This window comes from Weissella koreensis KACC 15510, from assembly GCF_000219805.1.
In the GTDB taxonomy this organism is placed as follows: domain Bacteria; phylum Bacillota; class Bacilli; order Lactobacillales; family Lactobacillaceae; genus Weissella; species Weissella koreensis.
Map to the genome: position 1 here is coordinate 1 of NC_015759.1, position 115,343 is coordinate 115,343.

A 115,343-nucleotide genomic window follows, 5' to 3' on the forward strand; every position below is an offset into this window, starting at 1 on the left:
TATAATGTAGCCTTATAACTAGTTCGTAAAATATGCAGATTCCTTCCTTTGAGGTTTCGTAAAAAATTACGCTTAGATTTAATAATTATTGTTATTAGTTTTAATTCGTAATTTTTTACGATTTAATTAAAAATTAAAAATATTAATTAAATGAAAACAATTTTTAAAACGCGCTGTTTTTTAACAGTTTTTGTAATATTTATTAATTCATATTTATTATTAGTTTTTAATATTCGTTATTTAAATCATCATTTTTGCTGTAAATCATTAAAATATCGTTCAATTTTAGTTTAATCAACGCCTTTTGTGTCAATAAATTGTCAAAATACAGTCAAAACAACGTGATAGGGTAGTGATAAATTGATAATCATTTTTATACTTATGTTTATTTGAAAGATCATATAAAGTTATATAATAAAATGCCGTTATCACGCTCAGAATGCTCAAGAACACACTTTTAGGTTCTAGCAGGTAAATATTCCTAATTTGCATTTTTATGATCTTAAATGAGCGTATTTTATTTTCAGATGACTTATTCATATGCACCACATTCCCAGAATCATATTGTAGCTGGACCACATATAACAATTTTTAGTAGTAATTAAATTCAACTCTCTTTTTAAGACATAATAAAAACCCCATTATTTTTCTCCAACTAACGGGGTTCAGATTAGATAACGTATTTAAATATGAATCTTTATCATATAGAGTTTAAACTATTTCATATTAGCTAAAACATTCTTTACTTCACCAACAGTGGTTGATCCATTATCGAATTTAGCATTATTAATATTAATGACCTTACCAGTTTCAAGATCATTAATTGTAGAAGATTGGTCTCCATATAAAAATCCGGAACCATCATATTCAATCGGCATATTGACAGGTAATTCTTCTCCATTAAAACCATCAACAGTAAATTTATTTATTGCGTATTCTTTACCATACTTAAGCGCTTCGTCCAAAACAGCATTAATTGTAATGTTTGACTCATTTTTTACTATTTTTTTTGATTCTGTAGAAGTTAAGCTAACAGCATTAACATTACTAAAAGTAAATACTGCAAAACTAACCGTTGAAATTAAAGCTAAATTCAAAAAAATTAATATACCTTTTAAATTCATAAAATACCTCTTTCTTATATTTATATCAATATACTAAAAAAGGGGTAAGTACACAACATACTTATCCCTTTTGAATATATATTATTATCTGTTAGCTACACCATAATATGATCCATTGGCTGGATTAAAACTGTAGTAACAAGCCTCACCATTTTTATAAATTTGTTGATTATTTCCTACAACACTACCAAATGCATGTGCTGGATCTGAATATAAATAAGTCTGTTGAGCTTCATATGGACTTGCAACCATACCACTATCACCATGAGAACCCCACAATAGATAAGTACCACCTGTCCCAGAAGCAGCTTGGAAATAATACCCACCAAATCGAAGACCAGAACCACTAAATGAATTAGACTGATAGAATGCATTAGCCCCTAATGTCTGTACTTCTGAGGGAGGTGACATACGCATAGGAACAACCTTGCTAGGCTGCTTTTTTAATTCACTAATAGTCACACTATTTGAATCAGTATGACTATTATATCGTTGCAAAACTTTTCCTGTCTTCATATCAGACGTAACCATTTCACCATAAAGTAGTCCGCCGTCAGGTAATTTCAACATTTTTTCTGAATCAGGTAATCCTCCATAAGGCTTATTCACATCAAAATCATATTTTTTAGATGCATAAGCCTTATCTATATTTGTTACTCCAACAAATATAGAAGAAATTATAAGAAATAACCAAAAAAACTTTTTCATAAAAAGACCTACCTTCTATAATTTTTACATTGTGAAAACGTTTACATGTATATATTAGCAAATTTTTATTTTTTAATCAACTTTCTAATAAAATTTTAAAAAAACTATTTAAACATGAAATAAAGATTAACTGAATAACGTCATAAAGTTAATGGATAATTTATTTTATGGACTATTTTTACATAATACCCCCTGTAGTCTACTTACTAGACTACAGGGGGTATTATTGTATTGAAATGTTAGTCTAAATTTACAAGATGGTTGTTGATAGAATTTTAAAACATAGCTGACAGCGCACTTAATTCCGCAGTCTCATGATTATATTTCATTTTAAAATTCTCAGGTTCTCCACCATATTGAGCCCAAGACGTCATTAACCAGCTTCTAAGTTGCTCAGAAGCTGTCTGTAAATTCATGAATGCTGATCTGACATTAGTTATACGTAAATCTTTAGCTTCGCCTGAAATAGTCTTTCTCGCATTCTCAGCGCTTTCTACAAATTTAGTTATCACATTAGCGCCAAGTGAAGAGTGGGAATCATTAAATTCAGCCGAGACACTCAGCAATTCATCAAGTAATTTACGTAATACTTCAATTCGCCCATCTGTCACGGTAGATATAACGAGTGGCATAGTTCCATACTGACTAGCGTAAGAATTAATCTCTTCAATGTAGCTAAGCGTTTCTTTAAAAGTTGACGCCTTGCTATAACTCAATAAGTAATCAATGACATAATCGGGGATAGTATCGTTTTCTCGTTGATTAGCCAAAGGCAAATCTGTGAACGGAATAAATGACGGCAAGCCATTAACTTCCATATCCAATTGAACTTTCGCTATTGGTGGTAAGTCTTCTAACGTTAATGGTTCAATGCTATTTTCAACATCAACTGTCATAGCATCATCGTATTTATTAGATAGAGCGTCCAAGATAAGCCCCAAATAATCAAAGCTTCTTAATGCTGTCGCATCACCATTAACATCTTTCAAATCATCAAGATATTTGTCATGCCAACCACCTAATTCAGAATTGACAGGTATACGTGATTGCGGGTTATTAATATATGATTGAAGTTCGTCCACAAGGGTATCAATATCTACATCAATAACATATTTTCCATCTTGTATATCTAGCTTAAATATTTCCATATCACATAATCTCGCTGTTCATTTTTATAACCATAGCTTTCAATTCTTCCAAATCCGCTTCAGAAGCTTTGTTTTGGTTATCTAACTGCCATGCTAATACTTTACTTTTGTTAGCTTCAACGGCTGATAAATTATCATTGATCGATTTTAAGATTTCTTGACTGTTGGCAATTTTTACTTTCCCAAGTTGATTTTTTAAAGCAGTCAGTTCTCTTTTGCGATTTTTTAACTTCTTCAAATAATCGTTCGCTTGATCGTCAGTTCTTAATATGACCGCCACATCTAAATCCTCCTTATCCATATTTATTTCATTAATCTTCGAATTGAGTTCATTCAGCTCATCTTCACTTAAATCTTTAGCCTTATCACCTGACAAACGTCCTAACGAACGTCCTATATTAAGTCGCCATGCTCTAACTGCATTTGTGGTTAATCTATGATTATCAAGTTCCGTTAAGAACTCCGTTCCTTGTGACATTACATCATTGACCAAGCCCATTTCACGCTCAATGCGATCTGTTGTTGTCCCCATTACAAATACCTCATCGTCACTTCAATATGTGGCACTTCATCTGAATCTAATATCGTATATCTTTTCATTGCTTTTGTAATTTGAATAAACGAATCATTGAGACCTGTCTGTTTAAAAGCAGGGTGCTCAAACAATGAATCGACTGCACCTTTAACCATGTTATCCAAATCGGATTTATTAGTGGGATAGCTGCGTATTTCGCCCTCTGGACGCTTTAATACAAAAGTTAAGCCCAATTCCCATCCTTGGAAATCAGAACGTAATTTACCCCTTAAACGTCCATTATCGTCACGTGGTTGACCGCTCTTAATATCTCGAACAGTCTTATATCCTTCTTGGCTTCCTGATAAGTAAAAAATCATCTCAAACTTAGTCTGGCTCAAGTATTCCGTTAACCACAACTCAATTCTTTTCCGCCATATTGAGTAATCGTCATTGAAATACCCACCATTCTTACTAGAACGCGCACGAGGTGCGGGCATAGGTTCTATGGGGATAACAAAGCTATAGCCTTTATTCACTATTTCTGATGATTTTTCGTCCATTCGTCTCGTTCCTTTACTTCTTGTTTATCTGCAATTTTCACCATGTAACTATAATGATCAGGATCAACATTTGGATCCGTGTTCGCTATACTTTCTTTTAAGCTAATCAATTTATCTGATAATTTAAACGGCTTATTAACATTTTTAGCTTGTGAAGCAGCCTCAAGTTCTCTTTCACTATTGGCTTTTTCTTGTGCAATATCTCTTGCCACTTCTGCTTCAGTCTTTCTTGCCACTTGTTCAGCACTAGGCATAGCGATTTGTGGTTGCGTTGTGACGTTAACAACACTTTTTGCAGCTAATTCTTTAGCTTCTTGTTCACTTTTAGCGCGTTTAGCCTCAAACGCCTTGCGTTGAGCCTCTATTGATTCCCTTGTACGAACAATTTTAGCTGGTGCAGGAACATGCTTCATTCCCTTTTGATCAATTAATTTCAATGCACCCATTACCGCTCCGTGCGTCATTTCATTATCAATAACTTTAACTTGTTCATCTTCAGTCTTTGCCTTGCGTAAATTAATACCAAGCCGTTCTAATTTACTACTAGAAATCCCAGCAGCTTCTAAAAGCTCTTCTTCGCTAATATCTGCCCTACGTTTTTTTACTTGTAAAACATCAATTAAATGCTTACGCTTGCGCGAGTCATCTATCTTGAAAAAATCATTAGCCATAGTAGTAACTCCTTTTTTAATTACTTTATTCATATTTTCATTGTAACACTTTATAATTGCTTTAAACACATTATTCAGCGTACATTATTTCTTTGATTTTTACGCTTTATAACAATTAAAAATAACACTTTCTAAAATTATTTCTGATAATAATTAACTACAACTTCTTAATTTTTTAATATATACTTTGCTTATTAATATTATGATTTCAATTAAAATATTTCACATACTATTACTAATCTCTTTAGTTAAACTAAGAAGCTTCAAAAAAAAATCTGACTTCACCATCAGCAATTTTTTCTTGAAGCTTAAGTCTAATATATTAATGTTAAATTCTATAATTAAATCATTCATGGTATCAATAATTAAAATTTAAAACATTCTAATTATATATTCGTTACTATTTTTCAAATAATACAAATTGATTTATTCCTATTCGATCAAATTTGTTCTGATGAGTTAGTTCTTGTATTTTTCTAGACAGCGTTTCAGGTGTTGTACCTAAATAAGAAGCTGTATCTTTTAAACTCAATGTCAATTGAATAGTATAACTTTCTTGTTCAGCACTTAAATCCATAAAATAAGCCATAATTCGATCCTTAATTTTGTAGATTGTTAGATAATAATTTTGGCGATTAACTTCATTGATCTGCCGAACCATGTGTTTAGTTAATTCATAACTCAACTGTGGCAGATCAATTAGTAAACTTCTAAATTGTTCTGCATCAATTCGGCAAACTTGAGATAATTCTTCTGCAGTTAGAAAAACATTATTATTTTCGGCACCAAATAGCCAATTTTCACCCATAAAATCACCAGACTGCATAATTTCTTGAAAGTGTGCATCCCCATTCTCCATTAAATTTTCCACTTTCAAGCGCCCAGACTCTAGTATAATCAACTGTTGACTATCATTTGGAGCATAAACTACCTCACCTTTTTGAACCACAACATGATTAATTAATTTTTCGATTTCTTTTTGATCAGCTTGCTTTAATTTTTGAAACAAAGGTACGAACTGCACACATAGATGCTCACTCATCATCCCCATCCTCGATTTCAATATAAAGTCCTTCCTTAATGTCATGGCCTAAAAACAACTGACCTTGAGCAATTTGAGCCTTTACCCAAATATAAAGCTGTTCTAATTGTTTACTTTCACCAAAATGTTGTTCTTTTTGTGCTAAGGTAATTCCCTTAGTTACATAAAGCAATTGGCTATCGAAGTCTTTAACTAGGTCGAACAATTGATCTGATCCTGACTGATATTTTATTGATGCATCTTCGACCAAACCTGTGTATTCTTGCATATCCTTCTGAGTGGTAGGAACTAGATCATTCTCATCACGCAAACTTTGACTTAATTCCCAAATGAAATTTTGTTCAGTACAATACCAATCTTTAGCAAATTGATTTAAAAACAACTGCGTATTATCAGGTGCAAATAAAGCCGTTTGTTTAATCTTTAAAGAATGAATTGTTAGATTGGCTACAATATGTCCAATCATAGCCCCTGCCGTTGGATGATGATGCTCATAGTCCGCTCTTTGTATTTCCTTTTCATACTTATTATTTACTTGATTAGTCATGAATTACTCCTTTACTGTGACCCTCTGGACAGGATAACCAAGATGATTCAAAATTATTTTAATTTGATCAACATCATTAAGCGTATCATCCAAATTTAATTTTATCTTACTGGCATTAAAAAGCACTTTTATATCTGATAAACCTGATTGTCCAGATAATGCTTTTTGAATTTTAATCATACATGATGGACAAGATAAATCATCTAATTGCATTGTCACTTTAATATTCGCCATCTTTATTACTTCCTTTTCTAATTTTAAAATAATGATTTTAAATAGTTCAAACTTAGAGCATTTATAACTACTAACAAGACACTTAATTCATGTACTAACATTCCTATAGACATATCAACATAATTGGTGAAAAGGCCTACAAATAAGATCAATACAGTAGCCAAAGCTATGAATATGTTTTGTTTCATATTACGCATTGTTGCATGTGCAATTTTAATAGCTAGAGAAATTTGGACAGGATCAGAGTTAACTAACACTAGATCAGATACATCAATTGCAATATCTGTTCCGCCTCCCATTGCAATTCCTAAATCAGCTTGACTTAAAGCTGGCCCATCATTAATACCATCCCCTACAAAGACAACTGACTCTCCTTGCACTTGTAATTTTTTGACAATGGCGAGTTTATCAGCAGGTAACAGGTTACCGATAGCTGTGTCGAAAGGTAATTTATTTGCGACAACATCCACAGCAGCTTGATTATCTCCAGATAGAAGCATTAATTTTTTAGCTCCTTGCTGTTTGATTTGATCTAAGTTTTCCTTAATCTGAGGACGAAGTTGATCATTGATCATTAATACCATATGCACTTGTCGATCAACGACTAATATTACTTGAGAATCAGACTTATTCATAACCAAAGATGGAATTGAAATATTTTCTGTTTTCATCATTTTTTGATTACCGACTAAGATAGACTTATGATTTATTTGAGCTCGCATCCCCTGACCAGCAATGCTTTTAACATCTTGAGCTAAATAAAGAGCATTGTCATCATTATGAATATTCAATATTGCACGAGCTAAAGGATGATTCGATTCATTTTCCACGCTAGCTAATAGTTTAATATTATGTTCTCGATCCCCTAATAGGTTTTTAATATTAACTACTGTTGGTTCCCCTACTGTCAAAGTACCCGTTTTATCGAAAATAAAATAATTCTTTCGACTCAAAATATTAAAATTAGCAGCTCCTTTAGTAATAATTCCATTCTTAGCCGCCATACCAATACCCATGACCGTTGAAACAGGCACTCCAATCACTAAAGCTCCGGGACATCCAAGAACTAACACTGTTATAGCAGTCTCCATATTTTTAGTCCATAGAGCAACTATAATTCCCAAAACAAGAATGACTGGCGTGTAATATCGTGCAAATTTATCGACAAATCTTTGTTCTTTAGTCTGACTATCTTGGGCATCCTCAATTAACTCGATCAATTTACCAAATACGGTCTCATCCCCAATTTTAATAACTTGAACAACGATTGTGCCATCATTAACGATAGTCCCCGCAAATACTTTTGATAGTACTTTCTTATGAGCAGGTTTTGACTCACCAGTAATGCTAGCCTCATTAACATAACTACTTCCTTGAACCACTACCCCATCAACAGGAATTGTTGATCCAGATTTTACCAAAACATATTGATCAACAACTAGTTCGTCAATATCAACTTCTTGATATTGACGGTCATCAGGTGTGGAAATTTTTAAAGCAGTTGTTGGAAATGTATCCATTAATTCACGGATCGATTGCCGTGTCTTATTCATCATTATCATTTGTAACCAATCGCCTATAGCAAAAAGCCAAACAACAATTCCGGCCTCATCATATTCATGAATTAGCAGGGCCCCGATAACTGCAATTGAAATTAATAATTCAATTGCAATACTCTTATATTTTAATGCACTAAATGCCCGTATTAAAATCGGTAACACCCCTATTAGAGCTGTCAACAACATCATTATTTGAGATAAATTAATTAAATTACCAAACTTGAATCCAAAAGCTAAAATTAGTAATAAAGTCATTCCTATTAAATTTTCTTTTTGGAATTTTTTAAATAAATTTTGAATTGCGTACATGTTCAACCTCCTTCTTTTATTTATTGATTAAACTTATTGTATGCTGCTTTATTGAAAAATAAATTGATAGGTATCAAGTTTACCTCTCCATCTAATAAAAAGAATATATCCATACTTAGAAAAGCTAGTAAAAAAGTACATTTAGTTACTTCCTTCCTACTAGCCTTATTTAATACTTAATAAAAATATTTTTCAAAATATTTAACTTACATATTGTAAGTTAAATCGAACGTATTATAATATAATTATCATATTGATATCAAAGGAGATTAACAATGAGAACACATCATATATCTCTGTTAACAGAGAATGTTGACAGAAACTTTCATTTTTATACTGAAATTTTAGGTTTAAGATTTATTAAGAACTCTGTTAATCAAGCAAAGCCTCTAAGAAGGCATATATATTATGGCGACTTTCTAGGTACTCCTGGAACGGTAGTTACTTTCTTCCCCATTGATCATTTTCATGAACGATTTGATGGTTTAAACTTCTTTAGTGGTATTCACTTTTCTGTTCCCACGGAATCAATCGATTTTTGGAAAATGCGTCTTGCTAATTTTGACATTAAATCAAATTTGGATGACAAAGGAAGATTACATTTTGTCGATTATGATAATATTCCGATAAGACTACAAGAAACCAATAAAGTGAATTTCGACTGGCATATTAATCGTATGAGCGATGTGGATGCTGATTTCCAAATAACTGGTGTTGTCGGTGCTGAAATGCACGTTCCTGATATCGATAAAACCATTAAATTCTTTGATGAATTACTTGAAATTAAGACATATGACAATATCATTAAACTTGATGATGGCGAAGCTCTTGAACTAATTCCGACTGATAAAAACACTGAAAAGTCGAAATTTGGTTGGGGTTCTACTGATCACTATGCTCTAGGCGTCGAAAGTGAATCTGATTTAAAGTATTTTTGGAATAAAGCAAAAAAGTTAGGATATACTCAAGAATTATTTGTTGACCGTGGCTACTTCAAATCAGCTTATTTTATTGAGCCCAATGGAAATCGAGTTGAACTAGCTACAAATAATCCTGGATTCACTCTTGATGAGTCAATTCTAGAACTAGGTACTACTTTTGCCCTGCCTCCAAAATTTGAAAGCCAACGAGAATTATTATTAGAACATTACGCAAAGAAAAATGTTTCTTTTAACCAAGTAAAGCCTTATATAAGTAACGAAAACATGGATGAATTTAAAACAAATTTTAGCAAAATAGATGGTAAATTTAATAGATAAGATTTTTATACAGAGGATTATAAATTATGGTAAAAGATACTTTAGTTTTAAAAGTTATGCAAGACGACAATGACTTGAGTTTGGAAGATATCCGAGGTCCTTGGAAAATTAATATTGATGATTTATTGTCTGTGAAATATATTGTGATTCTTCATAATGATAAAGTTATTAGAGAATACGATTTAGGTTCTAAATTCACTTTTGATATGATCTCTAAAGAAGTCTCAAATCTACAAATAAATGAATTTTCTGGCCAAGTATGCTTGAATTCTCATATGATTGATTATAGTCCTGAAACAATTGTGAGTTTTGAATCTCATGAATTTCTTAGAAGCTTAGTCATTAAAGACTTAAAAAACTGAAAAATAACCCTAAAATAAAATAAAAAAGGAATGGATTATATTTTCCATTCCTTTTTTTATTTTATGCCCATTTTTATGTCTTTATAGTATTGTTGCTATATATACGTAGCATGATTTAATTAGTTTTGTATTCTTCTATATTCCATTAATTGATGGGATAAATCCATGTTCTATATATGCCTTGCATGATTCATATCAACGTGGCCTTCATCTTTTAATACTACTCCTGATGTCTCGATTGATTAAATTAAAAAAGATTCTAGTATCAAATTAATTTGTGAATCATCAGAGTGTGATTCTGAATTTGAACCTGAGGCTGAAGCCGAATCACTCTTCGAGCTATTATCTGATTCTGATTTCTCTGAATTAGAATTACTCTCTGAGTTTGAGCCTGATGCACTCTTTGATGTACTTGCTGAATCTGACTCATTTGAATCTGATGTTGAGGCACTCTTTGATGTACTCTTTGATGCATCATCTGAGTCCGACGCTGAATTTGATTCATTTGAATTTGATTCTGATACACTTACTGAGATACTATCAGATTCACTTGTTGAATTAGATACTGACTTTGATGCATCTGGATCTTCTGGCTTATTCAACGAAGTTGAACTACTGTCCGATGTTGATGCTGAAGCACTATCTGATCCTTCTGAATTTGATGTTGAACCCGAAGTTGATGTTGATTCTGAATCACTATTTGAGGCTGAAGTACTATCTGATCCATTCGAATTAGATGCTGACTTTGAGCTTGATGTTGATTCTGAATTACTATCTGACGCTGAAGTACTATCTGATCCTTCTGATTCACTCTTTGACTTTGAGCTTGACGTTGATATTGAATCACTCTTTGAGGCACTTGCTGAATCTGATTCATTTGAATCTGATGTTGAGGCACTCTTTGATGTACTCTTTGAGGCATCATCTGAGGCTGACACTGAATTTGATTCATTTGAATTTGATTCTGATGCACTTACTGAGATACTATCAGATTCACTTGCTGAATTAGATACTGACTTTGATGCATCTGGATCTTCTGGCTTATTCAACGAAGTTGAACTACTGTCCGATGTTGATGCTGAAGCACTACCTGATCAAAAACCAACATGTAAAATTTCATTAAATTGCTTTAATACATTAAAAATCCCACGCAAATAGTTATTTTAAATGAAAAAGACCGAAACAATAATGTTTCAATCTTTTTTCGTTTTAATTTAAACAAATGATGAAACCCGTAGTATTTACCAAAGCCTCTGATCATAAGGGATTTACAGATACCAAATTTAAAAATTACCCGAAAATTAGTTGAAACTAAAACAGTCACGTCAAACTATTACATATTAATTTCTGCTAATTTTGAAGTAATAGGTATGAAAAATAATCAAAAAAAGTTTATTTATACCCAGAATCTATTTGTTAAATATGTAAACGTACATTTATTTATATAATCGAAATTAAAAAACATACTATACTAAGTAATATAAAAACAACCGATAAATGATTTACATAAGTTTTATAATTATTCAAGTCTATCATGGAAAAGTATGAAAATTCCAGATTATTATCTAAATGTTTGTTAATATAAGACCTTCTTATGTCATTTTTTGTTAATCGATTTTTTTTAACGTTAACATATCAAAAGTTAATAATAAAAAGGCAATTCCTAATAGAAAATTTGATATTGCAAGATTAATACACGACATAAGAAACGTAATGCCAACAAATAAAAATCCCATACCCATATATAAAAACCACTTATTTAATATAATATACCAATGACTAATTTTTGATTTAAAATAATTATTTTGTCGGTCTAATAATTCTTTTGACAGTCCTTTTATATGTATTTTTTCATCTCCAAAAATTCTAGCAAATTGTCTTTCTCTGAGGAAAATAATAAACATCGTTATTATCAATATAAACTGTAGAAACAATAATAAAATAAGCACAGTATTCACCAACTAATCTAAATATTTAACTTAATTATATTATAAGGTGCTAAATTTTAATACAATGTATTAGGCAACAGCAATAATGTACGACAAAATACCACTACTGCACCTCTGTCTTTACTTAAAACCACTAATATCTTTATATAATCTTGTTTAACCTGTAAATACCTGTGCCTTTTATAATTTCCGAACAAAGCGTGGTATTCATATGATAATTCAAGTTCTGCTTTATTAACCAACTATATAAAAAGCTGTCATTGGCGTTAATCCAGTAGCAGCTTTTTATTTTATATAGCTCCTGCCACTAGAACTTACGGCCGAACGGTTATGAGCCGTTTGATCTAACTGGCTGATCTAAAGGTATGTCGCAGTTTATTATGGATTAATAATAGCTTAATTTTAATAATAACAATTTTATAAAAATATCACTATATGGAAAACTAAAATGAAATACTATATTAGTCAAAAAATTGGAGTAAGAATTAGGAATGTACGGTAAGTTATATTTCCAACACCCCAGATTCAACTAAAACTAAACGGCCCGAATTTCAGCCCTTAAACTCTTATTGTATGTATTTTCCATTTTCATAGATCTTAATAAATATGCGATTACTTTACATCTGACTGTTTTAGTTATTTATTAGATTATTTTATCCATAATTTTTTTGGTATAAAATTTCTTCAACATTAATATCATTCTATCAGTGGGTTCAGTGGGTTTGTTTATTTCCTTATATCTAATAAATTTATTTAAACATATTTAATTATTAAATGGTATATAAATTATATCTTCACGTAAATCACCGCTCTCAACTCTCATACACAAATTCATAAGTATTTACTCCATATAAAAATAACAGAAAGCACATTAATGTGCTTTTTTAATTAAATAAATTTATTTCATATTTATTTTAACCACACTAATTTAGTCATTACATCATACCAATAAATATTTTTGTCACAAAATGATATTACTAGCAACAATTACTTATATACGAATATTAATGACTTATTAAATATATATATGGAGATTGGTGCTATGTGGACAAATGTTGAAAATATTTTAATGCAGAATGAATATCAATTAAATGATTTAACTTATGACGAAATATTCACAAAGATTGATAAAAATATAAAGATAAAAGCTAAAAATGCTTCTTATCGTGCTAATAACGTTGGTGTTCATATTTCATACGAAGATTTTTACAGTTACTTTCTTGAAGCCATTTGGAATGGATTAAATGCGTTCATATCAGATCGAAATCTCATTTTGAGCCACGTTATGACACACAGGTTGAAAATCGCAGAATTAACTGTATGGCGTAGAAACCAACATACAGGATCTAATAAAGATAAGAATCGCATAACATATATATCTACACGCAATTTATCTCTTGATTCTATGGAGTTAGATATCAAATATTAAATGGATCTATATAATTTTTCAAATTTAAAAATATTAATAGAAGAATTTTCAGAAAAATATCCGGAAGACGGTCTAATAATTAAAATGCTTTATCACGGATATTCACCAAAATTAATTTCCAAAAATCTCTTCAAATGTTCTCATTACTCAGACAAATATAGAAAAAGAATTAATAGAACTAGACATAACTTTGAGACATTTTATGTATCAAAATGATTTTGTTTCTATTTTTGAAAGGTGTCTATTATGAATACACTTATCCCATTATTTTTAACCGGTCAGTCCAAAGAACTACTTTATCTATTCATGTATTTATTACCAATTAGGTTAATCGTCACACTCATTGAACGTAGCCCACCCTACCGTTCTGTTTTAATTAAATTTTTTAAATCAGAAGTATATAATTTATGTTTAATTCTAACGTGTGGAATACTGGATCAAGCAGTAATTATTTACGACATTAACATAGCATTTAATTTTGCAGCGTTAACAACACTTTTAATTATCGTTGATGAAATATCTTCGATACTTGCTGATTCAAAAACAACAGTAAGCAGTAAATTAATCCAAAAATCAATTGATTTACTGAAACAATCACTAACAAAGTAAGGAGTTAATTATGTTAAAAATAGTTGATATTTCAAGTCATCAATCACCCAACTTCCAAAATGTAGGTGAAGATGGCGCTATTATTAAAGCTACAGAAGGAATAGATTATGTTTCACCTGCCTGTAACCCACAATTCACGGCATATAATGACTTGAATAAGCTCCTTGGTCTCTACCATTATGCTCAAGGCCTTGATCCCATAGAAGAAGCTGATTGGTTTTTGAATAATATCAAAAACTATTTATATAAAGCTGTTTTAGTCTTAGATTGGGAAAGCGGAAGTAATCAAGCTTGGGGTGATTCAAACTGGCCAGAGAAATTTGTTACACATATTCACGATAGAACGGGAATTTGGCCACTAATTTATATTCAAGCTTCCGCAATTGAACAAGTTAAAAATTTATCAGAAAAATGTGGGCTTTGGATAGCTGGTTATCCAGATTTGAGGGACTCCTGGTTAACACCATCGTTCATCTACTCTACTGATCCGTGGCCATATTTTACAGGTTGGCAATACTCTACTTCTAATGGTCTATTAGATCGATCTATTTTCAATTTATCAGATAACAATTGGCATAGTCTAGCTAATCCTAAAAATGATAATTCAATAAATGAAGATAATAACGTTTATATCGTACAAAATGGAGACACATTAATTAACATCGCGGAAAAATTAAGCATTCCTGATTGGCACATATTAATTGAACTAAATAATATCGACAATCCAGACATGATTACAGTTGGGCAAACACTCAAGTATTAACAATAAGAATGGAGGCCAATTATGGCAGACGAAATGGTTTTAGAAACACAAAAATGGTTAAACAAAACTTATGGCAATGTCTCTGGGTTTGGATCAGTTCCTGAGAATGGTAAAACCGGTTGGGATACAATTTATGGACTTATTAGAGCAACTCAGGTTGAGTTAGGTATTACTGGACTGGTTAACAATTGGGGGCCAACAAGTGCCGCATATTGGGACACCCAATTCAAAGATAAGATGAAAGTTGGTTATAAAGGTAACGTCGTCAAAATTTTACAAGGTGCTTTCTGGTGTAAAGGGATCAACCCTCAAGATTTCACTGGTAATTTTTCAACGCGAACTCAAGAAGCAATTTATTCAATGAAAAGTGATGCTGGAATTGCAGACACATCATACGTTGTTGATTCAGCATTTATGGGCGCCCTACTTACAATGAATCAATATGTATTAGTTGCAGGTGGAGATAAAGTCATTCGTAAAATGCAACAAGAATTAAATCATGATTATCAATCGTATACTGGAATTTTACCTACAGATGGAATTTATCAACGAGATACCAATACTGCCTTAATCTATGCATTACAAGCAAGTGAAGGTATGGGAACTGATCAAGCTAATGGATTTTATGGTCCTGGAACAATCGCTAATACACCCTCGATTAGTCAAGGAGCTACTGGTGCATTTGTAAAGATCATCCAATGGGGGCTTTACGTTAACGGTTTCAATAGCTCCGCCTCATTTAGTGGAGTATTTGATAATAACGTTTCCTCTGAAATTATTGCCTTTCGAAAATTCATGGTATTACCTAATACTAATTCATCTACAGCTGATTTAACTGTATTTAAGGGGTTATTAACAAGTAACGGAGACACCGATCGCTCCGCTTTAGCTTTTGATACAGCAACACAACTATCATCAAGTCAAATTGATAGTCTTTGGAATTTGGGATATCGATATGCTGGACGATATCTCACTGGTTCCGTAGGTACCGGTGAGAATGAACGAGATAAAAATTTAACAAATACTGAAATTTCTCATCTACAAAAGAAAGGATTTTCAATTTTCCCTATTTATGAAGATGGCGGATACACTGTAAAATATTTCAATGACGCACAAGGTATTGAGGATGCCGTTCTAGCTGCAAGAGCAGCAAAGCAACTAGGATTACCTCAAGGAACCACTATCTACTTCGCTGCTGATGTTGACTTATTAGATACTGAAATTGTTTCTAATTTAATTCCCTATATCCGAAATGCAAAAAGCTACCTTGCTAGCTTTGGTTACACTGCAGGATTGTATGGCACTAGAAATGCATGTTTACAAGCAGCTCAAGCCACTGGAATGAAGGACTTCTTCTTATGTGACATGTCTTCGGGCTGGAGTGGAAACTTAGGTTTCAAAATGCCTGAAAGTTGGACATTCGATCAATTCTTTGAGGAGACTGAAACAGGAGTAGGTGTTGATAAAGTTGCATATTCAGGTCGAGATGCTGGTTTCAATTCTATTGATAAGAATCAAATTGCAGTAAATGAAGCCATTAAGAAACTTGTACCTTGGTTTTCATTAAGTCTTGAGGGTAAACATACTATTTATGATATTGGTTGGATGAAATTAGTAACTAAAGCCACCAATTCAGCTGGTTTTGGAGGTGATTATGATTCAACGGCAGTTGTAGATATTAAAAATGGTAAGATTAGTAACGCGGATTTAAGTTCTGCTTTTAAAAAATTTGGGTTAAATAATGATACAGGTCTCGATATAGCTGTCACTAGTATTGAAAAAGCTGCTTTAACTAAAACAGTTAAAAGTGGATCTCTAGAAATGAAATATAAAGTTTCCAATGGTGACTACACCATTGAATTAGATTATCAAGTAAATGAAATTGAAGAAGGTTATCTTGATGACACATTAACTATTGGTCTGGAAATTACATTACACTGGTCAAATTTTCTAGATGCTTTAGGAGCACTTAAGGAGGCAGCTGAAGCAATAGCAAGTGTTGTTGTATTAGTATCACTTGCAGTAATTGCAGTGGCTGCATTTCCACTAGATGCTGTAATTACCCCCGCTGCTGGTATACTAGAAGCAATAACTCTTTCGATAAGACTAATTGTTCAAACCGCGTTTAATAAATAAATAAAAAAAGAGACTAATTCTAGTTTAGTCTCTTTTTTATATCATGGGAAACAACATAGGCAATACCATCAACAAAATACCAGATCTAAAAAAAACAATAAGTGATTTGTTATAAATTAATTCGTCTAAAATATATAAATTCAGTATGTTTTCTGGATCAGATTTTAAATAATTACTTATAAAAATATGATCTTCATGCAAACTCCATGCGTTATATAGAGATACAATACCAACACTTTGAAAGAATAAATATATTTTAGGAAATCCCCATTTTATTTCAATGAATACAGCGTATCCTAAAGAAATAAACATGGTAATTACCAATATAACCGCTTGGAATTTTATTTTCCAATTTTTTGATTCATCAACATATTTTCTTACATTTTCCTCAGAGTATCTTAAATAAATTTTTCTCTCATCAGTTTTGTATTTCTTAGTTAAATTCTGATTTAGCATTACCACATCTCGAACAACAAAGACTAACACTACAATTAAGATAATATAAAAACTTATTTTTAACATACTGACCTCTTCCATTTCATTATTAAAAGTCCAATTATACTATACTTTGTAAAATGGTCACAAAATATTGTTTTAAAAAACAAAGAATATGTCTCTTAATTATCAATATCATTTTCCCTAATGTTTATTTTATTTAATGAAAAGCACAATTTTTGTGCTTTTTTTATTAGATCAATACATTTCAAGGTTATTTTTATCTAATTAATTTAATTCTTAAATAGTAATGAATAGATATTCCGTAATTCCGTTAAATACTTTTGTCACAATCTGATATTCCTAGCAACAATTACTTATATACAAATATTAATGACTTATTAAATATATATGGAGATTGGAGATATGTGGACGGATGCTGAAAATATTTTAATACAGAATGACTATCAATTAAATGATTTAACTTATGACTAAATATTCACAAAAATTGATAAAAATATAAAGATAAAATCTAGAAATGCTTCTTATCGTGCAATAACGTTGGTGTTCATATTTCATACGAATATTTTTACAGTTACTTTCTTGAAGCCATTTGGAATGGATTAAATGCGTTCATATCAGATCGAAATCTAATTTTGAGCCACGTTATGACACACAGGTTGAAAATTGCAGAATTAACAGTATGGCGTAGAAATCAACATACAGGATCTAATAAAGATAAGAGTCGCATAACATATATATATCTACACGCAATTTATCTCTGGATTCTATGGAATTAGATATCAAATATGAAATGAATCTATATAATTTTTCAAATTTAAAAATATTAATAGAAGAATTTTCAGAAAAATATCCAGAAGACGGTCTAATCATTAAAATGCTTTATCACGGATATTCACCAAAATTAATTTCAAAAAATTTATTCACTTGTTCTGATTACTCAGACAAATATAGAAAAAGAATTAATAGAACTAGACATAATTTTGAGACATTTTATGTATCAAAATGAATTTTCTTTTATTTTTGAAAGGCTACTAATATGAATACTCTTATCCCCTTATTTTTAACCAGTCAGTCCAAAGAATTACTTTATCTATTCATATATTTATTACCAATTAGGTTAATTATCACACTAATCGAGCGTAGCCCACCCACCCGTTCTGTTCTAATTAATTTTTTAAATTAGAAGTATAATCTATGCTTAATTATAACGTGTGGAATACTGGATCAAGCAGTAATTATTTACGACATTAACATCGCATTTAATTTTGCAGCGTTAACAACACTTTTAATTATCGTTGATGAAATATCTTCGATAATTTCTGATTCAAAAACAACAGTAAGCAGTAATTTAATCCAAAAATCAATTGAATTAATGAAACGATCACTAACAAAGTAAGGAATTAGTTATGTTAAAAATAGTTGATATTTCAAGCCATCAATCACCCAATTTTTCAAATGTAGGTGAAAATGGCTCAACTATCGCAGAAAAATTTAAAAATTCCTGATTGGCAAATGTTAATTGAATTAAATAATATTGAGATATTGACAATTCAAACATATTAAAGTTGGGAAAACACTCAAGTACTAACAATTAGAATGGAGAAATAGATCATGGAAGATACTTTATTAACATTTCTTAAGAGTCAGATGGATACCGCTAAATTTGAATATCAAATTAATTTTGATAATCAATATGACAGTAATTACGAATCACAAATTATATCAGGTGAAATTAAAGATCTACCTGATAATGATGAGAAAATTGTACCCAAATATATTAATGTCAACAAATATTACACACCAGAAAGTACCGAATACATTTCTGGAACTTGGTCTAATTTAAATAATATTAATAACTACAGAGTTGAAATTTATATATTAACAGATAAATATTACTTAGTTGATTCTTGTGAATTAAAACCAGATGGTAGTTGGATTTCAACAAAAGAAATTAAAGAAGGATTTAAAGTTATTAAGTTAGTTGATAACACCCAAACAGGTGATGACAATAGGTTTATTGAATATCCATATTCACAATTTAGTAATTTTAAATTTAGATTATATAGTTTAACGGATACTGAGTATTTAACAGATGAAGTACCTATATTTGATGTAGGGAATGGAAAATATATATTTTATACAAATAAAGCAAGACAAGGTTTAAAAGTTGGAAAAGTATTAAATCGAATTTGGCGTGCAAATGCTTATCAGTATGATATTGTTGGTATCTCAGGAGCTGTAACTAATATTGGAAATGGACGTTTACCTAGTTCTTATTTAATTCCTACTAATGATCCGTCATATGATAAAGATGGATCATCAGCTAAGGGAAAATATGGCTATATGCTGAATTCTCGTTCTTGGATATACGATGTCGGGTTAGTTTTATTAGTGTTCACCACTAGTGGAGATTATGATCTATGTAAAGAGATTATGGACCGTATCAAATATGAACAAAATCCAAACGGGTCTTTTAACTTCAGCTACGATAATTATATTGGTCCTCTTTTCGAAGGTTACGTTCGCACTGGATCAGTTGGCTGGTTAGTATGGGGAATGACATATTATACAATAACTACTGGTGATAAAGCTTATTTAAGAACCATTAAAACTGCAGGGGAATGGTTATTATCTAAAATTATTACAGATGAATCAGATGATCGTTATGGATTGCTAACTGGTGGATATGGTAGTTATGATGATAATTATGAATATCAGCCTACAGAAATTGAATGGTGTTCAACAGAACATCAAGTTTCCAGTTTACAAGCATTAAATGGATTATTTAAGTTAACAGGTGACGTAAGATATAAAAACGCTGCTAATAATGTTCACTATCGCTTACTTAAGAGATTATACGATAAAAAAAGTTATCGATTCTATCAAGGTATGACAAAGAATGGAGTTGATAATGCCTGGGCGTTAGATTGTGTAACGTGGGCTGGATTATCAACATTAACTGATAGTAATTTTAATAAATTTGCTAGAAATATTATTAACGTTACACAAAGTGAATATGGAGTAAATGATACTATATTAACTAGTGATGTTGAAAACAGATTTAATACTACGTATTCAAGCGACGAAAATTTTAGCGGATTTAAACCATACAGTGATCGAGACAATGGTTATTCTGGCTCGCCTAGTATCGTATGGAGCGAAGGAACTTTGGGATTTGCGTTATTGTGTATTAGAAACAATGAATCAGGTCTTGCAAATAAGTATTTAAGTGAGATGAAAAAATTACAAAATGTCGCAAATACAAGTGGTGGTCTTTTATATTCAACGGCAACTTATGCTGAATTACCATGGGAATTTCACGTATGGGAATGTGTAACATCTACTTCATGGCTATATTTACTAAATAATAATCATGATGTACTCTTTACTAAAAATGATTACCCTACTGTTGATATTGATAAAGTTACACCAGAAGAAGCTTTAAAAGATATTTGGCCTAACTGTCAATATGAACTAGAAAGTGAATTTACGATTTTTGATAATTTAGGAATAGAAATTACTGGTAAAATAACTGATTCATATAAAAATTCTGATGATAATAGTATATTTACCATTAAAAATGGTAAATTTGATGAAGCTAGTTTAAAAGAATATTTAAATGGCTTAGGATTAGATAATAGTTCTGTAGTAGATATTGTTTTTGATAAATTGGGTAAGGCCGAATTCACAAGTGAAATTGAATATGGTCAATTTTCTATAAAAGTAACTATTGGTGCAGATAGTATTGAAGCAATTGAAATGGCATGGACAGTGTTTGAAACAAAATCAGGAATTTTAACAGAATCCCTCACAATTTCTTTTGAAGGAAAAATTAACTTTCCAGATGTTCCTGGCGCAGCTGAAATTGAAAAAATTGTAGAAGATATACGTCTAGGATTAATATGTGTTGGTTTAGTTGTAGTTGTAATTTCAGCTGCCGTTGCAAGCGGAGTTTTCGATGCAATTGCTGCTACAATAATGGCATTCATTGCGGAGATTGGTATGGTTCTTGCTTAATAAAGTCTATTAAGTTTTAGCATTTTATAGTAAAATTAAAATAAATTATTTAGATTAGTTGGTGAATACTGTGCTTATTTTATTATTGTTTCTACAATTTATATTATTAATGATATTGATTATTATTTTCTTTAGAGGAATAAAATTCATTAAAATATTTGTAGATGAAAAACGGCTTCCAAAAGAATTATTAGAACGACGAAAGACCTATATTAAACCCAAGATTAATAATAGGCAGCTTATATTAAGTAAGTGGTCTTTATATATGGGAATTTTCTTTGTTGGCATTGCGATTCTTATGTCATATATTAATATTACAATATCAACTTTTATAATAGGAATTGCCTTGTTATTATTGACTTGTTATCTTTTAACGATTAAAAAAATACAATTTAAAATAAATGATATAAAAAGATCTTATATTAATAAACATTCAGATAATGATCTAGAATTTTCATATCTTACCTTGGTAGATTTTAATAATTATAAAACTTATATAAATCATTTATCTTTTATTTTTATATTACTCAGTATAGTATTTTTTTTAATTTCGCTTATATTATATATGGTAGTTTAATTTCCATATAATTAAATGTAAGATGACATTATTTAACAAGCAAATGTTATTTTTAAATAGAAACAAATAAAACCTCATTGGTAAACACCTAATGGGGTTTTACTATATCTTAATTAAAGGATTAAAAACGGCATCATATACATTACTTTGCATTTACATCTGCATCCTTAAAAGCTTAATGTCTGTTTCTCCAATATGTGAAATACTCTGTCGATTGGTAAATTAACTTATTAAATTATTCAATTCAAATCCCGTATTGATATGAGAGTAATTTGAACATACGACAAACATTTCTTTACCAGCAAATTGAACTTTTTTACTTATACCAGAAGATGCTGGAATATGATGATGTCCATGCATTGCGCCGATAATGTTATATTCTTTGAAAATTTCCGGTATTCGTTGAATTTCACACGTGTACCCTTTATTGTAAGCCTTGCTTTTTGGAAAAAGCATACTTAGTTCATTAAACAATGGCGCATGTGACACAATCACAGTGGGAGTTTCGCGATCCCCATCTAACAATGGTTCTAACTTCTGAACAATATATTTTTGAACCTCTTTTTTTCTTCTTGTTAATGCAACAGGTAGCGTAATACCGTTTTATTTTTCACTTTTCCAATAACCGTTATCATTACAGCAAATAAAATAATATACGTTATAAACTCATCATTTATTTCCCCGTAGTTTAACAATAATTTCTTCATTCTTAATCTTCTAATAGAATACTTTCCAACGCCTCCGTTATTACCTTTGAAACATTAATTTTTTCTTTTTTCGCCAATTTATTTAAATAATCTGGAATTGTAATAGTCTTTTTAACTGTTTTGGACATTCCCTTTCTCAAATCATCAATATTAAAAACAACCATTGCAATTACTGTTGTATCTGGTGATTCCCACTCTTCTAAATCAACATCTGCAATACTAGATACATCAGGAAATTTAAGTTTATCTTCAAGTATTAAGCTAACTGATTCTTAAATCATTTTAGTTGCTTCAATAAAACTGTCCCCTTGCGATATAGCACCAACGTCAGGCACTCTAACAGAATAACCACTAACCTCTTCTTTCGCATATACCACAGGATAAATAAGTGATAAGTGTCTTCCCTTCTTGCTTCATATAAGTTTATTGTACGACAAACAGGGATTATTTTAAGATACTCCGCTCTGTACCAGGTTTTAAATTCCAAAGGTGAATAGGTACTGGAATATGTGGCATTTCAAGTTTAATCATTATCAAGTGACTACAAGCCTGCCTTGATTCTTTAAACCCATTCTTTTTTAAGAATTTCACCATCTGTTTTGCCGTTATTGACACCGCACTTCTCCTTTTTTTACTATAACTATATTATACGTATGTTTTGTTATTATATTAAATTATAAGATTGTACAAAAAAAGAGGCTACAATTTGTGCCTCTTTTTTTAACTTTTTAAATCTAAAAATAATCATCTCAATGTTGCTTGTAAAATCATTTGTATCTCATTAAACTTGTCGGTTGGCAACATCTCTACAGTCTTCCAACTTCGGCTAGTATAGTCAAACATTCTTAATTGTTCCGCATACACAGTTCCATCAGTTTCTGTTCTTTCATCTAACTTTATGTGCATTGGATATTGCTTACCATTAAAACTACCGTGCGATATGGGAACTGCCCAGATAAATGGGGACGTCATAGCTAAAATATGATTACTTACTACTACAGCTGGTCGTTTCTTCTGGATTTCTTTTCCCTTGCTAGGATCAAAATCAATGTATATGATTGAACCCGTTTTTGGCTTGTCTACCATATTTCTTGACCCACCTTACTATCTGCATCATTTCCCCACAAATTTTCACCTGGATACTCATTACTTACATCCCAATCAGAAAATAATTCTTCCATACTTATTTGAGATTTTTTTTCTGGGGTTAGACGTATAATACCTTTTTCGTCCATATCTACGTCAAACTTTTGACCAGCCTCGACATTTAATTTCTTAGGTAACGTAATCGTGACTGCATTACCTTGAATTCTAGCTTTTACTGCCATATAATCTCCTCCTATCCTGTTTATAGTATCTATTATAACACATAAAAGTAATTACAAAGTAATTACTTTTATGTCAAATTCTTTTCATTTTATATAATCAATCCAATTTCATATCTAACTTTAACTGTATTTAATATTACTATGTAAACGTTATCCCCTTTAAATTGAATAATACTACAATCAACAACTGTATAAACGTGATTGAACCATAAAATCCAAACATAATAGGGCGGGTAAACATAACTTTGATCCATCCACCAAATGTAGGACTTTTTATAGCCATGCTGTAAGTTATCTTAGAAGGATCTAATTTAATCGTCTGACTATACAAATCACGAAAAGCTCTTTATAACGATAAATAATAACTATCTATTCCCCAAAATAATATTGAAACAAATGTTGATAATAATTACTATCGTTAATAAACATGCCAAAACAGTTACTGACCATCCCCCTAGTGACGAATTAATTTGAAGCCATTCTATTAATTGCTTATTGAATATAATCCAAATGTTTGCGCTTGTCGTCCCTATTATTATTCATAGCTTTTTAACCAATGTTCCAGAAAATTATTCTTTTCGTTTAATATCCCTATCAATATACATGTGACGATATTGAAAAAGACCTTCCAATCAACTAATGTCGCATATCCATTCTTTCTGTTTTCGATAATAATATTAAAATGTGGTCTATACATTCCACCTTAAATATTTTTTCTATTTTCTGGAAGATAAACTAAAAGCAATGCATTGCTTAAACTATTAAGCCCTTTACGACTAAAGTTAGATAATGAATAGCTAATTTTTTCCGGATCTTTTCTGCGACATTATTTATCCTCATGTTAGGTGATCAGACGACTATAGTTACGGTAGTACCATATAATTTATAAAATAAATATCTTTAAATATACTCATCAGAATAGCCTTCTAAAATTTCATCTGGCTTTTCGCTTTGATCCATAACAACTGTATTTTTCAGCTTTTTTTGAAGCTTGCGCAGGTAATCAACATTTTAATGTTTTTTTACTGAGTTAGAATCGTTATTCTTCAACTCTGATGTTGATTTTAAAATGTTTTCACTATCATTAATACTATCTGAATTACTGTTAAATAGCTCCGATTCATCTAATTATAAAAAGCGAGGATATAAAATACCCTCACTTTTAAATTATTTATTTAAATAATTTTCGTAATCTGAAACAAGAAGAACATCACTATCAATATCTTCCTCTACTTGACTCATACGAGGAATATTTTCGTAAAATCTATTATCGGTAGAATCATCATTTGTTGAGGACACTTCAAATAACATAATCTTACCCAGACCCTTTTTAGCTTGCCACATATGATAAATCCTTGGTGTAAGCGTAATACTTTGACCTGGATTTATTTCAATGGTTGTTCCAGCTTTAAATGTTTTTTTTACACCATCCATAACAACTTCTACATCTGAAGTTCGATCAATATCTTCAGAACTTGTCGAATTATACATTGTCATCTTAAGTACACCACCACCTCTATTGATAATATCTTCTGTTTTATACCAATGGAAATGTAATGGTAATATTTGATTATCTTCAACTAATAGCATTTTTTCTGCATAAGGTTTTGGATATTTATCCTGATTATTATAATTACCATTTCGGATAGTTAATGCAGTCAATCCATACTCTTCAAAATTCCCTAAATCAAAATCTGTAACGTCCCATCCGAGCTTATTATCTATAATTTCATCAATAACTCCAGATTCATGTAGTTTCTCCATTGTTAGCTTATCCCAATCTGCAAAAGGTGGAAGCGGTAGCCTCAATTCATCTGCAAATTTCTTTGCATTAGTAATTACTGTTGAAATGTCTGATCTTTTCATTTAATTTTCTCCAATGCATCATTAAAATTCTCTATCAACTTTGCTCTTTGCATTTCATTTATAGGAATTAAATCTTTGGGATTATTAATAAAAGCATCACCAAAATCTATGTCATCTTTATATTTTGGAACAAGATGTACATGCAAGTGAGAAACCATATCGCCATAAATACCGTAATTAACTTTATCAGCTAGAAAAGTATTTTTCAAAATGCTAGCAACAATACTTACATCATCAAAGAAACGTTTTCTTTCCGTTTCTGTCAGTTCGAATATTTCATTAACATGCCCATTTAGAGCGACAATAGCCCGCCCACGATGAGTTTGATCATGATTCAAATATAATGTGGATATATCTAACTTTCTTACTTCTGACATCTTGTCTTTTTGAATTTCATTGTGTTCACAATAGAAACAATTTTCCTCAAAATGAATATTACTCATGACCTAGTCCTCGTATTGAGACATGGTTTCAAGAGCGTGCTTATTAGCCTCATCATATCGTCCATCATCATGACTACTATCAGAATCAATCATGATATGAATAACATCACCTCGAGTTTGATTTCTGAGTGCGAACGCCTTATCAATTTGCGATAACGGGAAAATATTTGTTACAGTTCGCTCAGTGTTAATTAAACCATTAACCACCATATCTCGTCCTTCACGGAACAAACGATGATTATCTACATCACGCTTAGGCTCAGTTGTATAAATATCAACCCGACGACGATGCATTTTAAAGAAATCCATTGGTTTAGTCGTTTTACCAATCCCTCCATACATCACAATACGCCCATTTTGTGCAGTAGCATCTAATGCATCAATTACTGCATCTCCTTCAAGCAATGCTGGAATGACTACATCAAACCCATCTGGGAAATCTTTACCGACAATATCCATTGTAGGTGTATCTTTTGTCGGTATTTTGTATGTATGCGTCGCTCCAAATTCTTTTGCTATCTCTAACTTTTCATCAAATAAGTCTGTTACCACTAAATTTTTAGGGCTATATAATTTGGCAAATTGCGTTAATTGTAATCCACTAACTCCTTGACCTGTAATTAAAACATTTTTAGACTGACTAATTTCGCCACGTTCCATTCCCGTTAAGATAGTCGGCGTAATTTCTACTAATGATCCATGCATTAAATCAAATTCATCAGGTAATTTAACTGCTGAAAATGGATCTACTGTTACATATTCAGCAAAAGCCCCCCAAACATATCGAAGAGCAACTTTGTCTCCAACCTTCAATCCAACAACGTGCTCTCCAACCTCATCAATAATACCCGCTACTTCATGTCCTAAACGAGTCGGGTATGTTAAAAATTCAGGAGAACGAACGCCACGATAAACTTCTAGATCACTTCCACAAATACCAACCCATTTAACATCTACACGAACTTGATAATCATCCGCATGAGGAATTTCAGCATATTTAATATCAATTTTACCAATATTTTCCATCACAGCAACTTGTTGAGTATTTTCTGATTTTTCATCAACCCACTTCATATCTGGGACAACCATTTTACGTACCATTTTATAATCCTCCATTAGTATCTTGTTCTTTTAGAAACATCGTAATTAAACCAGCTAAAATAAGTGAAACTGCTAAAAAGACAACACCAGCCATTTGAGTACCAGTAATATCTTTTAATGATCCAACAACATACGGTCCTACAAAACCGCCCAAATTACCTAATGCATTTATAATTCCCAATCCAACTGCCGCAATTCTAGGATCTAATTGTGTAGAAATAGCCCAATAAGGACCAGACCAAGCATATACCCCAATAGTTCCTAAAATGATAAATAAAAATGCAACAATTGGAATAGATTGGAAAACACTAACAGCAATTAAGGAAACTCCGGCTAGTAGAGTAGCACTAATTAAAAATATTTTACGTTTTTGCAATTTATCCGACAACTTTGCTGTAACAACCAAAGATACAGCACCTAATAGATAGGGAATAGCAGTTAACATACCAACTTGAATGTCTGATGCACTCGTTATTAAAGAAGAAATAATTTTAGGTAAGAAAAAGGTTATTCCATATAATCCAACTACGTAAAAAACATTCATCAATGTAACAATCCAAACCTTACGATTTTTGAATGCTGATTTGAATGAGGATTCTACAACCCCATGATTAGAACTAGTTTTTAACTTATCCGCATCTAAAGCATTCACTAAATTTATTCGTTCCTCAGAAGTTAACCACTTAGCCTTAGTAGGATTATCATCTAGATATTTAAAAGTAATTAATCCTAAAATTACTGCTGGTAATCCCACAATAATAAACAACCAACGCCATCCAGATAAACCGATAAAATTATGAACATAATCAATAATAGTCATTGCTACAGGTGCACCAATAGCATTAGCCAATGGTGGTGCCACCATAAACATAGCCACAGCAGCAGCCCGGTGGGCACTAACAAACCAATAAGTAGTAATCAAAGTCATACCGGGAAAAAGAGCTGCTTCAAACACTCCTAATAAAAATCTTAAAATAACTAAGGCAATTGCAGAATGTACGAAGCCAGTTGCTACAGTTACAGTCCCCCATAATAGTAGAATAATTCCAATCCACTTACGGGCACCAATTTTTTCTAACAGCATATTTCCTGGAACTCCAAATAGAAAATATCCTATAAAGAAAATACCAGCTATAAATCCATAAAAAGTACTAGTTAAACCTAATTCTGCGTCCATACCTCCTAACGAAGCATACGTAATACTGCTTCTATCCAAAAATGCAACAAAATATATAATGAACAAAAAAGGTAATAATCTAAATTTAACCTTTCGTTCAACGCCTGGATCTAATGTATCCATATAAACCTCCAAAGTCTTGAAATATACCTGTCTACAAGTTATTATTATAGATAAATGATAGCGTTTACATTTATCGTATTTAGACTATTTTTTAGCGTTTCTGGAGGATTTACATGAATATATATTGGGCTACAATAAAAAAATATAAAAATAAAATGACTATTCCTGAGCATAGTCATAAATTTCATCAAATTTTGTTTATTAAAAATGGGGTATATGAATTTTTAATTAACGAAGAAACCTTTATAATAAATAAAACTACTTTAATAGGGATACCTAGTAATTTTAGACATTCTTATAGGTGCATAGAACAAGGTAGTATCTTAGACTTTAAAATAAACATAAATAATCAGGACGACATAGATTTCAATAAATTTTTTATTGAAGCACTAGAAAATAGTTTCGATTTAATGATTTTAGATCAACTATACGTAAATATGTTGAATAATCTATATAACAAAAATCAAGAGGTAATATTAATTAAAGCATTAGATTTAGTATTAACATTATTAAGAGAAAAAAATAATGATGTTCCTATTTTATCGGTTAACGTATTAACCGATAACGATATGCTAACGAATGTTATCCATTATTTTGAACTTAATTTTTTAAACAATCCTAAAATCATTGATATTGCAAATTATTTTAACTTATCTATTCATGAGATGGATAAATTATTTATGACTGAAGTTGGGGTTTCTCCAAAAAAATTACTTTTAAATATTCGTTTAGAATACGCTAGAGAAAAGTTAACCACAGATAAATCTATAACTTATATAGCCAATGAAATTGACATGTCTCTACAGCATTTTTCAAGAATTTTTAAATACACATATGGACTATCGCCTAAGCAATATCAAAAAAATTATAAAAACAATAATAGCCAAATAGTTTTTAATAGTGAATTTGATATTTCCGTTGAACCAAAAATTATGATTAAATAATTGCATTTTTTAAACACAATAAAACCCCCTAAGTTATCTTTATAATAACTCACGGGGTTTCACAGTTTATATTTTTTATTAATCATGATTACCAGATAATAAATTAGAACCCACCTTCATTAATTTCATCATTTAAAGTTTCAACTCCAAATTTTTTCAAATAAGTTGAAAATGGAATTAATTCATCAGCATCATATCTCTTCTTGAATGAAGAAATTTGTTCGTCGCTAAACTTAGCTGGATCTAATTTCATATTTTCGACAGGGATTGGACGATCACCTGAGATAAGAACATCGATTAAGACTGGTTCATTCTTTGCAATTTCCTGAGCCTTTTTAAAAACAAGATCCAAATCACTAATCTTATCTACACGGAAGCCAGCCATACCCATACTATCTGCTACCTTAGAAAAATCAATATCATTAAAAGTAGTTCCTAAGTAGCCATTATTGGTATCCTCTTGCTCATCTTTAATAAATCCAAATTGATTATTAGAAAAGACAACATTAATGATTGGCAAATTGTACTGAACTTGTGTCACTAAATCTTGCATAACCATGGCAGCTCCGCCATCACCCGAAAGTGAAAAGACTTGTCGATCTGGGTAATTTAATTTAGCCGCAATTGATCCAGGAATTCCAACTCCCATTGATGCAAATAAATTAGATGTAAAGTGAATGTTGCTTTCTTTTAATAACAAATGTCTATTAGCTAATTGATTAACATCTCCCACGTCTAAAGAAAAAATTGTTTTCTCATTAGTAATTGAATTAATTGCATTATAAACTTGATAAGCTTGAAGATCACCATCTGTTTTATGTTCAATCTTATCCAAGTATGAATTCCAGTTTTTAATATTCTCTAAGTTAGCCTGCCACCAAGGAGTTTCCTCTTTTTCAGAAGACAATTCTGTTATCTTCTTTAATGCTAATTTAGCATCAGCTAACATCGCTACATCAGTATGGTGCCTTTTTCCTAATTTGCTAGGATCGAGGTCAATTTGTAAGAATTTTTCAACATTTTTAAATGCATTTGAAACCTCAGCGAAAGGATAATTACTACCTACAAAGAGGATTACATCCGCTTGAGCTAAAGCATCATTTGCTGGCTTATGTGCAACCCTGTTTGCAGAACCTAAATAATGAGGATGACGGTCAGGCAGGATACCTTTTGCGGGATATGTGCTCATCAAAGGTATTTTTAATTTATTAGATAATTCTTCTAATTCCTGACCGGCTCCTCTTGTACCAATTCCGTAATAAATTAATGGGCGTTTTGCCGCTGACAAAATGTCAGCTATTGATTGAGCTTGTTGTACATCCACATGTTCGTAAACAAAGTCTTGGTGACTGTTAGCTGATGAATACCAACTTTCTGAAGGAATATCCTTCCAAGGTAAATCAACAGGAATTTGTACTACTGCTACCCCTTTGTTAGCATAATCCCGTCTAATAGCTTCGTCAATAATATGAGGCAGAGATTCTGCCGTTACTACCGTGACATTGTAGACAGCTACATCAGCATAAATAGGATTCTCATTCATTTCTTGGAATGTATCCATATTCATACCACTGGTTCCAAATTGACCTACAAGTGCCAAAACTGGGACGTGGTCCTCACGTGCATCGTACAATCCATTCAATAAATGGGTTCCGCCAGGCCCAGCTGAACCAAAGGCTACACCAATTTTCCCAGTTAATTTGGCATCAGCAGCAGCGGCCATAGCTCCTACTTCTTCATGTCGAACTTGAATATATTTAATATTATCTTTTTCTTTCAACAATGCATCCATTGTTGAATTAATTGATCCGCCAGGAATTCCATACAAATGATCAACTCCCCAAGACTCAAGAACCTTAATCATAGCAGTACCAGCATTAATAGTATTCGTTTCTTTTGACATAGTAGCATCCTCCATTTATTTATAAAACATTGTACAATTATATTATAACACTTACTAAGTGTAAGTAAACCTATTTTATGAAATCGCTTTCCTTAATTTACTCATGGTCCATAAATTAAGTAATATCAATACTATGACGTCCAGACACAAATTTAAAATTACACATTAAAAAACCAGTAGTGGGAAAAAGTATCTCGCACTACTGGCTTTTTTATATTATAAATGTTTTGCATGAGTCTCAATAACTTTAGTAGACCACTTGATATAATTTGTTTCTCGCTCGATCGCTCGTGTAAGAATCAAATAGTGACCATATCGTTGATTGACTTGTAATTCTGATCCAAACAAAACTGTTAATCGTTCTTTCAAGTGAATTAACTTCTGTTGATGAATAGTAATATCTTGTTCTAAAATTTCAATAAGTAAAGCCTGTTGACTATCTTTAATAAAATATAGTTTTAAAGATGTTAAATGCTGATTTTTTTCATTAATAGGCTCCCTTAACCAAGCATCTAAAGTAGCTTGTCCAAGTTTTGTCGCCGTATATTTAATAATTTTAGCATCTTCTCCATCATCATTTGGCAAGATTTTAATTGTACCTTCTTGAACCATTTTTTGTAATTCTGGATATAACTGACTATGAGAAGACTTCCAAAACTCACCAATCTCATAATCAAATTCTTGTAACATATCTTTACCGGTCATTAGTTGTTGATTGCTCAACATACCTAAAACAATATTAGGTAAAATTCTTGGCCTAGGCATATTACTTGTTTAAACGGTGATAATTTTCATCAAAATATTTTCCGTTGCGGATATCATCTGGCATATCAGCATAAGGTGCTTCACTAATAACATCTTCGTTATTTTGACCGGCATCACCCATATAAGTAATATTAGCAAATTCAGGAACAACCAACTTTGGGTAAGTTTCGTACTTTTCACGAGACTCTTCCATCAAATCAATATGCTCGTTTTGGTACGTAACTGTAATTTCTGGGTGTTCTTCTACCCACTTTGGGAAGAAAATCGTTCCATTTAATTTTTTCTCATTAGGAACAAAATCAAGTGCAACGTCAGTTCCAGTAGGCTCAGTCCAAGAAATCTTGTAAATCCCTTCAGTAAGCATCACAATGATTGCTTCTTGATCAGTTACCCAACGACCAGCAACCATTCCACCGTGAATACGGTAATCAACAGTATGGTCATTCTTAGCGTACCATTCGTATTCCCAACCATTATCGTAAGTATAGATAAAGTGTGTTCCTAAAAAGTCATCAAGTGTTTTAAATTTTTTTGTCATGATATTTCTTCCCTTCAAATTAAGTATGTCTTTATCTTATGTCGTTATCGACATAAAGTCAAGTTTTTGTTGAACATTAATTCTATCACCTTACTATTTAATTTTTCCCCTTATGAAATAAAATAAAAATCCTACTAACATTTAAGTTAATAGGATTTTTATTTTATTTAACGTTCACTATACTATTATCAAAAAAAATATTTTAAATGCTTAAACATAACTTATTCATTATAATGTATATGAAATTCATTTTAATTTCAGCATATTTAATTTATCTAAATCCTTAATTATATAGTAATGGTGAAATGAATCTAAAATATTCATTTTTTTAAGTTTAGCGATAATTCTACTGACTGAGCTTCTATTATTAATTCCACAAAATTTACCAATATCATCATGCAAAAGCTCTAAGTTTATTAATATTACTTTAGTACCATCGCGCAAAATCATTTCTAGACCTGATTGCTCAGAACATTGGCTAAAGAAAGCACAGACGGATCCTAATTTGCTATATGTCATACCATATTCCAACATGTTAATAAATGTTCTTAGCTCATTCTCATGATGTATATCTATATATTTTTTAAGTCTATAATTGTCATTAACTATTTTACTGAAATTTTTTATATTTATTTTATAAAACCAGGCTTGATAAGATTTAACAGTAACTAGATGTGAACTATTTGCTAGTTCATTTCTATCATTGATAAATAAATTTACAATTCCAGGATTATTTTGGAAATTTATATTTATTTCATTACCGTCCTCATTTAAGATTGAATGTTTAACAATGCCTGATTTTAGTATGTAAATATTTTCTGAAATTCCATCAGAATCATCCAATTGATATCCATTATGTTTTAAAATTAAATTAGCATATCTATTTTGTGATAATTTATCCATTAAATATTCAATATATGAATTTTCATCTAAATATTTCAACATATTATTTGCACCTTAATAATAATATTCCCACTAAACATACTACCTTTCCATATATAATTTATAATTAAATGTATTTTATTATAAAATTTATTACCGTTTTCTTATTTTTATAAAAGTAATATATATTATAAAAAAAGTAATATATATTAGTAGCTTAAATATATATTACCTTCTTTATTTATTTATAAAAACTGTTTCGTTTGATAGGTGTCTTTTTTATTATTTTTTATTACGGCGTTTTTTACTTAACAATGCTCCTAATGCCAGTACACCAGCTAATAATTCTTCTTCAATAAATTTATTTTCCTGATATGCAGCATCCGTAGATGGCAATGAAGGATCTGCATTATTGTCTGAATGTGAGTCACTCGTTGAATTACTATCTGATACTGAATCCGATGTTGAATCACTTGTCGAGTCACTCATTGATTCTGATGTTGAATCACTTTGTGAGTCGGAATGTGAGTCGCTCGTTGAATCTGATGTTGATTCTGAGTCTGACAACGAATTGCTATCTGATACTGAATCACTTAATGAATTACTATCTGATACTGAATCCGATGTTGAATCACTTGTCGAGTCACTCATTGATTCTGATGTTGAATCACTTTGTGAGTCGGAATGCGAGTCGCTCGTTGAATCTGATGTTGATTCTGAGTCTGACAACGAATTGCTATCTGATACTGAATCCGATGTTGATTCACTTGTCGAGTCACTCATTGATTCTGATGTTGAATCACTTTGTGAATCTGAATGTGAGTCACTCGTTGAATCTGATGTTGATTCTGAGTCTGACAACGAATCACTATTTGATAATGAATCACTTAATGAATTGCTATCTGATACTGAATCCGACGTTGAATCACTTTCTGAAGCATTGTCTGATACTGAATCTGACGTTGATCCACTTTCTGAAGCATTGTCTGATAATGAATCTGACGTTGAATCACTTAATGAATTACTATCTGATACTGAATCCGATGTTGAATCACTTTCTGAAGCATTATCTGATACTGAATCTGATGTTGATTCACTATCTGAAGCATTGTCTGATACTGAATCTGACGTTGAATCACTTAATGAATTACTATCTGATACTGAATCCGACGTTGAATCACTTTCTGAAGCATTGTCTGATACTGAATCCGATGTTGATTCACTATCTGAAGCATTGTCTGATACTGAATCTGATGTTGATTCACTATCTGAAGCATTGTCTGATACTGAATCTGACGTTGAATCACTTAATGAATTACTATCTGATACTGAATCCGATGTTGATTCACTATCTGAAACATTGTCTGATACTGAATCTGACGTTGAATCACTTAATGAATTACTATCTGATACTGAATCCGACGTTGAATCACTTTCTGAAGCATTGTCTGATACTGAATCTGATGTTGATTCACTATCTGAAGCATTGTCTGATAATGAATCTGATGTTGATTCACTATCTGAAGCATTGTCTGATACTGAATCTGATGTTGATTCACTATCTGAAGCATTGTCTGATACTGAATCTGACGTTGAATCACTTAATGAATTACTATCTGATACTGAATCCGACGTTGAATCACTTTCTGAAGCATTGTCTGATACTGAATCTGATGTTGATTCACTATCTGAAGCATTGCCTGATACTGAATCTGATGTTGATCCACTTTCTGAAGCATTGTCTGATAATGAATCCGACGTTGAATCACTTTCTGAAGCATTGTCTGATAATGAATCTGATGTTGATTCACTATCTGAAGCATTGTCTGATACTGAATCTGATGTTGATCCACTTTCTGAAGCATTGTCTGATAATGAATCCGACGTTGAATCACTTTCTGAAGCATTGTCTGATACTGAATCTGATGTTGATTCACTATCTGAAGCATTGTCTGATAATGAATCCGACGTTGATTCACTCTCTGAACCATTGTCTGAATCACTTAATGAATTACTATCTGATACTGAATCCGACGTTGAATCACTTGTTGATTCGCTATCTGAAATATTATCTGAATCACTTAATGAATTACTGTCGGACAATGAATCTGACGTTGAATCACTTGTTGATTCGCTATCTGAAATATTATCTGAATCACTTAATGAATTACTGTCAGATAATGAATCCGACGTTGAATCGCTTGTTGATTCGCTATCTGAAATATTATCTGAATCACTTAATGAATTACTGTCAGATAATGAATCCGACGTTGAATCGCTTGTTGATTCGCTATCTGAAATATTATCTGAATCACTTAATGAATTACTGTCAGATAATGAATCCGACGTTGAATCACTTTGAGAATTTGAGTGTGAGTTACTTTCGGAAATATTATCTGAATCACTTAATGAATTACTATCAGACAACGAATCAGATGTTGAATCACTTTCTGAAACATTATCAGACAACGAATCAGATGTTGAATCACTTTCTGAAACATTATCAGATAATGAATCCGACGTTGAATCACTCTCGGAACCATTGTCAGATAATGAATCAGATTCACTTCCTGAGGTACTTTCGGAATCGGTACCTGGATTTTCACTGTTCGAATCTGACGTTGAATCACTTAATGAATTTGAATTTGAACCAGATTCAGAATCAGATGATAATGGCGTCCATAAGTTAATATCTGTCTTTGCACCATAGTTAGTATTTATTTGCATCATAGCATGAGAACCAAAAACATTAGATCCTACAAGTAGATTTGCATTTAATTTCCATTCGGCAACATCACCTTTATTTAAGGCAGATAGATCCATTTTCTGACCAGCATAGTACCCAGAAACCGCAGAAGTGTCTTCAGAACCAATATGTGGTTGAATCCATCCATCCGTTCTATCTCCAATTTTTGAAGCTATAACTACAACAGTTGATGAAGAAGTATATCTGTTTTCATTAAGATTATTAACTAAAACTTTACCATCTAAAGATCCAGTGTGCGAAGACCAACCAGCAGTATATGGTCCAGGAGCAACATTCATCATATCCCTATAGCCATGGTTCAAATAATATGCCGTTCTTTCATCACGATTACTTGAGTGAATTATGGTATAGTCTTTATCTGATGTCACTACTTTATTGTTTTTACTATCTGACTTAATATCATCAGAAGCTGGTATTGTTGTTGATTTTTGATTCGCTAATAATTTACTAGTGCTACTGCTACTCGCTTCTGTAGTCTTACCTTCATTTGTTTGCGCATGAACAGCTAATGGTAATGCTGCCCCCCCACTTAAAATTCCTGCCACACTGGTAATAGTGGCATAAGCCCATGACTTATTAGCTTTATATGCTTTATATCTTTGCTTTTTATCAGATTTTTTTAGTAATTTTAAATTATTTTTCTTAGACATCTCTAAACTTCCTTAATAATTATTATTATCTATTAAAATGTCTTCAAATCCTAGTTCCATGTATCTAAGCATTGCTATAAGGGTTCTTTTTATAAAAAAGCCTTCAGAAACAGCTTTTTGCCATGGCTCAATTTTCTTTAACATCAATTGATAATCTACGTCTGTCACACTTGATAATACGTTATCGATTTCATTTAGATTATCCACAACTAAACCGATTCCACGTTCCTCAATCCATTTAGCATGAGCTGTTTTACTCGAAATAATTACTGGTAAACCAGCTGCTAAATATAATGATAATTTAGTTGGATTATTATATTGCGTATAATCAACAAAATTCATATTAGATTTCTCTTTAATATTATCCGAAACAACTAGTCCAAAGCCACCATCAACACTAGCGACAATATCATCACTCGGTAATCGCCCTAACCAATCTACGCTTGGATTCCATAAAACTTTTTCTTCAACATGACGGTTATAAATCATTAATGGCGTCGATGCGTGATAATCTATTCCATTAACATCTCGACCACCTACATAGAATAACTGTTTTTTGAATTTCTTATCCTTAAGAGGACCATCATAATAGTAGTCCCAAATATGCATTGCAATCATGGGTACCATTACGCCATCCTCACGTAGACGCTTAGCTCCCTTCTCATTGGCCACTAATAATAAGTCGAATTTACGTAATTGTTTGAGCCAGAAATCATTTTCACGATCGTACTGAGCTGTTCCGTCATCAAACATCCATGTTGGAATGTCATGAACAAGAGCTACTACACGAACCCGATCTATGGACTTAGCTTGATCAATAAATTCCGATTGGAAATTAAGATAAGTCCATAGCGGAAATTGAATTACTATCAAATCACCTGGTTGCACAGGTCCTAAAACAGTATCGATAATATTTTTACGTCTATTACGATCATCCAATTGATAGTAATTACCAAAATTTATTTCCTGAAAGCCAAGTTCTTGAGCTGAGTGTGAAACATTTTTGCTGACAATTTGAATAGCATCATGTTTTTGACTGTGATTTGACACATTAAAACGGGTAATCCAATTAGTCATTTCTTCACCTCCACATCAACTTGACGATCAGTAAAACCAAGTTCTAAGTAACGAATAGCTTCAATAGCCGCTTCTTTTGCAAAGAAACCACTAGTCACTGCACGTTGCCACGGTTTTATATTTTCAACCATTTTTTGATAATCATCATCACTTAGGTTATGAATAAGATCATCAATGTCTGAAATAGAATCAACCACAAATCCAAGACCTTGATCTTTAACCCACTGAGCATGAGCAGTATTTGGCATTGTAATAACAGGAAGCCCTGATGCCAAATATAATGACAGTTTCATAGGATTATTATATTCACCATAATGATTCATCCCCTTTAATCCACCAGTTTTAGGATAATAGAGTAATCCAAATCCACCTTCCAGTTGACTAGGAATATCATTACTATTCATTGCACCAAGTAATTGAATATAATTTGGTAATTTTTCTTTATTCCAGTTTGGTCCAATAAATTTAATTGGAATTTCAGATTGATATTCTTCAATCATGGCTGAATCAATTCCAGTTGCAACATAGTAAATTTGATCAATTCGCTTTTTTTCTTGCAATGGTCCTTGGTAAACAAAGTCAGACAGATACATGGCGATCATTGGTGTTTTAACTCCGCCCTCTGTTGCTAATCGTTTAGCCATTTTTTCATTAGCAGAAATTACTAAGTCATAACGATTCAACATCCATAGTGAGGCGTCTACAGTATAATCACGTTTCCTATTATCATGAATCCAAGAAACAATATCCCAAACAAGAGCAACAATTTTGGCTTTTCGAGTATTCTTTAGATAGTCAATATACTCAAGTTCAAATTGAGTATAATTAGTCCACATCGGATATTGAACAATTACAACATCCCCAGGTAGTACCAAACTTAAAAGCGCCTCTAAACGGTCTTTTCGAGCTGCCTCTCCCATCTCCTGTAATTCACTTGCATACATTCTTGGATAATGTAATCGTCTAAATCCAATCTGACTAATAGAATCAGCTGCCATTTGATTAGCGATAATTCCAGAAGCCCGGTTAGATACGTATTCATTATCGTCAACTTGTGTTATCCAATAGGTCATTCTTTATTGTTTTCCCTTCTAGTTATTTTTACTCAAAAAATATTTAATCTGTTTTATTTCAGAATCTGTTAAATGATAAAAACAATTTTTTTGATGTTCTAACACTGATAAATTTTTAAATTCAAATTTGTTTTTAATTTCATTTAACAACTCTTTTAAATTATTGCCGTCAGTATATACATGAATGATGCCTCCCAGAACTGATTTATCAATCAATTCTGGGACTTCTGTTATTGTTGATGGCCCACGTGAAAAAGTTATCCCTAACCTTTTCCCAACCGCTCCATTTATGGCAGGTGTCGTAAAAATAAAACTACCATGTTTCCCTAAGTGGGCTGTGACAATACGTTGATCCTTAACATTGTTAATTTCTAGATAATCAAATTTAAGCCATTTATTATTTAAATTTAGTAAGCTTATTTCATATGAAACTGCATCATCAGGATAAGTGAATTTATCGCTTAGCCCTTTTAATATAATTCCATCAATTTTTTCTTGATTGATATCATAAAAAATAATTTGTAATTGTACCGACAGTCCATTATCAGACTCCAGCTGTGCCGTTAATTTATATTTTTGACCTGATTCCAGTAAAGGTAGCGTTGGTTTAATTCCCTGTTCGATATAATTTGTTTTTGAACGCCATGTACACAATACTTTTCCTGGAGAAAACGTTTCGTTAGAAAAATAAACTTTACCATCTTCTAGATATCGTATATCAGTACCTGTTACAGCAACATCACTTAAGTTATCTGGCCAACGAGTAAAATAAATATTATTCATCACTAACCTCTTTTATTTCTGTTTCCAATTCGTTTTTATGAAAGTTACGCTTGAAATCAGCAGCCAACAAATCTTGATATTGTTTAAAAAACCAAGTATTTATTCCATTTGTATCATCATTATGTCGTCCCTCTAATCCTTTATGTAGCACTTTTGCAGTCGGGTAATTTTCTTTTAAATGCTTGAAAATTTTATTAAAAGGACGATCTGTATCTTGTAACATATAGGCAATAGCAAAAGTTGTTTTAGAAAAATCTGCAGATAAAAATAAATTCCAGAAGTCTTTATCCATTTCCAATGCACTATCTTTATTTAATTCTCCTTGAGTATGAATGATTGTATCCATTGCTAAATCCCATTCATAAGGAGAATACAATCTAGAATTTAATGCTAAATTACCAATTCCTGCTAAGGGTTTTCCTACCAAAATACCATGAGGTTCTAGCATTGCCCCATAATAGAATGATGCATATGTTCCCATCGATAGTCCTGATAAATTTAATTGATTATTAGTAAAACCTAAATAATCTAATTTTTCTTTAATGATTTCAACTAACTGTTTTTCTAAATTTTCACCTCGATAAAAAGCTCCACCAACAATTCTTGGGTCGTATACTAACATGAAAGGTGATCCAAGACTTCCCATCATCCAACGTCCTTCGTATCCTTCTGATGGTCTAAAACCAGAAAAATATATATTCAATGGTGGCTTTAAATCTCCAACATTAAAGTAATAACCTAATTCTTCATTTCCCCGATCGGGATCAACTAAACGTTTTCCTCCTATAGCCAAAAAATTATCAGAAGATAGGTAATAACGTAAGTGAATATCACCTATCTCTAATTTGCCCCGACCTTTAGCAAATAAGGCAATATTTAGAGGGAAATTAGGAAAACCAATATTTCGATAAACTTCCCCCAGATTCAAATTTTCACCATCAAAATCCCATAAAATGATCTCGCCATCTTTTTCATAATATGCGCGGTAAAAGTATTTTATGTTTTCACCGTGCACCTTAATTTCAGCATGAAGCTGTGTTCTACCAGTTGGCCCCCATTTGTTTTTCCATAGAATAATTTCTGAGAAATCATCCCCAAAGTCACCATCAAAGATAAATTTTCCGGAACCTTTTTTTTGAATCTCACCGGAGAAGTTTTTTGATAATTCAACCATGCTGTTATCAATACTGGTTCCCCAAGGTTTAACTGCGTAGTTAACATTTAGATATTCAACGAAATTGTAACCTTGATCTAATAAATTAACCTGCATGGCACCTTTTAAGGCTAAAACTTTACGATTTTTAACTGAAGTATTGCCTATGTCTTCATAAAAAATCTGATAACTTGGTAGGTAACGTAATATTTCCAAAGATAATTTTTCGATCTCATTTGATCCAAATAAAAATACATTTCCAGAATTATTTGGACTTTTCAACGGTATTGCTGATAATTTTTCAAAGCATTCTTCTAATTTGTGCAAGGAAACGTCAACATAATGAAATTCAAATTGTTGATCTAAATTGGAAACTCCTTTAATCTTTTCTCCACCAATTTGTATTAATAGTTTCGCTTTAGCCATCTATCACATCCCCCCAATCGCTCATAATTTGGTCAGACGAATTTTTATTGATCATCTCCACACTTTCAACCAAAGCTTTATTCCATATCTCATTACTGTCTAGATATGTTGAAAGAACATCAAATAACTCATTGTTAGATTTAATGATGTTTCCATTTTTACCATCTTTGAAGTATATTGATGATTGAAAACTAATGAATGGAATCCCATTGCTTAATACAATTGATTCTTTAAAGGCATCATTAGTTTTTCGAAAATTAACATAAATTCGACTAATAGATAGATCTTGTTGATTAATTTTTGTTAACGATTTAAATCTATATTCAACATGATGAATAAATGAATATGCAGTAATCATATTTTCAAAACCGTAAATGTTTTTTTTAGCTGTTTCAAAAGCTTCTTTTAAATCGATAGACATCTGTCCTTCTAATTCAGCAGCAAAATAAGTTTCTATCATTTTGAATTCATCAGATGTAGTATTAATTTCCAACTCATTATTAACAAATTCCACTACTTCTTTTTTTAAAATTTCAATATCATTTTGATTTATAACATTTAAAATCAAACGTAAATCATCAAACTTCAATCGATACCTCAACATTTTATGAAATATTTTTTTGAAATCTTTATCTACATTATCAATTTGCCAATAAATTACTCGTTCTCTAAACGTATTACTTTGCCCTAAAGATAATTGTGTTGAAAATGTAGAAATTAAATGTGTATTAATATTTAGACCATTAATATGTTCTTGATCCAAAGTTCTTTTGAGTAGGGTAGAATCAGTAATCAAGGCTTTTGCTTGTGTTAATTCACTAATTTGCTTAATTTTATTCAATATCCTTGTTGTGAAATTACCGTAAAAAACAAAAATAATTTTTTCTGGAAATGGAAAATTTTTACTCAATGTAATTAAATAATCATTTGAAATATCTATTACAAGATAGTCAGTTTTTAAATTGAAATCTTTTAAGGCCTTTCGCAAGAACTCATTTATAATTTCTTCAATATTGCTATATGTGCGTTTATTAAAATTTTCAGATATCGTATCCACTATATTGACTTGTTCATCTTTAATTTCAAAAATGCTATTTTCTTGTTCATCATAGAAAATTCGACGTTCTAAATTCCCTGATTCATCATATAGTTTTGATGAAATGATAAATCCATAATCAGAATAAATATCGATCCGTGATCCGTTTTTCCAAAAATATTTTACCTGGTCAATAAATCCAAAACGATTAAATTTAACATTTCCGAATTTTTCATTGTTTTTATAAAGTAAAACATCATTTCGGGTATATATTTTCTCCACATCATTTGGAAGATCTAAATCATTCATTGTTAATGGCGTACCAGAATTAAGTTGTATATTTTGAATATGATGAAATATCAATTCAGACTGTTCTATATCAAATAACTTATATTCTGAATTCAAATATCTTAAAAACGGAACTAAAGTTGGTAATAAAACTTTATATTCCAAACCATTATTTCTGATATTTTTAATCATATTAAGTAAAGGTATTTTCTCAAAGCTTTTCACATCTTCAGGTAAATCAGCAATAAAATACATCATAACTACCGCCCTCCCTTTAATTTAATATTGAATAAACTATAATTGTCTTTATAGTATAGAAAATCAATATCTTGACGCACTGTATCCAAAATGGAAATTAGCACAAAGAGCATCGCAAAATAATTAGAAAAGTTTGTATATATTTCATTACCTGTCCAATAACCAATTAATAACGGAGTAATTACAACTGTTGCTAAATAAAGGCTTCCCAAAATTGCAAATACAAAAACTCTTCTAGTTATATATCTTTGAGAATCATGACCAGGATTTACACCAACAATATAATCGCTTGATTCTTTTAGATCCTGAGCAATTTGTTCTGGCATAATATTTACAAATGAAAATATTATTCCCAAAATATAAATAATAATTCCATAAACTATAATTCCTCGTAAACTAGTTAATTGAAAGAAAGATAAAATAAAGTCATTTTTCCAATCTAATAGTTGCATAATATAGGAAGGCAAATACATAAATGAAGTTGCAAACATCAAAGGCATTGTCCCAGCGATTAAAATTCTAAATGCATAATAAGCATCTTTAGACCTTCGATCAATTCCTATTCGCTGAATATCAACGTGATACTCTGTTGTATATAGACCCGTAGTTATAAATACAAAAATTATAGTCACAATAATCAAAATAACTAATCTACTAGCTATCATAATGACTGACGTATAATTTGCTGAAATACTTCGAGTTACCCCTGTAATAATTCCAGGTAAAATCATAATAAAAGGTCCACCCAAACCATATTTAGAATTAATACTAGCAATCCAAGAAATTAATAATCCACCCGCGACTAAACATATAATAGTCATACTAAATACTAGAAAGTAGTTCATTTTAATCGCCTGAGATGTGACAGTTGTTTGCAAATTATATGCTAATGGTATAGATTGCAGAAAAGATAAAACAAATATTCCACGAACTTGAATCATTCCACGTTGTTCATGTGAAAATTGAGAGGCCCGATCACGATTGGCAAATAATATAATTGAAATCAAAATTGAAACAGTCATATAAGGTCCCATACCCAATGAAAACAAAGTCGCACTGCTAAATACTCCACCAGTTGTTAGAGACAGAAGATTTTGCATTGAAAATTCACTTCCAATTTGAAAGCTTATCCCATGTAACGGTATTGGAATACTTTGTCCTACAAGATATATACTCAGCATTAATATTGTAAAAAGGCTTTTTTTTATTAAATCGCCATATTTTTTTATTTTGTTTATCAAGATAGTCACATCCTTTTTATGGAAAACTCAATTCAATAGAACCGTCTATATTTTTTTCAATCTCTGTTAATAATAGGTTACGGAACATGTTCAACCACATTTCTTTTTCCATGTTAAAGAAACTACGACGTGCCTCTAAGGCAAATTCATTGATTGGCTTATGTTGAGCAGAACTTCGACCATCAACAATACTTTTAAGTTGTTGTAAATAATCAAGTTGATCTATCCAACCATTATCAATTGCTTTTAAAACAGTTATTTTTTTAAAGTATGCTAATTGAAGACCATTCTTAAATCGATCTAATGATTTGTCTAAAGCTTCGCTAGCAACATTGAATAGAAATAAATGAATATTTTTCTTTTTCATATTCCCAGCCAATTGGTCTTCAATATCTGCCAATTCATATGCACTTTCTACATTGTTAAAAATAAAATCAGCAACATCATGCAGCTCAATACTACGGTAATTATCTACAAAATTTGTAATCACCTCATTTAAACAGCTATTTATCAATTCATCGATAAAATCAGGATCATCAGTTAAAACTTCATTTCTTGTTCGATATATTTTTTCTCGTTGATTACTTAAAATAGTGTCAAACGCCATAGTCCGCTCTCGACCTTGTGCCTCAAGGTTTCCTACTTTTCTTTGGGCTGAGTCAATTGCATGTTTAACGATTCTTTTATCTATTGGCTGATAAAGGTCAAATTCACCTATCTCACCTTTTTCAACATTTATATCATGATATTTACGAACTCGATTACTTGTGTTTTCAACGACAATCTTATCTTCTAATGAAACTAAAAATTGACTTTCGCCTGGTTCCCCTTGACGACCTGCTCGCCCACGTAATTGATTATCAATTCGCTTGCTAGTCATTCGTTCAGTCCCAATGACTAAAAGCCCTCCATTTTCTTTTGCTTCTGGAGTCAGCTTAATGTCAGTCCCACGGCCTGCCATCGATGTTGCTAAAGTTATTGAATTAACTCCGCCTACTTCACTGATAATTTGTTTTTCTTGTGGAGCCGTTGACGCGTTCAACAAATTATGTGGAATTCTATTTTGTAATAAAATTAAAGAATATAGTTGAGACATGCTAACCGATCCGGTCTCAATTAAAATTGGTCTTTTTTCATTAATTCCTTTTTTAACTAACTCAAGAGATTTTTCAATTTTTGCTTGATTAGTTAAATAAATTTGATCTTTTTTATCTATTCTTATCAATGGAAGATTTGTTGGTATCTCTATTACTTCTAGGTGATAAGTATCAATAAATTCTTTTTCATCTGTTTTGGCTGTCCCTGTCATTCCAGATAGACTTTTAAATTTCTTAAACAAGCTTTGATAACTCACCATCCCCAATGTCTTAGATTCTGGCGTTATTTTTAAAGACTCTTTAGCTTCAATAGCCTGATGAATACCTCCATTCAGCTTTACACCATTCATTTTTCGCCCATTTACTTCATCTAATAAAACAACTTTTCCATCATCTACTACATAATCTTGATCACGCTTCTTTAACATATTTGCTTGTAATGCTAAGACAATATGGCGATATATATCAAAATTACGGGCTGAAAATACGGTTTCAGGGGTATTAAAATATTCTTGGAATTTTTTAATTCCTAGTGGAGAAAACCAAACTTTTTTTCTGTCTTCACTTAACTCATAATCTTCCTCATCAAGGCTATTAACAAACCAGTTACTAATCTCGAATAAACTCGATTGCACTTTTGGCGCCCCAGAAATAATAAGAGACGTCTGAGCACCATCCAGTAAAACAGCGTCAATTTCATCAATAATGGCAAAATTAAATCTTTTAACCGCTTGTTGATCTAAGTCACTCCCCAAATTATCAAACAAATAATCAAAGCCTAAGCTAGAGTGAGTCGTATAAATAATATCTGAATCATAAAGTTCTATTTTTTTATCATCATCTACGTTTACTCCTATTCCTACCGTCAAGCCTAACCATTTGAAAACTTTTCCCATTGATTCTCCGTCACGTTCAGCCAAATATTCGTTTGATGTGATCAAGAAATTACCCTTGTTACCTTGCAACGCACGAGCGTAAAGTGGCAAAGTTGCAACTAAAGTTTTACCTTCACCTGTTTTCATTTCTGCGATATTCCCAAAGAATAAAGCCAGTCCACCTAAAACCTGAACTTTAAATGGTTCCAGTCCAAGTACTCGGCGATCAGCTTCCATAATAACGGCAAAAATATCGGGCAAAATTTTTTCTAGGTTTTGACCGTTTGCTAATAATGATCTAAAAACGTTAGTCTGTGACTGAAGTTCAATGTCAACCATTCTTTTATATTTAGGCAAAACTTGATAAACCTTTTGCACAATTTTTTCATATTTTTTTAACTTAAACATTTAAAATTCACCTTATTTACTAACTAATAAAAACCGAACCACCTCATAAATTTTTGAAACTAATGCAATTAGTGTTACAGACATTATGACAGTGAAAAAAAGTGGTCGAATATATTGGAGTTTTGGAATTTTTTGTTTTTTACCATACTGATGACGCTTTTGTTCATCATTGAATTTTGTATCAATAACATTACTCAATTCATCTTTTTTCATCTAAATCCTCCATTCTATTTATAAATAATTAATTTTTAATGCTTAAAAACTGTTTATAATCAGATACCTTAGACGAAGGTCCGTTTTGTTGAATCATTTTATTGAGACTACTTCTCCATGTATTTTCACTAGACATTATGCTTGCTAAATCGTTGCATAGAGATCTAACATCATAGAAATTCAAGCTTTTATAATTTGATGATTTAACTTGGTCCATAGAAAGAATTATCATATTTTGTCGATACGCCTTTTTTAAGACATTATCAACTTTCATACCATCGTTAATATCCAAATAAATATCAGCTTTATTCATTTCTGCAGCTAATTTTTTAGGTGCTAACGATGGAATTAAATGTAGATTATTGTATTTATCACCCAAATGCTCTAGTTTAGTACTCATATTTGTATAAGCTGCAACGGTAATGTCAAGTTCATTAAATGTATTTAGAATATCTTCTAGTCCATAAAGTCGGTCACTATTTGTTAATATGAATGCCTTCTTTATGAAGGTGTTTTTCCTTGTAAATTCACCAATATCTGACAAATAATTTAAATTAACTTTTGTTGATACATATTGTGATTCAGCTTGTTTCAAATGGTCTTCATTATTAAATATAATTTGTTTTAACGCCTTCGGACTGTTTAACTCTGATTCCATATTTCCAGGTATTTTTTCTCCTAATGCTTCTTGCCAAAATAATGTTGTATTAGGTTTAACAGCAACTATTTTTGCAATAAATAGCGGATAATTTAACGAGTTAATAAAAATATCATCTGGATTAATTTCTGCTTTTTCTAAAAAGAAGATAAAGAACTCTGTTAGATTGTTAAATATAATTTTTCTTTCTTTAATAATTAGTTGTATTTTATGTGTAACTAAATTTTCGATGACAACAGCCTCGCCATCCTTATAGTATTCAGTCAAATAGGGTTTACCTTCTGAAAAAAAGCTAGTGGCATAATGCTTTCCTGAAATATTATAAAAATCTTTTTTAATTATTTTTTTAGGATCTCCATTTAAATACCAATCAACCGTATCAACTAATCGGTAACCTTTTTTACTATAATTAACGCTACCGACAACATGTCCCATATTCTCAATGTTGGCATTACTACCATTAACATGTCGTATATCATAAAATTCCGGAACCTCTACTTGATCAAAGAAAAGTCCTTCTCGTTTTTGATGATCTATTTCCATAAAAAACGAAAATGGACTTATAGCATTTTCTGGTAAGTCTCCAGCGTAATGTACAAATAAATTATTTCTAGATATACCTGCAGTCCTTAAAGAATTTAATAGTCGTTGTGTCTTTCCATCATAGTAATCAAAAATATTAATTTTCATCGCCAACCTCACGTTTTAATCCTAGTAATGCACCCCACTGCTCAGATACATTGTTTTTTAAATATTGTTTTGCCTTTTTGCGAGCAACACTTCTACCAGATATTTCCAGCTTATTACTATAGAAATCTAAAATGGCTTGCTCCAAATTAATATCTAATTCTTCAATTTCAGTCCTAGGATAGAGCACTCCATTTTGATCATTCATAATAAATTCTCGATTACCATAATCAACATCAACACCAATAATTGGCAAAGATTCTGAAATCGCTTCTAGCAGTGACAAACCAAATCCCTCCGATGTTGATGCTGAAATATATGCACCATATTGACCATAAATACCATTCATTTTTTTATGTCCTAACAAATGAACATAGTTATTAGCATCTAAATCATCAATGATATTCTGGATTAAGTTTCGTTCACCACCTTCTCCATAAATATCTAAACTTAAATCTGGTAATATTGATTTTGCTTTCACAACTGCTTTCACAATTACATCAATATGCTTTTCTCTAGCTAAACGACTTGCTGTGACCATTCGATACGGATCATATTTTCGATTATTTATAATATTGTCAACATACCCAACAGGAATAGTTACGACATTTGTTTTGTGTTTTAATTGGCCTCGTAAAACTTGGTTTTGCCTCTCCGTTGATACAATAATACTGTCAAAATATTCTGCATGATCGAAAACATATTGATAATTATTGTTCCATAGAATATGGTGGCTATCTGATAAAGGCTCATTATAATGTTCAGCATGTACTACTGACATTAATCGTGCTTTATTAGCTAGTTTAGGCAATAGGCCTTCAACAACATCTAATCCGCGATCAATTAAAATAACATCATCTGTTTTTAATTGAAGCTTATCGAAGAGCTCTTGGTAGAATTCATACTTTCCATAAAGAATTTTCCCATCAATAAATGTCATTGATATTTGGCCCTTTTCATAATATTGTTCAAATGCTTGCTTACCATCATTTTTGAAAAAAACTCTTCGAACTAAAACACCTTTTTGATATTCTTCAAAATTATTTAAAGAATCATCATAGTGATAGACTCGAATTAAAACGCTGTTCTCCACATAATCAATTCGATCAATCATGCCTGATTTCAATAACCAAATTTTATATTCTGTATTTTTATTTTTTAATTTAATTCGAATTGATTCATTATTTTTATGAATAATTTCATATTCATCAAGAATGGTGGTCAAAAAGTCTTCAACTCGGTATGTTGATTCATTATTTCTACGTTCACTTAAATAGTTGTAGATAGATAATATTTTATTTTTAGGAAATTCCATCAAATCTGTATATATAACAATATTTTTAGATATATAATTCAAATATATGTAATAGTCATCTGCCTTAAGTTCTTCTAAAAGTTCACGCCGATATTTTTGGGCATACTCTACGCCGCTTGATGCAAAACCAATTCCTTTATTCACACTAAAAATTCTCATTACTTATTCTCCAAACAATCATAAATAATTCTTTTTTATGATTATGTTTTTTCGTTAATTAATATATATTCATGGTTATAAATCTTATATTCCTAGAATTATTTTCTACGACACTTCTGTATTAAATACTCTTATTTGTATATAAATTAACGTTGTGTATTAGCTTTCTAACTCCATGTTAATCTTTTATTTAATACTAATTACCCGTACCATAAACACCTCCTCCATTTATTTAAAAAATTCAGATTAACTCTACACATTCACTTCCTTAACGTCTTTTAAATATTAACAAATAGTCAAATTCATAACGTAACTAATGTTACTTACTTCACAGCAAGATAAAAAATGTGGTAATTTAAAAACAAATAAAGCGCACAAAAAAATATTTTTGTGCGCTTTATTTGTTTTTAAATTATTGTAATTGTAATGTTTTAAAATAAAAAACTATGAATACAAACCTTATAATACCGCATTAATTATTCATCATTTCGGTTATAAATACAGTTAAAAAATCAGTATTATTTAGTTATTTTTATGTAAAAACCATCTATTAACTATTTAAAATACTGTTATATATTAATTTGAAGATACATCATCTAATTTTTTAATTATTAGCATAAATTAAAAAACATAAATATTTGTTCAAGTAATACGTTTTAAATATCTATATTTATAAAAATAAGCATATGTTTTTTATCATTAAAAAGCAATAAAATATATTATAATTAAGATCGCTGAAAATATTGAATACATTTATTTAAAATAATGTGAAATAAATAATTTGACAATTCACTTATAACTTATTATACTAAGTAAAATTTAATTAACTTATACCTTTAATCTAGTCCGAGAGGCTTGAAAGGAATCCATAAAAGCGACTTATCACTAGCCAATTTCATGAGGCCTTCTTTTCCTTGAGGATTAGAGGGCCTTTTTTAGGAGATGTTACGTATGCATAACACAAATATTGTTCTTGGAATCCATGATCGCCCAACTCCCTTGCGTTGGTTAGGCTTATCTTTTCAACATCTCTTTGCGATGTTTGGATCAACAGTCTTAGTCCCCATTTTAGTTGGTTTAAATCCTGGAATTGCATTATTCAGTTCCGGTGTTGGAACTTTAATGCATATTCTAGTAACTAAAGGTAAAATTCCCTCATATATGAGTTCGAGTTTTGCATTCATTACCCCTATGGTAGCTTTGATGCAATCTACAGGTTATCCCGCAGTTGCGCAAGGAACAATTGCCGTTGGTATTGTTTACTTAATCACTGCATTATTAGTTAGTCAAATTGGGACTAATTGGATTGATAAAGCCTTACCTCCAGTAGTTGTAGGCCCAATTATTATGGTTATTGGCTTATCCTTAGCCGGAACAGCCGGACAAAATGCGACCATGAATCACGGTCATTATGATCTTCGTTTCTTTATCATCGCTTTTGTCACCCTCTTTGTAACAATTGCATGTAATATGTTGCTGCGGGGCTTTGCAAGTCAAATTTCAATTTTAATTGGGGTTGTTACCGGTTATCTGCTATCGATTACCTTAGGTTTGGTTGATTTTTCTAGTATAATTCGAACCCCGTGGCTCCAAGCCCCCGCTTTTGAAATTCCATTTATTGCATATCAACCGCATATTTATTGGGATGCCATTTTAGGAATGGCTCCTATCGCTTTTGTAACCATGACTGAACATATGGGCCATATCGTCGTACTAAATGAATTAACGGGTGAACAATTTTTAAAAGATCCTGGTCTTCATCGTACTTTGGCCGGAGATGGGGTAGCCTCCATGGTTGCCGGATTAATTGGTGGCCCAGCGATTACTTCATATGGTGAAAACATCGGTGTAATGGCTTTAAATAAAATTTATAGTATCTACGTCGTAATTGGTGCTGCAATTTTGGCAATGCTGTTTGGCTTTGTTGGTAAGTTAAGTGCTGTGATTCAAAGTATTCCCTTACCAGTTATTGGTGGGATTAGTTTCTTATTGTTTGGAGTAATTGCTTCAAGTGGCTTACGCATCTTAATTGATAATCAAATTGATCTTAATCGAAATAGAAATTTAATGATTACGTCCTCAATTTTAGTTATTGGAATCGGGAATGCCTTCTTGCAAATTGGTGATTTTCAGTTTTCCGGAGTTGCGGTTGCTACAATCGTTGGAATTGGTTTAAATTTGGTACTGCCACAAAAAGCTGCAAGTGAACTTTAAATTAAAAAAATTTACCTAAATATATTAAGTTTGAAATAATTAAATATAAAATAAAACCAGTTAATAGGAAAAATATGCTGAATTACAACATATTGTCTATTAACTGGTTTTTACTTTTTCAGTAAATTAATCTTATACATTTTTGGATTAAATAATCTAAATTTACTTTATTTTAACCCGATTCAATAGCAATGAATTAAAGACAACCGAAATGGAACTAAAGGCCATAGCCAATCCAGCTAATTCAGGACTTAAGGTTAAACCATAAATACTAAACAAACCAGCAGCAATGGGAATTCCAATAATATTATAGATAAAAGCCCAAAATAAGTTAGCTTTAATCTTATGAAAAGTCTTTTTACTAATATCTATTGCCCGAGTTACATCCCTTAGATCATTTTTAACTAAGACAATATCTCCTGAATCAATTGCAATATCAGAACCAGATCCCATCGCAATTCCTAAATCAGCTGTTGTTAAAGCAGGTGCATCATTGATCCCATCACCAACAAAAGCCACAGTTCCATTTTGTTTCAATCGTTTAATTTGTTCCGCTTTCTCAGTCGGCAAAACATTTGCAATGACTTGCTCTATTCCCACAGATTTTCCTATAGAATCAGCTACACCCTGGTTGTCACCTGTTAACATAACAGGCTGAATACCTTGACTTTTTAACATTTCAATAGCATTTTGGGAAGTAGTTTTGGGGATATCTTGAATTGCTATTAATCCAATAACCATTTTATTTACTATCAAATAAACCACCGTTTTAGCAGCATCTTCTAGTTTCATGGCTTGTGTTTTTTGATTTTCAGTAATTTTGGTATCATCAGTTATAATTTTATAATTTCCCAATAAAACAAACTGACCTTGAACCTCTCCAATAGCACCTTTTCCTTCAAGTGCTTTGAAATTAGTTACATCTAGTGGTAACACATCTTCTTCTTGGCTAGCATCTAAAACAGCTTTAGCAAGCGGGTGTTCAGATAAATTTTCCAAGCTAGCAGCCAATCGTAAAATATTCTTTCGATCTGATCCGATTACATCTGTCACTAAAGGATGACCTTGAGTAATAGTTCCAGTTTTATCAAAGACAACCGTCTTAAGCTGTTCGGCGATTTCAAGAACGTCACCATTTTTAATTAAGATTCCCATTTTAGCACTTCGCCCCGTTCCAACCATTAATGCAGTTGGTGTAGCTAGGCCTAAAGCACAAGGACAGGCAATCACGATTACCGCAACGGCATAACTTAAAGCTTGACCTACTGGTAGTTGTAGAAAAATATACCAAATTAAAAAGGTGATAATAGCAATAATTAAAACAATAGGTACAAAAATATCAGATATTTTATCAGTTAATTTTTGTATTGGAGCACGACTAACTTGAGCCTTTTTAACCACATCAACTATTTGCTGAAGCATAGTTTCATTTTCAGTTTTTGTTACTTTAATGACTAAATTTCCATTAGTATTGATCGTAGCACCAATAACCTGGTCACTAATATTTTTTTCCACTGGTAAACTTTCTCCAGTAATAGCAGCTTCATCAACGCTTGAATGCCCATCAATAACGACTCCATCAATTGGAATCTTTTCACCAGGACGAATTAATACTTGATCATTTAGCTTAATTTCAGCTAAAGGTAACCGAACATATTGTTCATTACGCCAAACTTCTGCGTCATTGGCTTGAAGATTTAATAATTTTTCCGTTGCATTGGCAGCTTGATGTCGCATGCGTTCTTCAAAGACTTGTCCTAACAAAACAAAAGTTGTCACAACAGCTGCACTTTCAAAATAAACCGGCTGGTTAACGACCATCGCATAGATACTATAAAAATAAGCAGTTGCTGTCCCAACGGCAACTAAAGTGTCCATATTGGCATGATGCTTCTTAAATGATGCCCAAGCACTCTTCCAAAAAGGTTGCGCGGACAAAAACATAACAAGAGTAGTTAACAGAAAGGCCATCAAGGTATGACCAGGTAATACCCAACCAAGAGGCATTAAGATCATTTCTATTAATAACGGTATAGTCAAAACCAAAGAGATGATAAACCGTTTAGTGATACTTAGACGCATGATAAAACCTTTCTATTAATTACTTAACAATTAATTTTCCATGAAACATATTCATACCGCAAGCCCATGCATATTCACCGGCTTGATCCGTATTAACAGTGACTGAAGTGGTTTCATCTTGTGGTAAAGCCTGATTAATACCAAAATCAGGGAAAACGACATGATCCAAACAACTTGATCCATCAATTTTTGTAAAACGTAGCTCAGTCGGCATACCTTTCTTAACGATCACTTGTTCGGGTGAATAACCACCATCAACTTTAATATTAACAATTTGCTTTTCTTGTTCCATCGTAGCCTCCTCTGTTTCGACTTGATGTTTACCAAAGAACCACCAAGTAATTAATGCAATTAAAACAATACCAATGCTTAAAATAATCATTTGGGTCATAAAACGCTCCTTTTATCTAATTTTAGAAATTAATTATGTTCGCATTGTTGCGGTAAACAATGGCACTCCACTTCCTCAGGAGCATCTGGTAACCGTTTCATTAAAACATTCATCATATTTTTAATATCATTTTGACTTAATGGTACAGTTTCGACTAATTTGGTAATAGCAGCTCCTTTATGATGATCACAAAATTGGTCAAACATATCTTGAGTATATTGGTCCGTAATTTCATGCTCAGTAACTGTGGGTGTATAGATTAATTGCTTCCCATTACGAATAGTATTTAAAATATTTTTTTTAACAAGACGCCCTAATAATGTCTTAATGGTTGATTCCGACCAAGTTTGAGATTGCTGTAATATATCAATTAATTCTCGACTACGAATTTCACCTTGCGCCCAGATTACATGCATAACAGATAATTCAGCAGATGACATAGGTATAGTTGCTTGCTCCATATAAAACCTCCTTTTCGTTTTGGGTTTACATTTGTAAACAAAGTATAAATCAATCGTTTACAAATGTCAATTATCATGTTGATTTCATCTCTATACCTAGTTTTTTAATCTTTGTTAAATAAAAAACCAACCAATGATTTAGTTGGTTTTTTATTTAATTAACTTTTTTTAAAATACGAATTCTTATTAAGAAGTGACATATCTTTGACCATTATTAATATTTTATATTATGATGCAGTTTTTTTAAAGATCCATTACTACCATGAATCTTTTAAATTATATTTTGTCTTCAGCACTTAATAAAAAACGCATTTAATATTATTAAACTTAATATGATTTGTTATAAACATTTAATAATGTTTTAATTTGTTTGAAAGCGTATTCTTAAAAATATGAATTTTTTTATTATATTACTTTACTGGAGGTTTACAATGGATATAAATAGTATTGAATATTTATTGAATTTCCTTAAACATAAAGGGGTTCCAATAATTACAAAAAAACGTCATACATATTTGACTTATCACGGATTTGAAGAAAACATCACCTATATTTTAAAGAAGGGAGTCATTAAAAATTCAATCATTTTACAAGACGGTCGAGAATTTAACATTTCATACATGACAAAGCCCAATGTGGTAAACCTATTACGGGATGATGAAATATCCAAAGATAATGATCAACCATTCAACATCCGAATTGAATCTGATGTTGCAGAGTTTTATAAGATGGATCGCATAGATTTTTGGAATATGGTTAATAATGATGAAAAATTAAGAACTTATGTCAGTGAATATTATAAGAATAAGCTTTCTCAAAATATTACTCATCTCCAAATGATTGCTATGAATGGAAAATCAGGAGCAGTATGCGCTTTCATATATGAATTAACCAATCTTTTTGGAAAACATTTATCCGATCAAAAAGATGTTTATATTGACTTTATAGTAACCAACGAGGATATTGCAAGTTTTTGTGGCATAAATTCACAATCCTCTGTTAACCGTATTTTAACGACATTAAGGCAACAAAAAATTATCGATATCAAAAATCATCATATTATCATTAAAGATATGGAACATTTGTTAGATATTGTGGCAATGTAATTTTAATAGGTTCGTTTGAATCCACTCTGTTAATTACACTTCTTTTTTTGATGAAAAAATCTTTAATATTAGATTCAAAATTATAACTATATTTTTATAATACCATACTACTTTTGTTTTTGACTATTATATTTTTTGCTTAAAATCAACATTTTAATTTTTTAGCTTAACTATATTAACTTAAATATAACCTATTCATCACTTTTTAATGATTTATTAAAGCTATTCTGGCTTATAAAACATACTTAAAATGAAAATTATTTTTGTTAAACTAACTACTGAATTTATTATAAAAAATTAAAAACCTCACAATTTAGCTTTAAGCCAATTAATGAGGTTTAAATAAACATTATCTGCTTATAGATAGTGTTTTTTATTTTAAAAAAATCTAATCTACTAACAAGTTTTTAAATGCTTCAGCATATATCTCCATAGCTATCCGCATATCTCTTACGGGCCAATTTTCATTGGCTTGGTGCATAAAGTCAGGCGTTGTTGTTAGCATTGCACCAAATGCGACACTATTCTTCATGGTACGTGCAAATGTAGCACCACCTGATATACCAGGCTCTGCCATTTGTTCACCTGTAACTTTAATATATGATTGCATCAAAGTTTTCACAAGTGTTCCATCTTTTGGTACATATAGTGGTTCTAGATAATCAAAATTTTCATATTTGAAATTAAATGGAGCTACTTTTTCTTCAATTAATTTAATCAAAGCATCATGTTCTGTTTGGACCGGAATTCGCATATCAATTTGCATTCTGGATTCTTTAGCATTAATTTGCAAACTAGATATATTGAAAGTTAATTGACCAGAGACCTCATCTTTAATAACTCCTAATAAATTAGCACCAGTTGCATCTTCACCAAAATTTTTAATAAACTCCAAGGCAGCGACGCCAGGAAAGACATCGGCTAGAGCAATTCCTAAACGTAAGAGCGCATTTTCCCCCTCAGGTGCATTCATGGCGTGGACTGAGTTGCCTTGAATAATGAGTCCAGCATCTGTCTTCTGATAATTGAAGCCATGTTTTTCTAAGGCTGTTTCCACTTCAGACTGCCTAGCACCATTGTAAGTCGCTAATCCTGGTACAGCATTAAAAGCATTAACTAGATTAAGCTCTAATTCCGTTGAGCCAGGTCCAACCAAATATGATTGTTGAAGTCCCTTTTCGGCATACACAAGTGGAAATTCAGCATCGGGTGCAATTCCCATATCAATTCCAGCTTCTTTTTCATTATATTTAGCCATCCCCCGCCAAAGGATTTCCTCATCCGTTCCGAAAATGAAGCGTACTTTTTTATTAAAGGTCATTCCTTGATCTAGCAAGGCTTTAATGGTAAAGAGTGTCGCAATGGTTGGCCCTTTATCATCTTGGGTTCCACGTCCATAGAGCGAACCATCTTTTTGAGTTAGTTCAAAAGGATTCGTCTTCCAAGCTGCTTTATCTCCAGCTGGGACAACGTCAACATGACAAATTAGGCCAAAAATTTCGTCCCCTTCTCCAATTTCTGCATAACCATAATAACCTTCGGGATCAACATAAGTTTGATATCCTAATTCATCCGCAATTTTTAACACTTCATCTAAAGCTAAACGAATACCAATTCCAAAAGGTGCATTAGGGGCTGCTTCAGTATTATATGAAGGTTGAGAAATCATTCGTCCTAGAGCTTTAATCGCATTATTTTGAATTTCATCTGTAATATAATTTGTCATGAATTTTTCTCCTTAAAATAAGGTGCAGATTACCAAGAAGGCAATCGTAACAACTAGTAGGATTCCCATTAGCTTAGCAGTAAACTTTAGCCAAGTAGTAATATTAACATGTGCAATTGCCAAGGCCCCCATCACAATTCCAGACGTTGGCGTGATAATATTTACCCATCCAACAGCGGCTTGATATGCTGTGATAATTAGGTCAGGTGTAACACCTGAAAACTTCCCTAGTGGTCCCATAATTCCCATCGTAGCAGCTGCTAAACCAGATGTTGATGGAATTAAGAATGACATCGGAATATAGAAAATAAAGGTTAAGACGATGAAAATTCCACCAGGAAGATGTTGAAGTCCTTGTTCACCAGCATGTAAGACAGTAGCTGTTATATTTCCATCATTCATCACAACTTGAATTCCACGAGCCACGGCAATCACGATTGCAACGCTTAGAAATTCATTCATTCCATTTAAGAATGAATCGATAAAATCACTTTCCTTCATCTTGAAAACAAACATTACCACTACAGACATGAAGAGGAATAACATTGTCATTTCACTAAAGTACCAAGTTCCAAATGGAGCCATATCATGTCCTAAGAAATTTCCAAGGAATGGAATTCCTGTTAACCATTTGGTTGCAGAGTCAAAGAAAGTCCATTTTTCATTAATACTATTCCATGGTACCAAACCGATTACCATAACTAAAAAGGTTAGACCAAAAAGCCACAAAACTGCTTTTTGACGTTTAGTCATTTCATTATCAGTATCATTAGTTGAAATTGAAAACTCATTAAGATCCGATTCACGTTGATTAAATACTAATGATTTAGTTGGATCTTGTTTCACCTTATTAGCATAACGCATAATATAAATAATACTAATGGCAGTTGTAATCACTAATAAAATTAAACGTGGAAATAAGCCATCCCCAGGAGAAATATTTAAACTTTGTGAAGCGACTCCTGTTGCAAATGGGTTAACCGTTGAAGCCAGCACCCCTACCTGCGAACCAATTAAGGCAATCGCAATTGCAACTAATGAATCAAATCCCACGCTGATCATCACTGCAATTAAAATAGGATAAAATGCAATGGTCTCTTCACCCATTCCATAAGTTGATCCACCTATTGCAAATAATATCATTAAAATAGGAATCAAAATTTTTTCTTTTCCAGCATATTTTGATAACATTGTCGAAATTCCATCATCTAAGGCTTTGGTTTTATTAACGACTCCCAAAAATCCACCGATAACCAGAATAAATAATGATATGGCGACAGTACCGTCACCATCCTCAGTTCCTACCATCCCTTTAATCGGAGCCATGAAAACATCCCAGATTCCCTGCGGATTAGCTGCGCGACTATGATAAGTTCCCGCAATAATTTCGCCTGCTTTATTTGTTGCATATTGTCCAGCTGGAATAATCCAGGTTAAAACAGCTACGGCAATAATCAAAAAGAACAAAATTGTAAATGACGACGGCATCTGAAATTTTTTCTTTTTTTCTTTCATAATATCATCTCCTTTGATTAGTTAAGCATTTAACTTAACTACATAATATCTCATTTGTAAGCGGTTTTAAAGTTATAAATCATAAGTTTTTAACCTAAATTAAAGCTTGCTATAGATATGCAAACATTTATGCATATATAGATGCATATTATCATTATTTTTTATAAATGATCCCTAAGTTATTATCTATAACTACATAAAAGATAAATTCGAAACATTCATTTTTTTATTTAGGTGGTTATAAATTAAAAGGGATAATCGTTATTACTAACGATTATCCCTTTCTATTTATATTATGATATCCGTTTAATTATTAGGCCACTGTTTTTTTAGACTAGGAATTGAAATACTAAATAAAATCAAAGTTAAAATAAACAGACCGAATAATACCCAAACTCCTGTACGACTACCAAGCATTGCTCCATGCTGAAGATCTTGTTGTTGACCTGAAGCAAATAGACGAGCTGCTAATGCTGTAGCAGCGGCCCCAGTAAATTGTTGCAAGGTATTAAGAACACTATTACCATCCGCTGATAAATTTTGATCTAATTGACTCAAGGTTGCTGTCATCAAATTATTAACCGCTAATCCAGAACCGAACTGAGTCATAATGTGGAATCCCAATAAGAACCAAATAATTTCATATTTGAAAGTTAATGCCATCCCAATCATTGCTAGGGTTGAAATTATTAACCCAATTGAAATCGGCTTAACTGGTCCAATTTGATCTAAAATACGACCAGAGATTGGTCCTAAGACAGCTCCAATTAAGGCACCCGGGAACATAAATAATCCAGCAACAGTTGAAGACTGGTGTAACCCAATTTGAATGAAACTTGGCAAAATGAATGAAAGAGCCAAGAACATAGCTTGGTAAACTAAAACACCAACTAATAATCGATTAAAGACATGATGTTTAAATACTCGTAAATTAAGTAATGTCGTCTTACTATTAAAGTAATAAAAGATTCCTAATGCAATTAAGCTTAACAAGAACCATTTAACTGATAATTGCTCAATAGCTAATAGAAGACTAGCTAATCCAATCGATAACATAATAAAAGCCATAAAATTGAACTTTTCATTACGCATTACCTTTTCAGTTGGAATTGATCGTAGGCCTAAAATAAACGAGATAATAATTAATGGTAACAAAAACCAAAAAATAGCTCGCCAACCCAAAGCAGCCATCACTACTCCACCATAAGTAGGCCCAATAGCAGGTGCTAAAGCGGTTGTCATCGTTCCAATCCCCATCATAGAACCACGCTTTTCTAAAGGCGATTTAGTCAAAATGATATGAAACATCAACGGTAAAGCAATTCCAGTTCCAATTCCTTGAAAAACACGTCCTAATAATAATATAGGCAAGGTTGGTGCAAATCCATCCGTTAAAACCCCTACTAAAAACATTAAATTAGAAATGATAAATAAGCGATAAGCTGAATAATTGCGAATAAAGTATGCTGATAGTGGAACTACCACCGCAATGGCTAATAGATATCCCGTAGTTACCCATTGGACTCCATTTGCATTCACATTAAATTCTTGCATTAAAGTTGGAAAGGTTACGTTCATTGAAGTCTCAATTAAAACCCCACTAAAACACATAATTCCGGCGGCGACAATTGCGGCAAAAACGTGCCATTCTTTTGTTTTCATATGTTTCTCCTCTTCATTTTATAATTTCTAAGACATAAAAAAGACGGCATAATCAATTGAGATTACGCTCGCCTCTATTATCGGTATATTTGAAGTTAAATATACTATCTGTACGAAATAATAATATAATTTTAGCATATCTAATCGGGCTTGCCTAGCTATGACTAGAATTTTTCACAAAATATAATGCACTAACACCTTAGGAATGTTATTCTAGAAGGAATGATTAAAAAAGGATAGGTTTTATTAATAATGGCAAACAGGCAACAATTTATTCGTAATTTTGCAATTATTGCACACATCGATCATGGTAAGTCTACTTTGGCCGATCGAATTATGGAAATGACAAGTACAGTTAGTAATCGTGAATCATCTGCCCAACAATTAGATGATTTAGCAGTCGAAAAAGCTCATGGAGTAACCGTTAAGTCTAAGGCGGTCCAAAACTATTATGTTGATGCAAATGGTGATGAATATCAATATAATTTGATTGATACCCCTGGTCACGTTGATTTTAATTATGAAGTTTCTCGTTCATTATCAGCCACTGATGGTGTGCTACTAGTTGTAGATGCAACTAAGGGTGTTCAGGCTCAAACGGTCGCCAATTTCCGCTTAGCTAAGGAAGCCAATTTAACTATTATTCCTATTGTAAATAAAATTGACAATAATATGGCAGATGTTGAAGGAACTATCGATCAAATTTTAGATCTTGACGTCGATTTTGCTGATCAAGAAATTTTGAAAATTTCAGCTAAAAGTGGTTTAGGCGTTGATAAGGTTTTAGAAGCCATCCGTGATCGTATCCCAGCTCCAGTTGGAGACGATAATGCGCCATTAAAGGCATTAGTTTTTGATTCTAAATTTGACCCTTACAAAGGGGTTGTAGCTCAGGTTAGAATTTTTGAAGGTCAGTTAACCAGCCAAACAAGTCAACTTTTCTTTGCTAGTCAACTAAGCGCGACTAACAAAGAAATTGGGATTTTTGCTCCTGAAATGTTAACTATGAATAAATTATCCGCTGGAGATGTCGGTTATGTTGTAACCGGGGTGAAAGACTCCAATGCAATTAAAATTGGAGATACGATTACGAACACAGATAATCCAGCAACCAAAGCTCTACCTGGTTATCAGGCAGTCGAGCCGATGGTTTATGCTGGTTTGTATCCTAAAAATACCGATTATAAAGAATTAAAAATTGCAATTGAAAAATTGGCATTGAATGATGCTGCCTTTCATTATGAACCCGAACAATCTGAAGCCTTGGGAATGGGATTCCGTGGTGGTTTCTTAGGTATTTTCCATCTTCAAATTATTCGAGAACGTTTACTAGCTGAATTTGGTTTAGAAGTTTTAACAACAATGCCAAATTCAACATTTAAATTAACATTGAAAAATCAAGACGAGCCATTATATGTTGAAAACCCAATTCAATTCCCTGACTGGTCAAAAATTTCCAAGGTTGAGGAACCATATGTTCATGCTAAAATGACTTTGCCAAATGAAATGTTGAATGACATTATGCGCTTAGCCGAAGGACGCCGTGGAATACTAGAAGATCTGGATACATTAGGATCAATGGTTGTTGCCACCTATTTAATGCCAATTTCTGAAATTGCATATGACTTTTTCAATGAATTGAAATCTGTTTCACACGGTTTTGCTACTCTATCAACTGAAGTTGCGGACTATGACTATTCAGATTTAGTTAAATTAGAAATTGCGATTGATTATGTTAATATCGATGCGTTAACTATGATTACACATCGGTTGAAAGCTGAGAGAATGGCCCAAAACATGGTTAATAAATTACGTGATTTAGTACCGCGCAAGTTACAAGTTATGCCAGTACAGGCAATCGTCGAAGGAAAAGTAATCGCACGTGAAAATATCCCACCGCTACGGAAAGTTGCTGCAAAAGGATCTTCGGTTTCTAAGAAACAACAACAACTTCGTCGAACTGGTCAATCTAAATCAAATATCGAGTTACCACAGGCCGTCTTTGACGCTCTATTGGACCTAGGATAATTAAAAATCCGTCAGCTAGCATTACGCTAACCGACGGATTTTTTTAATTAAATATATTAATTTATTCAACATCTTTTTTAAATAACAAATGAACCCCACCATCAGATAATGGTTTAGCACTAACAAAGCTAAATTTATCATTAACTTGGGTTCCTAAGGTATCAAAAGCTGCCTTTTGAATAGCGTTACCATCCACATGAGGTGCCACCACTAATGAAATTTCGTCTACGACATGCGCTTTCAAAAAGGCACCATCAATGACAGCACCACCACAAACAGCCAAGGTATCAATGGTAAAGTGTTGTTTTAATTTAACCAATACTTCTTCGAAATTAAAGTCTTCCTCCCCGCTAATAATATAAGGAATATTCATTGAGCGTAGAAAGGCTAAATAGTTTTTACTGGCTTGTTTGGTCACAATTTCAACAGCATGCATTTTATGCCCATTATATTCAAAATAATTTTGTTCCCAACCACATTGCCCCTTTCGATCAAAAGAAATAGACCAAGTTTCTGATTTAATCTCCGGTAGCCAATCCTCATATTCAATCCCTTCAGGATCATACTGACCTAGATCAGGATGACCTGAAGCAGCATACATTTGAATTGTTTCTCTTCCGTTTGCATCAGCATTACTCATTCGGAAGAGTTCATCCGAATAATAAGCACTTGATACTGCGCTACCATGAGGCCCGTCAATTTTACCATCAATTGAAACATACATGTGAATGATTACTTTACTACGATCCATATTGTTCCTCCACTTATAACTTAATTGTTTTTGATTTTTATTATTCCTACTTAAAAAATCTATAAAGCTAGTATATTCCTTGGAGTGTACTTTAAGGCAAGGCTCAATTTTAAATTTAAATAAAGAAAGATGAGATACGTTATCTCATCTTTCTCCAAAGTAGCATTAAACCATTGCCACAATACTTTTAGTGATCTTATCCGCAACTATCTGAATATCATAATTTTTTACATTACCAAATTTAGTAATTCGCATAAACTCAAAGAATATTTGTCCAACTAAAAGGCGAAACAAATCAACGATTGAAATTTCCGAATTAGGAATTAAGCTTTCCAAAGCAGAACTTAACTGCTTAATTATAGGAGTAAATTTTTGTCTCAACCGATTGAGTAAATCATCATTAACTAAGGCTTCACTCATCAAAATTTGTAAAATAAGACGATTATCATAAATGAAAGTTAAACGATCATTAACAATAAATTGAATAGTTTGTTCAAAATCTTGATTTTGAGGAACTCGTTTTTGAATGAATTCTTGTCCATAACTAGGGATTAAATCGTCCATTAATGGATTGATAATAGCTTCTAATAAACCACGTTTTGTTTTAAAATACTTAAAAATGGTAGCTTCACTCATCCCTGATAATTCTGAAATTTGGGCGGTTGAAGTCCCATTAAAGCCTTGATCAGAGAAAAGTTTGACGGCTGAAATAATCACTTTGCGTTTCCCCGTTGGCATTTCAATTGTGGCAATGAGATCATTAAAATCATCAATTATTCTATCAGTCATATTATTCCCCACTATATATTTATATTTTATACCTTACGATAACGTTTTAAGCCTAAAATATTTCCAATCGTGAGTAATACCAAGAAGACTAACAGGATCAATAGATCAAACCAAATTTGTGAAAAGCCAGCACCGCTCATTACGACGTTAGTTAAGGCCTCTCCAGCATACTTCATTGGCATGATATCGGCAATAACTTTTAACCACCCCGCCATTGAATCTAATGAAACTAATCCCGAGAAAAATATTTGTGGTACAACGACTAAGGGGATAAACTGCATCATCTGGAATTCAGATTTGGCAAAAGTTGACATCAAGATACCAAACGTCAAAGCTACCATCGCTAATAAGATGTTAACTACAACAACCCACCAAATTGAACCAATTACTTCAACATTTAGAACCCAAATAGTATAACTGACAATAATCAAAGTTTGTAAAATTGCCAAAAGTCCATAACTTAAAATATACCCAAAGACAATATCAGAACGCTTGACTGGGGTTGCTAGTAAACGATCTAACGTTCCAGAAGAACGTTCGCGTAAGAGCGCCATTCCAGAAATCAAGAAAACAAAGAAGAAAACAAAAAATCCCATTAGAATTGGTAAAATTTTATCAAAGTAAGATGTATCTTTATTACCATAATTGTAGACATTATGAATCTGAGGTTGCTCATTTTGTGTTGGATTAACCCCTGCGGCTTGTTGTAATTTAGCAAGAGCCGTTGCCATTCCAGAAATTTGATTTTTGACTTGTGCAGAAGCTAATGCTGATTTAGTTAAAGTCGTTTTAGTTGCATCTAAATTAGCATAGGTCACCGTAAAATCAGTTCCATCATATTTAATAATTCCGTCAATTTTTTGATCTTTCAAATCTTCCTTGGCATTTGAAACTTTACTATAGGTTTTCAAATTAATATGATCAGTATCAGCAAGGGTTTCTTTTAATGGCTGCTCCATATTAATAGTAGCAAGATTAACTGTTATATCTGAATTGTTATTAAAGACAACCTTCATTAGACTCAAAACTAACAAAGGGGCCACAAACATTAACATTAGTGTTCTCTTATCCCGAAATAATTCTTTCAGGACACGACGAGCAATTGATAAAATCCGCATTATTTTTCCTCCTCTGCCATCAAAAATACTTCTTCAATCGTATCAACATGATATGCATCTTCCAATTTTGATGGACTGTCATTAGCAATCAGCTTACCACCAAGTAATAAGGCAACCCGATCGACTAATTCTGCTTCATCCATCACGTGAGTTGTCACGAGTATGGTATGCCCATTATTACGCATCGTTTGTAATTCATGCCAAATTTGTCGTCGTAATGATGGATCAATTCCAACAGTTGGCTCATCTAGTATTAATAGTTTAGGATTACCTAAAAAGGCAATTGCTAATGACAGCCGACGCTTCATACCTCCTGAATAACCTGAAGCATACTTATCCAAATGAGGTGTCAAATCAACAATTTCAGCAACTCGCTCAATTTCAGAATCAATATTTTTAACACCACGCATTTCAGCAAAAAACTCCAAATTCTCACGACCGCTTAACTGTTCATATAGAGCATCAGATTGAGCCATATATCCAAGCTCACCTAAAATTTGACGTTCCGGCATTTTCTTATTAAAAACCGTTGCATTACCAGCATCAACTACTTCCATACCTAAGGCAATTTTGATGATAGTTGATTTACCAGCTCCAGAAGGACCAATTAGCCCTACGATTTCTCCTGGATTCACCGCAAAAGAAACATCATCCAAAACAACTTGAGTCCCATATTTTTTACTGACATCGGTTAGTTCAATAATTGCTGTAGTCATATAAATCTCCTTTTATATTTAAGTGAGTGATTACTTACTTACATTTACATATTCTACTCAGCTTTATCCGTTTGTCAAATAAATTTAAGTTTTTGCTTCGCATTAAGTTAAAGATGAACAAATAAAAAAGCCAGGACAGTTATTGTGTCCCAGCTTTATTGCTCTATATTTATTTGATTATTACGAATAATTAGTTTTTAAAAATATTAACTAAAATATCATATTTTTGAATTTATACTTTATTCGGATAACTTAAGCCTTATTTGCATTACCAAAAACATCAATCCGCTCATTTAATGCTTGTTCAATAGCTGAAAACCCAGGCTTCAAGAACTTACGAGGATCATAGTTTTTGCCTTCCAAATCTTTATTTGAAAGAACATAATCACGAATACCTTGATGGAAAGCCAATTGTGCTTCAGTATTAACGTTGACTTTAGCCACCCCTAATTGAATAGCTTGTTTGATTTGATCATCCGGAATCCCAGAACCACCATGTAATACAATTGGCATGGGATGATGAACCGCGTTTGAAACAGCTGTTGAGAGCTCAGATAAATGATCCAAGTGTAAACCATTCCAATTTTCAGGATACTGGCCATGAATGTTACCAATTCCAGCAGCTAAGAAATCAATCCCAGTCTGGGCCATCTGAATAGCATCATCAATCGGAGCAATTTCACCATCACCAACGACCCCATCTTCTTCACCACCGATTGAACCAACTTCGGCTTCAACTGACACATTTGATTTCTTAGCTAATTCAACAATTTCAGCAGTTTTAGTCAAATTTTCAGCAAGTGGTAAGTTTGATCCGTCAAACATAACTGAAGTGAATCCGGCATCAATCGCTTCTTTAGCACCCTCAAATGTTCCATGATCCAGATGAATAGCAATGGGAACATCAATCTCCATTGCTTCATCTAGATTCCGAACCAAGTTGGCAACTACTTTAAAACCACCCATATACTTAACTGCACCCATTGAAATGGCCATTAAAGTTGGAGCTTGACGTTCTTTAGCGACGCGAAGGATTGCTTGTGTCCATTCTAAATTATTAGTATTAAATGCACTAATAGCATATTGCTGTTCACGAGCATTTTGAATCATTTGTTTTGCATTCATAATCGTCATAATATTTTCCTCTTTTACTTTATTCCCAATTTGCTTTTTCAAAATGTTCTAGTGAACCATGAAATGACAAATCCATTGCGTGACTCGCTTGTATTAAGGCCTCGCGCTCAGAAACGTTTTGTGCTTTAAAAATTTGAGCTGTTTGAATCAAGAGATGCATTAACCCATTTTCTGCCATCCAATTCATTTTTTCATTATAATCGAATTGAACCCATGCAGTTCCACTCACCTCGTCATCCCACTTCGCAGCACCATGATATGGACGATCGTCAATTAAGATTCCACCTTCAGCCCTAGCAAGGCCTTTATCATGGGTCATGATCACTCGTTTATAGAACGGGCTTTCTTCATCAGTACCAAAATATTCATTCAACCATTCAATTTTATTTGACCATGAACTTGCATTAAACCAAGGAGCTGTTGATAAAATATATAAATCATAATACTTAGATAAAATTTTGACACTATCCAAAGCACCAGGTAATGGTTTTAAATGGCGAAATATATCTGGAATTTGATCAGGTTTCTCTAAGCCCATTTTAGCTGCTTGTTCAGTTGAAGCTGTTAAAATGGGTAAAGTATCCACCAACGTATTGTCCATATCTAAAAACAATTTAGGCTTTTTAAGCATTATATAATCCTCTTTTTAAAAATTGGTATAGGTAGATAATAACTTGTATTATACCGCAAGTTTGTGAAAAACAAAAATATATTCTGGAATATAAATCGATATTTAAACTATGTTTTTATTTTTCATTTATCATATTTATTTGTGAATATTTTTAACAAAAACGTTTCTAGCACTATAAATTGGTATGGACAAATATTTAATAATAAATAAAAATAACCGTAACTCAATGAGTTACGGTTATTTCATTTGCCTTTGATAAGTAAAACTTACCAAGAAGCTTTTTGTACACCAGGAATCAATCCCTTGTGTGCAAGTTGACGGAAGTTCAAACGTGACATTCCGAACTCACGCATATATGCATGAGGACGTCCATCAAGTTGATCACGATTGTGCATCCGAACAGGGGATGCATTACGTGGCAACTTTGAAAGCCCAACGTAGTCTCCAGCAGCTTTCAATTCAGCGCGCTTTGCAGCGTACTTTGCAACTGTTGCTTCAATTTTCTTAGCCTTAGCGATCTTAGACTTCTTAGCCATGGTTACTTAACCTCCTTGAATGTGGTAACTTTGCGCAACTTTGGAGAATACTTCTTTAACTCCAAACGGTCGGGCGTGTTACGACGATTCTTAGAAGTTAGATAGATACGCTCACCTGTTTCGGCGGCTTCTAACAAAATGTTAATGCGCATTAACATACTCCTTGAATTAATGTATTTGGGGGTTGCCACCACCCACTAGTGTAAACGACAGGTCTAGCTGCATTGGGCTAAACCCCAAGCTTGCGTCGTGCACAATAGCTAGTAAATTACAAAAACTAATATTACACGCATTTTTTACAAATTGCAAGGGTTTTGCCAGAATTGTGTAAAGTATTTTTACTTTACATCTTATTTAATGAATTTTAGCCCATTTAATCCCTAGTTTTTAAGTAATAATATATAAAAAATAATAAAATTATTTCCTTATATATTTGCTTAGTTAATTCTTGCAAATAATTAATTTGTCGCCTTCACAAAATGCCAACTATTAAACATTAATGGATAAACAAGCAAAAAATTCACTAATTGATCAAACAATCCAGCTAAAGGCCAACCAATAAATTGTGTCAATACTATCACAATTTCGAATACAACCATTAAAGCTCCTGATAATTGCCACATATTAGCAAATGAAGTTTGACCAACCACTTGTAAGGCTTGTCCGATCTTCCAATATAGATACCCCATCCCCAACATAATAATCAACATAACAAATAGATATCCAAAGTATAATCCAGTAGTCTGACTAACATCTACTAATTTCAGAACAGGTAACTCCCACCGTATAAACTGAATTAATACAAATGCAAACATAAATTGTTTTAACTTTTGTTGGATGATTTTTTCATGTTGATTCATATAATATTGAACCAAAGCCCAACTGAAAATTAATAAGGAAATTGTTACAACAATATTTATGCTATTAAAAATCAGATGTTTAGGCTGATCTTTAGCTACCAGGACGGCTAGGACATGGGCCGTTGGTTGATAGAACGGCCAGGATAAAACACCGATGATCGGTTGAATTATGTTCAATAATCCACCGAAAAGGCCTAGTGCCCAAATATGTTTACTTTGCCACCACTTCTGATTCATTTAAACTCCTACTTCTCTGTCTTTAAAATATTCAATTCAGATATTTTTAATAATGTATCAACAGCTTTTTGCATAACCTGTAGCGATACATATTCATAGCGACCATGCATATTTTCACCTCCAGCGAACAAATTAGGAGTTGGTAGTCCAAGAAAAGTTATCTTTGAGCCATCCGTTCCACCTCTAATTGGTTCAATCTTAGGCTCAATATCTAAAGCTTTTAAAGCATCAGCGGCTAAATCAACAGGATACATATTATTTTTTAGAATTTCTCCCATGTTGTAATATTCATCTTTGAGCTCGATTTGAATTCGTTCTACTCCAAAAGCTTGATTCATTTCGTTAGCAATGGCCTTTAGCCTTTGTTTACGCAACTCAAAGCTTTCTCGCTCGTGATCACGCACCAAGTACTGCATTTGAGCAGATTCAGGGGTTCCTGTTAATTTGATCAAGTGCCAGAATCCTTCACGACCGGCAGTATGCTCCGGCCGATCATGAGATGGTAATTGAGCATGATAGTCCATAGCTACTTGTAAAGCATTGATCATAGTATTTTTAGCTGAACCAGGATGAACGTTTAGCCCTTGAATCGTAATAGTTGCTGCAGCTGCCGAAAAAGTTTCCCACTCAATTTCACCCAACGGTCCTCCATCAACAGTATAAGCAAAATCAGCTTTAAATTGCTTCACATCAAAATGATCAGCGCCTGTTCCAATTTCTTCATCTGGTCCAAAGGCAAGCATAATTTTACCGTGTGGAACTTCTGGATGTTGAATTAGATATTGTGCAGTAGTCATAATTTCAGCCACACCAGCCTTATCATCAGCGCCTAACAGTGTTGTTCCATCTGTCGTAATGAGGGTATGCCCTTGATAGTTATTTAAATTAGGAAATTGTTCCGGATCTAATTGATAATCTTGATTCAAAGTAATCACAGAATGGCCATCATAATTTTCAACAATTTTAGGCTGAATCTTTTTAGATTCAAAATCAGCTGTGTCAACATGTGAGATTAAACCAATGACTGGTGCATCATAGTTTAAATTACTAGGAAGTTCAGCAAACACATATCCATCATCCATAGTTTGAACATTAGATGCTCCTAAATCAATTAATTCTTGAGCTAATTTTTTTAAGAAATAAATTTCTTTTGGATCAGACGGAATTGTTTTTGAATACTCATTTGAACGGGTATCAATCTTAACATAACGTAAAAATCTTTCTAATAATTCTGGATATTGCTTATCAGTCATTTTAATTCTCCCAACAATCTTTGTTTTTAAATATAAGTATATGGATCCGTATTAACCTGTGAACTAAAAACATCAACTAGATCCCATTTCTTAGTTTGCTGCCAGCGTTTAATCTGTTTGACCATTTGATCCTTGACGATTGACTCCATATGATGATCAGGATCAATAACAATAAAGTCATGAGACAAGACATCATGTCCCGTATGGTAGTAAAGATCAGCGGTAATTAATGCATCAGCCCCACTTTGTTGAGCAACTAAGTATTCTGAACCACCATCACCACCAATAACAGCAATTTTTTGAATAGATCGCTTCAAATCATTTGCGATGACTCGGACTGCCTTGACATTAAATAATTCACGAATAGATTGAGCATATTTTTGAACACTGATTGGATGATCTAACTCTCCAATTCGTCCTAAACCACTATTTGGATCTCCCTTGTCTGGTAATAAAGGCTTAGTATTTTTTATGCCTAAAGCTTCAGCAAGCCAATCATTCATTCCATCTTTAGCTGCATCTAAATTAGTGTGTGCGCTATAAACAGTAATATTATTTTTCAATAAATCAGCATACATTTGGTTTTGAGGATCTTCTAAATCTAAATTTTTAGCTGCATGAAACATAAGGGGATGATGTGAAAAGATAAAATCAACATGTTTCTCAATTGCTTCAGCAACTACCTCGGGGCGAACATCTAAGGTTGTCATGACACGATGGATATCTTGTTGGGAACTTCCCACTTGAATTCCAACGACATCTCTCTCCCATGCTAAATTTAATGGAGCTAGTTCTTCAATAGCTGTGATTAGCTTTTGAGCTTTCATTTTATATCACCTCCTGAATGGTTTGTGCTTGCTTTTGATAATTTTGATAAGCAATTGAATCGCTTTGATCTGCTTTAGTTAAAGTATCGAGTAATTGCTGAAGCCGATCCAATTCTGCTTGCCATTTTGCGATCCAAACGGCATCCTTATTTTGTAAATTAAATGGACCAAATGTAAGTTGTTGTTGCGTGAAATTAGTTTCTCCAGGTTTAGCTACTAATATTTCATAGTAATGACCATCATCAAAAAGCATCGTTTCGTTTATCAAAGCATAATGATGTACTTGTAACCAAGTTCGGACGGTTGAAACGTCAGTATTAGGTTGTAAAATTAGATTATCATATTGAATATGATCATGATGCCCTTGTTCTAATATTTTTTGAATTAACTGGCCACCCATTCCGGCAATAACAGCAGTGTCAATTTGATCAACAGGTTCTACCACCGCAAATCCATCCCCCAAACGCGGTTCTAAACGCCCTGTTAATTCTGCTTTTTCAATTTCATTTTGTGCATTTTGCAATGGCCCTTGGGCAACTTCACCAGCAATCGCAAAAGTTATTTTTTGATTTAATAAAAGATGCGCTGGTAAGTAGGCATGGTCGGACCCAATATCGACTAAGCGCGCACCCATTGGAACAAAGTCAGCAACACGTGCCAACCGATTTGATAAATTAATGGCATCCATTTTAAATTCTCCTGAAAAAAATATAATACTATTATTTTAGCATAAACAGAAAAGAGGCTGGAACAAAACTGTTCCAGCCCCACTAATTTAAATATTTTATCCCTGACTTATTTACTTTTAAAATTCACCTCTAAATATTGATACAAAATCCAAACATCATTATTTAAAGCAGATAAATTGTAACTTTTTACTAGATCAAAAGATTCTTTATGTTTATTATATTAAATAGATCATTATTTTACTAAAAAGCCAACTACACTTAGCAAATAAATACTTTTCTAGTTGATTTTTTCATATCATTAATTATTTAATTCGGGGAACCATAGCTTTATTTCGTGTTGAGCACTTTCTGGAGAATCAGAACCGTGAACAACGTTACGCACTTCATCACCTGGCCAGTCACGTCCAAAATCACCGCGGATCGTTCCAGGAGCAGCTTCAGTGGGATTAGTAAGGCCCATCAAAGTACGCCATCCTTTAATAACGTTATCCCCTTCCACTACAATGGCAACCACAGGGTGCTCCATCATATAATGCATTAATCCAGGGAAAAAGGGCCGATCGGCTAATTCAGCATAATGAGCCCTTAACAAAGCTTCATCAGCTTGTACCATTTTGATATCGATAATATCATAGCCTTTACGCTCAATTCGCCGAATAATTTCACCCACTTTTTTTTGGATGACACCATCTGGTTTAACAATTGCTAATGTACGTTCTGTCATGTTATCGTTCCTCCAACTTTTGAATAAATCTATTATAACGAAAAAAAAATATTTATGAAACCGCTTCCGATAATATAATTCAATTTATTTTCGTTTAATAAATAAATTGAAGGTAATCACATCTATTTATTTCGAATCAATGGGCGCCGGAAATATACTTTCGCTTGCTTTTGATCTAAGCCATGAAGAATAATTGGATCAGCTGCAATGAAACGAGCCTTGATCTCATGAATTTCCTTTTTATCATTTGCCTTTTTATTGTGCTTTTGATTATGTCCATTCTCGGTTTGTGATTGCTGAGTCTTATTTGATTTGGCTTGTACTTTTGACTCATTATGTCTTATTTTATTTTTATTAACTGATTGCTTTGGTTTTGTTAAACGCTTTGAATCATGCTTTGATTCATCGACAATTTTAACATCAACCTTTTTCGATTCTTTCTTTGGAACCTCTTCTTGCACCTTTGGAGAAACGATTTTAGTCGACTTGGCTAAATTATTTTCGCTTAATTTAGGCTTTGCTGGCTTAGGTGCTGTTATGGATCCCACCTCAACAAAGACATAGCTAGAAACTTCACGCCACTGCCAACGCCCTTTATATTTTTGAAGTGCTTTGCGCCAACGTACAACGTATGTTAAAGCAGTTTTAGCAGTATGATTTGGTGGTAAAAGGTCACTTTTTTCAATTTCATAGCGCTTTAAAATTTGTAAATCGGTATTATGCGCAATCCATTGTTCGACAAAGTTAATTGAATTAGTTTCAATATCTGCCACATTGCCAAGTTTGATCCAATTTTGCTGATGCTTTTTTTGCATGTTAACACTCCTTTCTTATCGATTTGATTAAGCCTGATAAAGTATTATAAATTGGTGAATTTTAAAGGTCATTGATTTCTGATTCCATTTGAGCCATTTCAAAATCTTCAGGGTTTAATTGAACATATTTATTCAATAAGTCGCTTAACATCTCATGATTACCAGCTTCACGGAAGTAATAGATCGCTTCTTTTAAGAAAATAGAATTCTCATTGAAGAAAGGTACAGCTGCTTGCCAATATTGATCCGCCATTTCATAACGTTCCAGTTCCGTATACGATTGGGCTAAATTCCAATATTCTTTAGGATCTAACTCAAACTCATCATCAGCACTAACATATTGATTCAAGAAGTTAATTTGTTCCATATATTGTTCTGTATCAACCAACATTTGTGAATAATTACTAATTAGGTTTTGAGAATCCGGTAAATTCTTTAAGCCCTTTTGATACAATTGTTCAGCCTGGTCATTTTCATTAAGTTGAATAGCCACCCGTGTCGCATTAAGATACCCAGCTTCATTAAATTGATCGACAGCCAGTCCGGCTTCATAAATACCCAAAGCGTCCTTTGGCATTTGTTTTTGTTCATATAATTGTCCCAAAGGAACATAAACTCCAGCATATGAAGGATCTATTTCAATCAATTTTTCAAAAGCCTCAATCCCTTGATCTCTGGTTTCTTCATCATTTGCATATAACATTCCTAATTGGAAACGCACCTCTGGAGTTAAATTAGCATCCTTTATTTGCTCTAGATAACCCAACGCTCTATTTTGATCACCAAGCATAGCATATGCGACTCCAATCCGCGAAACTAAATCAATTCCTGAAATTTGCGTCTCCCCTTGAACAATAAGGTTACGATAAAATGGAATTGCTTCAGAATATCGACCAAGTTCAAATAAAAATTCGGCCAAAGCAAATTGAATTACCAATTCATCAGGAGCTAATTGATAGGCTTCAGTTAACTTATTTTCTGCAGCTTCCAACAAACCTTCTGATTGATATAAATCAGCATAAACTAATAGAGCTTCTAAATAAGCTTCTGAATCAGATTGAATTGGTATTAGATATGCTAAAGCTTCATCACTTTGATCTTCTGAAATTGATATTTCGGCTAATTCAGTTCGTAATACATCTTCATCTGGATACTTGTCGAGCAATTTTTGATAAGCTCGTTTAGCATTAGTTGAGAATCCAAGAGCGTAAAGTTCCTCAGCTAATGAATGAATCGTTTCATCATCATCATGACGAAGAGATAAAGCAAAAGATTTTTTAGCTGCTTCTAGTTGCCCACCATCTAATTCATCCAACATTTTTTCAGCATAACTTTGCATTTTAAAATACCTCGTATAATTTTATAGTGCTGAATTATTAATTCTGTTTTTTATTTTGTCGAGCTTTAACCGCATCAATTAAAGCCTGTTTGGCTTGTTGCTTTTCAGCTAAAGTAACTTGCCCTTTTTTAGAGGCACCTCGTGAAAAATCATTGTTTTTAATTGAACCTTTTGTTGACATTTTAAATTCCCTCTTTTTTTATAAATTATTCGAATTTTTTAACATTAACCATGATTACTGCTGAAATGGTAATAACAATAACAATAGCTATCATAATAATGTTTTGTATCATTCCCGTAGGATTTGCTTTGAAGGCAATTCCATATAGACTTGGTCCTAAAGCAGCGATCAAGTATCCACCCGTTTGTGTCATTCCTGACAATTGTGCAGTATCATTTGGACGACTAGTTTTGAGCGCCAAAAGAGTCATTACAGATATGAAAAATCCGCCTATCATTAAACCATAAACCATTGATTCAAATGCCCAGAACCAGAAATTAGCAGTATTTTGGTTGATAATTAACCCCACAGCACTAGTCACACCAAGTAGACCATTTAAAATGATTAACCAAGTAATTCCACGATTGCTCAAAGATACTAAAATTTTAGGGACAATAATTGAAAAAATAATGGTTACAAAAGCATTAAACGACATAATCAATCCAATTTGACCACTTTTAACTTGATGGTAATCCATCAAAGAAGGCATCCAAGCCACAAAGGTATAATTTAATAGTGACTGTCCTCCAAAAGTTAATAAGAAAGCCCAGGCTTGCCAAGTTTTCCATGGGTGCAGCATTTGGACTGGTTGCACATCCAATTCCTCGATAATTTGTTCCTTATTTAGCTTCTTTGAAGTACCTAAGGGTTCTAATTCACGAGTAACATAAATCCAAACTAATAATGCAAGTAAAGTCGCACCAACTAATATTAACATCACACTATTAATTCCACCTAAGTTTAGTAATGGGGCGGTTGTTAAATTACATAGAGCAACGCCAAGCATCATTGATAATGAATAGGTTGTAGTATATAGCGCAATTTTATTTGGAACAAAGGACATAATAACAGCGGGCATCAAAACATTCAGGTGCGCAATTCCAATTCCAATCAAAATAGTGCCCAAAACAATTAGACTGAAATTAGGGCACAAACGGGCTAGACTACCAAGTGTCATCAATCCTGCCGATAACGTGACTGTTCTTTTTAGCCCTAATTTGTTAGCAGTTTTAGATGCAAAATTTGAAAATAGCATAAAAACAACCAACGGAATGGTTGTTAAAACACTAAGCTGTGCCGGATCAACATTCAATCGTTGAGCTAACGGTTTTAAAATCATAGGAATTGCCGAAATGGGGCTACGCATCATTAACCCTAATAAAATTAAGGCAATTAATAATCCCCATTTACCAGCAGAGTTCTTACGATTGTGATTATTTTTTGAGTTCATGCAAGTTTCCTTTAAGTAATATTTTATTTAAAAATATTTGATTGGTTCCGGAAATTACGTTCCAGGATTGGTAATAAGATTAGTGCAATGCCAGCTCCAATTGCAACTTGTAGACAATTTCCGAAAATTTCAGCGAAGGTAATAGTTAAAGCAGCATTTAAAGTTACATGATTCCAAAGCTGTAAAATAATACCACTAATAAAATACCCCCCTACCATAATTAAGCCGCCACCGATGATACTAATTAATTTATTAATTAATCGTGCATTTTTTCGAGTTAAAAGCCCTATCAACCAACCTTCACTACCATGAATGATCATTGAAAAAAGCATCCATTGCGGATAACCGGATATTAAATCAATTAAAAAGCCAGTCAATGCACCAGTAATTCCACCCGCCCGACGACCAAAAAGCCAGGACATCAAGAAAATGCCAACCTCTACCAAACTAATGAAGCCTGTCGGTGTTGGAATTTTCAAGAAAAAATTGGCTACAATATTTAAAGCAATAATAACGGCAACAATAGTCCGTTGATAAATTGGTTTTAAACTATACATCCCGATTTGCTCCTTGCCAAACATTTCCTAAATTTTGATTAATAGCAATACCATTTTCGATTCCATGCTGAACAAATGTTTTAGCTTGTTGTGTGGCAGACAGAACAGTAGCGTTTTGTACTAGCCCACTTAAAATAGCTGCTGAAAAAGTACATCCAGCTCCATTGTTAAAATTATTTTGAATAATCGGATTACTTAGGATTTCAAGCTCGTTGTTTTCCATAATTAAGACATCAACAGCCTCTTGTTTTCCTAATCTCCGACCACCCTTAACAATCACATTTTTAGCACCGGTTTGTTTTAGAATTTGGGCACTTTGTATTAAATCATCCAGTGTTTTAATCGGCTGATTAGTTAACAACTCAGATTCAACTAAATTAGGTGTAATTATAGTTGCCAAAGGAAAAACATTTTCTAAATAAACCTTTTTAATAGCATCTAATTCAGGAGCATGATCTTCTTTAAATACTAGCACCGGATCTACAACCAATGGAATATTTCGATCTAGTTGGTTCAAAAATTGCAGAATAACAATCATTTGTTCCAAATTAGGAATCAAACCTAACTTTATACCTGCTAAGGTAAAATGAGCTTGAACTGAAGCCAGTTGATCCGCTAATAACTTTGCTGATTCTGCATGAATTTCAAAAATTTCAGGTAGGACTGTCACAATACTAGTAATTGCAGTCAGACCGAAAAGATTATATTCATTAAAAGTTGCTAAATCAGCTTGAAGTCCTCCCCCAGATAAACTATCTGATCCTGCGATGGTTAAAACCACAGGCGGTTGTTCTTTAATTTTATTTTGCATCATACCAAGTCTTACCCTCATGCGTTTCAACCTTCAAAGGCACAGTCAACTTTACAGCTGAGTCCATAACTTCAGGTACTAATTTATGCATTAACGTTAATTCGTCTTCAGGTACCTCAAAAATCAATTCATCATGTACTTGAAGTAGCATTTTGGACTTAAGTTGCTTTTGTTCCATTACAGATTGCATTTTAATCATAGCAATTTTGATAATATCAGCCGCTGACCCTTGAACCGGAGTATTCATTGCTGTTCGTTCAGCAAAACTACGTGCATTAAAGCTTTTTGCCTTGATATCTGGTAAATAGCGTCGCCGATGTGCAATCGTCTCAACGTAGCCCTTTTCACGAGCATCTAAAATAATCTCCTCGGTCCACTTTTTAACTCCACTATATTCATTTAAGTAAGTATCAATTATACTTTTAGCAGTTTTACGATCCGTACCAATATTTTTAGCCAAGCCAAACTCAGAAATACCATAAACAATTCCAAAATTAACGGCCTTTGCTTGGCGTCTTAAATTACTATCCACGACTGCATCTTCAGCAAGACCAAAAATACGACGCGCAGTTGCTGCGTGAATGTCTTCATCATTAATGAAGGCTTGCCGCATTTTTTCATCATTTGTAATATGTGCTAATACTCGTAATTCAATTTGTGAATAATCAGCGCTTAATAACGACCACCCAGCTTGTTGTGGTTCAAAAGCTTTTCTAATTTGTCGGCCTTCCTCGACACGTACAGGAATATTTTGCAAATTAGGATCAATAGATGATAAACGACCCGTTTGTGTCAAAGTCTGTAAGTATCGGGTATGTACTTTTGAATCGCTACCATGAATAACTCGTAGTAATCCATCAACATATGTCGATAAGATCTTAGCTAATTGCCGATATTGTAAAATTGATGCAACTAATGGAACGTCTGTCATTTGTTCCAAAACTTCTACTGATGTTGAATAACCAGTTTTAGTTTTCTTCAAAGGTTTTAGACCCATTTCTTCAAATAAAATCACCCCCAGTTGTTTAGGGGATTGAATATTAAATTCGTGGCCCGCTTGTTGATGAATCGTTTGTTCTAATTCTGATAGACGCTCGGTTAATTTTGACTGCATGCCCAATAAACGTTCAGCATTAACCGTAATCCCATTAATTTCCATATGTGCCAAAACAAACGTTAAAGGCAATTCAATTTCAGTATATAAATCAGTCTGTTCATGCTCATCTAATTTTTGCATGAGTGGCTGTTTTAAGGCGCCAATTGCTTGTGCTTTACGACCCAAATGTTCAAAAAAATCAGTATCATTATCTATGATCGCAAATTTGGCTCCTTTTCCATAAACTTCATCATCTGTTTGAACATCGAAATAATTATGCTCATGTGCAATGGTACCTAAATCATTACTATTGTCATTGACATTCAATAAATATGAAACCAGTAGCAAATCAAAATCAACTCCAGTTAAATCAACGTTATAGCGGTGCAAGGCCACAAATGTTTCTTTTGAATTAAAAACATTTTTCTTGATTTTATTATTTTCCAAGATTCTTTTCACAGGTGTATCTTGTGATAATAACTCTAAGTCACGACTAGCTAAATACCCTTGTTGTTGATTCCCGATAACAAAACCAACAATAGCTGCGCGATGATAATTTTCTCCATCTAACTCTACATAAAAGTCAACATCATCTTGTAAAGCTTCTACGTGAGCTAAATTATTAGCTGTTAAAGGAGCAACATTAAGTTTTACAGTAGGGTTACTTTCATTTTGAGTTCCAGTAATTGTGTATCCTTGATTAGCTAATTTTACTAGTTGTTGTTTAAAATCCAAATGCTGATAAAACGGAATTAAATCCTGATATTGAATTCCTCGATATGCTAGATCATCTAAATCCAAAGTCACTGGTGCATCAAGACGAATACGAGCTAAATCCCGTGATAAGAAAGCATCATCCTTATATTGAATCAAATTTTCTTTGCGTTTAGACTTCTTCATCATATCAATTTGTTCATATAATTCAGGAATATCATGATATTCCTGAATTAACTTAATGGCCGTTTTTTCACCAATCCCTGGAACACCAGGATAATTATCAGATGGATCACCTTGTAACCCCTTTACTTCAATCACTTGTTTTGGGGTCAAACCGCCATAAACATCAGCTACTTCAGCGGGAGTATATTTATCAATTTCAGAGATACCCTTTTTAGTGATCCAAACTGTGATATCGTCATCCACTAATTGACGCATGTCTCGATCACCAGTCACAATCGTAACTGCATATCCAGATTCTACGCCTGCGTGAGCCATTGTTCCAATAATATCGTCTGCTTCATAATCAGCTAATTCATAATTTGTAATTCCATGTAAACGAACCATTTCACGCAGCGGTTCAAATTGCTCCACTAATTCTTGGGGCGTTTTATCCCGATTTCCTTTGTAATTATCGTAGGCATTCGTACGGAAAGTTGTTTTCCCAGCGTCCCAAGCGACTAAGGCTTTATCCGGTTCAAATGGATCTACAATCCCATCAAGAAGGTTGTTAAAACCAACTAACGCATTAGTATGTAAGCCATCATGATTAACAAATCTGTCCACCTGATTAATGAGTGCATAAAATGCACGAAATGCTAATGAGTTCCCATCAATTAATAATAGTTTTGGTTTCCCCATGAGTACCCCTTTCAATTTCAAAAGTTAATCAATAATAATCAACTTATTTTGAGTGTGTTGTAATCTTAATTGTAACAAAATTTATAAGCCTAAAACAATTTATTGTTAAAGCTAATTTAATCAACCGAATTTAACCTAAATATATTAAAAATAAGGAGATCAAATTTATATATAAATTATTTAGATAAAAAAAGCAGGAAACATAATCACCCTGCTCTCACTTATTATTCTAATATTAAATATTTTCACGTCTAAAGAGACCAATAAGACTCATTATTCCAGCTTTAGTCAAATTACCTTCGTTGTACTGCAAAACATTTTTCTTATATACTTTTAGCCCAAAGCGACTAAGGAAAATAATCATTAAAATTTGTAAGATAATTGCAATCCACAATTCATATGGTTGCGTCAACTGCAATCCTAGTCTAGCGGGCATTAGAGTTTGCGAAGTGAATGGTACAAACGACAAAATTTTAACAATAACGTTATCTGGTGAGTTTGAGACCATAAAAGTCAAGACATATCCAAGCATTGCAAGATATGTAATAGGTGAAACCGCCTGCTGAACTTGGCTTTGATCATTAACTAATGCTGCGATAATTGCCGTCAGAATCAAGTACATGACAATCCCAAAAAAGACCATAATAATGGTAATTATTGCAAAACTAAAATCAACTCCATTCAAGACACTCATAATCATTTTAAAGGTGGCGTTATCATGAGATATAAATTGATAACTGATCAAACCAACAATAATATAAATTAATAAGTGCACTAAGGCCAGCCCAATGATACCAGCTAGTTTACCAAAAAATTGAACTGCTGGACTAGTAGCTGCCAACAGAATTTCCATAATACGTGAAGATTTTTCATTCGCAATCTCATTGGCAATCATTCCAACATAGGCTGTCAAGAATACAAAAATAAAGATTCCCAGTCCAACCGTTAAAATATAATTAGCTGTTTTGGTTGTTTCACCGCCAACACTAGTTCCCTTAGAACTTACCTGCTGCGTTTTCATCTTAGGCGCTGTAGTTAACTTCTGCAATTGATCATTAGTTAAATTCATCGTCTTAGCTTGCCGTTGCATCGAATACTGATTTAAAACTTGTTTAATTTCATTTTCATCAATTGGATTCCCTTGAGTTGTATTTTTCAATTCATATCCAGTATTATTTTGTTTTAAATAGCTGTCAATCTTTTTATGTTTTAATAGTTGATCGGCCTTCTTATCATCTGACACTATCTTATATTCAGCCTTAATGCTTTTATCTGCTTTTAAGGTTTGAACCAAGCTTTGATCCACATTTAATCCGACAACAGAATCGTTATGATTTGACATTGCTGTAAACACAAAGGCAAATACAGCTACCACTAATGCAATTAAAAGTGGTGATAGAACCAATGACCAATACCCAAGGGTTTTAATTCTAATTTTAAAAGTTTGTTTAGTAACCAACCATAGTTGTCTTTGAAACATCATCATTGTTTCCCTTCTGTTGCTTCACGTCGGAAAATATCATCCAAAGTTGGAGCCTGTTGTGCAAAGGCTGATACATATCCATCAGCACTGACTAATTTGAAAATAGCGTGTCCCGCAAGTGGATCAGATAAATGAATTTGTCGCCCTATCCCTCGCCGTTCAATTGACTTAACCCCATCAATTGATTTTAATTGATCATCTAGTACATCTGATTCAATATATATTTCAGTCCGGCCAAAGGATTCGCGAATATTAGCCACACTCCCTTGTAACACAGTCCTACCAGCGCGTAACATCGTTAATTCATCCGATAATTGTTCAACACCGCTCATATTATGGGAACTAAATATAATCGTTGCTCCACGTTGTTTAAGTTGCTTAATTTCCTGCATAACAATTTCAGTATTAACTGGATCCATTCCGGTGAATGGTTCATCTAAAATCACAAATTCTGGATTAAAAATTAGAGTAGAAATCAACTGAATCTTTTGTGCGTTTCCCTTTGAAAGTTTTTGAACTTTATCATGTATTGTTCCCACTACTTCAAGACGTTTCATCCAATCTTGAAGTTCTAAACGTGCCTCACTACGTTTCATACCATGTAGTTCTGCAAAATATAAAACTTGTTCTTCGATGGTCAATTTTTGATAGAGTCCTCGTTCTTCAGGAAGGAAACCTATTCTAGTCCGCATTAGGTCATCAATAGGATTTCCATCCCAATTGATGGAACCAGTCGTCGGCTCAATAAAATTTAATAGCATGCGAAAAGTGGTCGTTTTACCCGCTCCATTCTGTCCAATGAGTCCCATAATATGACCTGGTTTAACAATTAAATTAATATTATTAACAGCTATTTTATCTCCAAATTTCTTTGAAACATTTTTTAATTCAATCATAAATTTCCTCGATCTCGTTAAGACTAATTATTTATTGTAGCGGCGCCGAATGACTTTAGTATACGCTCGAATAATTAACCAAGCTTTAGTAATTAATGGACTACGTAATAAAACAATTCCAATTAAATAAACTACAAATCCTAAAATCAATTGGAAAACCGTCGTGCTAGGATATGCTGGCCAATTATAAGTCGAAACAATAATCACGAGATACATCAAAAGTCCAGTCACTAAATATTTTGATGTAATTGCTACGATGCGGCCAAAAGCAATGACTTCTCTTGCATAAAATAATTGAATCAAAAAAATTAAAAATTCAGAAATTAGCAAAGCATAGATGGCGCCAAATAATCCATATTTAGGAATAAATAGTAACCCTAACAAAACGTTTAATAACCACCCAAGAACTAGAGTCGCGTGAACGATGTTATTTTTACCAGCTAATCGTAAAAATTGTCCACCTAAAATTGTATTCCAACCCAATAAGAGAATTAATGGCGATAAAACGGTCATCAAAAGTCCAACATCTTTAAACGTTCCACCTAAAAACCAAGTAGTAAAGGTTACCGCTGTGGCAGCAGTACCAAACATAACCGGTACTGCAAAAGCAGTGACATACTCTACCGCATTATCAATATGTTCAATCAATTTATTGTAATTATTTTCGCGATATATTTGATAAAAACGTGGCATTGTACTTAATCCGACAGTAACTACAACTACAATAGAAACTTGATTTAATTGTAATGCAGCTTGATAATATCCGATCCAATCCAGCGTGTATGGTTTTAACAAGGTTACTAACAATTGCCCAGTTAACGAAAATAATTCAACCCCTAAAATAGTAGTAACTGAGGTTAATCCGGTTTTTAAAAATCTCCATGACCCTAATGAAATTTCATTAAATAATTCACGTGGCAAACTAAACCACATTAATCCATTTCCAACAATACGGATCACTCCCATTAAGAACAAATAACGATAAGCATCATTAGATGTCTTAACAGTAATTAAAATCAACATCAAGAATACAATTTTCATTGATGCTGCCTGTAATAGTGGTCGTGTTTTTTGACGAGTTCCAAGGTAGTACCAAGATAAATCTAAAAAGCTTCCTATCATTAATAAATAACTCAGCTTAAGTGTTGATTGATTCTGAAGATAACTAATATTCCAACCTGATGCCCAATTAATTAGAAATGATAGTGCAAGTCCACCCAGAATCAACATCATCAATCGCATAAACAATACATTCCAAAATATTTTAGGAACTTTTTGATCTTCATAGAGAGCATTATTCAAACTAAGTTGAGCTAATAAATTCATTGATCCTAAAAAAATTAAAACAAAAATATCAGTTAGACCTATGGTAAAAGCAACTACCCCATAACTTTGGACACCTAAAACGTGTAACAAGTAGGATAAAGGAATGAGGGGAATAATAACATTGATAAGTTCATAACTCACCTGATTTAAATATATTCTAAGTCCACGCATTTTAAATAATTATTACTCCTTAATTTTTAAAGCATTTATACATAAGTTTATATCTAATTAATGAGGCCTCTTGATAATTAATCAGAGGTAACAATTAGACTAATACTTAACATTATACAGCAAATTTAATATATCTTGATTGTAATATTCTGCCAATATACAATGTTTACAATTTAAAAATTTGTCACCTAATAAATGATTAAATTATGCCTTAGTATTAAGTATTTATTATCCATTAAAAGATCCTGAGACCACAACTTTACCACGAGTATGTCCTTGCTCGACTAATTGGGTTGCTTGCTTAATATTATGAGCATTGATTCCCGTTGAAATTTCATGCGTAAGTGTCGATACTAATAATTCAGTTTCAGCCAAATGTGCAATTTTTTCTAAAATTTTACCTTGTGAAGATAAATTGAAATTATAATCACTTTTAGTAAACATATACTCCCAATCAAAGCTAGCTGACATATCTTTAAAAGCGGTCAATGGTAAATCTTGATTAACCCCTACAATAGTTCCCAAATGACCAAAAGGTTCAATTAGGTTCTTCAATTGATCAAGATATGGAATTACATTATATAAAGCAGCGATAAATCCAACCCGATTGATCTTATACGAATCTAATGCAGGTTGCAATTCTTGATGATAATCTAAGGGATAAGTGACCCCATGCTCTTTTAACCAATCGAAATTTTCAGGACTACTGGTTGCTAATACTTCTAATCCACTCCAATTAGCTAATTGACTCATAATAGAACCTACCCCACCAGCACCATTAATAATTAATAAGCGTTGCGATTGATTAGCATTTGCTTGTGGAATTAAACCGAACTTTTCAAATAATAATTCATAGGCTGTTAATGCTGTTAGCGGCAACGCTGCTGCCTGAGCATCTGATAAATTACGCGGCGCCCGAGCAATCAATCGAGAATCGACAGCCTGAAATTCTGCATAACTTCCATTACGTTTAGTTGATCCTGCATAATAAACGCGATCATTGACCACGAAATTAGTAACTTGTGAACCGACGGCCGTAACAATTCCAACGGCATCATAACCCAAAATTTTTGGTGTTGTTTGTTCTGGTGTTGTCTGACGCAACTTAACATCAATTGGATTGATCGAAACCGCCTTGATTTGCACCAAAACATCATTTGGTAATACCTGGGGCATACCCAATTCAACATCCAAAAAGCTATCACTTGCTTCTAATGACTTACCCTTATAAAAACCTATTGCTTTCATAATGTTTAAATCTCCTGTATTTTCGAGTTCTTTGCCAAATTAACTTAGCTAAAAATATTACTTCAAAATCATAAGTTTATGTTTCTATCTATATTAATATCATTATATGTTATTTGACTAATTTTTTTCATTATTATTCGCTTAAGCCATTAATTATTATTTATCAAAAACAAATTTCAGTTTACCATCAACCAATTCTAAAATTGCACTAAAAGATTTACCTGCCTTACTTTTAAACCCGCTAATCTCTTTAGTATGACCTTTCTTGATTAAATCTTTGATTGCCGTTTTTGGTAGAATTTTACCTGCCCATTTGCTTGGTAAGGAAAAATTACATGCTTCTTTTGAGTTGTAATTACTACATCCATAAAATTTGCCTCGATCAATCATATGGCCTGCCTTACAAACTGGACAAATCCCCATATGCTCTTTATATTGATCAGCATTAGTATCTTTTTGACTATTTATCTGATCAGTTAATTTTTGATTAGTTTCAATTTGATCTGGAACTTCATTGATTAATTTCAAAATAAATTTTTCGATTTGTTTTAAAAACGATGCTTGAGTTCGATTATTTTGACCAATTTCATGTAAGGCCATCTCCCATTGTGCTGTTAATTCAGGCGAATTTAATAGCGGTTGTAACTCAACTGCTTGACATAAAATAATACCCGACATTGTTACAGCTAAACTATTATCTTTAAGTTCAATATAGCTCTTTGCTTTCAATCGTTCGATGATACCCGCCCGAGTCGCTTCAGTTCCAATTCCTTCAGTTTCTTTAAGAATCTCTTTTTGAGCATCTGCTAAGTCTCTTCCAGCATTTTTCATTGCAGTAATTAAGGTTCCCTCAGTATAAGCCGATGGTGCAACTGTCACCTTATGTTCATCTAATAAATCAAAATCGACCTTCTGACCGATATCAACTCGAGGCAAGCTAACCTCCCCATTAGCACTAGATTTTTTACTGTTTGTCTTAAATAATAATTTCCAACCAGGGGTAGTTATTACTCGTCCCATTGCCTTAAACTGTGCCTGACCTGACTTAACAATAATAACCTGTTCATCATAATTCAAATCATCCAAAAACATTGCAATCGTTGTTCTCAATACTAATTCATAAATTGATTTTTCTAAACTAGTTAATTTCATAAATTGATTTTTTGTAGGAATCGTTCGTGTTGGAATAATAGCATGATGTTCTTGAACTTTCTTACTATTTACGTAACGTTTTCTAGGTTCTTTATGAGCAATATTAGCTGTGACATTCGCAAATTCACAATACTGATTAATATTATCCAATAAATATGAAAATTCTTCGTCAGAAATAAATTGCGTATCCGTTCTAGGATAAGTTAAAAATTTCTTTTCATATAACGATTGAACTGCATCCAAAGTATTTTGTGCTGATGCTTTAAAGGCCTTATTAGCCCTAGACTGTAAAGTTGACAATGAAAATAATTTTGGACTAGGTTGCTTCTTTTTATCCTTAATAATGTTATTAATAATTCCAAAGTTATTATTATTTTCTTTTGATTGGCTCTTGTTAACTAAAACTAATTCGTTATCTGATAGGAAAACTTTAACCTTATCTTGATTATCAAACCTGATGAATGGGTCTAATTTAGCCTCAAATTCGCTTTTCCCCGTTTTTACATGTGCCAGCAATTCAATGTATGGTTTTGGTTTAAAATTATCAATCTCCACTTGCCGTTTATAAATCATATAAAGAGTTGGAGTTTGGACACGTCCGATTGAAAACACACCCCTAATTCCTTGTTTTCGTAACGATAAAGAATATAAAGGGCTTGCGTTCATTCCAACTAGCCAATCACTAAATTCTCTTGTTTGTGCTTCAATATATGCCGAATAATGCTGTTTAGCCTCATGCAAATTGGTTAGGCCATCACGAATAGCAGATGATTCTAGTGAATTAATCCATAATCGTTTCATAATTTTTTCCTGAGGATTAATACCAGATTGATTAATAATCGACCAAGCAATATTTTCGCCTTCACGATCAGCATCGGTTGCAATAATAATTTGATCAGCCTCAGAAAGTAAATTTTTGACTATTTTAAATTGCTCTGCCTTCCCTTTACCCGTTTTAAATTTAAATTGATCAGGAATAATTGGTAAATTATTAATACTCCAATTTTTATACTTTTCATCATATTGTTCTGGCAAATAAAGTTCTACCAAATGTCCAAAACCATAAGTTATATAAGTTTCACCATCAAAATATTCATTTGAAACTTCAATATAACCTTCTCGCTTCTTGCTACTTTTAAATGCCTTAGAATATGCAACGGCCTGCGTTGGCTTCTCGGCTAATATAATGGTTCTCATTACACCTTTTTCCCTTCATCACTTAAATATATAGGCTCATACGTTGTAAATATAAATTTCATGTTCAAGCTTATATTTTAATAATTTTTATAAATAAAAAAGCAGCAGATAGTTAAGACAACTTTCGCCTCTTCCATCTGCCTGTTAGCTCAGTAAATTTATATAATAAACGGCCAACCCATAGTTAAATTAGTGATATCGCATATAATTTAACCAACCATTTCAACTTGTCATTCCATTACTGTTGGCTAGTTTGACATAGGTTATTTTATTTATCTGTTTTATTTTGTTAAGTTTAAAATGAGCATCATTAACTTTCCATTATCAAAATTGACGTGTAAAAATTATAAATTAATTTAATAACCTAATTCAGCAAAATTTATACCATTTCAAAAACATATTAATTTCGCCATTAATTCTAACCTAATACATAAAAATTATAAACCACTCTGATTGTAATATGCAAGCTTAAAAAAGGCTGAGACAACTTATGCCTCAGCCTTTCTAATAATAAATTTAATCACCATTTAAGATCGAGTTTCTAACGATCACATAATCAACCAAACGTAAATCTAATAATTTTTTACCGCCAGCATAAGAAATGGATGATTGTAGATCCTCTTTCATTTCATTCAGCGTATTGTAAATACTTCCTCGATAAGGAACAAATAATTTTTTACCTTCGACATTTTGATATGTCCCCTTTTGAAATTGGGATGCTGATCCAAAGTATGCTTTCACAGGTGCTCCATCTAGATCAATTACTTCTCCCGGACCTTCTTGATGGCCCGCTAACATTGAACCAATCATGACCATAGATGCACCAAAGCGAATCGATTTTGCGATATCACCATGATATCGAATACCGCCATCAGCAATAATCGGCTTAGTTGCAACTTGAGCACATTGATTAATCGCAGCTAATTGCCATCCACCAGTTCCAAATCCAGTTTTTAATTTAGTAATGCAAGCTTTACCCGGACCAATACCCACTTTTGTTGCATCAGCTCCGGCATCTTCTAGTGCAATCACCGCATCAGGAGTAGCAACATTTCCTGCAATAACAAATGTTTTAGGTAAAGCTTTTTTAATATATTTAATCATGGCTATCGTTGAATCACTGTAACCATGCGCAATATCAATTGTAATATATTCGGGAATTAATTGTTCATCTTTTAAAAGATCAATAAATTGATATTCAGCCGGTTTTACCCCAACTGAAATTGAAGCAAAAATATGATTAGAGTGAGCACGCTTAATAAAATTTAATCGACGTTCTGGTTCAAATCGATGCATGATATAAAAATAATGTTTTTCTCCCAAATTGAGAGCTAAATCCTCATCAATAACGGTCTGCATATTTGCAGGAACAACTGGCAGATTAAACTTTTCAGGGCCAAATTGAATCGTTGTATCAGCATCTTTACGGCTATTTAATAAACCTTTTTTGGGAATTAATTGAATATCCTCATAATCAAAAATCATATCTTGAGTCATTATAAATATCTCCCTTTTAATAGTTCGTTTTTTGGTGTCATGAATCACAACATTTGACTCCTTTTTCATTATATAACGAACTATATATGATAATCAACTTATAATTAACGTATAAAGCAAACGAATGTTTTAAAATTACCAAAAATATTAAGCTACATTCATTAAAAAAGCCCAATCTCTTCTTACATGAGATTGGGCTTCTTTTATTAAAATAATTATTTTTGTTTATTTCTTTGGTTTTTTTCACGATTAGAAAGTCGTTGTGAGTTTTTTTCTTTATTATTAGGTGTTACATCTTTACGCTCAGTTTGACCTTGTTGTGCTGCTTGCTGTTGTGCTGCAGCCATTTTATCCATGAAACTTGAATTTTTTCCAGTCTCCGGTGTTTTAATACGACCAGCTAAAGCATCTTCAACGACATCTTTAACTTCAAAATTTGCACCAACATGACGACGCAAACGTGGACGCCAAAGATTAATCATAAGTGTTTGAAGCACCATAATTACTGCTCCACCCATAAAGTATAATCCAATTCCGGCATTCGTAAAGAAAGTCATCATGAACATCATGATTGGCATCATAAACATCATTGTCCGCATTTGCTTTTTTTGTTCAGGCGCAATTCCAAGTGTTGATAAGTACGATTGTATTAGATAAATTAATCCAGTTGCAATAGCCAAACCGATACTTGGTTGTGCTAAATGAATTCCAAAGAAAGTGGCACTCTTAATTTCAGCTGCTTGATTAAGCGCCCAGTCCATTCCTTTCCAACCATGAATAATACTAGGGTTAATTGCTGCATACAAACCCGAGAAAATTGGCCATTGGATTACCAAAGTAGAAAAGTTCATACCACCCAGCATTGAAACATTATTTTCTCGATAAATATGCATCATTGCTTGAGTTGCACGAGCTTGTTCATCAGGTGTTTTAGCATTTTTTTGAGCTTCTTGAACCCGCGTTAATTGTGGTTGTAGTAACCGCATCTTTTCTTGTTGAATAGTCATATTTCGTGATTGGTGTAGCTGCATGGGTAGCAAAACTAACCGTACGATGAAGGTCAAAACTAAGATTGACCAGCCAATGGCATTAGAATCATTGAACATACCTTCAACAATCTGCATAAAGTTCGCTAAGTATGGTGCTAAGAAATAGATATGTCCAGTAAAGAACAAAATAATCAATATTACGATTAAAATTGGGGTTAAACCTTTTATTTTCATTTTTTGTTAACTTCCTATATTTTATTAAGAATTATCTTTTTTATTCTAGCTTGCTAATAAAAAATTATAACATAAAAACAGATCAGTTTTCAAAATTCTTTCACTTATCACATTCCTGTAAGGATTAAATTAAAATAAAGAACAGGTTACCCATAAGTTTAGGCAATCTGCTCTTTATTTTACTATATTACTTTAAATATTAATTCAAGTTTTGCTTAAATGAATTAATAAAATTCAGAAAATTCACTCCCTAATGATGGATAAGCATATAAATTAGCCTGGGTTTCTGCAAAAGTTCGCTTCATATTAATAGCTGTAACAAAATAGTTAATTAATTCTTCAGCTTCAAAAGCGAAAATACTAGCCCCCACAATAAGGCCATTAGTATCAATAGCTACCCTAATCCGAGCTTGATCATGATATCGGAAGAAGGTAATTACATTACCCATCTCTAAATCTTTAATCGTAAATCCCTGATTTTTTGCCTCTACCATGGAAACCCCAGTTTGCGCAATTCTTGGTGTTCCGAAGACAACTTGAGGTATCGTTGGATATTCTAAAGGTGCTTGGTCTTGACCAGCTAATTGTCGAGCGACATAACGTCCTTCATAATTTCCAACTGGTACTAATTTTGGTACATCATTATCAGCTACATCGCCAATCGCATAAACATGTGAATTAGAACTCTTAAGATATTGATCTACCGTCACATGACCATCACGCGTTTTAATACCGGCTTTTTCGGCTTGAATTTTATCAGCATTTCCAGTCCGACCCACCGCACTGATGACTAGGTCCGTTAAATAAGTCGTCCCATTTGATAATTTAACTAAATATTTATTATCTTGTTTTTGAATAACATCAATCGTATTATCAAATAAAATTTCAATACCATTATTAAGCATTTCTTTTTCAAATTCACGAACCAAAACTTGATCAAAATCTGACAGCAAATGTGAGCCTTGGGTAATTAAATGAACTCGAGCTCCAGAAAAGTGGCTAATATTAGCAAATTCAACCCCAATATATCCACCACCTAAGAAGGTAATATCTTGCGGCATATCTGACAAATTCAAGAAATCCTCACTATTGCTCATTAATTCAGCTCCAGGGAAATCAAGTTGACGTGAGCGTTGTCCTGTAGCAATGATCCAATTAGTAGCTGTTATCTGGTATTCATCAGTAGCTACAGTGTCTTGATTAATAAATTGAGCATGTCCATAGATATGTTCAATCTCTGCTTGTTCCAAACCTTTAAGTTTACGAGGTTTAACAGCGTCAACATACTCTTGTTTAGTTTCCATTAAAGCTGGCCAATTGATCGTTGCTGATCCGACTAATCCTTTATTTTGTAATGCTTGCTCCCGATGAAGTGTTTCAACTGCACTAAGTAAAATTTTTTTCGGATCGCAGCCATAATTGGGGCAGGTTCCACCCCACATGTATTCTTCAATCATAACAACTTTTTGCCCTAATTGTTTTGCCTCAAAAGCTGCAGCTAATCCAGCTGGGCCTGATCCAATAATACCTAAATCATAATTAATTTGCTTCATATTAATTCTTCTCCTTCGTTATGTTTAAACGAACCGCTCTTATTTTATTATGATGCTAAATAACGTGAAGTTCTTTGTTCTAACCATCGTTGGACAAAAGTTAAAATTGTCGTAATAACTGCATAAACAATCGCCACTAAAATATACATAGATAAGGTTTGATAATTCTCAGAAGCAATTTGCTGGCTGAGATAAAATGTCTCTACAATTGTAATTACACTAGCTAAAGATGTATCTTTTACTAGCGATATTAATGAGTTACTTAATGGTGGAATTGCAATACGCACCGCCTGTGGCAAGACTACATACCAATAGGCTTGAATTCTAGATAATCCGACCGATTGAGCGGCCTCTAACTGCCCTCTATCAACTGATAATATTGATGCACGAATTGTTTCTGCGGCATACGCACCCGTGTTGAGTGAGAATACCGTTATGGCACTAATCCAGGCGTTGGCAAAGAAATCGATATTTGCACTGGGTAGACCGTAGAAAGCAATAAAAAGTTGGACCAACATTGGTGTCGAACGGAAAAGCCAAATATAAAAAGATGCTATTCCTTTTACCAGAATCATAATAATTTTCAATAATCGATTCCTAGGTGCCGTCATGACTCGGATTAACGCCGTCCCAGTTGCAATGATGAGCCCCAACGCAAACGAAATTGCTGCGAGTGGTAAAGTATATAAAATTGCGGCTTGAAATAATTGTGGTAAACATTTCACAGCCAGTTGAATAAATTCCATGCTAGGTTCTACCTTTAATTAAATTATTTTTTAGTTAAGTCTGTTTTGAAGTATTGTTTTGAAAGTTTACTTAATGTTCCATCTTTTGCTAATTTCTTAATTGCCTTATTAATTTGCTTTTGTAACTTTGGATTATTTTTATTTAACATTGGGGCCGCTGGAACTGCTGGAATTTCACTATCCATTTTAATAGCCTTAACTTTTACATCCGGATTTTTATGATGCCATAATTCAAAAGCCCCAGCATCATTTAGTTCAGCATCAGCACGACCTGAATCAATCAAATTCATTGCTTCAACCATCCCCGGAACAGCAACAATCTTAGCACCATTCTTTTTAGCCATTTGACCAAAATTAGAACTTGTTGACTGTGCTAATTTCTTTCCCTTAATGTCTTCTAAGGTTTTTAATTTACCATTTCGTTTTTGAATCAATACCGTTTTAGAATATAAATATGGTTTGGCAAATAAATATCGATTTTTACGTTCTTTAGTTATTCCTACGTTATTAAAAATAACATCATATCTATTAGAATCCAATCCAGTTAGCAGTGAATCCCATTTAGTTTGTACGAATTTTGGTTTCATATTGATTTCCTTAGCAACTGCCTTGGCAACCTCAACCTCATATCCAGTTAACTTACCCTTTTCACGATATGAAAATGGTGCATAAGTTCCTTCTAAGCCAACCGTTAACGTTCCTTTCTTGATGGTATCCGCATGCAGTTGTGTAAAATTGCTGCCAGCTAAGAGCCCAACAATTGAACTGACAACAATAAGTGTACTAAAAATATGCTTTTTCATTACTAATTACCCCTCTTTTCGATAAAAAAAGCACGACCTCATTATAAAATGAGCGCGTGCTTGTTCACTATCAAGAAATTAAGACAAATTACTCGCCAAAAACTCTCAATTGCCATCAAGCAACCAAGTTCCACAAATATAAAACTGTGTTTTTGTTTTCAACATAGTAGTTCCCCTTTGATATTCTTAATTGTACAACGATTTATTTTAATGTCAAATTAAGCATTAAACTTATTTTTTATATCATCAATACCTTTAATCATCAATGTGATTTTACCATCAGGATTATTAATCAATTCAACCTGATTTTTGTCTTGATAGGCTTCAATTGGAATGGAAATTTGAATTCCTGAATCCAAAACAAATTTTTGTGTCGAATACTTTTTTTGATATTTTAGTGGATTGTCAATTTTAATATCATGGTTAATCGATCGGCTTTCCAACGCTTCTTGATAAACCTCTTTGGCACTAAAATTTTGATTAAAGAGTGCATCCCCAATTTTTTCTGGCGAAACTACGCCTTGATCAGAAACGTTTTCATAAATAATCTCTTGAGTATTCGCTAAAGTCTCATGTAAAGGCATATCAAATTTATCAGCTACATGTTTTACTGCTTGTTTTAAGCCTTGCAACTCATTTTTGACACTTGGATTAAGATTTAACTGAGCAAATTTTTCGGCAAAATAGGCCGTGCGTTGCCCATTATGTTGAAAATGCTTTTCAATTAGACGAACTGATCCATCCATTAAGTCAATAATTAGCCCTTCGTCAGGTACAGTCCCAGCATTAGGTAAAATAGATTGATTAACAATTAACTTATTGCTTAAAATATCATCTTCATAATCCACCATATGTGCAAAACGTGGAGTAAAGTTTAATTTAAATAATGCAAAATAATCATGAGCTTCATCACTATATTCTGAAATTAACAAATCACTTCCTGGCACTTCTGGAATATCGCTAATAATTGAAAATAACTTTTGAGCTAATTGACTAGTTTTTTCTACAAAAGTCTCTGAACTATTATCATCTAAAACCTGAGCTAAATAATCATCTCCATTTAACTGGCTAGTTTGATAATCGCTTGAGTTAAACTTTGAAATTTGTTTTTCAAGATAATCATGTAAATTAACTTGATCTAAATTCATTTCATTTTGTGACAAGATTAATTGATGAGCATCTTGATCGAGAATATGCAAAATCGCATGTTTTAAAATCATTATTTATTTTCCTCTTTTACTGGATGTGCTTCTAAATAATCGAGTGCTTGTTGAAAATTAGATACAGGAACCACTTTTAATTGTGGTTCGTATTTTTGAGCAGTTTTTTTAGCTAATTGATAATTGGTTTGATGCTTTTCTTCATACTTCAAATACTTATCTGGCACCTTTAAATATGGAGCGAAGAAAATCTTAGAACCGCTCTCGCCTGCAGAAATAACCTTCTTATCAATCCCACCAATTTCACAAACATTACCTTCACGGTCAATCGTTCCGGTTCCCGAAATTAAGCGTCCTTGTGCCAAATTATTATTACTTAAAGCTTCATACAATTCCAATGAAAACATTAGTCCACCAGAAGGTCCCCCAATTTTACCCATATCAGCGGTAATCTTAGGTTTAGTGGAAATTGTTGTATGATCAATCAAAAGGATCCCAATTCCCGGTATTTTAGCATTAGCTCCGCCTAAGGAAACCGTTGGATGCGTACTATTATATTGCTTATTATTACGGGAATAAGTAATAGTAATGGGATCACCTAATTTATGATTGCGAATGGTGCTTTGAAAATCAGTAACACTTGCCTGCTTTTCTCCATTAATCTTAGTAATCATATCGCCAATTTTAAGATCTTTTTTAAACTTAGAATTGGGTTGAAGCGATCGAACATAAACCCCTTTAAAATTTTATTTGTAATCAATTCCTGCTTTTTTTAGGGCTACTGCTTTGGCATTATTAAATGCTGTATCCATATCAATTTTATCTATTTTCTGTTCTTCACTGCTTGTAGCACCAGCCATAACTTGATCTTTAGTCATAAAGTCAGCGTGCGGATTAGTTAAGGTGATCAATGCGCCTAGCCCCGTTAATTGGCTAAGTGAAATAGCAGTCAAACTATAATCACCCTTAAAATTAGGCTTTTTATTATCAACTTTTATAAAGTTTTTCAGCCCAACTGAAATTCCTGGAGATTCGCTATAAAGCGGTAAAGGCATCATGAGAAAACCAGCTAATAAAATTGCAATAATCGACCAAATCAGCCATTTATATTTTGTTTTTAAAGGACGCATTGTCTTTTTTACTCACTTCTTTGGTATTTTTGGTTAATAGCTTGTGCAACATCACTAGGCACCAGGGTTTTGATATCAGCGCCAAAATGGGCTAATTCCCTGACCATAGAACTAGAAATCGCTTGATTTTCTGGCCGAGCCATCAAAAAAACAGTTTCCGCATCAGCTAATTTTTGATTTAATTCAGCAATGTTTTTCTCATACTGATAATCAGTCGCATTGCGAACACCACGTGCAATAGACTTAGCTCCTAATTGATGAACTAATTCCATTGTGAGACCATCATATGAAATCACTGAAGCATTTGTCAATTGAGCTTCTTTTAACGCTTTTTCAATTAAAATTTTACGCTCTTCTACCGAAAACAATCCTGACTTAGCTTGATTTTTTCCAATCGCAACAATTACTTCATCAAATAGTTCACTCAACCGGTGCACTAGATCTAAATGACCCAGGGTAAACGGATCAAAACTTCCTGGAAAAATAACTTTACGCATCATAAATCACCCCTTAAAACGATAAATTGTAATTACTGTAATTCCATATTCTCTTTGCTTCCATAATTCGAAGCCCCCAATTTGATCTGGTAATTGTGCTTCCTGATCAGTTTCAGCCATTAAAATAGCATTATCAGCAATTAAATTAGCTGCTGATAACTTTTCAACATCTGCTTGAATTGTTTGTTTAGCATAAGGCGGGTCGAAATAGAACAAATCAAAAGCCTGTTGTCCATTTAAGCGTTGAATCGCTTGATCTGCACTACTTTTGATAACGGTAAATTTTTCGCTCTCCTTAGTAACCGCCACATTAGATTGAATTGTTTTAATTGCTGCAAATTGTCGGTCAACTAAGACCGCTTCTTCAATTCCTCGTGAAACCCCTTCAATACTTAATCCACCAGAACCAGCATATAAATCTAATGAGCGACCCCCATCAAAATAAGGGCCGATTAAATTAAAGACAGCTTCTTTGATCTTATCTGTGGTAGGGCGCGTTGCCGAACCTGGGACCGCCTTTAACGCACGGCCTCTATAATCTCCACTTATAATTCGCATTTTAACCTTCCCCTATAATTCATCATCAGCCCCAACCATGTCAGCTAATTCAAATTCATCAACGGCAAAGGCTACACTATCTTGATTGCTACCAACAGTTGAATCAACTTCAGGCCAATTGGAAATTTCAACTGATTTTACAAACCCTAAACGACTAATTAAAATTTGCTTTTTCTCAATATCAGCTTCATCCATATAAATAACCGCATATTTCAACTTATTTGAGATATATTCAATCACTCCAAAGCGTCGTAATTGTTTTGCTTGCTTAACATTATTTAGATAAACAATCACACTCCGACGAGGTTTAATTTCTAATTCCATTCTTAAGCCTGTCCCTTCTTTTTATCAGCTAAATACAATTCTTTTTCAATCTTAATTTGCTTAATCACATTTAAATCAATGGCAAACATTAGTCCTAATGATAATATCGACGAACCTCCCACTGAAATTAAAGGAAAAGTAACTCCGGTAATTGGTAACGCTCCAACGACTCCGCCTAAATTAACAATGATTTGCAGTAACAAGTAACTAGCTGATCCAACCAATAGTAAACGATAACGCATTGAAGGCGTACGGAATGCAAAATAAATCAACCGCCAACTAATAATAACAAGTGCTATGACAACCAAAGCAACTCCAATAGCCCCCATTTCTTCACTAACTACTGCCATAATAAAGTCGGTATTTGGTTCTGGCAAATTACTGTTTTTTTGTAAACTACGTCCTAATCCACGCCCAAATAAACCACCATTACTAATGGCGTAATAAGAATTAATAACTTGATTTCCGGTTGTCTGCGCATACTTCCATGGATTTAGATATGCAGTAAAACGCTGCAAGCTATAATGTGTAGACAGTGACAAAATTGGTTCTAAAGCCCGTAATCCAACTTGCCATATTAATATAACTCCAGTTATTACGATTACCGAAAACCTTTTTTTTACACCTGAGGCCAAAATAATCACGGCCATGATACCAGTGGTAATAATGAATCCTCCAGTATCTGGGAAAAGAAATAATATTACACAGACAAAGGCAAATCTGATCCATCCAAGATGTATAAAATTATATTTATTATCGTGATTACGGGTCATGGCAAATGATCCCCATAAAATTAAACAGACCTTATAAAGTTCCACGGGTTGAATAGAGATTGGTCCCAACACAATCCAACCTCTAGCTCCATTAATTGGTGGAAAGAAAAAAGTCGTTAATAGCAAGAATAATGAGATGAAATACATCATATAGGCAATAGCCCCTAATGAATCAATCCATTTTTTGGATGCATGATAACCAACTAGCATCATAATAAAAGCCATCAAATAAAATGATAGTTGCTTAAATAATGTACCTGACGGCGTACCCGTTAACATACCAGCACTGGCAGAAAAAGACATTACACTTCCAAAAGACATTAGCGCTAAGACTAATATCGCAATCCACCAGTCAAAATAACGCATCCGATATTGTATTTTTTTAAATAATTTTACCAAACCGGTCCCCTCATATTTCTCCAAAGAGTTAATAATAATATTATATACTAATTTTTCTGCAAAAATACTGATTCTAATTGAAGTTTAACCATTTTAGTTTAAATAAAAAGAGAGCCTGGACAAAAACTATCCCGGTCTCTCGATTTATGTTAAAAATATAATTTTTCTAAAACTTAAATTTACGCAATGAACGTAACACCTAAAATTTAAAATATTATCCTTTTTAACTTTTATTAAATATTATTGTTGAGACATCTTACGACGCTTAGCATACTTCTCACGTTCAGAAGTATTCAAGATATCCTTACGAATTCGAACGTTTTCTGGAGTTACTTCAACATATTCATCTTCGTTCAAGAATTCCAAAGAAGCTTCCAATCCCATCTCACGAGGAGTCTTGATTGATGAAGTTTGATCCTTGTTTGAAGAACGAACGTTTGATTGTGGCTTTAACTTAGTAACGTTCACAGAGATATCGTTATCTCGTGAATTCATTCCAACAATCATTCCTTCATAAACTTCAACTCCAGCTCCAACGAACATTTGTCCACGATCTTCAACACCCATGATGGCGTAATTAGTCGTTGTTCCTTGTGTAATTGAAACTAAGGCACCATTACGACGACCTGGTTCCCAGTTACGAACGATTGGACGGTAGTCTTCGTAAGTGTGATTGTAAATTCCATATCCGCGGGTTGCTGATAAGAATTCAGTTGAATATCCGATCAAACCACGTGAAGGAGCTACGTAAGACAAACGAGTTTGTCCGTTTCCCATAGCTTCCATGTTTAACATTTCACCCTTACGTTGGTTCAATGAATCGATAACAGATGAAGCATATTCATCTGGTGTATCAATTTGAACAGATTCGTACGGTTCTGATTGAACGCCATCAATCTCACGATAGATAACTTGTGGACGAGAAGCTTGTAATTCAAAGCCTTCACGACGCATTGTTTCAATCAAGATAGAAAGGTGCAATTCACCACGACCAGAGACTAACCAAGCACCAGCTTCATCAGTATCTTCAACACGCAAAGAAACGTCAGTATGCAATTCTCGACGAAGACGATCTTCAATTTGACGGGCCGTTACAAACTTACCTTCGCGACCAGCGAACGGTGAGTCATTTTGACGGAAAGTCATTTGCAAAGTTGGTTCATCGATACGCAAAACAGGCAATGCTTCAGGATGCTCAGGATCAGCAACTGTTTCACCAACTGAAATTTCTTCCATTCCAGCAAGTGCAATCAAGTCACCAGCTTCGGCTTGTTCGATTTCAACTCGGTCAAGTCCAATAAATCCAAACAACTTAGTAACTCGGAAAGTTTGAGTTGTTCCATCTAATTTCATAACTTCAACAGAATCACCAAGCTTGATAGTTCCACGGAAGACACGTCCAATACCAATACGACCAAGGAAGTCATTATAGTCAAGCAAAGCAACTTGGAATTGCAATGGCTCATCTGAATTATCTTCAGGGGCTGGAATTGTTTCGAATACCTTGTCAAAGACAGGCTTCATTGTGTGTTCTTGCTTATCAACTTCTGGATCTAATGAAGATGTTCCGTTCATAGCTGAAGCAAAGATAACTGGGAATTCCAATTGTTCTTCATCAGCTCCAAGCTCAATGAACAAATCCAAAACTTCATCGACTACTTCAGAAGGACGAGCCCCTGGACGGTCAACTTTGTTAACTACCACAATTGGAGTTAAGTTTTGTTCAAAAGCCTTTTTCAAAACGAAACGAGTTTGTGGCATTGTTCCTTCAAAGGCATCAACAACCAACAAAACTCCATCAACCATCTTCATGATACGTTCAACTTCACCACCGAAGTCAGCGTGGCCGGGAGTATCAACGATGTTAATTTGCTTATCTCCAACCTTAACGGCTGTGTTTTTAGCTAAGATTGTGATTCCACGTTCTTTTTCAAGATCGTTTGTATCCATTGCTCGATCAGTAATGTTATTACGAGCATCCAATGTATCTGATTGCTTCAATAATTCATTCACCAACGTGGTCTTACCATGATCGACGTGGGCGATGATTGCAATGTTACGAATATTATCGCGTTTTGCCAAATTCCTGTTCTCCTTGACGTTTTCGTCACTTTAATTTCTTTTTACTATTCTACACCAAATGTCACAAAATAAAACGCCAAATTGACCTTTTAAAGGTTACTTGACGTATTTGTCAACATTTTAATGTCTGCCATAACCTGTTTTTGAGATGCTAAGATGACATTTGATGATAACATGTCTAACGGTTGACCGTCAAGTGTTTCTACTTGTAACCCTAGACTCCGGCATAGGACTAATCCTGCCGCAAAATCCCAAGGTTTTAAGACACTGGTAAATCCTCCACATTGACCTTTTAATAGCCGAATAAATGAAATACCCGCGGAACCATAAACCCGATAACCTAGAGCCATTCGGGCAATGTTTTGATATTGATAATGATCATATAACAAATGAGTCCCTGAAAAAGAAATTATACTTTGATCTAATTTATTCTCAGTCGGTTCTTCCATTGTGGCTTTATTTAATCGGACACCTTGTGTAGGCCCCCCATGAACGACTTCATTTTTAACAACATCCATAATCCAAGCTCCTTGAGCCTCGCCATCATAAAAATAAGCTAGCATGGAAGCATATTCATCATGTTGTTTGACAAAATTCATCGTACCATCAATAGGATCAATAATCCAAACTGGGCCGTCTAGATTATTAACTTCATCCCCAAATCCCTCTTCACTTAAAATTCGAGCTGCTGGATTTAATTGTTTAATCTTTGCAATATACATTTGTTCAACAGTACGATCTAAATTAGTGACTAAATCACGGGCATTACTTTTAGTTTTAATAGTTAATGGATTTTTTATTTCTTTCAAAATAAATTGACGAATTTCATCCATCCATTCCAAAACTAAGGTATCCAATTGCGCATTATTAATCGGCAATTTGTCCATCTAGGCCTCCATCATCAAAACCTTTTTATTAGTTTGGCGTGCTGCTTGAATTGTCCGATAAATACTATATTCTGAAGTCGTTTCAAATTGCCGACCAAGTTGTTTTTCTTCACTTTTGCTAGTTACAACCGATTTAAAGCCTTGATACGCATTTAGCAACTTGTCTACTTCAACTCCACCTTCATAAGCTTTTGCCACTGATGAATAAAGTGCGCTGACTTTAATAATGTCATCTTTTGACCACCCATTCAAAAGGGGATAGTCGAAATTTAAATCACTTTTCATATTTTATTACCCCAAATATTTGGCATTATCAATTTGATGCCATGGTTCATCACTTTTAATATGATCATAATAAAGAGTTCCCTTTAAATGATCAATTTCATGTTGGAACACAATTGCTGGATAACCTTCCAACTTCAAGTCGTGACTTTCACCTAGTTCATCTTGATAGCGAACTGTAATTCGATATGAACGATGAACATAACCAGGTCGATCTTCATCAACTGAAAGACAACCTTCCCCAATAGTTAAAGCACATTGCTTAACAGATTGTCGAATAATAACTGGATTAAAGATCACTCCTTTGAAGAAATACTTAGGTTCCTCTTCTTCCACACTATCTTCAAAATCTTCAGCTTCATCATCCCAAGCTTGTTCATCTTCTTCAGGAATTAAAATAGCTGAGAACTGCTTTGATATGCCAACTTGAGGGGCTGCTAGCCCAACTCCTGGTCGCAAATCATATTTTTCGTTTAATTCTTCGTCCTGGCTAATCACTAGATATTCCATCATATTGTGCATAGCAGCCTGATCATCAGCACTTAAAGGAAATTCGACTTTCCCAGCCTGCTGTCGCAAGACTTCTGATGGGTCTCGGACGATATCTTTCATTAGATACATTTATGTACGCCTCCATATACGTTTTTATCATTAACTTTAATTATAACCTAATTTGTGAATTTAAGTTATGTTTGAAATGGTTGGTTTAATTTCTTTAGATCATGTAAATAAGCAACGGTTTGCTGGTTGCTTACATTTGCAACATCAATATGCAAAATGGGATGAATTTGGTCATACCATAAATCAGTGATAACAATTGGTGCAATCTCAGTATCAAGTTTAGGTAGATTTTTATCAGCACAATATTGCTTTAAATCATTATTAAAATGCTGTTGTAGTTCTTTTGGATCCAACCGTTGCTCATAATAAATTTTAATTTCAAACGCCATAACATTATGACCCCAAATATTAGCAGTTAATGTTGAATTGATATTCTTTGGTAACTTTAATCCATGCTCAAACGTCGTATTTTTAAATAAATAATTAATAGCCTCATTCACCAACTGCTGAGAATGAATAATTTCAATTTCTGTCTTACGACGGCCAACAAGATGCTTAATTCTAATCGTTAATAAAATACCAATGATAATAATGGCCCCGATAATTAAGACTATTGTCATTTATTTTTTCCTCCGCTATACCTTAATATTTTTGCATAGGTTAACATACCTATGTTTATTGTTCATATCATTACTAATTTATTGTGTTTTAAAGTATAATATTGCATACTAGCTACGAATTTTGAAGGAGAGTAAGATGTTAAAAAAAAGATTATTAACTTTTTCGTTAATCATTTGTTTACTGATCGGTTTAATATGGGCTTGGAATCACCACATTAATCAACCCACTATGCAAAATAAGACTATTCTTAAAACAAAAGAAAAAAGCAGTCTTGCGACAAAACCGACCTACCATACGGATCATAATTTACTAGTAGTAAATAAAAAGCATCCTCTAACTCAAGATTATAATCCATTTAAAGGCGCTTTAGATACTAATAACCCTGATGGAGGTGGTCTTTCCGAAAATGCTAATCAAGCAAAGAATGAAATCATTGCAGCCCTTCAAGCAGCCGGCTTTCCAATTTCAAACCAAGTTTCTGGTTATCGATCATACCAATATCAAACAACATTATACAATAATTATGTCGCAAATCATGGTCAAAAGGAAGCCGATACTTTCTCTGCTCGTCCAGGTTACTCAGAACATCAAAGTGGTTTAGCCTTTGATTTAACTGGTCAAAATGGTCAGCTACCAACGGATGATAAGATGTACAAATGGTTGCAAAATAACGCTTATAAGTATGGACTTATTATCCGATTCCCTAGACATTCCAGCACACAAACCGGTTATATTGGTGAAGAATGGCATCTCCGCTATGTTGGCATTAACAATGCTACTACAATGAATAAAAAAAAGATTTCAACACTTGAAGAATATACTGGTGTAAAGGGTGGTGATTACCATCCAGATGCTAGTCAAGATCAACTAGCGGTTAATGAATAAAATATATATAATCCCATAAATTAGACTAAAATAGTTTGATTTATGGAATTTTTTAGTAGGTCTCATTTCACTTTTACGCCTAACCCAAGGGTTCTATTATTACTTAAACCTTAATTCATGTTACAATATTAGTCAGGAAACATTTCTGTTAGCACATTTCGAGTCTTTTAAAACGATGAAAAGGGCTCAGAAAAAAATTATTTTATTAAAAGGAGCTAAATCAATATGATTTACAAAGTTTATTTCCAACCAACTAAGACTCAAAACCCCAAGCGGGAAAGCACTAAGTCACTTTACATTGAGGCACCTGATTTACCAACTGCTCGTTTGGCGGTTGAAACTAACACCGAATACAATGTTGAGCAAATCGAAGAGCTTTCTGAGGCTGCGTTGACTTATGAGCAACAAAGCCTTGGTGAACGGTTTAAATTAACGGAGTTCTAATATGGCAATGGATATTGATGTACAACCTAATGAAGCAGCAGTTTATGCTTTAGGTGGTCTAGGAGAAATCGGGAAAAATACTTATGCCGTACAATATGGTGATGACATCGTCGTCATTGACGCCGGAGTTAAGTTTCCAGAAGATGAACTATTAGGAATCGATTATGTTATTCCTGATTATTCATATCTTGTAGAAAATATTGATAAAGTGCGCGGTTTGGTAATTACCCACGGGCACGAAGATCATATTGGAGCCATTCATTTTTTCTTGGAAGCTGTAAACGTACCAGTTTATGCTGGTCCCCTAGCAGCTGCTCTGATCACAAATAAATTAGAAGAACATGGTCTAACTAACCGTACTGAACTAAATATCATTGGCGAAGATGATGTTTTAACATTCGGTGAATTATCAGTTGAGTTTTTCCGAACTACCCACTCGATTCCCGATACATTTGGAGTCGCAGTTCATACACCAGTTGGCGTAATTGTCGAGACAGGTGATTTTAAATTTGATCTGACTCCAACTACCCACCAGCCACCTAACTTGCAAAAAATGGCACGTTTGGGTGCTGAGGGTGTTCTCTTATTAATGTCGGATTCAACTAACGCCGAACGTGCTGAGTTTTCAAAGTCTGAACGCTGGGTAGGTAAAACAATTGATCAATTATTTGATGATATTACTGGTCGAATTATATTTGCTACCTTTGCTTCAAATATGTCTCGAGTTCAAATGGCTACCGAATCTGCTTTAGCGCATGGTCGTAAAATTGCTGTCTTCGGGCGTTCAATGGATACAGCAGTCAGAAACGGATTAGCTTTAGGTTATTTAGATATTCCTGAAGATATGTTAATTGACGCCCATGAGGCCAATAAATTACCACCTGAAAAAGTGTTAATCCTATCGACTGGTTCTCAAGGAGAACCAATGGCTGCCCTCGCTCGTATTGCTAACGGAACTCATAAGCAAATTAAAATTCATCCAAATGATACTGTAATCTTCTCTTCTTCGCCGATCCCTGGAAATACTCAATCAGTTAATCACGTGATCAATCTGCTAGAAGAAGCCGGTGCCAATGTAATTTATGGTAAGATCAATAACATTCATACTTCTGGCCATGGTGGTCAAGAAGAACAAAAATTGATGTTATCTCTTATGAAACCTAAATACTTTATGCCAGTCCATGGTGAATATCGGATGCTGAAAGTCCACGCGGGATTAGGTGAGGCAGTTGGTGTACCTTCTGAAAACATCTTTATCATGGATAACGGAGACGTATTAGCACTAACCGCTGATTCAGCCCGAATAGCTGATCATTTCCCTGCTGCCGACACTTATGTCGACGGTAATGGAATTGGTGATGTTGGTACTGCAGTGCTAAAAGATCGACAAATGTTATCCCAAGATGGACTTGTTGTTGTCGTTGCTACCATTGATTTAAAAAATCAAGAAATAACAGCTGGGCCTGACATTCTTTCACGTGGATTTATCTACATGCGCGAATCAGAAGAATTAATCAATGAAGGACGTCGCGAAATTTTTAAGGCTATTTTAACCGCAATGCGCGAACCAAATGCCAACGAAAATACAATCAGAAATGCTGTTATATCAAAACTACAACGTTTCTTATTCAGTCAAACTAAGCGTCGCCCCCTTATTTTACCCATGTTTATCATGATTTAAAGTCAAGCTTTGAAGGAATCGAATTTAAATTCGATTCCTTTTTTGATACTCCATAAAACAAAAGAGACTCAAACAATTATGTTCGAGTCTCTTTTGTTTTAATTTAATATTGATTTAAATAGAACACATTATTATAACCAAAAATCTAATGTTTTTGAAGTAAACCGATAGTTATAAATATGTGCACCTAATTCTTCTCCATCCGCTTGAGCTAATTCTAAACGATGGGTTTGAAATTCTAATTTTTTATTTGTATAGCGATGAACTTCTGGTTGATCGTATAATTTATTTTTCAATAATGCTTTAACAATTTTGAGTAATCTAATTTTATTCTTAGGCTTTTCAATAATAATTAAATCTAATTTACCATCATGTGGATCAGCATCTGGCATAATCTTTACTCCACCCCCAAAATATGGGTGATTTGAAACCGTCATTAAATAAGCATTCTCATAAAAATCGGCTAATCGGCCTTCGCCTTTCACTGTAACCGCGAAAGAATCTTGTTCAGTTAAAACTTTTAAAATTAGTAACGGATAGGCCAAACTTCCCCAACCCATCTTATTTAACCAAACTTTCGCTAGTGAATGATTTGTCATACTAACGACCATAGCATCAAATCCAACACCTAAATTATTTACAAAATATTTACGTTTATGATCTTTAATATTTTCATAGATCCCTAAATCGATCGTTAAAGGTTTTTCTATATTTTGTTTTGTTTTCTTTAAAATTCGTTGCAACGAAGCCATCGGATCAACCGATATTCCGTGAGCCCTGGCAAAGTCATTCCCAGATCCATCTGGAATATATGCAATTGGCTGATGATATTCGCTATTTCGCTCTAAAATGGCATTAATCGTTAAATTTAAGGTTCCATCCCCGCCCATTATCACTAATTGGATGGACTGTTCTTCTTGACGCTTTAAAAATCGTTTAATCCAACGTTCTAGGTCATGCTGATCTTTACTAATATAGAAATCAAAATCAATTGATTCAGAGATTAACTCATCTTTTAAAAGTTCCCAGTTTTCTACCGATTTTCCGGATTTAGCAACGGGATTTATGATAAATTAATATTTATTCTCCATGAATCTAACCGTTCCTAACTTCAAATATTCGGCTTGTGTATTCTCATACACAAAACTATTTTATTATACCTTATTCTTTTGGTTTTTTATAGCAAATAAACCATATATTTCACATTCTTAATATATAAACTAACAAAAAACCAAAGCTTATTTTATGTTATAAGCTTTGGTTTTATTAAAATTAAAATGCAGCAGTCAAAGGTGGAACAACTTGCTTCTTACGCGAAACAACTCCGGGTAAGTCAATAACATTATTCTTAATATCAGTATCAAAAGCTTTGGCGACTTCATTAGAAGCATCTCCCAAATAAAGTGCCTTTGAATTTGAATTTAAAATATCCGTAATAACAAACAAGAAGTTATCATATCCTTCAGCTTGCATAGCAGATTCTAGTTCAGATTGCCGTTCCAAGGTTTCGTCAATATCAACAGTATTAACTTGCCCAATACGGAAAGTATGTCCATTGAAGTCAAATGACTTAGCATCTCCATCAATCAATTCTTGGGCTGTTCGACTTGAAAGATCAGTTCCAGCCTTTAACAACTCCAATCCATATGCTTCATAATCTTTAATTCCAGCAATTTCAGCCAAGGCTTCTAAAGCAGGTTGATCCATTGAAGTTGTGGTAGGACTCTTCAAAAGTAATGTATCAGATATAATAGCTGAAGCCATCATTCCAGCAACATCACTTGGAATCTCAATATTACTTTTCTTAAATTCATAATACAAAATTGTAGCCACTGACCCTAGAGGCATATTAATAAACCAAAGAGGGGCATCAGAACTAAAATTAATCTTATGATGGTCATATACCCCAACCACTTCAACTTCATCAATATTTTTAGCTGATTGTGCTGCTTCATTGTGATCAACCAAATAAACTTGTTCAGTTTCAGCTTTTTCAATAACGCGTAGTGGCTTTACCTTAAAATAATCCAAGGCAAATTGAGTTTCCGCATTTGGCTCACCTAATGCGACTGGCTCAGTTTCTTCTCCCATAGTTTGATTTAATAAATATGATGCCGCAATTGCAGATGCAATTGTATCTGTATCAGGGTTTTGATGTCCAAAGACTAATTTTTTTGTCATTTTTAACTCCAACTTTCTAGGTTTTATTATATTTATATTTTACTATAATCAGACAAATTCTACATCTTTAATTCAAAATTAATTCTGAACTATTAATGTTCATATTAGTTGGTATTCCTACTTTTGATATTTCAATTACGAAACTTCCATTACTTTGACGTTGTCCAAATGAGTGTTCACTTGGATTAATCAACACAATTTGATTTTGATCAGTTGTAATGCTTAATTGAGGCATTTCTTTTATTGGCGTTAAAATCATAGTAACAATTTGATGTGAATCCTTCTTCAATTCACGCATCACCGCTACGCCCTTCTTAGCACGCGATGTCACTGGAATTTCATCAGTCTTCATCAACTTATAAGCTCCTCGATTTGAAATCAAATGAATCGCCATATTAGTTTGCACAAATCCGCCACCTATTAATTGATCATCAGAATTTAAATTAATTGCTTTTACGCCAGCTGTTCGATTACCTTGAACTGGTACTTCATCCAAGCTATAACGTAATCCTTGCGCTTTTTGAGTAATCAATATGACATCAGCTGGATCAAGTTGAGCTTTAGGCTCAATAAATTGCAATAAGGCAACTTTTCCAGTCGCTGTTTTGAATTTAATTAGTGGAATTAATCGCTTCTTGTAATTACTACGAGGGGTCAAAGTAGCGAAATCAACTCGCTTAATATAGCCTTCATTTGAAGCAACCAACCATTGACCATTTAATTTATCAATATCATCTAACACTACAACTTGACTGATAGTTTCATCATTTCTCAAATCACTAACTGTTTGAGAAAGATGCTCCCCAGCATCCTTCCACTTAAATTCTGGAATTTCGTTAATTGGCCGATAGATCACATTTCCATAATTTGTAAAAATGAAAACATGCTGCAGGGTGTTAACCTTTTCAAGGTATACTGGCTCATCATCATCACGTAATCCATTATCATTACCTGAAGCACTAAATGAACGAAGTGAAGAACGCTTTACATAACCAGATTTAGAAATCAACATCACAACATCTTCATCAGCAATTGTAACAGTTTTATCAATTTTGATTTCTTGCACTTCAGCTTGAATTTCAGTTAATCTAGGTGTTGAATATTCCTTTTTAATAGCCGATAATTCACGCTTTAAGACTTTATTTAATTCTTTTGGTTCACTCAAGATCAATTGATACTTTTCAACCAAATCACTCAAATTTTTAGCTTCTGCTTGTAACTGCGTAACATCAGTATTACTCAACCGGTATAGTTGTAGCGTTACAATTGCTTCCGCTTGTTCTTCCGTAAATTGATATTGATCAATTAAGCCTTGCTTGGCACCTTTCCGGTCATTTGCAGCACGAATTGTTTTAATAACTTGGTCTAAAATTGAGAGCGCTCTAATTAGCCCATCAACAATATGCATACGTTCTTGTGCCTTTCTTAAATCAAAGACAGTCCGTTTCATAATGATTTCACGTTGATGTTCAATAAAGGCTGTTAATGCCGTTTTAAGACTAAATAAGACTGGTCGTTCCTTATGGATGGCAACCATATTGAAATTATAAGTAATTTGTAAGTCAGTTTTCTTAAATAGATATTGTAAGATTCCTTCTGCATTACCATCTTTCGCAATTTCAATTGCAATCGTCAATCCATCTCGATCAGATTCATCACGAACTTCAGTTAATCCAGCTACTTCTTTATTCAAACGGAGTTCATCCATTTTATGTACTAGGGCTGCTTTATTAACTTCGTATGGAATTTCCGAAACTCGGATTAATTGCTTACCACCTTTAATTGATTCAATCTGTGTTTTAGCACGGACAACAATTTTACCTTTCCCAGTCTCATAAGCTCGCTTTAATTCACTGGCTCCTTGAATAATGGCACCAGTTGGAAAATCAGGACCTTTGACAAATTCCATTAATTGATCAATATCTGCATCAGGATGACTCAAAAGATAGACAGTGGCATCAATCACTTCACCTAGATTGTGTGGTGGTATTTCTGTAGCATATCCAGCTGAAATTCCTGTAGCTCCATTAACTAGTAAATTAGGGAAATGACCAGGTAAAACAGTTGGCTCATACTCTGTATCATCAAAGTTAAGCACCATCTCAACGGTTTCTTTTTCTAAATCACGAAGCATTTCACCAGAAAGTTTTGATAAACGTGCTTCAGTATAACGCATAGCAGCGGCCGGATCATTATCAATTGAACCATTATTACCATGCATTTCAATCAAAGGAGCACGTAATTTCCAATCTTGTGATAGTCGAACCATCGCTTCATAGATTGAAGAATCACCATGCGGGTGAAAATTACCCATAATATTTCCAACCGACTTGGCTGATTTACGAAATTGCTTATCATAAGTATTTCCATCTTTACTCATTGCATACAAAATTCTTCTCTGAACGGGTTTTAACCCATCACGAATATCTGGTAAAGCTCGTTCTTGAATAATATATTTTGAATAACGACCGAAACGATCACCCATGACTGCTTCTAATGACAATTCTTGAATCGTTCCTTCTTGCTTGTTTTCTAACATAATGAATACCTCCTTTCCTCTTTAATCTTTATCCCAAGTTTCAATCTCTGGCTCAAAAAAACCAGGTAAAATATCATCATTTTGATTAGCATCAGCATCCTTATCAATTGGATCAATTTCTGCCGAAACTTTTGTTAACTGTGCTTCATCAACAACGTCCTTTGATGTTTCATCAGCCTCATTAAATTCCTTTTGTTTATCTAAAAGTGAAGCTTCATCAGCCAAAGAGAATGCGACATTACTTTCAATCCACTTACGTCGTGGCTCAACTTTATCACCCATTAAGGTCGTTACACGCTTGTCAGCTAACATGATGTCATCAATCGTAATTCTAACTAATGTCCGGCTATCTGGATTCATTGTGGTATCCCATAACTGTTCAGCATTCATTTCACCTAGCCCCTTAAATCGTTGTAAGGTATAGCCGCGGCCAATTTCTTTTTGTTTTTCTAACAGCTGCTCGTTAGTCCAAGCGTAAGTAATCGTCTGCTTCTTAGTTCCTTTTCTGAGCATATACAATGGTGGCAAAGCAATATATACTTTTCCAGCTTCAACCAACGGCCGCATATACTTATAGAAAAATGTTAATAGCAAGATTTGAATATGTGCCCCATCATCATCGGCATCGGTCATAATAATAACTTTATCATAATTAGATGCACTGACATCAAATTCAGAACCGACACCAGCTCCAATCGTATAGATCATAGTCGCAATTTCTTCATTTTTCATGATATCAGCTAATTTAGCTTTTTCAGTATTCAAAACTTTTCCTCGCAATGGCAAAATTGCTTGGAATTTACGATCACGTCCTTGCTTAGCCGAACCACCGGCAGAATCACCCTCGACCAAAAACAGTTCATTATGTTTGGCATTTTTTGATTGAGCAGGGGTTAATTTACCTGATAAAACACGGTCTTTACTACCCCTTTTTTTACCAGTTCTGGCATCTTCACGCGCTTTACGAGCAGCTTCACGAGCCTCACGGGCTCTTAAAGATTTACGAATTAATTCTTGAGAGAAATTTCCATTCTCCATCAAATAAAAGCCTAATTGTTCAGCAACAACACTATCTACAATTGAGCGTGCTTCTGGTGTTCCTAATTTTTCCTTCGTTTGGCCCTCAAATTGAAGTAATTCTTCTGGAATTCGAAGCGAGATAACAGCTGATAATCCTTCTCGAACATCCGATCCTTCCAAGTTTTTATCCTTTTCTTTTAAAAGATTAACTTTTCTGGCATATTCATTAAATGCTTTAGTCCAAGCTGAACGTAATCCAACCTCGTGCGTTCCGCCACCAGATGTTCGCACATTATTAACGAATGACATTGTAGTTTCTGAATAACCATCGTTATATTGAGCTGCTACTTCAACTTCAATTCCTTTTTCAGTCCCATTAAAGTAAAGAACATCGCCCATCGTCGTCTTATCTTCATTCAAATATTTCACGAATGAACGAATTCCATCATCATATTTATATTCTTCACTTTTTTCTTGTCCAACGCGTTCATCAGTAAGAGTAATTTTAACCCCACTTAATAAGAACGCTGATTCACGTAAACGTTCAGCTAAAATATCAAAATTATAATTAGTGGTTGAAAAAATCTTAGGATCTGGTTGAAATTCGACAGTTGTTCCATTGCCTTCCTTAGTTTTACCTAGGTTATTCAAAGTTCCATCTGGGTGACCACCATTAATAAAATGTTCTTGATATTTAAAACCATCTCGGACAATTGTAACCATTAAGCTAGATGATAACGCATTAACAACAGATGACCCAACTCCGTGTAAACCACCAGAAGTTTTATATCCACCCTGACCAAATTTACCACCAGCATGTAGAACAGTCAGAATAACTTCTGGTGTAGGTTTACCTGAAGCGTGCATTCCAACAGGCATTCCTCGTCCATGATCGATAACTTTAATCGAATTATTTACGCCAATTGAAACGTTAATTTCCTTACCAAAACCGGCCAAAGCCTCGTCAACAGCATTGTCAAAAATTTCATACACTAAATGATGTAATCCTTTTCCATCCGTTGAACCGATATACATACCTGGACGCTTACGAACGGCATCTAAGCCCTCTAAAACCGTAATATCATTTTCATCGTAGGTATTTGTCTTTACCATCTGTTTGCCTACCTTCATTATTTTATAAAAAGGTTAATATGAAAGATTAACCACCGTAACTATAAAAAGCACTCACAGTCAAAAATACCACGACTTTAAGTGCTGTTGCAACGTTTTTTATTGTTTTTAATTAAATTTAAACCTAATAACGCGTTTGAGTTTGACCACTAATACCCCGTTGAAATGGAACTTCATGCCAAATTTGATCCCGCTTAAATAATTCTGCCTGACCTTTGGTTAAATCACGTAGTTGTTCCATCACACTATCCAAGGCATCTAAATTAACTGGTACCACCATAGTGACTTTTTCAGTAAAAACAGTTTCACTAAGATCCAAAGCATGCTCTGCTAACCAATATTTAATTATTTCAAATTGAGGGTAGTCAATTTGAATGACGAGTTCTTGTTGCAAAATTTTTTGCACTAAGCCACCCGCCATAATGGCATCAGCTAACGTCCCTGCATAAGCCCGAATTAAGCCACCAGCTCCCAACTTAATTCCCCCAAAATAACGGGTTTGGACTACTACAACATCCCGAAGCTGATTATTATTTAATACTTCCAACATTGGTGTTACTGCTGTCCCACTAGGTTCACCATCATCGGAAGCTCTTTGAATTTCAGAATGAGGACCCAAAACATATGTCCAAACATTGTGATTAGCTTTATTATGATTTTTTTGAATTTGTTTGATAAAATCTTGGGCTTCAGTTTCATTTTGCACACGTTGCATCTGAACAATAAAACGTGATTTTTTTATAATTTGTTCATACACAAAACTAGACTTCTCGATAGTGATATACGTTGTATCCACGTTTGATAGCCCCCAATCATTTTAATCTTCGAATTCAAATTGGAAGTCCATGATTTGAACAGTATCCCCATTCTCTGCTCCGGCTCGCCGAAGTGCATCATCTACTCCCATTGTACGTAATTGACGCGCAAAACGCATTAATGATTCTGTGAAATTAGTATTAGTTCGTTGGAATAGATTTTCCAGCTCATCCCCAGTCAAAATCCAATAATGATCATCTTCACGGACAATTTCAAATGGTTGCTCATTTTCTTTATACTCATACATTGTCGATTCTTCAGGTGCTGATTGCATCTCTTGAGCAATAAAGGCATCTGTTTCATCCAAAACATTGGCCGTTTTTTGCAAAAGTGGTTCCAATCCATCACGTGTTAATGAAGAAATTGGCATAATGACAGTATCTTGATCGAAATCAGGATCTTGTGCCAATTTAGCTTTAAATGTTGCTAAAGTTTCTTCTGCATCAGGCATGTCCATCTTCGTTGGAACAATAATCTGAGGCCGCTTTAACAAAGCTGGATCATATTCGGCTAATTCATGATTGATTTGCTTATAATTGTCATATGGATCAGAATCAGGATCAACACCACTCATATCAAGTAAATGGAGAATGACACGAGTTCGTTCTACGTGACGCAAGAATTGAATTCCTAATCCAACTCCATTTGAAGCTCCCTCAATCAATCCAGGCAAGTCAGCCATTACAAAGTCACGTCCATCATTTAATCGGACCATTCCTAAATTAGGAACTAAGGTCGTAAAGTGATATTCAGCAATTTTAGGCTTAGCAGCCGTTACTACTGACAAAAGCGTTGATTTTCCAACTGATGGGAAACCAACCAAACCTACATCAGCTAAGACTTTCAATTCCATTCGAATATCAAGTTCGCGACCAGGCTCACCATTTTCAGCAATTTCAGGTGCTGGATTCTTTGGTGAAGCAAAACGAATATTTCCACGTCCACCACGTCCACCAGCAGCTACGACCAATCGATCATCTTTATCTACTAGGTCCCCGATTAATTCACCAGTTTCAGCATTAGTAACTGTCGTCCCTTGTGGAACTCGGATAATCATGTC

At 33.3% G+C, this 115,343-nt stretch carries 104 protein-coding genes and 2 pseudogenes (1 of these 106 running past the window's edge); 14 read left to right on the forward strand and 92 right to left on the reverse strand.

The genetic code is table 11. The annotated features are described in order from the left end of the window. Positions 1-716 precede the first annotated feature (716 nt). The 10 genes from WKK_RS00005 to WKK_RS00050 all read right to left on the reverse strand — a co-directional run bounded on the left by WKK_RS00005 (position 717) and on the right by WKK_RS00050 (position 8,419). Positions 717-1,124 (reverse strand): hypothetical protein, encoded by a 408-nt coding sequence (locus WKK_RS00005; RefSeq protein ID WP_013989045.1) that lies wholly within the window; start codon positions 1,122-1,124, stop codon positions 717-719. Positions 1,125-1,208: 84 nt separating this feature from the next. Then, on the reverse strand, positions 1,209-1,832 hold the full coding sequence (locus WKK_RS06985; protein WP_013989046.1) for a hypothetical protein: 624 nt from the start codon (positions 1,830-1,832) through the stop codon (positions 1,209-1,211). A gap of 275 nt (positions 1,833-2,107) precedes the next feature. Further along, entirely contained in the window at positions 2,108-2,980 is an 873-nt protein-coding gene (locus tag WKK_RS00015) for a hypothetical protein (protein ID WP_013989047.1), read from the reverse strand. A gap of 1 nt (position 2,981) precedes the next feature. Further along, positions 2,982-3,512: a hypothetical protein gene (locus WKK_RS00020; protein WP_006844799.1), complete on the reverse strand. Its 531-nt coding sequence runs from the start codon at positions 3,510-3,512 to the stop codon at positions 2,982-2,984. Continuing rightward, on the reverse strand, positions 3,512-4,057 hold the full coding sequence (locus WKK_RS00025; protein ID WP_013989048.1) for a RusA family crossover junction endodeoxyribonuclease: 546 nt from the start codon (positions 4,055-4,057) through the stop codon (positions 3,512-3,514). The genes WKK_RS00020 and WKK_RS00025 overlap by 1 nt, the downstream gene beginning before the upstream one ends. After that, positions 4,033-4,761 carry a hypothetical protein gene (locus WKK_RS00030; protein ID WP_242821440.1) on the reverse strand — a complete coding sequence of 243 codons (729 nt, stop codon included), beginning with the start codon at positions 4,759-4,761 and terminating at the stop codon, positions 4,033-4,035. The genes WKK_RS00025 and WKK_RS00030 overlap by 25 nt, the downstream gene beginning before the upstream one ends. Positions 4,762-5,128: 367 nt before the next feature. Continuing rightward, positions 5,129-5,773 carry a Crp/Fnr family transcriptional regulator gene (locus WKK_RS00035; RefSeq protein ID WP_041942379.1) on the reverse strand — a complete coding sequence of 215 codons (645 nt, stop codon included), beginning with the start codon at positions 5,771-5,773 and terminating at the stop codon, positions 5,129-5,131. Continuing rightward, entirely contained in the window at positions 5,763-6,317 is a 555-nt protein-coding gene (locus WKK_RS00040; RefSeq protein ID WP_006844804.1) for a hypothetical protein, read from the reverse strand. Before WKK_RS00040 ends, WKK_RS00035 begins: the two co-directional genes overlap by 11 nt. Positions 6,318-6,320: 3 nt before the next feature. Further along, positions 6,321-6,551 carry a heavy-metal-associated domain-containing protein gene (locus WKK_RS00045; protein ID WP_013989051.1) on the reverse strand — a complete coding sequence of 77 codons (231 nt, stop codon included), beginning with the start codon at positions 6,549-6,551 and terminating at the stop codon, positions 6,321-6,323. Positions 6,552-6,574: 23 nt separating this feature from the next. Further along, entirely contained in the window at positions 6,575-8,419 is a 1,845-nt protein-coding gene (locus WKK_RS00050; protein WP_013989052.1) for a heavy metal translocating P-type ATPase, read from the reverse strand. A 275-nt stretch (positions 8,420-8,694) separates the two neighbouring features. Here WKK_RS00050 and WKK_RS00055 point away from each other — a divergent pair, with 275 nt between their 5' ends. After that, on the forward strand, positions 8,695-9,678 hold the full coding sequence (locus WKK_RS00055; protein WP_013989053.1) for a VOC family protein: 984 nt from the start codon (positions 8,695-8,697) through the stop codon (positions 9,676-9,678). A 26-nt stretch (positions 9,679-9,704) separates the two neighbouring features. Next, on the forward strand, positions 9,705-10,040 hold the full coding sequence (locus tag WKK_RS00060) for a hypothetical protein (RefSeq protein WP_013989054.1): 336 nt from the start codon (positions 9,705-9,707) through the stop codon (positions 10,038-10,040). Between the two features lie 242 nt (positions 10,041-10,282). Here WKK_RS00060 and WKK_RS00065 read toward each other — a convergent pair whose 3' ends face one another. Continuing rightward, positions 10,283-11,089, reverse strand: coding sequence for a hypothetical protein (locus WKK_RS00065; protein WP_013989055.1), 807 nt, complete (start codon positions 11,087-11,089; stop codon positions 10,283-10,285). A 558-nt stretch (positions 11,090-11,647) separates the two neighbouring features. Beyond that, positions 11,648-11,944 (reverse strand): hypothetical protein, encoded by a 297-nt coding sequence (locus WKK_RS07165; protein WP_013989056.1) that lies wholly within the window; start codon positions 11,942-11,944, stop codon positions 11,648-11,650. Between the two features lie 1,072 nt (positions 11,945-13,016). Here WKK_RS07165 and WKK_RS00075 point away from each other — a divergent pair. The 4 genes from WKK_RS00075 to WKK_RS00090 all read left to right on the forward strand — a co-directional run bounded on the left by WKK_RS00075 (position 13,017) and on the right by WKK_RS00090 (position 16,926). Next, complete coding sequence (locus WKK_RS00075; protein ID WP_158306217.1) at positions 13,017-13,418, forward strand: hypothetical protein; 402 nt, start codon at positions 13,017-13,019, stop codon at positions 13,416-13,418. 246 nt (positions 13,419-13,664) lie between these two features. Continuing rightward, positions 13,665-14,027 (forward strand): hypothetical protein, encoded by a 363-nt coding sequence (locus WKK_RS00080; RefSeq protein WP_013989058.1) that lies wholly within the window; start codon positions 13,665-13,667, stop codon positions 14,025-14,027. A 10-nt stretch (positions 14,028-14,037) separates the two neighbouring features. Continuing rightward, the gene (locus WKK_RS00085; RefSeq protein WP_013989059.1) at positions 14,038-14,790 is read left to right on the forward strand and encodes a GH25 family lysozyme; all 753 of its coding nucleotides are present in this window, start codon (positions 14,038-14,040) and stop codon (positions 14,788-14,790) included. A 21-nt stretch (positions 14,791-14,811) separates the two neighbouring features. Further along, the gene (locus tag WKK_RS00090) at positions 14,812-16,926 is read left to right on the forward strand and encodes a glycoside hydrolase domain-containing protein (protein WP_013989060.1); all 2,115 of its coding nucleotides are present in this window, start codon (positions 14,812-14,814) and stop codon (positions 16,924-16,926) included. A 36-nt stretch (positions 16,927-16,962) separates the two neighbouring features. Here the strand turns inward: WKK_RS00090 and WKK_RS00095 are convergent, their stop codons facing one another. After that, positions 16,963-17,448 carry a hypothetical protein gene (locus tag WKK_RS00095; RefSeq protein ID WP_013989061.1) on the reverse strand — a complete coding sequence of 162 codons (486 nt, stop codon included), beginning with the start codon at positions 17,446-17,448 and terminating at the stop codon, positions 16,963-16,965. 1,548 nt (positions 17,449-18,996) lie between these two features. Here WKK_RS00095 and WKK_RS00100 point away from each other — a divergent pair. Continuing rightward, positions 18,997-21,402, forward strand: a complete 2,406-nt coding sequence (locus WKK_RS00100) for a hypothetical protein (protein WP_041942381.1) — start codon at positions 18,997-18,999, stop codon at positions 21,400-21,402. Between the two features lie 799 nt (positions 21,403-22,201). Here WKK_RS00100 and WKK_RS00110 read toward each other — a convergent pair. The 10 genes and pseudogenes from WKK_RS00110 to WKK_RS00140 form a co-directional block, all read right to left on the reverse strand. Beyond that, positions 22,202-22,579, reverse strand: a pseudogene (locus tag WKK_RS00110) (metallophosphoesterase); the annotation flags it as partial. A 109-nt stretch (positions 22,580-22,688) separates the two neighbouring features. After that, positions 22,689-22,850: a hypothetical protein gene (locus tag WKK_RS07170; protein WP_013989066.1), complete on the reverse strand. Its 162-nt coding sequence runs from the start codon at positions 22,848-22,850 to the stop codon at positions 22,689-22,691. 108 nt (positions 22,851-22,958) lie between these two features. Then, a complete protein-coding gene (locus WKK_RS07225; protein WP_242821441.1) occupies positions 22,959-23,063 on the reverse strand; it encodes a type II toxin-antitoxin system HicB family antitoxin in 105 nt (34 codons plus the stop codon). A gap of 67 nt (positions 23,064-23,130) precedes the next feature. Further along, the gene (locus WKK_RS07290) at positions 23,131-23,280 is read right to left on the reverse strand and encodes a type II toxin-antitoxin system HicA family toxin (protein ID WP_423219060.1); all 150 of its coding nucleotides are present in this window, start codon (positions 23,278-23,280) and stop codon (positions 23,131-23,133) included. A gap of 150 nt (positions 23,281-23,430) precedes the next feature. Beyond that, a complete protein-coding gene (locus WKK_RS00115) occupies positions 23,431-23,772 on the reverse strand; it encodes a type II toxin-antitoxin system PemK/MazF family toxin (RefSeq protein WP_006845407.1) in 342 nt (113 codons plus the stop codon). After that, complete coding sequence (gene mazE, locus WKK_RS00120) at positions 23,766-24,014, reverse strand: type II toxin-antitoxin system PemI/MazE family antitoxin (RefSeq protein WP_006845408.1); 249 nt, start codon at positions 24,012-24,014, stop codon at positions 23,766-23,768. Before mazE ends, WKK_RS00115 begins: the two co-directional genes overlap by 7 nt. A gap of 1,167 nt (positions 24,015-25,181) precedes the next feature. Then, the gene (locus WKK_RS00125) at positions 25,182-25,880 is read right to left on the reverse strand and encodes a D-lyxose/D-mannose family sugar isomerase (protein ID WP_006845409.1); all 699 of its coding nucleotides are present in this window, start codon (positions 25,878-25,880) and stop codon (positions 25,182-25,184) included. Further along, positions 25,877-26,323, reverse strand: coding sequence for an HIT family protein (locus WKK_RS00130; RefSeq protein WP_013989068.1), 447 nt, complete (start codon positions 26,321-26,323; stop codon positions 25,877-25,879). The genes WKK_RS00125 and WKK_RS00130 overlap by 4 nt, the downstream gene beginning before the upstream one ends. Positions 26,324-26,326: 3 nt before the next feature. Next, complete coding sequence (locus WKK_RS00135) at positions 26,327-27,424, reverse strand: zinc-dependent alcohol dehydrogenase (protein WP_006845411.1); 1,098 nt, start codon at positions 27,422-27,424, stop codon at positions 26,327-26,329. Position 27,425: 1 nt separating this feature from the next. Then, on the reverse strand, positions 27,426-28,724 hold the full coding sequence (locus tag WKK_RS00140; RefSeq protein ID WP_013989069.1) for an MFS transporter: 1,299 nt from the start codon (positions 28,722-28,724) through the stop codon (positions 27,426-27,428). A 113-nt stretch (positions 28,725-28,837) separates the two neighbouring features. Between WKK_RS00140 and WKK_RS00145 the strand changes: the two genes are divergently transcribed. Continuing rightward, entirely contained in the window at positions 28,838-29,668 is an 831-nt protein-coding gene (locus tag WKK_RS00145; RefSeq protein WP_013989070.1) for an AraC family transcriptional regulator, read from the forward strand. A gap of 103 nt (positions 29,669-29,771) precedes the next feature. Here the strand turns inward: WKK_RS00145 and spxB are convergent, their stop codons facing one another. From spxB to WKK_RS00220, 15 genes are all read right to left on the reverse strand, one after another. Then, positions 29,772-31,571: a pyruvate oxidase gene (gene spxB / locus WKK_RS00150; RefSeq protein WP_013989071.1), complete on the reverse strand. Its 1,800-nt coding sequence runs from the start codon at positions 31,569-31,571 to the stop codon at positions 29,772-29,774. 216 nt (positions 31,572-31,787) lie between these two features. Beyond that, the gene (locus WKK_RS00155; protein WP_006845415.1) at positions 31,788-32,336 is read right to left on the reverse strand and encodes a PadR family transcriptional regulator; all 549 of its coding nucleotides are present in this window, start codon (positions 32,334-32,336) and stop codon (positions 31,788-31,790) included. A 1-nt stretch (position 32,337) separates the two neighbouring features. Continuing rightward, the gene (locus WKK_RS00160) at positions 32,338-32,874 is read right to left on the reverse strand and encodes a phenolic acid decarboxylase (RefSeq protein ID WP_006845416.1); all 537 of its coding nucleotides are present in this window, start codon (positions 32,872-32,874) and stop codon (positions 32,338-32,340) included. Between the two features lie 246 nt (positions 32,875-33,120). Then, a complete protein-coding gene (locus WKK_RS00165; RefSeq protein WP_013989073.1) occupies positions 33,121-33,819 on the reverse strand; it encodes a Crp/Fnr family transcriptional regulator in 699 nt (232 codons plus the stop codon). A gap of 219 nt (positions 33,820-34,038) precedes the next feature. Next, on the reverse strand, positions 34,039-37,173 hold the full coding sequence (locus WKK_RS00170; protein WP_013989074.1) for a KxYKxGKxW signal peptide domain-containing protein: 3,135 nt from the start codon (positions 37,171-37,173) through the stop codon (positions 34,039-34,041). A gap of 12 nt (positions 37,174-37,185) precedes the next feature. After that, positions 37,186-38,250, reverse strand: coding sequence for a glycosyltransferase (locus tag WKK_RS00175; RefSeq protein ID WP_006845420.1), 1,065 nt, complete (start codon positions 38,248-38,250; stop codon positions 37,186-37,188). Continuing rightward, positions 38,247-39,323 (reverse strand): glycosyltransferase, encoded by a 1,077-nt coding sequence (locus WKK_RS00180; protein ID WP_006845421.1) that lies wholly within the window; start codon positions 39,321-39,323, stop codon positions 38,247-38,249. Before WKK_RS00180 ends, WKK_RS00175 begins: the two co-directional genes overlap by 4 nt. An 18-nt stretch (positions 39,324-39,341) precedes the next feature. Next, positions 39,342-40,106 carry an accessory Sec system protein Asp3 gene (asp3, locus tag WKK_RS00185; RefSeq protein WP_013989075.1) on the reverse strand — a complete coding sequence of 255 codons (765 nt, stop codon included), beginning with the start codon at positions 40,104-40,106 and terminating at the stop codon, positions 39,342-39,344. Further along, positions 40,099-41,685: an accessory Sec system protein Asp2 gene (asp2, locus tag WKK_RS00190; protein WP_013989076.1), complete on the reverse strand. Its 1,587-nt coding sequence runs from the start codon at positions 41,683-41,685 to the stop codon at positions 40,099-40,101. The genes asp3 and asp2 overlap by 8 nt, the downstream gene beginning before the upstream one ends. Then, positions 41,678-43,267: an accessory Sec system protein Asp1 gene (asp1, locus tag WKK_RS00195; protein ID WP_013989077.1), complete on the reverse strand. Its 1,590-nt coding sequence runs from the start codon at positions 43,265-43,267 to the stop codon at positions 41,678-41,680. The genes asp2 and asp1 overlap by 8 nt, the downstream gene beginning before the upstream one ends. Before the next feature lie 2 nt (positions 43,268-43,269). Further along, the gene (locus WKK_RS00200; RefSeq protein WP_242821442.1) at positions 43,270-44,448 is read right to left on the reverse strand and encodes a preprotein translocase subunit SecY; all 1,179 of its coding nucleotides are present in this window, start codon (positions 44,446-44,448) and stop codon (positions 43,270-43,272) included. A 76-nt stretch (positions 44,449-44,524) separates the two neighbouring features. After that, a complete protein-coding gene (gene secA, locus WKK_RS00205) occupies positions 44,525-46,888 on the reverse strand; it encodes a preprotein translocase subunit SecA (protein WP_013989079.1) in 2,364 nt (787 codons plus the stop codon). Between the two features lie 12 nt (positions 46,889-46,900). Beyond that, positions 46,901-47,101, reverse strand: coding sequence for a hypothetical protein (locus tag WKK_RS00210; protein WP_006845428.1), 201 nt, complete (start codon positions 47,099-47,101; stop codon positions 46,901-46,903). Positions 47,102-47,129: 28 nt separating this feature from the next. Continuing rightward, positions 47,130-48,449: a glycosyltransferase family protein gene (locus tag WKK_RS00215; protein WP_013989080.1), complete on the reverse strand. Its 1,320-nt coding sequence runs from the start codon at positions 48,447-48,449 to the stop codon at positions 47,130-47,132. Further along, the gene (locus WKK_RS00220; RefSeq protein ID WP_013989081.1) at positions 48,439-49,920 is read right to left on the reverse strand and encodes a glycosyltransferase; all 1,482 of its coding nucleotides are present in this window, start codon (positions 49,918-49,920) and stop codon (positions 48,439-48,441) included. Before WKK_RS00220 ends, WKK_RS00215 begins: the two co-directional genes overlap by 11 nt. A gap of 951 nt (positions 49,921-50,871) precedes the next feature. Here WKK_RS00220 and WKK_RS00225 point away from each other — a divergent pair. After that, positions 50,872-52,134 (forward strand): solute carrier family 23 protein, encoded by a 1,263-nt coding sequence (locus WKK_RS00225; protein WP_006845431.1) that lies wholly within the window; start codon positions 50,872-50,874, stop codon positions 52,132-52,134. Positions 52,135-52,296: 162 nt separating this feature from the next. Here the strand turns inward: WKK_RS00225 and WKK_RS00230 are convergent, their stop codons facing one another. The 3 genes from WKK_RS00230 to WKK_RS00240 are packed head-to-tail and all read right to left on the reverse strand — an operon-like array spanning position 52,297 to position 55,068. Further along, entirely contained in the window at positions 52,297-54,216 is a 1,920-nt protein-coding gene (locus WKK_RS00230; protein ID WP_013989082.1) for a copper-translocating P-type ATPase, read from the reverse strand. A 19-nt stretch (positions 54,217-54,235) separates the two neighbouring features. Further along, complete coding sequence (locus tag WKK_RS00235) at positions 54,236-54,607, reverse strand: cupredoxin domain-containing protein (protein WP_006845433.1); 372 nt, start codon at positions 54,605-54,607, stop codon at positions 54,236-54,238. Positions 54,608-54,636: 29 nt separating this feature from the next. Then, positions 54,637-55,068, reverse strand: coding sequence for a CopY/TcrY family copper transport repressor (locus WKK_RS00240; protein ID WP_013989083.1), 432 nt, complete (start codon positions 55,066-55,068; stop codon positions 54,637-54,639). Between the two features lie 431 nt (positions 55,069-55,499). Here WKK_RS00240 and WKK_RS00245 point away from each other — a divergent pair, with 431 nt between their 5' ends. Then, complete coding sequence (locus WKK_RS00245; RefSeq protein WP_013989084.1) at positions 55,500-56,174, forward strand: Crp/Fnr family transcriptional regulator; 675 nt, start codon at positions 55,500-55,502, stop codon at positions 56,172-56,174. Between the two features lie 388 nt (positions 56,175-56,562). On the opposite strand, the gene WKK_RS00250 is transcribed toward WKK_RS00245, so the two are convergent. The 3 genes from WKK_RS00250 to WKK_RS00260 form a co-directional block, all read right to left on the reverse strand. Then, the gene (locus WKK_RS00250) at positions 56,563-57,900 is read right to left on the reverse strand and encodes a M20 family metallopeptidase (protein ID WP_013989085.1); all 1,338 of its coding nucleotides are present in this window, start codon (positions 57,898-57,900) and stop codon (positions 56,563-56,565) included. Positions 57,901-57,912: 12 nt separating this feature from the next. Further along, on the reverse strand, positions 57,913-59,415 hold the full coding sequence (locus WKK_RS00255) for a YfcC family protein (RefSeq protein ID WP_013989086.1): 1,503 nt from the start codon (positions 59,413-59,415) through the stop codon (positions 57,913-57,915). Positions 59,416-59,721: 306 nt separating this feature from the next. Then, positions 59,722-61,077, reverse strand: coding sequence for an MFS transporter (locus WKK_RS00260; protein ID WP_013989087.1), 1,356 nt, complete (start codon positions 61,075-61,077; stop codon positions 59,722-59,724). Positions 61,078-61,329: 252 nt separating this feature from the next. Between WKK_RS00260 and lepA the strand changes: the two genes are divergently transcribed. Then, on the forward strand, positions 61,330-63,105 hold the full coding sequence (gene lepA, locus WKK_RS00265; RefSeq protein WP_013989088.1) for a translation elongation factor 4: 1,776 nt from the start codon (positions 61,330-61,332) through the stop codon (positions 63,103-63,105). A 61-nt stretch (positions 63,106-63,166) separates the two neighbouring features. Here the strand turns inward: lepA and WKK_RS00270 are convergent, their stop codons facing one another. The 42 genes and pseudogenes from WKK_RS00270 to WKK_RS00465 all read right to left on the reverse strand — a co-directional run bounded on the left by WKK_RS00270 (position 63,167) and on the right by WKK_RS00465 (position 103,585). After that, positions 63,167-63,856: a dihydrofolate reductase family protein gene (locus tag WKK_RS00270; RefSeq protein WP_013989089.1), complete on the reverse strand. Its 690-nt coding sequence runs from the start codon at positions 63,854-63,856 to the stop codon at positions 63,167-63,169. Between the two features lie 165 nt (positions 63,857-64,021). After that, complete coding sequence (locus WKK_RS00275; RefSeq protein WP_013989090.1) at positions 64,022-64,645, reverse strand: TetR/AcrR family transcriptional regulator; 624 nt, start codon at positions 64,643-64,645, stop codon at positions 64,022-64,024. A gap of 26 nt (positions 64,646-64,671) precedes the next feature. Continuing rightward, positions 64,672-65,763, reverse strand: coding sequence for an ABC transporter permease (locus tag WKK_RS00280; RefSeq protein WP_013989091.1), 1,092 nt, complete (start codon positions 65,761-65,763; stop codon positions 64,672-64,674). After that, positions 65,763-66,479 carry an ABC transporter ATP-binding protein gene (locus tag WKK_RS00285; protein WP_013989092.1) on the reverse strand — a complete coding sequence of 239 codons (717 nt, stop codon included), beginning with the start codon at positions 66,477-66,479 and terminating at the stop codon, positions 65,763-65,765. Before WKK_RS00285 ends, WKK_RS00280 begins: the two co-directional genes overlap by 1 nt. 252 nt (positions 66,480-66,731) lie before the next feature. Beyond that, entirely contained in the window at positions 66,732-67,613 is an 882-nt protein-coding gene (gene fba / locus WKK_RS00290; protein ID WP_013989093.1) for a class II fructose-1,6-bisphosphate aldolase, read from the reverse strand. A gap of 19 nt (positions 67,614-67,632) precedes the next feature. Further along, a complete protein-coding gene (locus WKK_RS00295) occupies positions 67,633-68,244 on the reverse strand; it encodes a 5' nucleotidase, NT5C type (RefSeq protein ID WP_006845445.1) in 612 nt (203 codons plus the stop codon). Positions 68,245-68,510: 266 nt separating this feature from the next. After that, complete coding sequence (gene rpsN, locus WKK_RS00300; protein ID WP_006845446.1) at positions 68,511-68,780, reverse strand: 30S ribosomal protein S14; 270 nt, start codon at positions 68,778-68,780, stop codon at positions 68,511-68,513. 2 nt (positions 68,781-68,782) lie between these two features. After that, positions 68,783-68,932, reverse strand: a complete 150-nt coding sequence (gene rpmG / locus WKK_RS00305; protein ID WP_006845447.1) for a 50S ribosomal protein L33 — start codon at positions 68,930-68,932, stop codon at positions 68,783-68,785. A 306-nt stretch (positions 68,933-69,238) separates the two neighbouring features. Continuing rightward, complete coding sequence (locus tag WKK_RS00310; RefSeq protein ID WP_006845448.1) at positions 69,239-69,877, reverse strand: hypothetical protein; 639 nt, start codon at positions 69,875-69,877, stop codon at positions 69,239-69,241. Between the two features lie 8 nt (positions 69,878-69,885). After that, positions 69,886-71,130: a peptidase T gene (gene pepT, locus WKK_RS00315; protein ID WP_006845449.1), complete on the reverse strand. Its 1,245-nt coding sequence runs from the start codon at positions 71,128-71,130 to the stop codon at positions 69,886-69,888. A 26-nt stretch (positions 71,131-71,156) separates the two neighbouring features. Further along, positions 71,157-71,957, reverse strand: a complete 801-nt coding sequence (locus tag WKK_RS00320; protein ID WP_006845450.1) for a Nif3-like dinuclear metal center hexameric protein — start codon at positions 71,955-71,957, stop codon at positions 71,157-71,159. A gap of 1 nt (position 71,958) precedes the next feature. Beyond that, positions 71,959-72,645: a tRNA (adenine(22)-N(1))-methyltransferase gene (locus WKK_RS00325; RefSeq protein WP_006845451.1), complete on the reverse strand. Its 687-nt coding sequence runs from the start codon at positions 72,643-72,645 to the stop codon at positions 71,959-71,961. A gap of 299 nt (positions 72,646-72,944) precedes the next feature. Then, the gene (gene ndk / locus WKK_RS00330) at positions 72,945-73,370 is read right to left on the reverse strand and encodes a nucleoside-diphosphate kinase (protein ID WP_006845452.1); all 426 of its coding nucleotides are present in this window, start codon (positions 73,368-73,370) and stop codon (positions 72,945-72,947) included. 122 nt (positions 73,371-73,492) lie between these two features. Next, entirely contained in the window at positions 73,493-74,185 is a 693-nt protein-coding gene (locus WKK_RS00335) for a hypothetical protein (RefSeq protein WP_013989094.1), read from the reverse strand. Between the two features lie 61 nt (positions 74,186-74,246). Then, positions 74,247-75,524 carry a tetratricopeptide repeat protein gene (locus WKK_RS00340; RefSeq protein ID WP_013989095.1) on the reverse strand — a complete coding sequence of 426 codons (1,278 nt, stop codon included), beginning with the start codon at positions 75,522-75,524 and terminating at the stop codon, positions 74,247-74,249. A gap of 37 nt (positions 75,525-75,561) precedes the next feature. Beyond that, positions 75,562-75,705 carry a hypothetical protein gene (locus WKK_RS07185; protein WP_006845455.1) on the reverse strand — a complete coding sequence of 48 codons (144 nt, stop codon included), beginning with the start codon at positions 75,703-75,705 and terminating at the stop codon, positions 75,562-75,564. Between the two features lie 25 nt (positions 75,706-75,730). Continuing rightward, the gene (locus WKK_RS00345) at positions 75,731-76,975 is read right to left on the reverse strand and encodes an MFS transporter (protein WP_013989096.1); all 1,245 of its coding nucleotides are present in this window, start codon (positions 76,973-76,975) and stop codon (positions 75,731-75,733) included. Between the two features lie 23 nt (positions 76,976-76,998). After that, a complete protein-coding gene (locus tag WKK_RS00350) occupies positions 76,999-77,532 on the reverse strand; it encodes an ECF transporter S component (RefSeq protein ID WP_006845457.1) in 534 nt (177 codons plus the stop codon). Further along, positions 77,525-78,346: a bifunctional hydroxymethylpyrimidine kinase/phosphomethylpyrimidine kinase gene (locus WKK_RS00355; RefSeq protein ID WP_013989097.1), complete on the reverse strand. Its 822-nt coding sequence runs from the start codon at positions 78,344-78,346 to the stop codon at positions 77,525-77,527. The genes WKK_RS00350 and WKK_RS00355 overlap by 8 nt, the downstream gene beginning before the upstream one ends. Further along, positions 78,333-81,017: a DNA polymerase I gene (gene polA, locus WKK_RS00360; RefSeq protein WP_006845459.1), complete on the reverse strand. Its 2,685-nt coding sequence runs from the start codon at positions 81,015-81,017 to the stop codon at positions 78,333-78,335. Before polA ends, WKK_RS00355 begins: the two co-directional genes overlap by 14 nt. A gap of 235 nt (positions 81,018-81,252) precedes the next feature. Beyond that, on the reverse strand, positions 81,253-82,503 hold the full coding sequence (locus WKK_RS00365) for an ABC transporter permease (RefSeq protein WP_006845460.1): 1,251 nt from the start codon (positions 82,501-82,503) through the stop codon (positions 81,253-81,255). Further along, a complete protein-coding gene (locus WKK_RS00370) occupies positions 82,500-83,396 on the reverse strand; it encodes an ABC transporter ATP-binding protein (RefSeq protein ID WP_006845461.1) in 897 nt (298 codons plus the stop codon). The genes WKK_RS00365 and WKK_RS00370 overlap by 4 nt, the downstream gene beginning before the upstream one ends. A gap of 27 nt (positions 83,397-83,423) precedes the next feature. Continuing rightward, entirely contained in the window at positions 83,424-84,863 is a 1,440-nt protein-coding gene (locus WKK_RS00375) for an MATE family efflux transporter (protein ID WP_242821443.1), read from the reverse strand. A 258-nt stretch (positions 84,864-85,121) separates the two neighbouring features. Next, positions 85,122-86,141 (reverse strand): zinc-binding alcohol dehydrogenase family protein, encoded by a 1,020-nt coding sequence (locus tag WKK_RS00380; RefSeq protein ID WP_013989098.1) that lies wholly within the window; start codon positions 86,139-86,141, stop codon positions 85,122-85,124. Positions 86,142-86,297: 156 nt separating this feature from the next. After that, on the reverse strand, positions 86,298-88,490 hold the full coding sequence (locus WKK_RS00385) for a type IA DNA topoisomerase (RefSeq protein WP_006845464.1): 2,193 nt from the start codon (positions 88,488-88,490) through the stop codon (positions 86,298-86,300). Between the two features lie 516 nt (positions 88,491-89,006). Next, positions 89,007-89,987 carry a GMP reductase gene (locus WKK_RS00390; RefSeq protein WP_006845465.1) on the reverse strand — a complete coding sequence of 327 codons (981 nt, stop codon included), beginning with the start codon at positions 89,985-89,987 and terminating at the stop codon, positions 89,007-89,009. A 215-nt stretch (positions 89,988-90,202) separates the two neighbouring features. Beyond that, positions 90,203-91,210, reverse strand: coding sequence for a membrane protein insertase YidC (gene yidC / locus WKK_RS00395; RefSeq protein WP_013989099.1), 1,008 nt, complete (start codon positions 91,208-91,210; stop codon positions 90,203-90,205). 224 nt (positions 91,211-91,434) lie between these two features. Further along, positions 91,435-92,763 carry a dihydrolipoyl dehydrogenase family protein gene (locus WKK_RS00400; protein WP_013989100.1) on the reverse strand — a complete coding sequence of 443 codons (1,329 nt, stop codon included), beginning with the start codon at positions 92,761-92,763 and terminating at the stop codon, positions 91,435-91,437. A gap of 47 nt (positions 92,764-92,810) precedes the next feature. Beyond that, a complete protein-coding gene (locus WKK_RS00405) occupies positions 92,811-93,509 on the reverse strand; it encodes an amino acid ABC transporter permease (RefSeq protein WP_013989101.1) in 699 nt (232 codons plus the stop codon). A 23-nt stretch (positions 93,510-93,532) separates the two neighbouring features. Then, complete coding sequence (locus WKK_RS00410; RefSeq protein ID WP_013989102.1) at positions 93,533-94,312, reverse strand: transporter substrate-binding domain-containing protein; 780 nt, start codon at positions 94,310-94,312, stop codon at positions 93,533-93,535. 218 nt (positions 94,313-94,530) lie between these two features. After that, positions 94,531-95,532: a nucleoid-associated protein gene (locus WKK_RS00415; RefSeq protein ID WP_013989103.1), complete on the reverse strand. Its 1,002-nt coding sequence runs from the start codon at positions 95,530-95,532 to the stop codon at positions 94,531-94,533. Next, positions 95,532-96,206: pseudogene (locus WKK_RS07230) on the reverse strand (PDZ domain-containing protein); the annotation flags it as partial. The gene WKK_RS00415 and the pseudogene WKK_RS07230, both read right to left, overlap by 1 nt. Before the next feature lie 12 nt (positions 96,207-96,218). After that, positions 96,219-96,602, reverse strand: coding sequence for a hypothetical protein (locus WKK_RS07235; RefSeq protein WP_013989105.1), 384 nt, complete (start codon positions 96,600-96,602; stop codon positions 96,219-96,221). Positions 96,603-96,610: 8 nt separating this feature from the next. Continuing rightward, complete coding sequence (gene coaD / locus WKK_RS00425) at positions 96,611-97,102, reverse strand: pantetheine-phosphate adenylyltransferase (RefSeq protein WP_006845472.1); 492 nt, start codon at positions 97,100-97,102, stop codon at positions 96,611-96,613. A gap of 3 nt (positions 97,103-97,105) precedes the next feature. Continuing rightward, positions 97,106-97,657, reverse strand: a complete 552-nt coding sequence (rsmD, locus tag WKK_RS00430; RefSeq protein WP_006845473.1) for a 16S rRNA (guanine(966)-N(2))-methyltransferase RsmD — start codon at positions 97,655-97,657, stop codon at positions 97,106-97,108. Positions 97,658-97,669: 12 nt separating this feature from the next. Continuing rightward, the gene (locus tag WKK_RS00435; protein WP_013989107.1) at positions 97,670-97,981 is read right to left on the reverse strand and encodes a YlbG family protein; all 312 of its coding nucleotides are present in this window, start codon (positions 97,979-97,981) and stop codon (positions 97,670-97,672) included. 2 nt (positions 97,982-97,983) lie between these two features. Beyond that, positions 97,984-99,153, reverse strand: a complete 1,170-nt coding sequence (locus WKK_RS00440; RefSeq protein ID WP_006845475.1) for an FtsW/RodA/SpoVE family cell cycle protein — start codon at positions 99,151-99,153, stop codon at positions 97,984-97,986. 240 nt (positions 99,154-99,393) lie between these two features. Continuing rightward, positions 99,394-101,235, reverse strand: a complete 1,842-nt coding sequence (gene typA / locus WKK_RS00445; RefSeq protein WP_006845476.1) for a translational GTPase TypA — start codon at positions 101,233-101,235, stop codon at positions 99,394-99,396. Positions 101,236-101,324: 89 nt separating this feature from the next. After that, positions 101,325-102,122 (reverse strand): inositol monophosphatase family protein, encoded by a 798-nt coding sequence (locus tag WKK_RS00450; protein WP_006845477.1) that lies wholly within the window; start codon positions 102,120-102,122, stop codon positions 101,325-101,327. Continuing rightward, positions 102,123-102,407, reverse strand: coding sequence for a UPF0223 family protein (locus tag WKK_RS00455; protein ID WP_006845478.1), 285 nt, complete (start codon positions 102,405-102,407; stop codon positions 102,123-102,125). Between the two features lie 6 nt (positions 102,408-102,413). Continuing rightward, on the reverse strand, positions 102,414-103,025 hold the full coding sequence (locus WKK_RS00460) for a peptide deformylase (protein ID WP_006845479.1): 612 nt from the start codon (positions 103,023-103,025) through the stop codon (positions 102,414-102,416). A gap of 65 nt (positions 103,026-103,090) precedes the next feature. Beyond that, the gene (locus WKK_RS00465; protein WP_006845480.1) at positions 103,091-103,585 is read right to left on the reverse strand and encodes a hypothetical protein; all 495 of its coding nucleotides are present in this window, start codon (positions 103,583-103,585) and stop codon (positions 103,091-103,093) included. 136 nt (positions 103,586-103,721) lie between these two features. Here WKK_RS00465 and WKK_RS00470 point away from each other — a divergent pair, with 136 nt between their 5' ends. From WKK_RS00470 to rnjA, 3 genes are all read left to right on the forward strand, one after another. Then, positions 103,722-104,471 (forward strand): M15 family metallopeptidase, encoded by a 750-nt coding sequence (locus WKK_RS00470; RefSeq protein WP_006845481.1) that lies wholly within the window; start codon positions 103,722-103,724, stop codon positions 104,469-104,471. 225 nt (positions 104,472-104,696) lie between these two features. Beyond that, positions 104,697-104,915, forward strand: a complete 219-nt coding sequence (locus WKK_RS00475; RefSeq protein WP_013989108.1) for a DNA-directed RNA polymerase subunit epsilon — start codon at positions 104,697-104,699, stop codon at positions 104,913-104,915. A gap of 1 nt (position 104,916) precedes the next feature. Further along, positions 104,917-106,596 carry a ribonuclease J1 gene (gene rnjA / locus WKK_RS00480; RefSeq protein ID WP_013989109.1) on the forward strand — a complete coding sequence of 560 codons (1,680 nt, stop codon included), beginning with the start codon at positions 104,917-104,919 and terminating at the stop codon, positions 106,594-106,596. Between the two features lie 131 nt (positions 106,597-106,727). Here the strand turns inward: rnjA and WKK_RS00485 are convergent, their stop codons facing one another. The 6 genes from WKK_RS00485 to obgE form a co-directional block, all read right to left on the reverse strand. After that, positions 106,728-107,666 (reverse strand): diacylglycerol kinase family protein, encoded by a 939-nt coding sequence (locus WKK_RS00485; RefSeq protein ID WP_041942382.1) that lies wholly within the window; start codon positions 107,664-107,666, stop codon positions 106,728-106,730. A gap of 202 nt (positions 107,667-107,868) precedes the next feature. Next, the gene (locus tag WKK_RS00490; RefSeq protein ID WP_006845485.1) at positions 107,869-108,777 is read right to left on the reverse strand and encodes a manganese-dependent inorganic pyrophosphatase; all 909 of its coding nucleotides are present in this window, start codon (positions 108,775-108,777) and stop codon (positions 107,869-107,871) included. Between the two features lie 67 nt (positions 108,778-108,844). Beyond that, the gene (gene parC / locus WKK_RS00495) at positions 108,845-111,316 is read right to left on the reverse strand and encodes a DNA topoisomerase IV subunit A (RefSeq protein WP_013989111.1); all 2,472 of its coding nucleotides are present in this window, start codon (positions 111,314-111,316) and stop codon (positions 108,845-108,847) included. A gap of 21 nt (positions 111,317-111,337) precedes the next feature. Continuing rightward, positions 111,338-113,449 carry a DNA topoisomerase IV subunit B gene (gene parE / locus WKK_RS00500; protein ID WP_013989112.1) on the reverse strand — a complete coding sequence of 704 codons (2,112 nt, stop codon included), beginning with the start codon at positions 113,447-113,449 and terminating at the stop codon, positions 111,338-111,340. 142 nt (positions 113,450-113,591) lie between these two features. Continuing rightward, a complete protein-coding gene (locus tag WKK_RS00505; RefSeq protein WP_013989113.1) occupies positions 113,592-114,263 on the reverse strand; it encodes a YigZ family protein in 672 nt (223 codons plus the stop codon). Between the two features lie 21 nt (positions 114,264-114,284). Beyond that, positions 114,285-115,343, reverse strand: the 3' portion of a protein-coding gene (gene obgE, locus WKK_RS00510) for a GTPase ObgE (RefSeq protein ID WP_013989114.1). 252 nt of this gene lie beyond the right edge of the window; the window shows 1,059 of its 1,311 coding nt (coding positions 253-1,311); the start codon falls outside the window, past its right edge — the gene reads right to left on this strand; it ends in the stop codon at positions 114,285-114,287.

Excerpts from the sequence above, each read along its gene's own strand:
- WKK_RS00045 (WP_013989051.1), bottom strand. The coding sequence starts at position 6,551 with ATGGCGAATATTAAAGTGACAATGCAATTAGATGATTTATCTTGTCCA.
- WKK_RS00005 (WP_013989045.1), bottom strand. The coding sequence starts at position 1,124 with ATGAATTTAAAAGGTATATTAATTTTTTTGAATTTAGCTTTAATTTCA.
- WKK_RS00030 (WP_242821440.1), bottom strand. The coding sequence starts at position 4,761 with ATGAATAAAGTAATTAAAAAAGGAGTTACTACTATGGCTAATGATTTT.
- rsmD (WP_006845473.1), bottom strand. The coding sequence starts at position 97,657 with ATGCGAATTATAAGTGGAGATTATAGAGGCCGTGCGTTAAAGGCGGTC.
- WKK_RS00115 (WP_006845407.1), bottom strand. The coding sequence starts at position 23,772 with ATGGTAGACAAGCCAAAAACGGGTTCAATCATATACATTGATTTTGAT.
- WKK_RS00275 (WP_013989090.1), bottom strand. The coding sequence starts at position 64,645 with ATGACTGATAGAATAATTGATGATTTTAATGATCTCATTGCCACAATT.
- WKK_RS00355 (WP_013989097.1), bottom strand. The coding sequence starts at position 78,346 with ATGATGCAAAATAAAATTAAAGAACAACCGCCTGTGGTTTTAACCATC.
- WKK_RS00455 (WP_006845478.1), bottom strand. The coding sequence starts at position 102,407 with ATGAAAAGTGATTTAAATTTCGACTATCCCCTTTTGAATGGGTGGTCA.
- WKK_RS00085 (WP_013989059.1), top strand. The coding sequence starts at position 14,038 with ATGTTAAAAATAGTTGATATTTCAAGTCATCAATCACCCAACTTCCAA.
- WKK_RS00340 (WP_013989095.1), bottom strand. The coding sequence starts at position 75,524 with ATGCAAAGTTATGCTGAAAAAATGTTGGATGAATTAGATGGTGGGCAA.
- WKK_RS06985 (WP_013989046.1), bottom strand. The coding sequence starts at position 1,832 with ATGAAAAAGTTTTTTTGGTTATTTCTTATAATTTCTTCTATATTTGTT.
- WKK_RS00260 (WP_013989087.1), bottom strand. The coding sequence starts at position 61,077 with ATGAAAACAAAAGAATGGCACGTTTTTGCCGCAATTGTCGCCGCCGGA.
- WKK_RS00145 (WP_013989070.1), top strand. The coding sequence starts at position 28,838 with ATGAATATATATTGGGCTACAATAAAAAAATATAAAAATAAAATGACT.
- WKK_RS00400 (WP_013989100.1), bottom strand. The coding sequence starts at position 92,763 with ATGAAGCAAATTAATTATGATTTAGGTATTATTGGATCAGGCCCAGCT.
- WKK_RS00390 (WP_006845465.1), bottom strand. The coding sequence starts at position 89,987 with ATGACTCAAGATATGATTTTTGATTATGAGGATATTCAATTAATTCCC.
- WKK_RS00250 (WP_013989085.1), bottom strand. The coding sequence starts at position 57,900 with ATGACAAATTATATTACAGATGAAATTCAAAATAATGCGATTAAAGCT.
- WKK_RS00270 (WP_013989089.1), bottom strand. The coding sequence starts at position 63,856 with ATGGATCGTAGTAAAGTAATCATTCACATGTATGTTTCAATTGATGGT.
- secA (WP_013989079.1), bottom strand. The coding sequence starts at position 46,888 with ATGTTTAAGTTAAAAAAATATGAAAAAATTGTGCAAAAGGTTTATCAA.
- WKK_RS00035 (WP_041942379.1), bottom strand. The coding sequence starts at position 5,773 with ATGATGAGTGAGCATCTATGTGTGCAGTTCGTACCTTTGTTTCAAAAA.
- WKK_RS00130 (WP_013989068.1), bottom strand. The coding sequence starts at position 26,323 with ATGAGTAATATTCATTTTGAGGAAAATTGTTTCTATTGTGAACACAAT.
- WKK_RS00345 (WP_013989096.1), bottom strand. The coding sequence starts at position 76,975 with ATGAACTCAAAAAATAATCACAATCGTAAGAACTCTGCTGGTAAATGG.
- pepT (WP_006845449.1), bottom strand. The coding sequence starts at position 71,130 with ATGACTGATAAGCAATATCCAGAATTATTAGAAAGATTTTTACGTTAT.
- WKK_RS00490 (WP_006845485.1), bottom strand. The coding sequence starts at position 108,777 with ATGACAAAAAAATTAGTCTTTGGACATCAAAACCCTGATACAGATACA.
- WKK_RS00285 (WP_013989092.1), bottom strand. The coding sequence starts at position 66,479 with ATGACTACAGCAATTATTGAACTAACCGATGTCAGTAAAAAATATGGG.
- yidC (WP_013989099.1), bottom strand. The coding sequence starts at position 91,210 with ATGAAAATAAAAGGTTTAACCCCAATTTTAATCGTAATATTGATTATT.
- WKK_RS00460 (WP_006845479.1), bottom strand. The coding sequence starts at position 103,025 with ATGTATCTAATGAAAGATATCGTCCGAGACCCATCAGAAGTCTTGCGA.
- WKK_RS00025 (WP_013989048.1), bottom strand. The coding sequence starts at position 4,057 with ATGGACGAAAAATCATCAGAAATAGTGAATAAAGGCTATAGCTTTGTT.
- WKK_RS00015 (WP_013989047.1), bottom strand. The coding sequence starts at position 2,980 with ATGGAAATATTTAAGCTAGATATACAAGATGGAAAATATGTTATTGAT.
- WKK_RS00165 (WP_013989073.1), bottom strand. The coding sequence starts at position 33,819 with ATGTTGAAATATTTAGATGAAAATTCATATATTGAATATTTAATGGAT.
- rpmG (WP_006845447.1), bottom strand. The coding sequence starts at position 68,932 with ATGCGCATTAACATTTTGTTAGAAGCCGCCGAAACAGGTGAGCGTATC.
- WKK_RS00135 (WP_006845411.1), bottom strand. The coding sequence starts at position 27,424 with ATGGTACGTAAAATGGTTGTCCCAGATATGAAGTGGGTTGATGAAAAA.
- WKK_RS00140 (WP_013989069.1), bottom strand. The coding sequence starts at position 28,724 with ATGGATACATTAGATCCAGGCGTTGAACGAAAGGTTAAATTTAGATTA.
- WKK_RS00475 (WP_013989108.1), top strand. The coding sequence starts at position 104,697 with ATGATTTACAAAGTTTATTTCCAACCAACTAAGACTCAAAACCCCAAG.
- WKK_RS00225 (WP_006845431.1), top strand. The coding sequence starts at position 50,872 with ATGCATAACACAAATATTGTTCTTGGAATCCATGATCGCCCAACTCCC.
- WKK_RS07290 (WP_423219060.1), bottom strand. The coding sequence starts at position 23,280 with ATGGTGAAATTCTTAAAAAAGAATGGGTTTAAAGAATCAAGGCAGGCT.
- WKK_RS00175 (WP_006845420.1), bottom strand. The coding sequence starts at position 38,250 with ATGACTAATTGGATTACCCGTTTTAATGTGTCAAATCACAGTCAAAAA.
- ndk (WP_006845452.1), bottom strand. The coding sequence starts at position 73,370 with ATGACAGAACGTACATTAGCAATTGTTAAACCAGATGGTGTCATCCAA.
- WKK_RS00180 (WP_006845421.1), bottom strand. The coding sequence starts at position 39,323 with ATGACCTATTGGATAACACAAGTTGACGATAATGAATACGTATCTAAC.
- WKK_RS00415 (WP_013989103.1), bottom strand. The coding sequence starts at position 95,532 with ATGATTTTAAAACATGCGATTTTGCATATTCTCGATCAAGATGCTCAT.
- WKK_RS07235 (WP_013989105.1), bottom strand. The coding sequence starts at position 96,602 with ATGCGTCCTTTAAAAACAAAATATAAATGGCTGATTTGGTCGATTATT.
- WKK_RS00350 (WP_006845457.1), bottom strand. The coding sequence starts at position 77,532 with ATGTATAGTTTAAAACCAATTTATCAACGGACTATTGTTGCCGTTATT.
- WKK_RS00210 (WP_006845428.1), bottom strand. The coding sequence starts at position 47,101 with ATGAAAAAAGATGAATTGAGTAATGTTATTGATACAAAATTCAATGAT.
- WKK_RS00170 (WP_013989074.1), bottom strand. The coding sequence starts at position 37,173 with ATGTCTAAGAAAAATAATTTAAAATTACTAAAAAAATCTGATAAAAAG.
- WKK_RS00055 (WP_013989053.1), top strand. The coding sequence starts at position 8,695 with ATGAGAACACATCATATATCTCTGTTAACAGAGAATGTTGACAGAAAC.
- WKK_RS07185 (WP_006845455.1), bottom strand. The coding sequence starts at position 75,705 with ATGTCAACAAAAGGTTCAATTAAAAACAATGATTTTTCACGAGGTGCC.
- WKK_RS00245 (WP_013989084.1), top strand. The coding sequence starts at position 55,500 with ATGGATATAAATAGTATTGAATATTTATTGAATTTCCTTAAACATAAA.
- coaD (WP_006845472.1), bottom strand. The coding sequence starts at position 97,102 with ATGATGCGTAAAGTTATTTTTCCAGGAAGTTTTGATCCGTTTACCCTG.
- WKK_RS00220 (WP_013989081.1), bottom strand. The coding sequence starts at position 49,920 with ATGAGAATTTTTAGTGTGAATAAAGGAATTGGTTTTGCATCAAGCGGC.
- WKK_RS00320 (WP_006845450.1), bottom strand. The coding sequence starts at position 71,957 with ATGAAAGCTCAAAAGCTAATCACAGCTATTGAAGAACTAGCTCCATTA.
- parE (WP_013989112.1), bottom strand. The coding sequence starts at position 113,449 with ATGGTAAAGACAAATACCTACGATGAAAATGATATTACGGTTTTAGAG.
- WKK_RS00370 (WP_006845461.1), bottom strand. The coding sequence starts at position 83,396 with ATGATTGAATTAAAAAATGTTTCAAAGAAATTTGGAGATAAAATAGCT.
- lepA (WP_013989088.1), top strand. The coding sequence starts at position 61,330 with ATGGCAAACAGGCAACAATTTATTCGTAATTTTGCAATTATTGCACAC.
- WKK_RS00405 (WP_013989101.1), bottom strand. The coding sequence starts at position 93,509 with ATGGAATTTATTCAACTGGCTGTGAAATGTTTACCACAATTATTTCAA.
- fba (WP_013989093.1), bottom strand. The coding sequence starts at position 67,613 with ATGACGATTATGAATGCAAAACAAATGATTCAAAATGCTCGTGAACAG.
- WKK_RS00385 (WP_006845464.1), bottom strand. The coding sequence starts at position 88,490 with ATGAGAACCATTATATTAGCCGAGAAGCCAACGCAGGCCGTTGCATAT.
- parC (WP_013989111.1), bottom strand. The coding sequence starts at position 111,316 with ATGTTAGAAAACAAGCAAGAAGGAACGATTCAAGAATTGTCATTAGAA.
- WKK_RS00280 (WP_013989091.1), bottom strand. The coding sequence starts at position 65,763 with ATGCGGATTTTATCAATTGCTCGTCGTGTCCTGAAAGAATTATTTCGG.
- WKK_RS00325 (WP_006845451.1), bottom strand. The coding sequence starts at position 72,645 with ATGGATGCCATTAATTTATCAAATCGGTTGGCACGTGTTGCTGACTTT.
- WKK_RS00050 (WP_013989052.1), bottom strand. The coding sequence starts at position 8,419 with ATGTACGCAATTCAAAATTTATTTAAAAAATTCCAAAAAGAAAATTTA.
- WKK_RS07170 (WP_013989066.1), bottom strand. The coding sequence starts at position 22,850 with ATGGTTGTTTTTAATATTGATGATTTGAGAAAGGGAATGTCCAAAACA.
- asp3 (WP_013989075.1), bottom strand. The coding sequence starts at position 40,106 with ATGAATAATATTTATTTTACTCGTTGGCCAGATAACTTAAGTGATGTT.
- WKK_RS00410 (WP_013989102.1), bottom strand. The coding sequence starts at position 94,312 with ATGAAAAAGCATATTTTTAGTACACTTATTGTTGTCAGTTCAATTGTT.
- WKK_RS00380 (WP_013989098.1), bottom strand. The coding sequence starts at position 86,141 with ATGAAAGCAATAGGTTTTTATAAGGGTAAGTCATTAGAAGCAAGTGAT.
- WKK_RS00200 (WP_242821442.1), bottom strand. The coding sequence starts at position 44,448 with ATGCTGAGTATATATCTTGTAGGACAAAGTATTCCAATACCGTTACAT.
- WKK_RS00095 (WP_013989061.1), bottom strand. The coding sequence starts at position 17,448 with ATGTTAAAAATAAGTTTTTATATTATCTTAATTGTAGTGTTAGTCTTT.
- rnjA (WP_013989109.1), top strand. The coding sequence starts at position 104,917 with ATGGCAATGGATATTGATGTACAACCTAATGAAGCAGCAGTTTATGCT.
- WKK_RS00075 (WP_158306217.1), top strand. The coding sequence starts at position 13,017 with ATGGAGATTGGTGCTATGTGGACAAATGTTGAAAATATTTTAATGCAG.
- asp2 (WP_013989076.1), bottom strand. The coding sequence starts at position 41,685 with ATGGCTAAAGCGAAACTATTAATACAAATTGGTGGAGAAAAGATTAAA.
- WKK_RS00040 (WP_006844804.1), bottom strand. The coding sequence starts at position 6,317 with ATGACTAATCAAGTAAATAATAAGTATGAAAAGGAAATACAAAGAGCG.
- WKK_RS00255 (WP_013989086.1), bottom strand. The coding sequence starts at position 59,415 with ATGAAAGAAAAAAAGAAAAAATTTCAGATGCCGTCGTCATTTACAATT.
- polA (WP_006845459.1), bottom strand. The coding sequence starts at position 81,017 with ATGGGGAAACCAAAACTATTATTAATTGATGGGAACTCATTAGCATTT.
- WKK_RS00465 (WP_006845480.1), bottom strand. The coding sequence starts at position 103,585 with ATGACAATAGTCTTAATTATCGGGGCCATTATTATCATTGGTATTTTA.
- WKK_RS00450 (WP_006845477.1), bottom strand. The coding sequence starts at position 102,122 with ATGGACAAATTGCCGATTAATAATGCGCAATTGGATACCTTAGTTTTG.
- WKK_RS00160 (WP_006845416.1), bottom strand. The coding sequence starts at position 32,874 with ATGACAAAAAAATTTAAAACACTTGATGACTTTTTAGGAACACACTTT.
- WKK_RS00215 (WP_013989080.1), bottom strand. The coding sequence starts at position 48,449 with ATGAAAATTAATATTTTTGATTACTATGATGGAAAGACACAACGACTA.
- asp1 (WP_013989077.1), bottom strand. The coding sequence starts at position 43,267 with ATGATGTATTTTATTGCTGATTTACCTGAAGATGTGAAAAGCTTTGAG.
- WKK_RS00230 (WP_013989082.1), bottom strand. The coding sequence starts at position 54,216 with ATGCGTCTAAGTATCACTAAACGGTTTATCATCTCTTTGGTTTTGACT.
- WKK_RS00080 (WP_013989058.1), top strand. The coding sequence starts at position 13,665 with ATGAATACACTTATCCCATTATTTTTAACCGGTCAGTCCAAAGAACTA.
- WKK_RS00090 (WP_013989060.1), top strand. The coding sequence starts at position 14,812 with ATGGCAGACGAAATGGTTTTAGAAACACAAAAATGGTTAAACAAAACT.
- WKK_RS00435 (WP_013989107.1), bottom strand. The coding sequence starts at position 97,981 with ATGGAATTAGAAATTAAACCTCGTCGGAGTGTGATTGTTTATCTAAAT.
- WKK_RS00295 (WP_006845445.1), bottom strand. The coding sequence starts at position 68,244 with ATGCTTAAAAAGCCTAAATTGTTTTTAGATATGGACAATACGTTGGTG.
- WKK_RS00235 (WP_006845433.1), bottom strand. The coding sequence starts at position 54,607 with ATGACCCAAATGATTATTTTAAGCATTGGTATTGTTTTAATTGCATTA.
- WKK_RS00125 (WP_006845409.1), bottom strand. The coding sequence starts at position 25,880 with ATGAAAAGATCAGACATTTCAACAGTAATTACTAATGCAAAGAAATTT.
- WKK_RS00335 (WP_013989094.1), bottom strand. The coding sequence starts at position 74,185 with ATGCAAAAAAAGCATCAGCAAAATTGGATCAAACTTGGCAATGTGGCA.
- WKK_RS00365 (WP_006845460.1), bottom strand. The coding sequence starts at position 82,503 with ATGATGATGTTTCAAAGACAACTATGGTTGGTTACTAAACAAACTTTT.
- spxB (WP_013989071.1), bottom strand. The coding sequence starts at position 31,571 with ATGTCAAAAGAAACGAATACTATTAATGCTGGTACTGCTATGATTAAG.
- WKK_RS00470 (WP_006845481.1), top strand. The coding sequence starts at position 103,722 with ATGTTAAAAAAAAGATTATTAACTTTTTCGTTAATCATTTGTTTACTG.
- WKK_RS07165 (WP_013989056.1), bottom strand. The coding sequence starts at position 11,944 with ATGTTTATTATTTTCCTCAGAGAAAGACAATTTGCTAGAATTTTTGGA.
- WKK_RS00020 (WP_006844799.1), bottom strand. The coding sequence starts at position 3,512 with ATGGGGACAACAACAGATCGCATTGAGCGTGAAATGGGCTTGGTCAAT.
- WKK_RS00240 (WP_013989083.1), bottom strand. The coding sequence starts at position 55,068 with ATGGAGCAAGCAACTATACCTATGTCATCTGCTGAATTATCTGTTATG.
- rpsN (WP_006845446.1), bottom strand. The coding sequence starts at position 68,780 with ATGGCTAAGAAGTCTAAGATCGCTAAGGCTAAGAAAATTGAAGCAACA.
- WKK_RS00060 (WP_013989054.1), top strand. The coding sequence starts at position 9,705 with ATGGTAAAAGATACTTTAGTTTTAAAAGTTATGCAAGACGACAATGAC.
- WKK_RS00155 (WP_006845415.1), bottom strand. The coding sequence starts at position 32,336 with ATGCCTAGGCCAAGAATTTTACCTAATATTGTTTTAGGTATGTTGAGC.
- mazE (WP_006845408.1), bottom strand. The coding sequence starts at position 24,014 with ATGGCAGTAAAAGCTAGAATTCAAGGTAATGCAGTCACGATTACGTTA.
- WKK_RS00310 (WP_006845448.1), bottom strand. The coding sequence starts at position 69,877 with ATGAATCAGAAGTGGTGGCAAAGTAAACATATTTGGGCACTAGGCCTT.
- WKK_RS00100 (WP_041942381.1), top strand. The coding sequence starts at position 18,997 with ATGGAAGATACTTTATTAACATTTCTTAAGAGTCAGATGGATACCGCT.